107 protein-coding genes, 2 tRNA genes and 2 pseudogenes (2 of these 111 only partly in view) are annotated in these 114,197 nt (G+C 59.2%); 57 read left to right on the top strand and 54 right to left on the bottom strand.

Annotation, left to right across the window (positions count from 1 at the left end; all coding sequences use genetic code 11):
- The 7 genes and pseudogenes from BLV61_RS22690 to BLV61_RS22660 form a co-directional block, all read left to right on the top strand.
- Positions 1-264, top strand: partial view of an MFS transporter gene (locus tag BLV61_RS22690; RefSeq protein ID WP_047526525.1) — the 3' portion only. 903 nt of this gene lie to the left of the window's left edge; 264 of the gene's 1,167 nt are visible here — the last part of the coding sequence; its start codon lies off the left edge, out of view; the stop codon is at positions 262-264.
- A gap of 30 nt (positions 265-294) precedes the next feature.
- The gene (locus tag BLV61_RS22685) at positions 295-1,344 is read left to right on the top strand and encodes an alkene reductase (protein ID WP_047526522.1); all 1,050 of its coding nucleotides are present in this window, start codon (positions 295-297) and stop codon (positions 1,342-1,344) included.
- A 516-nt stretch (positions 1,345-1,860) separates the two neighbouring features.
- Positions 1,861-2,169: a DUF3077 domain-containing protein gene (locus tag BLV61_RS22680; RefSeq protein WP_090467542.1), complete on the top strand. Its 309-nt coding sequence runs from the start codon at positions 1,861-1,863 to the stop codon at positions 2,167-2,169.
- A 320-nt stretch (positions 2,170-2,489) separates the two neighbouring features.
- Positions 2,490-2,715, top strand: a pseudogene (locus tag BLV61_RS31660) (TolC family protein); the annotation flags it as partial.
- Positions 2,716-2,821: 106 nt separating this feature from the next.
- Positions 2,822-3,358, top strand: a complete 537-nt coding sequence (locus tag BLV61_RS22670; RefSeq protein ID WP_090467540.1) for a redoxin domain-containing protein — start codon at positions 2,822-2,824, stop codon at positions 3,356-3,358.
- Between the two features lie 17 nt (positions 3,359-3,375).
- Entirely contained in the window at positions 3,376-3,906 is a 531-nt protein-coding gene (locus BLV61_RS22665; RefSeq protein ID WP_090467538.1) for a DsbA family protein, read from the top strand.
- A 107-nt stretch (positions 3,907-4,013) separates the two neighbouring features.
- On the top strand, positions 4,014-5,114 hold the full coding sequence (locus BLV61_RS22660) for a low temperature requirement protein A (protein WP_090467537.1): 1,101 nt from the start codon (positions 4,014-4,016) through the stop codon (positions 5,112-5,114).
- 490 nt (positions 5,115-5,604) lie between these two features.
- On the opposite strand, the gene emhR is transcribed toward BLV61_RS22660, so the two are convergent.
- On the bottom strand, positions 5,605-6,237 hold the full coding sequence (emhR, locus tag BLV61_RS22655; RefSeq protein WP_047526517.1) for an efflux system transcriptional repressor EmhR: 633 nt from the start codon (positions 6,235-6,237) through the stop codon (positions 5,605-5,607).
- Between the two features lie 266 nt (positions 6,238-6,503).
- On the opposite strand from emhR, the gene emhA reads away from it, so the two are divergent.
- From emhA to BLV61_RS22635, 4 genes are all read left to right on the top strand, one after another.
- Positions 6,504-7,661, top strand: coding sequence for an efflux RND transporter periplasmic adaptor subunit EmhA (gene emhA, locus BLV61_RS22650; protein ID WP_090467535.1), 1,158 nt, complete (start codon positions 6,504-6,506; stop codon positions 7,659-7,661).
- A 3-nt stretch (positions 7,662-7,664) separates the two neighbouring features.
- Positions 7,665-10,826: an efflux RND transporter permease subunit EmhB gene (gene emhB, locus BLV61_RS22645; RefSeq protein ID WP_090467533.1), complete on the top strand. Its 3,162-nt coding sequence runs from the start codon at positions 7,665-7,667 to the stop codon at positions 10,824-10,826.
- Positions 10,826-12,286 (top strand): efflux RND transporter outer membrane subunit EmhC, encoded by a 1,461-nt coding sequence (gene emhC, locus BLV61_RS22640; RefSeq protein ID WP_047526512.1) that lies wholly within the window; start codon positions 10,826-10,828, stop codon positions 12,284-12,286. The genes emhB and emhC overlap by 1 nt, the downstream gene beginning before the upstream one ends.
- A 453-nt stretch (positions 12,287-12,739) precedes the next feature.
- The gene (locus BLV61_RS22635; protein ID WP_090467531.1) at positions 12,740-13,999 is read left to right on the top strand and encodes an OprD family porin; all 1,260 of its coding nucleotides are present in this window, start codon (positions 12,740-12,742) and stop codon (positions 13,997-13,999) included.
- Between the two features lie 161 nt (positions 14,000-14,160).
- Here BLV61_RS22635 and pcaC read toward each other — a convergent pair whose 3' ends face one another.
- The 10 genes and pseudogenes from pcaC to pcaR form a co-directional block, all read right to left on the bottom strand.
- Positions 14,161-14,553, bottom strand: coding sequence for a 4-carboxymuconolactone decarboxylase (gene pcaC / locus BLV61_RS22630; RefSeq protein ID WP_047526509.1), 393 nt, complete (start codon positions 14,551-14,553; stop codon positions 14,161-14,163).
- A gap of 10 nt (positions 14,554-14,563) precedes the next feature.
- Positions 14,564-15,355: a 3-oxoadipate enol-lactonase gene (gene pcaD, locus BLV61_RS22625; protein WP_090467529.1), complete on the bottom strand. Its 792-nt coding sequence runs from the start codon at positions 15,353-15,355 to the stop codon at positions 14,564-14,566.
- A gap of 11 nt (positions 15,356-15,366) precedes the next feature.
- Positions 15,367-16,731, bottom strand: a complete 1,365-nt coding sequence (locus tag BLV61_RS22620; protein ID WP_047526506.1) for a 3-carboxy-cis,cis-muconate cycloisomerase — start codon at positions 16,729-16,731, stop codon at positions 15,367-15,369.
- Positions 16,732-16,776: 45 nt separating this feature from the next.
- The gene (locus BLV61_RS22615; RefSeq protein WP_090467527.1) at positions 16,777-18,081 is read right to left on the bottom strand and encodes an MFS family transporter; all 1,305 of its coding nucleotides are present in this window, start codon (positions 18,079-18,081) and stop codon (positions 16,777-16,779) included.
- Positions 18,082-18,183: 102 nt separating this feature from the next.
- Complete coding sequence (pcaG, locus tag BLV61_RS22610) at positions 18,184-18,750, bottom strand: protocatechuate 3,4-dioxygenase subunit alpha (protein ID WP_090467524.1); 567 nt, start codon at positions 18,748-18,750, stop codon at positions 18,184-18,186.
- Between the two features lies 1 nt (position 18,751).
- A complete protein-coding gene (gene pcaH, locus BLV61_RS22605; protein WP_090467522.1) occupies positions 18,752-19,456 on the bottom strand; it encodes a protocatechuate 3,4-dioxygenase subunit beta in 705 nt (234 codons plus the stop codon).
- A 36-nt stretch (positions 19,457-19,492) separates the two neighbouring features.
- The gene (gene pcaF, locus BLV61_RS22600) at positions 19,493-20,698 is read right to left on the bottom strand and encodes a 3-oxoadipyl-CoA thiolase (protein ID WP_208604230.1); all 1,206 of its coding nucleotides are present in this window, start codon (positions 20,696-20,698) and stop codon (positions 19,493-19,495) included.
- A pseudogene (locus BLV61_RS31080) lies at positions 20,695-20,787 on the bottom strand (CoA-transferase subunit beta); the annotation flags it as partial. The pseudogene BLV61_RS31080 and the gene pcaF, both read right to left, overlap by 4 nt.
- A gap of 189 nt (positions 20,788-20,976) precedes the next feature.
- Complete coding sequence (pcaK, locus tag BLV61_RS22595) at positions 20,977-22,323, bottom strand: 4-hydroxybenzoate transporter PcaK (protein ID WP_047526498.1); 1,347 nt, start codon at positions 22,321-22,323, stop codon at positions 20,977-20,979.
- A 290-nt stretch (positions 22,324-22,613) separates the two neighbouring features.
- Entirely contained in the window at positions 22,614-23,456 is an 843-nt protein-coding gene (pcaR, locus tag BLV61_RS22590; protein WP_047526497.1) for a pca regulon transcriptional regulator PcaR, read from the bottom strand.
- Between the two features lie 682 nt (positions 23,457-24,138).
- On the opposite strand from pcaR, the gene BLV61_RS22585 reads away from it, so the two are divergent.
- The gene (locus BLV61_RS22585; RefSeq protein ID WP_090317178.1) at positions 24,139-24,339 is read left to right on the top strand and encodes a hypothetical protein; all 201 of its coding nucleotides are present in this window, start codon (positions 24,139-24,141) and stop codon (positions 24,337-24,339) included.
- A 377-nt stretch (positions 24,340-24,716) separates the two neighbouring features.
- Positions 24,717-26,192 (top strand): inorganic phosphate transporter, encoded by a 1,476-nt coding sequence (locus BLV61_RS22580; protein WP_047526489.1) that lies wholly within the window; start codon positions 24,717-24,719, stop codon positions 26,190-26,192.
- Positions 26,193-26,379: 187 nt separating this feature from the next.
- On the opposite strand, the gene ccoM is transcribed toward BLV61_RS22580, so the two are convergent.
- From ccoM to BLV61_RS22570, 3 genes are all read right to left on the bottom strand, one after another.
- A complete protein-coding gene (gene ccoM / locus BLV61_RS31885) occupies positions 26,380-26,496 on the bottom strand; it encodes a cytochrome c oxidase subunit CcoM (RefSeq protein WP_008056860.1) in 117 nt (38 codons plus the stop codon).
- 153 nt (positions 26,497-26,649) lie between these two features.
- Entirely contained in the window at positions 26,650-26,811 is a 162-nt protein-coding gene (locus tag BLV61_RS31340; protein WP_007998358.1) for a hypothetical protein, read from the bottom strand.
- A 100-nt stretch (positions 26,812-26,911) separates the two neighbouring features.
- Entirely contained in the window at positions 26,912-27,253 is a 342-nt protein-coding gene (locus tag BLV61_RS22570) for an aspartate-semialdehyde dehydrogenase (RefSeq protein WP_090467518.1), read from the bottom strand.
- Positions 27,254-27,483: 230 nt separating this feature from the next.
- Here BLV61_RS22570 and rapA point away from each other — a divergent pair, with 230 nt between their 5' ends.
- Positions 27,484-30,330, top strand: a complete 2,847-nt coding sequence (rapA, locus tag BLV61_RS22565; protein ID WP_090467515.1) for an RNA polymerase-associated protein RapA — start codon at positions 27,484-27,486, stop codon at positions 30,328-30,330.
- Between the two features lie 173 nt (positions 30,331-30,503).
- Here rapA and BLV61_RS22560 read toward each other — a convergent pair whose 3' ends face one another.
- Entirely contained in the window at positions 30,504-31,853 is a 1,350-nt protein-coding gene (locus tag BLV61_RS22560) for a spinster family MFS transporter (RefSeq protein ID WP_090467513.1), read from the bottom strand.
- A gap of 358 nt (positions 31,854-32,211) precedes the next feature.
- Between BLV61_RS22560 and BLV61_RS22555 the strand changes: the two genes are divergently transcribed.
- A complete protein-coding gene (locus BLV61_RS22555; RefSeq protein ID WP_279627446.1) occupies positions 32,212-34,362 on the top strand; it encodes a putative bifunctional diguanylate cyclase/phosphodiesterase in 2,151 nt (716 codons plus the stop codon).
- On the opposite strand, the gene BLV61_RS22550 is transcribed toward BLV61_RS22555, so the two are convergent.
- A complete protein-coding gene (locus BLV61_RS22550) occupies positions 34,319-35,215 on the bottom strand; it encodes an NAD(P)-dependent oxidoreductase (protein ID WP_167361799.1) in 897 nt (298 codons plus the stop codon). The genes BLV61_RS22555 and BLV61_RS22550 overlap by 44 nt on opposite strands.
- Positions 35,216-35,412: 197 nt before the next feature.
- Here BLV61_RS22550 and BLV61_RS22545 point away from each other — a divergent pair, with 197 nt between their 5' ends.
- Positions 35,413-37,617 carry a hypothetical protein gene (locus BLV61_RS22545; RefSeq protein WP_047526481.1) on the top strand — a complete coding sequence of 735 codons (2,205 nt, stop codon included), beginning with the start codon at positions 35,413-35,415 and terminating at the stop codon, positions 37,615-37,617.
- A gap of 286 nt (positions 37,618-37,903) precedes the next feature.
- Here the strand turns inward: BLV61_RS22545 and BLV61_RS22540 are convergent, their stop codons facing one another.
- Positions 37,904-38,209, bottom strand: coding sequence for a DUF2288 domain-containing protein (locus tag BLV61_RS22540; RefSeq protein WP_090467511.1), 306 nt, complete (start codon positions 38,207-38,209; stop codon positions 37,904-37,906).
- A gap of 352 nt (positions 38,210-38,561) precedes the next feature.
- Here BLV61_RS22540 and BLV61_RS22535 point away from each other — a divergent pair, with 352 nt between their 5' ends.
- From BLV61_RS22535 to BLV61_RS22515, 5 genes are all read left to right on the top strand, one after another.
- On the top strand, positions 38,562-39,689 hold the full coding sequence (locus tag BLV61_RS22535) for a branched-chain amino acid ABC transporter substrate-binding protein (RefSeq protein WP_047526476.1): 1,128 nt from the start codon (positions 38,562-38,564) through the stop codon (positions 39,687-39,689).
- A 232-nt stretch (positions 39,690-39,921) separates the two neighbouring features.
- Entirely contained in the window at positions 39,922-40,845 is a 924-nt protein-coding gene (gene livH, locus BLV61_RS22530; RefSeq protein ID WP_047526475.1) for a high-affinity branched-chain amino acid ABC transporter permease LivH, read from the top strand.
- The gene (locus BLV61_RS22525; protein ID WP_090467509.1) at positions 40,842-42,098 is read left to right on the top strand and encodes a high-affinity branched-chain amino acid ABC transporter permease LivM; all 1,257 of its coding nucleotides are present in this window, start codon (positions 40,842-40,844) and stop codon (positions 42,096-42,098) included. Before livH ends, BLV61_RS22525 begins: the two co-directional genes overlap by 4 nt.
- Positions 42,095-42,862, top strand: a complete 768-nt coding sequence (gene livG, locus BLV61_RS22520) for a high-affinity branched-chain amino acid ABC transporter ATP-binding protein LivG (RefSeq protein ID WP_047526471.1) — start codon at positions 42,095-42,097, stop codon at positions 42,860-42,862. The genes BLV61_RS22525 and livG overlap by 4 nt, the downstream gene beginning before the upstream one ends.
- A complete protein-coding gene (locus BLV61_RS22515; RefSeq protein WP_047526470.1) occupies positions 42,863-43,564 on the top strand; it encodes an ABC transporter ATP-binding protein in 702 nt (233 codons plus the stop codon).
- A 187-nt stretch (positions 43,565-43,751) separates the two neighbouring features.
- Here the strand turns inward: BLV61_RS22515 and BLV61_RS22510 are convergent, their stop codons facing one another.
- On the bottom strand, positions 43,752-44,660 hold the full coding sequence (locus BLV61_RS22510) for a LysR family transcriptional regulator (RefSeq protein WP_047526468.1): 909 nt from the start codon (positions 44,658-44,660) through the stop codon (positions 43,752-43,754).
- Between the two features lie 105 nt (positions 44,661-44,765).
- Between BLV61_RS22510 and BLV61_RS22505 the strand changes: the two genes are divergently transcribed.
- The 3 genes from BLV61_RS22505 (at position 44,766) to BLV61_RS22495 (ending at position 47,799) form a co-directional block, all read left to right on the top strand.
- Positions 44,766-45,365, top strand: a complete 600-nt coding sequence (locus tag BLV61_RS22505) for a short chain dehydrogenase (RefSeq protein ID WP_047526466.1) — start codon at positions 44,766-44,768, stop codon at positions 45,363-45,365.
- Positions 45,366-45,424: 59 nt separating this feature from the next.
- Complete coding sequence (locus tag BLV61_RS22500) at positions 45,425-46,090, top strand: COG3650 family protein (protein ID WP_090467507.1); 666 nt, start codon at positions 45,425-45,427, stop codon at positions 46,088-46,090.
- Positions 46,091-46,185: 95 nt separating this feature from the next.
- Complete coding sequence (locus BLV61_RS22495; RefSeq protein ID WP_047526463.1) at positions 46,186-47,799, top strand: NAD(P)/FAD-dependent oxidoreductase; 1,614 nt, start codon at positions 46,186-46,188, stop codon at positions 47,797-47,799.
- A 55-nt stretch (positions 47,800-47,854) separates the two neighbouring features.
- Here BLV61_RS22495 and BLV61_RS22490 read toward each other — a convergent pair whose 3' ends face one another.
- Complete coding sequence (locus tag BLV61_RS22490; RefSeq protein WP_047526461.1) at positions 47,855-48,949, bottom strand: PLP-dependent cysteine synthase family protein; 1,095 nt, start codon at positions 48,947-48,949, stop codon at positions 47,855-47,857.
- A gap of 250 nt (positions 48,950-49,199) precedes the next feature.
- Between BLV61_RS22490 and nhaA the strand changes: the two genes are divergently transcribed.
- Entirely contained in the window at positions 49,200-50,387 is a 1,188-nt protein-coding gene (gene nhaA / locus BLV61_RS22485) for a Na+/H+ antiporter NhaA (RefSeq protein ID WP_047526460.1), read from the top strand.
- Positions 50,388-50,531: 144 nt separating this feature from the next.
- On the opposite strand, the gene BLV61_RS22480 is transcribed toward nhaA, so the two are convergent.
- Positions 50,532-50,996: an outer membrane lipoprotein gene (locus BLV61_RS22480; protein ID WP_047526458.1), complete on the bottom strand. Its 465-nt coding sequence runs from the start codon at positions 50,994-50,996 to the stop codon at positions 50,532-50,534.
- Between the two features lie 167 nt (positions 50,997-51,163).
- Here BLV61_RS22480 and BLV61_RS22475 point away from each other — a divergent pair, with 167 nt between their 5' ends.
- Positions 51,164-51,400: a hypothetical protein gene (locus BLV61_RS22475; RefSeq protein ID WP_047526457.1), complete on the top strand. Its 237-nt coding sequence runs from the start codon at positions 51,164-51,166 to the stop codon at positions 51,398-51,400.
- A gap of 4 nt (positions 51,401-51,404) precedes the next feature.
- Here BLV61_RS22475 and pdxH read toward each other — a convergent pair whose 3' ends face one another.
- The 5 genes from pdxH to dinG all read right to left on the bottom strand — a co-directional run bounded on the left by pdxH (position 51,405) and on the right by dinG (position 59,417).
- A complete protein-coding gene (gene pdxH, locus BLV61_RS22470; RefSeq protein ID WP_047526456.1) occupies positions 51,405-52,052 on the bottom strand; it encodes a pyridoxamine 5'-phosphate oxidase in 648 nt (215 codons plus the stop codon).
- A gap of 24 nt (positions 52,053-52,076) precedes the next feature.
- A complete protein-coding gene (locus tag BLV61_RS22465; protein WP_047526455.1) occupies positions 52,077-53,168 on the bottom strand; it encodes an OmpA family protein in 1,092 nt (363 codons plus the stop codon).
- 113 nt (positions 53,169-53,281) lie between these two features.
- Complete coding sequence (locus BLV61_RS22460) at positions 53,282-54,427, bottom strand: serine hydrolase domain-containing protein (protein ID WP_090467504.1); 1,146 nt, start codon at positions 54,425-54,427, stop codon at positions 53,282-53,284.
- Positions 54,428-54,663: 236 nt separating this feature from the next.
- The gene (locus BLV61_RS22455; protein WP_090467502.1) at positions 54,664-57,177 is read right to left on the bottom strand and encodes a beta-galactosidase; all 2,514 of its coding nucleotides are present in this window, start codon (positions 57,175-57,177) and stop codon (positions 54,664-54,666) included.
- A gap of 95 nt (positions 57,178-57,272) precedes the next feature.
- The gene (gene dinG / locus BLV61_RS22450) at positions 57,273-59,417 is read right to left on the bottom strand and encodes an ATP-dependent DNA helicase DinG (protein ID WP_047526450.1); all 2,145 of its coding nucleotides are present in this window, start codon (positions 59,415-59,417) and stop codon (positions 57,273-57,275) included.
- A 99-nt stretch (positions 59,418-59,516) separates the two neighbouring features.
- On the opposite strand from dinG, the gene BLV61_RS22445 reads away from it, so the two are divergent.
- Positions 59,517-59,981: a CopD family protein gene (locus BLV61_RS22445; protein WP_047526449.1), complete on the top strand. Its 465-nt coding sequence runs from the start codon at positions 59,517-59,519 to the stop codon at positions 59,979-59,981.
- Between the two features lie 103 nt (positions 59,982-60,084).
- Here BLV61_RS22445 and BLV61_RS22440 read toward each other — a convergent pair whose 3' ends face one another.
- The 4 genes from BLV61_RS22440 to BLV61_RS22425 all read right to left on the bottom strand — a co-directional run bounded on the left by BLV61_RS22440 (position 60,085) and on the right by BLV61_RS22425 (position 62,768).
- Complete coding sequence (locus BLV61_RS22440) at positions 60,085-60,843, bottom strand: collagen-like triple helix repeat-containing protein (RefSeq protein ID WP_047526448.1); 759 nt, start codon at positions 60,841-60,843, stop codon at positions 60,085-60,087.
- Positions 60,836-61,114, bottom strand: a complete 279-nt coding sequence (locus BLV61_RS22435) for a DUF1145 domain-containing protein (protein WP_090467500.1) — start codon at positions 61,112-61,114, stop codon at positions 60,836-60,838. The genes BLV61_RS22440 and BLV61_RS22435 overlap by 8 nt, the downstream gene beginning before the upstream one ends.
- Positions 61,115-61,262: 148 nt before the next feature.
- A complete protein-coding gene (locus BLV61_RS22430) occupies positions 61,263-61,982 on the bottom strand; it encodes a PA1041 family peptidoglycan-binding anchor lipoprotein (RefSeq protein WP_090467498.1) in 720 nt (239 codons plus the stop codon).
- Positions 61,983-62,072: 90 nt separating this feature from the next.
- Positions 62,073-62,768 (bottom strand): PA1041 family peptidoglycan-binding anchor lipoprotein, encoded by a 696-nt coding sequence (locus BLV61_RS22425; RefSeq protein ID WP_090467496.1) that lies wholly within the window; start codon positions 62,766-62,768, stop codon positions 62,073-62,075.
- A 190-nt stretch (positions 62,769-62,958) separates the two neighbouring features.
- Here BLV61_RS22425 and BLV61_RS22420 point away from each other — a divergent pair, with 190 nt between their 5' ends.
- Genes BLV61_RS22420 through BLV61_RS22405 form a run of 4 tightly spaced genes read left to right on the top strand, consistent with a single transcriptional unit; the run spans position 62,959 to position 64,672 of the window.
- Positions 62,959-63,456: a DUF6231 family protein gene (locus BLV61_RS22420; protein WP_090467494.1), complete on the top strand. Its 498-nt coding sequence runs from the start codon at positions 62,959-62,961 to the stop codon at positions 63,454-63,456.
- A 4-nt stretch (positions 63,457-63,460) separates the two neighbouring features.
- Entirely contained in the window at positions 63,461-63,937 is a 477-nt protein-coding gene (locus tag BLV61_RS22415) for a YchJ family protein (protein ID WP_090467491.1), read from the top strand.
- A 43-nt stretch (positions 63,938-63,980) separates the two neighbouring features.
- Positions 63,981-64,466: an LEA/WHy family protein gene (locus tag BLV61_RS22410; RefSeq protein ID WP_047526441.1), complete on the top strand. Its 486-nt coding sequence runs from the start codon at positions 63,981-63,983 to the stop codon at positions 64,464-64,466.
- A 5-nt stretch (positions 64,467-64,471) separates the two neighbouring features.
- Positions 64,472-64,672 (top strand): SEC-C metal-binding domain-containing protein, encoded by a 201-nt coding sequence (locus BLV61_RS22405; RefSeq protein ID WP_034146774.1) that lies wholly within the window; start codon positions 64,472-64,474, stop codon positions 64,670-64,672.
- Between the two features lie 103 nt (positions 64,673-64,775).
- On the opposite strand, the gene BLV61_RS22400 is transcribed toward BLV61_RS22405, so the two are convergent.
- Positions 64,776-65,333 (bottom strand): cysteine hydrolase family protein, encoded by a 558-nt coding sequence (locus BLV61_RS22400; protein WP_090467489.1) that lies wholly within the window; start codon positions 65,331-65,333, stop codon positions 64,776-64,778.
- A 21-nt stretch (positions 65,334-65,354) separates the two neighbouring features.
- Positions 65,355-65,525 carry a hypothetical protein gene (locus BLV61_RS31335; protein WP_161793915.1) on the bottom strand — a complete coding sequence of 57 codons (171 nt, stop codon included), beginning with the start codon at positions 65,523-65,525 and terminating at the stop codon, positions 65,355-65,357.
- Here BLV61_RS31335 and BLV61_RS22395 point away from each other — a divergent pair.
- From BLV61_RS22395 to BLV61_RS22370, 6 genes are all read left to right on the top strand, one after another.
- The gene (locus BLV61_RS22395; protein ID WP_090467487.1) at positions 65,524-67,974 is read left to right on the top strand and encodes a penicillin acylase family protein; all 2,451 of its coding nucleotides are present in this window, start codon (positions 65,524-65,526) and stop codon (positions 67,972-67,974) included. The genes BLV61_RS31335 and BLV61_RS22395 overlap by 2 nt on opposite strands.
- A 351-nt stretch (positions 67,975-68,325) precedes the next feature.
- Positions 68,326-69,108, top strand: coding sequence for a transporter substrate-binding domain-containing protein (locus tag BLV61_RS22390; protein ID WP_047526433.1), 783 nt, complete (start codon positions 68,326-68,328; stop codon positions 69,106-69,108).
- A 56-nt stretch (positions 69,109-69,164) separates the two neighbouring features.
- Entirely contained in the window at positions 69,165-69,893 is a 729-nt protein-coding gene (locus BLV61_RS22385) for an ABC transporter permease (RefSeq protein WP_090467485.1), read from the top strand.
- Positions 69,890-70,600, top strand: coding sequence for an ABC transporter permease (locus tag BLV61_RS22380; RefSeq protein ID WP_047526431.1), 711 nt, complete (start codon positions 69,890-69,892; stop codon positions 70,598-70,600). The genes BLV61_RS22385 and BLV61_RS22380 overlap by 4 nt, the downstream gene beginning before the upstream one ends.
- Positions 70,601-70,612: 12 nt before the next feature.
- Positions 70,613-71,731: a succinylglutamate desuccinylase/aspartoacylase family protein gene (locus BLV61_RS22375; protein ID WP_090467483.1), complete on the top strand. Its 1,119-nt coding sequence runs from the start codon at positions 70,613-70,615 to the stop codon at positions 71,729-71,731.
- 13 nt (positions 71,732-71,744) lie between these two features.
- Positions 71,745-72,509, top strand: a complete 765-nt coding sequence (locus BLV61_RS22370) for an ABC transporter ATP-binding protein (RefSeq protein WP_047526429.1) — start codon at positions 71,745-71,747, stop codon at positions 72,507-72,509.
- Positions 72,510-72,562: 53 nt separating this feature from the next.
- Here the strand turns inward: BLV61_RS22370 and BLV61_RS22365 are convergent, their stop codons facing one another.
- From BLV61_RS22365 to dcd, 3 genes are all read right to left on the bottom strand, one after another.
- Positions 72,563-72,943 (bottom strand): hypothetical protein, encoded by a 381-nt coding sequence (locus tag BLV61_RS22365; RefSeq protein WP_090467481.1) that lies wholly within the window; start codon positions 72,941-72,943, stop codon positions 72,563-72,565.
- A 337-nt stretch (positions 72,944-73,280) separates the two neighbouring features.
- On the bottom strand, positions 73,281-73,490 hold the full coding sequence (locus tag BLV61_RS22360) for a hypothetical protein (RefSeq protein ID WP_047526427.1): 210 nt from the start codon (positions 73,488-73,490) through the stop codon (positions 73,281-73,283).
- A gap of 107 nt (positions 73,491-73,597) precedes the next feature.
- Positions 73,598-74,164 (bottom strand): dCTP deaminase, encoded by a 567-nt coding sequence (gene dcd / locus BLV61_RS22355; RefSeq protein ID WP_007904652.1) that lies wholly within the window; start codon positions 74,162-74,164, stop codon positions 73,598-73,600.
- A 354-nt stretch (positions 74,165-74,518) separates the two neighbouring features.
- On the opposite strand from dcd, the gene BLV61_RS22350 reads away from it, so the two are divergent.
- The gene (locus BLV61_RS22350; RefSeq protein WP_002554837.1) at positions 74,519-74,728 is read left to right on the top strand and encodes a cold-shock protein; all 210 of its coding nucleotides are present in this window, start codon (positions 74,519-74,521) and stop codon (positions 74,726-74,728) included.
- Between the two features lie 108 nt (positions 74,729-74,836).
- Here BLV61_RS22350 and BLV61_RS22345 read toward each other — a convergent pair whose 3' ends face one another.
- The gene (locus tag BLV61_RS22345; RefSeq protein WP_047526394.1) at positions 74,837-75,844 is read right to left on the bottom strand and encodes a DUF481 domain-containing protein; all 1,008 of its coding nucleotides are present in this window, start codon (positions 75,842-75,844) and stop codon (positions 74,837-74,839) included.
- A gap of 163 nt (positions 75,845-76,007) precedes the next feature.
- On the opposite strand from BLV61_RS22345, the gene BLV61_RS22340 reads away from it, so the two are divergent.
- The 4 genes from BLV61_RS22340 to BLV61_RS22325 all read left to right on the top strand — a co-directional run bounded on the left by BLV61_RS22340 (position 76,008) and on the right by BLV61_RS22325 (position 80,793).
- Positions 76,008-76,361 carry an MGMT family protein gene (locus BLV61_RS22340; RefSeq protein WP_047526392.1) on the top strand — a complete coding sequence of 118 codons (354 nt, stop codon included), beginning with the start codon at positions 76,008-76,010 and terminating at the stop codon, positions 76,359-76,361.
- A 44-nt stretch (positions 76,362-76,405) separates the two neighbouring features.
- Positions 76,406-77,965, top strand: a complete 1,560-nt coding sequence (locus tag BLV61_RS22335; protein WP_090467479.1) for an AmpG family muropeptide MFS transporter — start codon at positions 76,406-76,408, stop codon at positions 77,963-77,965.
- Positions 77,966-78,106: 141 nt separating this feature from the next.
- On the top strand, positions 78,107-79,822 hold the full coding sequence (locus BLV61_RS22330) for a proline--tRNA ligase (RefSeq protein ID WP_090467477.1): 1,716 nt from the start codon (positions 78,107-78,109) through the stop codon (positions 79,820-79,822).
- Positions 79,823-79,839: 17 nt separating this feature from the next.
- Positions 79,840-80,793, top strand: coding sequence for a hypothetical protein (locus BLV61_RS22325; RefSeq protein WP_090467476.1), 954 nt, complete (start codon positions 79,840-79,842; stop codon positions 80,791-80,793).
- Positions 80,794-80,855: 62 nt separating this feature from the next.
- On the opposite strand, the gene dinB is transcribed toward BLV61_RS22325, so the two are convergent.
- On the bottom strand, positions 80,856-81,917 hold the full coding sequence (gene dinB, locus BLV61_RS22320) for a DNA polymerase IV (RefSeq protein ID WP_090467474.1): 1,062 nt from the start codon (positions 81,915-81,917) through the stop codon (positions 80,856-80,858).
- A 301-nt stretch (positions 81,918-82,218) separates the two neighbouring features.
- On the opposite strand from dinB, the gene BLV61_RS22315 reads away from it, so the two are divergent.
- The 4 genes from BLV61_RS22315 (at position 82,219) to BLV61_RS22300 (ending at position 86,811) form a co-directional block, all read left to right on the top strand.
- Positions 82,219-82,295 (top strand) — tRNA-Met (locus tag BLV61_RS22315).
- A 229-nt stretch (positions 82,296-82,524) separates the two neighbouring features.
- A tRNA-Met gene (locus BLV61_RS22310) sits at positions 82,525-82,601 on the top strand.
- A 278-nt stretch (positions 82,602-82,879) separates the two neighbouring features.
- Positions 82,880-85,522 (top strand): bifunctional lysylphosphatidylglycerol flippase/synthetase MprF, encoded by a 2,643-nt coding sequence (gene mprF, locus BLV61_RS22305; protein ID WP_090467472.1) that lies wholly within the window; start codon positions 82,880-82,882, stop codon positions 85,520-85,522.
- Entirely contained in the window at positions 85,522-86,811 is a 1,290-nt protein-coding gene (locus tag BLV61_RS22300; protein WP_090467470.1) for a virulence factor family protein, read from the top strand. The genes mprF and BLV61_RS22300 overlap by 1 nt, the downstream gene beginning before the upstream one ends.
- Positions 86,812-87,050: 239 nt before the next feature.
- Here BLV61_RS22300 and BLV61_RS22295 read toward each other — a convergent pair whose 3' ends face one another.
- Positions 87,051-88,952 carry a potassium transporter Kup gene (locus tag BLV61_RS22295; protein WP_047526382.1) on the bottom strand — a complete coding sequence of 634 codons (1,902 nt, stop codon included), beginning with the start codon at positions 88,950-88,952 and terminating at the stop codon, positions 87,051-87,053.
- A 291-nt stretch (positions 88,953-89,243) separates the two neighbouring features.
- Between BLV61_RS22295 and rimO the strand changes: the two genes are divergently transcribed.
- The 6 genes from rimO (at position 89,244) to tsaA (ending at position 94,383) form a co-directional block, all read left to right on the top strand.
- Positions 89,244-90,581 (top strand): 30S ribosomal protein S12 methylthiotransferase RimO, encoded by a 1,338-nt coding sequence (gene rimO, locus BLV61_RS22285; protein ID WP_047526380.1) that lies wholly within the window; start codon positions 89,244-89,246, stop codon positions 90,579-90,581.
- A 124-nt stretch (positions 90,582-90,705) separates the two neighbouring features.
- Complete coding sequence (locus BLV61_RS22280; protein ID WP_047526378.1) at positions 90,706-91,179, top strand: GNAT family N-acetyltransferase; 474 nt, start codon at positions 90,706-90,708, stop codon at positions 91,177-91,179.
- 115 nt (positions 91,180-91,294) lie between these two features.
- Positions 91,295-92,005, top strand: coding sequence for an rRNA pseudouridine synthase (locus BLV61_RS22275; RefSeq protein ID WP_090467468.1), 711 nt, complete (start codon positions 91,295-91,297; stop codon positions 92,003-92,005).
- A 75-nt stretch (positions 92,006-92,080) separates the two neighbouring features.
- Positions 92,081-92,548: a YehS family protein gene (locus tag BLV61_RS22270; protein ID WP_047526374.1), complete on the top strand. Its 468-nt coding sequence runs from the start codon at positions 92,081-92,083 to the stop codon at positions 92,546-92,548.
- 179 nt (positions 92,549-92,727) lie between these two features.
- A complete protein-coding gene (locus BLV61_RS22265; protein ID WP_090467466.1) occupies positions 92,728-93,498 on the top strand; it encodes an SDR family oxidoreductase in 771 nt (256 codons plus the stop codon).
- Between the two features lie 186 nt (positions 93,499-93,684).
- Positions 93,685-94,383: a tRNA (N6-threonylcarbamoyladenosine(37)-N6)-methyltransferase TrmO gene (gene tsaA / locus BLV61_RS22260; RefSeq protein ID WP_090467464.1), complete on the top strand. Its 699-nt coding sequence runs from the start codon at positions 93,685-93,687 to the stop codon at positions 94,381-94,383.
- A gap of 184 nt (positions 94,384-94,567) precedes the next feature.
- On the opposite strand, the gene fpr is transcribed toward tsaA, so the two are convergent.
- Positions 94,568-95,347, bottom strand: coding sequence for a ferredoxin-NADP reductase (fpr, locus tag BLV61_RS22255; protein ID WP_047526369.1), 780 nt, complete (start codon positions 95,345-95,347; stop codon positions 94,568-94,570).
- Between the two features lie 139 nt (positions 95,348-95,486).
- Between fpr and BLV61_RS22250 the strand changes: the two genes are divergently transcribed.
- The gene (locus BLV61_RS22250; RefSeq protein ID WP_033047456.1) at positions 95,487-96,413 is read left to right on the top strand and encodes a LysR family transcriptional regulator; all 927 of its coding nucleotides are present in this window, start codon (positions 95,487-95,489) and stop codon (positions 96,411-96,413) included.
- On the opposite strand, the gene BLV61_RS22245 is transcribed toward BLV61_RS22250, so the two are convergent.
- The 3 genes from BLV61_RS22245 to BLV61_RS22235 all read right to left on the bottom strand — a co-directional run bounded on the left by BLV61_RS22245 (position 96,410) and on the right by BLV61_RS22235 (position 98,450).
- Positions 96,410-96,772: a diacylglycerol kinase gene (locus BLV61_RS22245; protein ID WP_008153979.1), complete on the bottom strand. Its 363-nt coding sequence runs from the start codon at positions 96,770-96,772 to the stop codon at positions 96,410-96,412. The genes BLV61_RS22250 and BLV61_RS22245 overlap by 4 nt on opposite strands.
- Positions 96,773-96,848: 76 nt before the next feature.
- Positions 96,849-97,499: a response regulator transcription factor ErdR gene (erdR, locus tag BLV61_RS22240; RefSeq protein WP_090467462.1), complete on the bottom strand. Its 651-nt coding sequence runs from the start codon at positions 97,497-97,499 to the stop codon at positions 96,849-96,851.
- Between the two features lie 207 nt (positions 97,500-97,706).
- Complete coding sequence (locus BLV61_RS22235; RefSeq protein ID WP_047526364.1) at positions 97,707-98,450, bottom strand: tRNA-uridine aminocarboxypropyltransferase; 744 nt, start codon at positions 98,448-98,450, stop codon at positions 97,707-97,709.
- A 190-nt stretch (positions 98,451-98,640) separates the two neighbouring features.
- Here BLV61_RS22235 and BLV61_RS22230 point away from each other — a divergent pair, with 190 nt between their 5' ends.
- The gene (locus BLV61_RS22230) at positions 98,641-99,063 is read left to right on the top strand and encodes a PA3611 family quorum-sensing-regulated virulence factor (protein WP_047526362.1); all 423 of its coding nucleotides are present in this window, start codon (positions 98,641-98,643) and stop codon (positions 99,061-99,063) included.
- Here BLV61_RS22230 and BLV61_RS22225 read toward each other — a convergent pair whose 3' ends face one another.
- Positions 99,064-99,264, bottom strand: a complete 201-nt coding sequence (locus BLV61_RS22225; RefSeq protein WP_090467461.1) for a hypothetical protein — start codon at positions 99,262-99,264, stop codon at positions 99,064-99,066.
- Positions 99,265-99,747: 483 nt separating this feature from the next.
- Between BLV61_RS22225 and BLV61_RS22220 the strand changes: the two genes are divergently transcribed.
- Positions 99,748-100,866 (top strand): LOG family protein, encoded by a 1,119-nt coding sequence (locus BLV61_RS22220; RefSeq protein ID WP_047526360.1) that lies wholly within the window; start codon positions 99,748-99,750, stop codon positions 100,864-100,866.
- Positions 100,867-100,909: 43 nt separating this feature from the next.
- Here BLV61_RS22220 and recX read toward each other — a convergent pair whose 3' ends face one another.
- From recX to BLV61_RS22195, 5 genes are all read right to left on the bottom strand, one after another.
- Entirely contained in the window at positions 100,910-101,377 is a 468-nt protein-coding gene (recX, locus tag BLV61_RS22215) for a recombination regulator RecX (RefSeq protein WP_090467460.1), read from the bottom strand.
- 9 nt (positions 101,378-101,386) lie between these two features.
- On the bottom strand, positions 101,387-102,439 hold the full coding sequence (recA, locus tag BLV61_RS22210; protein ID WP_047526357.1) for a recombinase RecA: 1,053 nt from the start codon (positions 102,437-102,439) through the stop codon (positions 101,387-101,389).
- Between the two features lie 83 nt (positions 102,440-102,522).
- Complete coding sequence (locus tag BLV61_RS22205) at positions 102,523-103,023, bottom strand: CinA family protein (protein WP_047538317.1); 501 nt, start codon at positions 103,021-103,023, stop codon at positions 102,523-102,525.
- Between the two features lie 210 nt (positions 103,024-103,233).
- Positions 103,234-103,581, bottom strand: a complete 348-nt coding sequence (locus tag BLV61_RS22200; RefSeq protein ID WP_090467458.1) for a phage holin family protein — start codon at positions 103,579-103,581, stop codon at positions 103,234-103,236.
- Positions 103,582-103,863: 282 nt separating this feature from the next.
- Positions 103,864-104,598, bottom strand: coding sequence for a LexA family transcriptional regulator (locus tag BLV61_RS22195; RefSeq protein WP_090469951.1), 735 nt, complete (start codon positions 104,596-104,598; stop codon positions 103,864-103,866).
- 210 nt (positions 104,599-104,808) lie between these two features.
- On the opposite strand from BLV61_RS22195, the gene mutS reads away from it, so the two are divergent.
- A complete protein-coding gene (mutS, locus tag BLV61_RS22190; RefSeq protein WP_177329344.1) occupies positions 104,809-107,376 on the top strand; it encodes a DNA mismatch repair protein MutS in 2,568 nt (855 codons plus the stop codon).
- Between the two features lie 141 nt (positions 107,377-107,517).
- Positions 107,518-107,841, top strand: coding sequence for a ferredoxin FdxA (gene fdxA / locus BLV61_RS22185; RefSeq protein WP_007908827.1), 324 nt, complete (start codon positions 107,518-107,520; stop codon positions 107,839-107,841).
- 481 nt (positions 107,842-108,322) lie between these two features.
- On the opposite strand, the gene rpoS is transcribed toward fdxA, so the two are convergent.
- The 7 genes from rpoS to fghA form a co-directional block, all read right to left on the bottom strand.
- Positions 108,323-109,330, bottom strand: a complete 1,008-nt coding sequence (rpoS, locus tag BLV61_RS22180) for an RNA polymerase sigma factor RpoS (RefSeq protein ID WP_047526351.1) — start codon at positions 109,328-109,330, stop codon at positions 108,323-108,325.
- 103 nt (positions 109,331-109,433) lie between these two features.
- Complete coding sequence (locus tag BLV61_RS22175; protein WP_047526350.1) at positions 109,434-110,288, bottom strand: peptidoglycan DD-metalloendopeptidase family protein; 855 nt, start codon at positions 110,286-110,288, stop codon at positions 109,434-109,436.
- Between the two features lie 211 nt (positions 110,289-110,499).
- Entirely contained in the window at positions 110,500-111,135 is a 636-nt protein-coding gene (locus BLV61_RS22170; RefSeq protein ID WP_177329343.1) for a protein-L-isoaspartate(D-aspartate) O-methyltransferase, read from the bottom strand.
- Between the two features lie 41 nt (positions 111,136-111,176).
- On the bottom strand, positions 111,177-111,926 hold the full coding sequence (surE, locus tag BLV61_RS22165; protein ID WP_047526347.1) for a 5'/3'-nucleotidase SurE: 750 nt from the start codon (positions 111,924-111,926) through the stop codon (positions 111,177-111,179).
- Positions 111,914-112,972, bottom strand: coding sequence for a tRNA pseudouridine(13) synthase TruD (gene truD, locus BLV61_RS22160; protein ID WP_090467456.1), 1,059 nt, complete (start codon positions 112,970-112,972; stop codon positions 111,914-111,916). Before truD ends, surE begins: the two co-directional genes overlap by 13 nt.
- Positions 112,969-113,442: a 2-C-methyl-D-erythritol 2,4-cyclodiphosphate synthase gene (gene ispF / locus BLV61_RS22155; RefSeq protein WP_090316982.1), complete on the bottom strand. Its 474-nt coding sequence runs from the start codon at positions 113,440-113,442 to the stop codon at positions 112,969-112,971. Before ispF ends, truD begins: the two co-directional genes overlap by 4 nt.
- Before the next feature lie 43 nt (positions 113,443-113,485).
- Positions 113,486-114,197, bottom strand: partial view of an S-formylglutathione hydrolase gene (fghA, locus tag BLV61_RS22150; RefSeq protein ID WP_167361846.1) — the 3' portion only. The gene runs 140 nt beyond the window's last position; the window shows 712 of its 852 coding nt (coding positions 141-852); the start codon falls outside the window, past its right edge; its stop codon occupies positions 113,486-113,488.

The raw sequence follows: 114,197 nt of genomic DNA, 5'->3' as shown, positions 1-114,197 counted from the left end.
TGTTTCGCCGCCGTGCCGGCCCTGCAAGTCAACGTGGTGACCTACGGCAAGGCCGCGCCGAACCTGGTGTCGACCCTGAACATCGGCGCATTCAACGTCGGCAACGCACTCGGCGCCTGGATCGGCGGCAGCGTGATTGCCCACGGCTTCGGCCTGACCAGCGTGCCACTCGCCGCCGCGGCACTGGCGGTGCTCGCCCTGCTGGCCACCCTGATCACTTTCCGCCAGAGCGGCAATCCCGAACTGGCTCCTGCGACTAACTGATTGACCATTACCTCACGAGGGTTTTAACGAATGACGACTATTTTCGATCCGATCAAACTGGGCGACCTGGAACTGTCCAACCGCATCATCATGGCCCCGTTGACCCGCTGCCGCGCCGACGAAGGCCGAGTGCCGAACGCGCTGATGGCCGAGTACTACGTACAACGCGCCTCTGCCGGCCTGATCCTCAGCGAGGCCACTTCGGTCACGCCGATGGGCGTCGGCTACCCGGACACCCCGGGCATCTGGTCCAACGATCAGGTACGCGGCTGGACCAACGTCACCAAAGCGATCCATGGCGCCGGCGGCAAGATCTTCCTGCAACTGTGGCACGTTGGCCGGATCTCCCATGAGTCGTACCTGAACGGCGAAAAACCGGTCGCGCCAAGCGCCATCCAGCCAAAGGGTCACGTCAGCCTGGTTCGCCCATTGTCCGACTACCCGACCCCGCGCGCCCTGGAAACCGCTGAAATCGCCGACATCGTCGACGCCTACCGCGTCGGTGCCGAGAACGCCAAGGCCGCCGGTTTCGACGGCGTGGAAATCCACGGCGCCAACGGCTACCTGCTCGACCAGTTCCTGCAAAGCAGCACCAACCAGCGCACCGACCACTACGGCGGCTCCCTGGAAAACCGTGCACGCCTGTTGCTGGAAGTGACCGACGCCGCGATCGAAGTCTGGGGTCCTGGCCGCGTCGGTGTACACCTGTCGCCACGTGCCGACTCCCATGACATGGGCGACGACAACCTGGCCGAGACCTTCACCTACGTGGCCCGTGAACTGGGCAAGCGCGGCATCGCCTTTATCTGCTCGCGCGAGAAAGAAGGCGCCGACAGCCTCGGCCCACAAATCAAGGAAGCCTTCGGCGGCCCGTACATCATCAACGAACGCTTCACCAAGGACAGCGCCAACGCCTGGCTGGCCGCCGGCAAGGCTGACGCCGTCGCTTTCGGCGTACCGTTCATTGCCAACCCGGACCTGCCAGCACGCCTGAAGGCCGACGCGCCGCTCAACGAAGCGCGTCCGGAACTGTTCTACGCCAAGGGCCCGGTCGGCTACATCGACTACCCGACGCTGTAAGCCTGAGCGCCTGAAACGCAAAAGCCCCGACTTGTAAGAGCCGGGGCTTTTTGTTGCCCTTGACAGCGACACACCCCGGATGCTCAAGGTGTCCTCAGTCCCAGGACAGCGGACACCTTGCCGCTGCACCCTCTTGTGCCAGTGCGCCTTTTGTTTGGTTTCGTTTAATTACGAAACCGCAATATCGGATGACGCCGTAGGACCTTGTAGGCAAACTCCGAATCTTGCGTTTGGGCACTTTGATGCCTTGTTGCGTTTTTGTTTGACGGGATAGGCTCCGGACGTCGCTGACCCATTCAGCGATCGGGCTTGGAAACCCGTCGGATCACAGCGCAACAGTACCTCTACCACGATTCCAGACGTTTTTGACGACTGAGAAATATGTGTTATGGCAGCTGTGCGTGGGACGCTTTCGGGCGTGCCGGTTTCCTTGATCCCCGGTTTTCCAACCTGCGTACAGCTGCCACCCTTCGCTTGGAAACGAAGGTGGCAGCGACTGGATTAAGGAGTTACACCATGAGCAACACCACCCCGCCCTCCCCCTCAGAACTCAAAACCATCGGCTTAACCCCTTTCATTTACTGCTCAAACCAGGCGCTGTTTCATGTCAGCCGCGGCGTGCCCCTCGCCGACGCGTTAGCCCAGGCCTCCAATCTGCTCTTCCTGGTCAAGGAGCTCGCCGTCGACGCCGCCTACGCCAAGGACACCGACCGCCACGCCTGGGCCGCGCATTACCTGACAGCGATGAGCAAAGCGGTGATCGATGATGTGGCGAAGGTGCTGGATCGAGAGGCTGATCGTGAGCGCACGGGCGTAACGCCATAGGGACGGCTCATGAGCGTAAAAAGCCGCGTACGAACGCGGCTTTTTCAGCTGCGAAATTGCGCGCCCCTTGACTACCCGTTTGCATTCGACCTGAGCAGTCACTTGCATTGGTTCTGACCAGCGATTGCATCGGATTGACCAGCACGCGTTGTAACCATGATCGGCAGAGAACGGCCAAAAGCGGTCAGTGACAATATTTGTAAAGGCTACCGTGACAACCGTTCAGCTTAGAAAGCAGAAGTACATTTTGTCTGAAGTGGCGAAACAGCTGCCAAAACCATCGGGTAAAAAAGCCGCCAAAAATGGCAGCAAGATAAGCGCGCGAGGTGTTGCTGGCACTGGAGGAAACCGAAAATGCGTTCAGCGACTACGGCAAGCGCCACCAACGACTATAGTCATTGGTGGGCCAGAGCAAATCCTGCCGTTCTGCTGCAGACCTGGTCCTCAATCCAATACCGCGAAGACACGGCGCAATTCCTCGTGCTTCGTGATGCGGAACGTGAACGTCTCGCTGCCGAAAACACTCAGGCTCAGGCTGCGATCGAGGCATCGTCGCCATTTATAATCCCTTGACGGAGGATGGAGTCATCCCGCCGGGCAAGTCGTATCCCCCTGAGTAGACCCCAACCCCCCATCTATCAGGGCTCAGGCAATGAACACTTCAGCATTGGATCACGCAAAAGAAACGAATGACGACCTGGTTCAGGGGCCGCTGCCGGCCGGCACTGTCGCGCCCGACTTCACTCTGTACGCAACCCCTGATCAGCCGTTGTCGCTACGCGAGTTAAAGGGAAATCCGGTGATACTGTCGTTTTATCCTGCCGACTGGAGTGCGGTTTGTGGCGACCAACTGACCTTGTACAACCAGTTGCTACCCACATTCAGAGAATACGGTGCGACGCTTCTGGGTATCTCGGTTGATAGCGCCTGGTGTCATCAGGCCTTTGCCAAAGATCGGAATTTCCACTTCAGCCTGCTGGCCGATTTCGAGCCCAAAGGGGCTGTGGCGCGACAGTATGGAGCGTACGACTCCCACCTGGGGGTTTGTAAGCGGGCGCTGTTCGTGATTGACAAGGAGGGGGTGGTCGCCTGGAGCTACGTCTCCCCGATGGCAATCAATCCCGGGGCGGACGGCATTCTGGATGCGCTGGATGCTCTGGCGAATTCATCACAAAGCACGCCAACCTAAAATTAACAGGTGATCCCATGGCCACTCTCAAAGTCCCGGTAAGTGCCAGCGACCATCGCCAGGGAAGTGCGCATGCCAAGGTCACACTGGTGGAATTTGGCGACTATCAATGTCCCTATTGCGGTGAAGCGTATTGGATGGTCAAGAATCTGCAACAGCATTTTCGCGATGATTTGCTGTTCGTATTCCGAAATTTTCCACTGACCACTGCTCACCCGCATGCGATGGCTGCAGCTGTCACCGCTGAGTTTGCCGGGAGTCGAGGATTCTTCTGGGAGGCTCACGACGAATTGTATGAAAACCAGGATCGATTGGGCCTGCCGCTGTTTCGGGCCATCGCTCTAAAACACGGCCTCTCCGACGAAGAACTCTATCTTGCCATGCAAGACGGTGCCTACGTATCCAAAATAAAATCCGATTTTAATGGCGGCGTACGCAGCGGCGTGAATGGCACCCCAGCGTTTTACATTGACGGGCTTCGCTATGACGGGGTTCCAGAGTTCACCGAGATGAGTCAGATGATTGAGCTTTCGTTAATGCGCGGGTGAAATCACTAGGCAGCGACATCGGTCTGGCATCACCCACACCGGAGCCGAGGACGAACCAGCGTTAGTTTCCTTCTACATAAAGGAGGTGCACACGGAGCCAGCAGCGAATGAAGTCTTTGAAGTATTATGAAAAAAATCGACACGCCACATGGTTAGAGTTGTTTTTTGATCTGATTTTTGTTGTTGCAATTGGCAAGGTTACGCATACGCTCGGACATGTTCATCAAGGCCACTTTGAACATGGGCAATTATGGACATTTTTACTGCTTTTTGTTCCATTATGGTGGGTCTGGTCTAGTCATACGATTTACTCCAACAGGTTTGATACAGACAGTAATCTTCACCGTTTGGCAACATTATTTATAATGTTGCTGCTCATTGTTCTGTCCGCACGGATTGGGGAAGAACTGGAAGTAAACTATACGCTTGTTATTGCCTGCTATTTTGGCATACGTGCCATCATCAGCATTATGTACATTACGTCCATTCGTAATCTCGATCACCGTAGCGAATTCTCCTCCAGGCTTGGCTTCGCCCTGTTAGTTAGCGCAGTTGTTAGTCTTTCATCCATTCTTTTTGACCCACCCATGCGTTATCTTGTAGCTTACATTGGGATTTTTCTTGATATTCTGCTTCCTGTGTTTTCTTGGAGTAAACTAAAGCCATTGCCAGCCCATACAGAACACTTGGTTGAACGACTAGGCTTGCTCACCCTCATCTTATTGGGCGAGTCAGTGATTAGCCTTTCTGGAGGGTTATCTGACATTCAATGGGATCGTTACAATGTAACGGCGGCAATCACCGGATTTATCATGATTTGCAGTATCTGGTGGATCTATTTTGATAGCTTTTACCTGCTGAGCAAAAATGAAAGCAGTATGAGTGGGCACTCCTTAATTTACTCGCACCTTTTTCTATTTCTGGGGCTAGCACTCCTCGCAAACTTGATCAAACATGCGATCCTGAATGACATTGCGATACGCGATTTCCAGATTGTGTCAATCATCGGCATGGCCTTATTTTTCCTAGGTAAGCAATATGGCTACTTCATAGCCGTACCTAAAATAAGAAAATACATACTACAAAACACCTTGATCGTGTTTTCTTTAGGTGGGCTGGTTATATTCCTACCCCGCGTCGAGTACATATTGGTCGGCCTGACAGCAACCATGATCTGTTATGTTTTCCTGAATTTCAGATATCGTTGAATCTTTATTGTTAGGCCATAGGTTGGGGGGGAGCGCCCTCGAAACCCCGCAGACAAGGTCGAGCAACCCGCTGAACGATTTGGCCAATCTGTTGCATCGACCGGATGAATCCACAGTCGATCTCTGCCGCTCATATCCACGCATCGTGCTGGTCAAATCCGATGCAAATGGGCGGGCAAGTCCGTGCAATTAGCCATTAGCCGAACGAAAGTCTGAGGTCGGCGATGACATTCAATTTTCGGTCGATTAACCCACCACCATCGCGAGCAAGCTCGCTCCTGCAGAGTGCGGTGTTTTGCTGCGGTTTTATGCCAAGTGCACCCACTGCCCACAGAATCGACACAAAATTCCTACAAATTACGTAGCTGACGACCTGTCATCCGGCTGAACGTACGTATATAAAAGCACCCCATTAGCGCAAAGCGGGTGAAGAACTGTTCATCTGCAGCTTCAATGGTTGACACACGCGGAACCGATTAAGCATTTTGTTTCAATTACGCAGGCTGGGGCTCAGGCGCAGCATGTCCAACCCTGTATCGACCCAGCGTTCGGCTTCGGTGTGCAGTTCGAAGCTGTCGGGGGCCAATAGCCACTGGTACAGGATGCCATCGATATAGGCGTGCAAACTGATGGCCGCCCGGGCGGTGTCGAGGTTTTCCGGCAACTGCCCACGATTCACTGCATTTCTCAGCGCCACGCCGATCCGCACATTGCAGTCGAGGCTGGCGGACACGCGTTGCTGACGCAGGTCGCACATTTCATCGGTGAATTCGCACTTATGAAAAAGAATCTCATTGATGCGTCGGGTTTTCGGGTCCAGGGCAATCTGATGAAACAAATGAATCAACAAATTGCGCATGCAGCCCAGTGGATCAGGTTCGGCCTCGTTCTCGCTGGCCTTGGCCATTTCATCCAGTGGCTCATGCAAGGTATCCAGCATGGCCTGAACCAGGTCCGCCTTGTTGCTGAAATGCCAATAGATGGCGCCGCGAGTGACGCCGGCCAAGGCCGCGATGTCTGCCAGCGTCGTGCGCGCCACGCCCCTTTCATAGAAGGCTTTCTCGGCCGCCTCGAGTATCTGGCTGCGCGTTTCTTGAGCTTCCTCTTTGGTACGACGGACCATGGCAGTACAACCTCAATCAGGATGCTTCAGCGATGTTTGACGATCAGCTGAATAAAAGTGGAGCGAGCGCTCTTGGGTATCGTCCCCGGGCCAACAATTCGAACCTTTAAACGGCGTCTGTAACGGTGCGGATACAGTGCCAAGGTGTTTACAAACAACCATGAACGTAAGTATATTCCTTAGCAAGCTACTTATCCACCCGGCATCCATTTTTAACCTTCCATCTTTTCTTGTGCGTGTCTTGCGCGCCTGACCCGAGGATTTTCATGCAATTCAAGCCAGCTGTTACCGCTCTGGTCGCCGCCATCGCCCTGGCATCATTGCTCAGCGGATGTAAAAAGGAAGAGGCACCCCCGGCTGCACCACCGCCTCAGGTCGGCGTCGTTACCCTGCAAACGCAAACGTTTACGCTCACCTCGGACTTGCCAGGGCGCACCAGTGCGTTCCGCATCGCTGAAGTCCGTCCACAGGTCAACGGCATCATTCTCAAGCGTCTGTTCAAGGAAGGCAGCGATGTCAAAGCCGGCCAGCAGCTGTATCAGATCGATCCGTCGATCTATGAAGCGACGCTCAAAAGCGCAGAAGCCAACCTGCGTTCGACCAAATCGATCTCCGACCGCTACAGGCAACTGGTTGATGAGCAGGCCGTAAGCCGTCAGGAATACGACACCGCCGTGGCCAACCGCCTGCAATCGGAAGCCGCGCTGCAAAGCGCCCAGATCAATGTTCGCTACACCAAGGTTTACGCGCCGTTGACCGGCCGTATCGGTCGTTCGTCGGTGACCGAGGGCGCGCTGGTCAGCAACGGTCAACTCGAAGCCATGGCCGTGATTCAGCAACTGGACCCGATCTACGTCGACGTGACGCAATCCTCGGTCGAACTGCTTGAACTGCGCCGCGAACTGGAAAGCGGTCGCCTGCAAAAGGCTGGCGACAATGCCGCCAAGGTCAAGCTGACCCTTGAGGACGGCAGCCAGTACAAGCTGGACGGCAAGCTGGAATTCTCCGAAGTCTCGGTTGACCAGACCACCGGTTCCGTGACCCTTCGCGCCGTGTTCCCCAACCCTGAGCATACGCTGCTGCCGGGCATGTTCGTGCACGCCCAATTACAGGCCGGCGTAAACAGTGCGGCGATTCTGGCGCCGCAACAGGGCGTGACTCGCGACCTCAAAGGCAGCCCGACCGCGCTGGTCGTCGGCCCCGACAACAAGGTCGAACTGCGCCAACTCAAGGCCAGCCGCACCGTCGGCAATCAATGGCTGGTCGAAGACGGTCTGAAGGCCGGCGATCGGTTGATCACCGAAGGTCTGCAATACGTCAAACCTGGCGTGGTAGTCAAAGCCAGCGAAGCGACCAACGTTGCCGCAAAGAACCCGGCCCCCGCTCAGGCAGCTGACAAAGCCGCTGGCGGCAAAGGGGAGTAACTCATGTCAAAATTTTTCATCGACCGTCCGATTTTCGCCTGGGTGATTGCCCTGGTGATCATGTTGGTCGGGGCACTCTCGATCCTCAAACTGCCGATCAACCAGTACCCAAGCATCGCGCCTCCGGCGATCGCCATTTCCGTGGCCTACCCGGGCGCTTCCGCGCAGACCGTGCAGGACACCGTGGTGCAAGTGATCGAGCAACAGCTCAACGGTATCGACAACCTGCGTTATGTGTCTTCGGAAAGTAACTCCGACGGCACCATGACCATTACCGCGACCTTCGAGCAAGGCACCAACTCCGATACCGCGCAGGTTCAGGTCCAGAACAAACTGAACCTGGCCACCCCGCTGCTGCCGCAAGAAGTGCAGCAGCAAGGGATCCGCGTGACCAAGGCCGTGAAAAACTTCCTGCTGGTGATTGGCGTGGTCTCGCGCGACGGCAGCATGACCAAGGACGACCTGTCGAACTACATCGTGTCGAACATGCAGGACCCGATCTCCCGGACCGCCGGTGTCGGTGACTTCCAGGTATTCGGTTCGCAGTACGCCATGCGTATCTGGCTCGACCCGGCCAAGTTGAACAACTACAACCTGACCCCGATCGACGTCAAAACGGCGATTGCCGCGCAAAACGTGCAGATTTCGTCCGGCCAGCTCGGCGGCCTGCCTGCCCTGCCCGACACACAGCTGAACGCCACGATCATCGGCAAGACCCGCCTGCAGACCGCCGAGCAGTTCAATAAAATCCTGCTCAAGGTCAACAAGGACGGTTCCCAGGTTCGCCTCAAGGATGTCGCCGAAGTCGGTCTGGGTGGCGAGAACTACAGCATCAACGCCCAGTTCAACGGCGCTCCGGCTTCCGGCCTGGCGGTGAAACTGGCCAACGGTGCCAACGCCCTCGATACGGCCAAAGCCCTGCGCAAGACCATCGACAACCTCAAGCCGTTCTTCCCGCAAGGGATGGAAGTGGTGTTCCCGTACGACACCACCCCGGTGGTGACCGAATCGATCAAGGGTGTGGTTGAAACCCTGGTCGAAGCGATCGTGCTGGTGTTCCTGGTGATGTTCCTGTTCCTGCAAAACTTCCGCGCCACCGTCATCACCACGATGACCGTGCCGGTGGTGTTGCTCGGTACGTTCGGCATCCTTGCGGCGGCCGGTTTCAGCATCAACACCCTGACCATGTTCGGTATGGTCCTGGCCATTGGCTTGCTGGTGGACGATGCCATCGTCGTGGTGGAGAACGTCGAACGGGTCATGAGCGAGGAAGGCCTGTCACCCAAGGAAGCCACCAAGAAATCCATGGGGCAGATCCAGGGCGCACTGGTCGGTATTGCCCTGGTGCTCTCGGCGGTACTGCTGCCGATGGCGTTCTTCAGCGGCTCCACCGGTGTGATCTACAAGCAGTTTTCGATCACCATCGTCTCGGCCATGGCCCTGTCGGTACTGGTTGCCCTGATCTTCACCCCGGCGCTCTGCGCCACCATGCTCAAGGCGATTCCCAAAGGCGAGCACGGCACCCCAAAACGCGGCTTCTTCGGCTGGTTCAACCGCAACTTCGACCGTGGCGTACGCCGTTACGAGCGTGGCGTGGGCAGCATGCTCGCGAACAAGGCCCCATACCTGCTGGCTTACCTGCTGATCGTCGTCGGCATGATCTGGCTGTTCACCCGTATTCCAACGGCGTTCCTGCCGGAAGAAGACCAGGGCGTGTTGTTCGCCCAGGTGCAAACGCCTGCCGGCTCGACCGCCCAGCGCACCCAGGTGGTGGTGGACGAGATGCGTGAATTCCTGCTGCGTCCGGGCAAGGATGGCGGTGAAGGCGATGCGGTGAACTCGGTGTTTACCGTGACCGGTTTCAACTTCGCCGGTCGCGGCCAGAGTTCGGGCATGGCGTTCATCATGCTCAGACCCTGGCATGAACGTAACGCCGACAACAACGTGTTCAAGGTCGCGGCCCGCGCCCAGCAGCACTTCTTCACGTTCCGCGATGCCATGGTGTTCGCCTTCGCGCCACCGGCCGTACTGGAACTGGGTAACGCCACCGGTTTCGACGTGTTCCTGCAAGATCGCGCCGGTATCGGTCACGAAAAGCTGATGCAAGCCCGCAACCAGTTCCTCGGCATGGCCGCGCAAAGCAAAGTGTTGTCGCAAGTGCGTCCGAACGGCCTGAACGACGAACCGCAATATCAATTGGAAATCGATGACGAGAAGGCCAGTGCCCTGGGCATCACCATCGCCGACATCAACAACACCCTGTCGATTGCCCTGGGCAGTAGCTACGTCAACGACTTCATCGACCGCGGTCGGGTGAAGAAGGTGTACGTGCAAGGCCAGCCGGGGTCGCGCATGAGCCCGGAGGACCTGAAGAAGTGGTACGTGCGTAACAGCGCCGGCACCATGGTTCCTTTCTCGGCGTTCGCCAAGGGCGAGTGGATCTACGGCTCGCCGAAACTGGCCCGTTACAACGGCGTTGAAGCGATGGAGATCCTCGGTGCCCCGGCGCCGGGTTATTCCACCGGTGAAGCCATGGCCGAAGTCGAAGCCATAGCCCAGAAACTACCGGCGGGTGTCGGTATCTCCTGGACCGGCCTGTCCTACGAGGAACGTTTGTCCGGTTCGCAAGCGCCAGCGCTGTACGCGTTGTCGCTGCTGATGGTGTTCCTGTGTCTGGCCGCGTTGTATGAAAGCTGGTCGATTCCGATCGCGGTGATGTTGGTGGTGCCGCTGGGGATCATCGGTGCGCTGATGGCCACCAGCCTGCGCGGTCTGTCCAACGACGTGTACTTCCAGGTGGGTCTGCTGACGACCATCGGTCTGGCGGCGAAAAACGCCATTCTGATCGTCGAATTCGCCAAGGAACTCCACGAACAGGGACGCAGCCTGCGCGATGCGGCGATCGAAGCCTGCCGCATGCGTCTGCGACCGATCATCATGACCTCGCTCGCCTTCGTTCTCGGTGTGGTACCACTGGCTATTTCCACGGGTGCGGGTTCCGGTAGCCAGCATGCAATCGGTACCGGGGTGATTGGCGGTATGATCACGGCCACTGTGCTGGCGATCTTCTGGGTCCCACTGTTCTTCGTCACCGTGTCGTCCATAGGCCAGCGTAAAAACGCCGACCAGGACGACGCCACTGAAACTCCTAAAGAGGCTGGCTAATGAGCAAGTCGCTACTCTCCCTGGCAGTCGCCGCCTTCGTACTGGGTGGCTGCTCGCTGATACCTGATTATCAGCAGCCGCAAGCGCCAGTGGCGGATCAATACCCGCAGGGGCCGGCGTATTCGCCAGCCCAGGCGCCTGCCCAGGCCGCCGCGGAACAAGGCTGGAAGCAGTTTTTCCACGATCCGGCGCTGCAGCAGTTGATCCAGGTCGCCCTGGAAAACAACCGAGACCTGCGTGTCGCGGCCCTGAACATCGACGCCTTCGCGGCTCAATACCGCATCCAGCGCGCCGACCTGTTCCCGGCCGTTTCAGCCAATGGCAGCGGCAGCCGCCAACGCGTTCCGGCCGACTCCTCACAAACCGGTCAGGCGGGCATCAACAGCTCCTACTCGGCAACGGTCGGTATCAGCGCGTATGAGCTCGACCTGTTCGGTCGGGTGCGCAGCCTGAGCGAAGAAGCCTTGCAGAGATACTTCGCCACCGAAGAAGGCCGCCGCAGCACCCAGATCAGCCTGGTGGCCAGCGTGGCCAACGCCTACCTGACCTGGCAGGCCGACAAGGAACTGCTGAAGGTCACCCAGGACACCCTCGGCGCGTTTGAGGAGAGCTACAAGCTCACCGCGCGCAGCAACGAAGTGGGGGTCGCTTCGGCCCTGGACCTGGCGCAGTCACGCACCTCGGTGGAAAACGCCCGTGCGCAATTGGCCAAGTACACCCGCCAGGTCGCCCAGGATGAAAACAGCCTGGTGCTGCTGCTTGGCACCGGTATCCCGGCCAACCTGCCCGCCGCCAGACCGTTGTCCGAAAAGCTGCTGGCCGACGTACCGCCGGGCCTGCCGTCGGACTTGCTGCAACGTCGTCCGGACATCCTTCAGGCCGAATACAACCTCAAGGCCGCCAACGCCAACATCGGCGCCGCACGGGCCGCGTTCTTCCCGAGCATCAGCCTGACGGCCAACGCCGGGACCCTGAGCCCGGACCTGTCCGGTCTGTTCAAGGGCGGTTCGGGCACCTGGCTGTTCCAGCCGCAGATCAACCTGCCGATCTTCAACGCCGGCAGCCTGCGCGCCAGCCTGGACTACTCGAAGATCCAGAAAGACATCGGTGTGGCGAACTACGAGAAGTCCATTCAAACGGCCTTCCAGGAAGTCGCCGATGGCCTGGCCGCCCGCCAGACCTATGTTCAGCAGTTGCAGGCACAGCAAGACTTCGTCAGTGCCAACCAGGACTACTACCGCCTGGCCGAGCGCCGCTACCGCATCGGTGTCGACAGCAACCTGACCTTCCTCGATGCCCAGCGTCAGCTGTTCAGCGCCCAACAAGCGCTGGTCACCGATCGTCTGGCGCAACTGGTCAGCCAGGTCAATCTGTACAAGGCACTGGGTGGTGGCTGGAACGAACAGACGGCGAAGAACGAGCCGTTGAAGGAAGAAGCGCCGAAGATGAAGTATTTCTGATAGCGCCCCGAATGACAGGAAGCCCGCCTTTTGGTGGGCTTTTTGTTGGCGGCGAGAAAAGTTTTGTCGTTAGGCAGTGCCCATCGTCGGAACGTCGCCCGGAGCAAGCTCACTGCCACAGTGTCTCTGTGGAGCTCGACTTTGTGAGCTCACGCTAAACCTGTGGGAGCGGGCTTGCCCGCGATGAGGCCAGCACACTCACCGCATATCCATATTTAATCTTGCGTTCGATTATCGCCCAAAACCCGCTTTCACAGATTGAACCATCCAGTACATCCCAAGCACCATCCGAACCACAAAACCAATAACAACAGGTTCGACACCATGCCCCCGCGCCCTGCCCTGTCCGGCTGATACCCAGGTTCCACCCCGAATTGACCGATTTTTTTGTCTGCACCCAGCGGGTTGCGGCACGCCCCCATTCATCCACAAGAATTAGAGAGACCCGAGCCCATGACGCCTTCCAACGCGCCGTATTTCGTACCCAGCCTGATCGCCATCGCCCTGGCCAGCGCGACCCTGCCTGCCCAGGCCGAAGAGTCGGGCTTTGTCGAAGGCGCCAAGGTCAACCTGAACCTGCGCAACTTCTACATCAACCGCAACTTCACCAACCCGACCAAGGCTCAAGGCAAGGCTGAGGAGTGGACGCAGAGTTTCATCCTCGATGCCAAATCCGGGTTCACCCAAGGCACCGTCGGCTTCGGCATGGATGTGCTGGGGCTGTACTCGGTGAAACTCGACGGCGGCAAAGGCACCGGTGGCACGCAGTTGCTGCCGCTGGACCACGATGGTCGCCCGGCGGACAACTTCGGTCGCACCAACGTGGCGTTCAAGGCCAAGCTGTCGCAAACCGAGGCTAAGGTGGGCGACTGGATGCCCGTGCTGCCGATCCTGCGTTCGGATGACGGGCGCTCTCTGCCGCAAACCTTCCGCGGCGGCCAGATCACCTCGAAGGAAATCGACGGCCTGACGCTCTACGGCGGCCAGTTCCGGCAGAACAGCCCACGTGACGACAGCAGCATGAGCGACATGTCGATGACCGGCAAAGCGGCGTTCACCTCTGATCGATTCAACTTCCAGGGCGGCGAATACCAGTTCAACGAAAAACGCACTCAGATCGGTGTGTGGAACGCTGAACTCAAGGACATCTACAGCCAGCAACTCATCAACCTGGTGCACAGCCAGCCATTGGGTGACTGGACCCTGGGCGCCAACCTCGGTTTCTTCTACGGCAAGGATGACGGCAGCGCCCGCGCCGGCCAGCTGGACAACAAAACCCTGTTTGGCCTGTTCTCGGCCAAGTACGGCGGCAACACCTTTTACGTCGGCCTGCAGAAACTCACCGGCGACAGTCCGTGGATGCGGGTCAACGGCACCAGCGGTGGCACCCTGGCCAACGACAGTTACAACTCCAGCTATGACAACGCCCGGGAAAAATCCTGGCAAGTGCGTCACGACTACAACTTCGTCGCCCTCGGCGTGCCGGGCCTGACCCTGATGAACCGCTACATCAGCGGCGATAACGTGCATACCGGCAACATCACCGACGGCAAGGAATGGGGACGTGAAAGTGAACTGGGCTACACCGTGCAGAGCGGTGCGCTGAAGAACCTGAACCTGAAATGGCGTAACTCGACCATGCGCCGTGATTACAGCAACAACGAGTTCGATGAGAACCGCCTGATCATCAGCTATCCGATCAGCCTGTTGTAGGAGCATGGCTTGCCAGCGATGGCGATCTCACCGACGCCATCGCTGGCAGGCCAGCTCCCACAGGGATCTTCAGTGACCACAGAATTGGCGTTCACATCGGACCACTGTGGGAGCTGGCCTGGCAGCGATAGCATCAGCTCAGGCACCGAAAACCACCAGGATCACTCCCGCGATTCAATCCCCAATTCATCCCAGACCGACTCGGCCAGGTGGAACGTGGCATTGGCTGCCGGAATGCCGCAGTAAATCGCGCTCTGCATGATCACTTCCTTGATCTCGCCACGGCTCACGCCATTGTTGGCGGCGGCACGCAGGTGCAGTTTGAGCTCACCCTCACGGTTCATGCCAATCAGCATGGCGATGGTGATCAGGCTGCGGGTGTGGCGCGGCAGGCCCGGGCGGGTCCAGATGTCACCCCAGGCGTGGCGGGTGATCATTTCCTGAAACTCCGAGTTGAACTCGGTCAACGCGGTCAGGCTGCGGTCGACGTGGGCGTCGCCCAGTACCGCGCGACGGACTTTCATGCCCTCGTCGTAACGTTGTTTTTCGTCCACGACAGTCCCCTTAATGAGCCAACAAAAACGCCAGAACCCGCTCGCTGAACGCGGCGCCGGCCTGAACGTTGGACAAATGCGCGGCATAGAACTCGGCGTACTCGGCGCCGGCCACATGCTCCTGAATGAAGTGCCCACCGGACGGCGGCGTTACCGCGTCTTCGGTGCCGGCGATCACCAGCAGTGGCACCTTGATCGAGCCCAATTGATCGCGGAAATCGGCATCGCGTACCGCCGCGCAGTTGGCTGCATAGCCTTCGGGTGAAGTGGCCGCCAGCATGTCGGTGATCTGCTTGGCCGCCGTCGGGTTGGCGGCGGAGAAGTCCGGAGTGAACCAGCGAGCAATCGACGCATCGCGCAGGGCAACCATGGCCGCAGCACCGTCACGCAGCACGGTTTCGATGCGCGGATTCCACACCGACAGTTCGCCGATTTTCGCCGAGGTGTTGCACACCACTAGCGAATTCAAGCGTTCGCCGGCATTGATCCCCAGCCACTGGCCGATCAAGCCGCCCATGGACAAGCCACAGAAATGCGCACGCTCGATGTGCAAGGCATCAAGCAGCGCGAGCACGTCGTGGCCCAGTTGCTCGATGCTGTACGGGCCCGGCGTCACCAGCGACTGGCCGTGGCCACGGGTATCGAAACGCAATACGCGGAAATGCTCGGTGAAGGCCGCCATTTGCGCGTCCCACATGTGCAGGTCGGTACCCAGGGAGTTGGACAGCACCAGCACCGGCGCATTGGCCGGGCCGTCGAGTTGGTAATGCAATTCGCCCTCGGCGAGTTGTACGAAAGCCACAGCAATCTCCTTCAGGCAGTCAATGCAGAATGTTCAGCCACCGCTCGCTCGACCCAGGTACGGGCCTGACCGAGGTAATGGGCGGGGTCCAACAGATGATCGAGTTCAGCCGCCGACAGCTCGGCGGTCACTTGCGGCTCGTCGCCGAGCACCGCGCGCAGGTGCCGGTGTTCGGCCACCGCGCGTTTGCAGCATTGCTCCAACAGATGATGCGCCGTATCGCGCCCCACCCGTTGTGCGAGGACGATGCTCACCGCTTCGGCAAGCACCAGGCCCTGGGTCAGGTCGAGGTTGCGGGCCATGCGCCCGGCGTCCACTTCCAGGCCCTGGGTCACCAACAGCGCTTGTTTCAGGCTGCCGGACACCAGGCAGCAAATCTCCGGCAGGGTTTCCCACTCGGCATGCCACAGCCCCAGGCTGCGCTCGTGTTCCTGCGGCATGGCGCTGAACAGCGTCGAGAGCAGGCCCGGCACGCGAGTCGCGGCGCCGATCAGCACCGCCGCGCCCACGGGGTTGCGCTTATGCGGCATGGTCGAGGAACCGCCCTTGCCGGGAGCCGAGGGCTCGAACACTTCGGCGGCTTCGGTCTGCATCAACAGGCTGATATCACGCCCGAGCTTACCGAGGCTGCCAGCGATCAATCCCAGCACCGAACCGAACTCCACCAGACGATCACGCTGGGTGTGCCAGGGTTGATCGGGCAAGGTCAGGCGCAGTTCCTCGGCCAAGGCCTGGGCAATCGGCATCGCCTGCTCACCGAGTGCCGCGAGGGTTCCCGAAGCGCCACCGAATTGCAGCACCAGCAAACGCGGTTTGAGTTCGAGCAAACGCTGGCGACTACGGGTGACTGCACCCAGCCAGCCGGCGATCTTCATGCCCAGGGTGACCGGCGTTGCGTGTTGCAACCAGGTGCGCCCGGCCAGTGGCGTGGCCGCATATCGTTGGGCCTGGGTGGCGAGCGTCTGGCCCAGTTGCGCCAGATCGCTGTCGATCAGTTGCAGTGCGCGACGCAATTGCAGGACCAGACCGCTGTCCATCACGTCCTGACTGGTGGCGCCCAAGTGCACATAGCGCTCGGCCTGGGCATCGTTCGCCGCGATCTGTTTGCCCAAGGCCTTGACCAACGGAATCGCCGAATTACCCGCCGTGGCAATGGCTTCGCCGAGAGCCGCAAAATCGTAATGCCCGGCCTGGCAGGCTGCCTCGATCGGCGCCACCGCCGTGTGCGGAATCAGACCGACCCGAGCTTCGGCCCTGGCCAGCGCCGCTTCAAAATCGAGCATGGCCTGAACCCGGCCCTGATCGCAGAACACTTCACGCATCTCGCGGGCAGTGAAATAGGCATCGAACAATTGATTGCCCGGTCGCTCGTTCATAAACAGTCCTTGGAAGCGCGGGCCACTCGGGCCCGCGGGTATGGATCAAAGGTCATGATGCAGGTACTTCGCTTGCTTGGGCAGGCGCAGGCTGAACAGGAGCGCGATCGCCATCATCACGGTCACGTACCAGTAGAAGGAGTTTTCCATGCCCCCCGCTTTAAGGCTCAACGCCACATATTCCGCCGAACCGCCGAAGATCGCATTCGCCACCGCATACGCCAGGCCGACGCCCAGTGCCCGGACTTCCGGCGGGAACGTCTCGGCTTTCACCAGGCCGCTGATCGAGGTGTAGAAACTGACGATCGCCAGCGCCACGGTAATCAGCACAAAGGCCAGGAACGGACTGCTGATGCTTTTCAGGCTCAGCAGGATCGGCACGGTGAACAGCGTACCGAGGGCGCCGAACCAGAGCATCGAGTTACGACGGCCGATCTTGTCGGCGAGCATGCCGAACAGCGGCTGCATGCACATATAAAGGAACAGTGCGCCCGTCATGATGTAGCTGGCGGTCTTGGCCGGCATGCCGGCGGTGTTCACCAGGTACTTCTGCATGTAGGTGGTGAAGGTGTAGAAAATCAGCGAGCCACCGGCGGTGTAGCCGAGCACGGTGATGAACGCGGCTTTATGGTCGCGGAACAGCGCGCTGATGCTGCCGGCGTCCTTGTTTTCACGCATTTCCTTGCTGGTGGTTTCTTTCAGCGTACGACGCAGGAACAACGAAATCAGCGCGGCCACCGCACCGACCACGAACGGGATCCGCCAGCCGTAGGCACGCAGGTCATCTTCGGTGAGGAACTGTTGCAGGACCACCACCAGCGACACCGCCAGCAATTGCCCGCCAATCAGCGTCACGTACTGGAATGAAGCGAAGAAACCACGTTGGCCCTTGAGCGCGACTTCGCTCATGTAGGTGGCGGTGGTGCCGTATTCGCCGCCCACCGACAGGCCCTGGAGCAGACGGGCGAACAGCAGCATGATCGGTGCCCAGACGCCGATGCTGTTGTAGGTCGGCAGGCAAGCGATGAGCAATGAGCCGAAGCACATCATCAGAATCGAGATCAGCATCGAATTCTTGCGCCCGTGCTTGTCCGCAACCCGGCCAAAAATCCACCCACCTATCGGCCGCATCAGGAACCCGGCGGCAAACACACCGGCGGTGTTGACCAACTGCACCGTAGGGTTATCGGACGGAAAGAAGGCAGGCGCGAAATAGATCGCACAGAAGGCGTAGACGTAGAAGTCGAACCATTCAACCAGGTTGCCGGACGAGGCGCCGACAATGGCGAAGATCCGCTTGTTGCGCTCTTCGCCGGTGTATAGCGGTTCTGAAACAGTAGTCGTTGTCATTGTTTTTCACTCAATGGGGACAGTGTGAGTCTAGACACACTTTGCAACAGCCCCGTTCCGCAGAAGCATTAGCGACGTCTATCCCTATAGCGTGCTGCGCTCTCAATAATCGAAGAACACCGTCTCCGCCTCAGTGCCTTGCAAAATCACATTCCACTGATAGACACCGGTCGCATCCTGCTTCGCCAGCAAGGTGTCGCGGCGTTCGACCGGCACGCACTCGAGCAGCGGGTCCGCCCCATTGGCCGGTTCGCCGTCGAAATAGATCCTCGTCAGCAAGTGCTTCACCAGTCCGCGTGCGAACACCAACACCACCAGGTGTGGCGCCTGGGTCGTACCCTTGAGGCCTTCCACCGTACCCGGTTTGATGGTGGTGAAACGGAACCGACCTTCGGCATCCACCGGTATCCGGCCAAAACCTTCGAAGTTCGGGTCCAGGGGTTTGTCCTGGTCGTCTTCCGGGTGGTCGTATTTGCCGGCGGCGTTGGCCTGCCAGACTTCCAGCATCGCATCGTTGACAACGTCGCCATTGCCATCGAGCACCTGCCCGGTGATGGCCACGCGCTCACCCAGGGTCTGTTCGACGGTAAGGTTTTCACGGTTCAGCCAAGTCAGGCCGATGTGGTAGTAAGGTCCGACGGTGTGGGACGTGGTCGCAGTCAGCGTCATCTTATTTCTCCATCGGCGTGGCATCGCGGCCGCGCAAAACGATGTCCCAGCGATAACCGAGGGCGTAGGAAGGGATGGTTTTTTCCAGGTCGAAGCTGGCGATCAAGCGTTCTTTGGCACGGGTGTCGGGCACGCAGTTGTAGATCGGGTCGTACGCCAGCAGCGGGTCGCCCGGGAAATACATTTGCGTGACCAGGCGCGTCAGAATGCTCGGCCCGAACAGCGAAAAATGGATGTGCGCCGGGCGCCAGGCATTGTGGTGGTTTCCCCACGGATAGGCACCAGGCTTGATGGTCTGGAACTGGTACCAGCCATCGGCGTCGGTGACGGTGCGGCCGGTGCCGGTGAAGTTCGGGTCCAGCGGCGCGTCGTGCAGATCGCGGGCATGGTTGTAGCGACCGGCAGCATTGGCCTGCCAGATTTCCACCAGAATCCCCGGCACCGGCAGACCATTCTCGTCCAGCACGCGGCCGTGGATGATGATGCGCTCACCCAGCGGCTCGCCCTCATGCTGAGCCGTCAGGTCATTGTCCTGCTCGTGGATGCGCTCGGCGCCAATGGTCGGCCCGGTGATTTCCGACAGCGAATGAGGCAAGAACACCAGAGGCTTGGACGGCGAGCGCAGGTTGGTGGATTGGTAAGTCGGGTGCAGGTAAGGCGGCTGAGTGCCTTCCTGCGGGCGACGGTAACCAGGCTTGTCAGTCATGAAGCATTCCTCTGTTGTTCTTGTCTTCGAAGCGGGTCAGACGCGCTCGATTGCCAACGCCAGCCCTTGGCCAACGCCGACGCACATGGTCGCCAGGCCTTTCTTGCCACCGGTTTTTTCCAGTTGATGCAGAGCCGTCAAGACCAAGCGCGCTCCACTCATGCCCAACGGATGCCCCAAGGCAATGGCGCCACCGTTCGGGTTGACCTGAGGTGCGTCGTCCGCGATGCCCAACTCGCGCAGCACCGCCAAACCCTGGCTGGCGAAGGCTTCGTTGAGTTCGATCACATCGAAATCGCTGACAGCCACGCCCAGGCGTTCGGTCAGTTTGCGTACCGCCGGCACCGGGCCGATGCCCATCACCCGAGGCGCAACACCGGCACTGGCCATGCCCAGCACTTTGGCACGAGCGGTCAGGCCGTGTTTTTTCACGGCTTCGGCCGACGCCAGGATCAGCGCAGCCGCACCGTCGTTCACGCCCGAAGCGTTGCCGGCGGTCACGGTTTTGTCGGGGCCGTTGACCGGTTTGAGTTTGGTCAGGGCTTCGAGGGTGGTGTCGGCACGAGGATGCTCGTCCTGGCTGACCACGGTTTCACCCTTCTTGTGGGCAATGCGCACTTCGACGATTTCTTCGGCGAAAAAGCCTGCGGTCTGGGCCACGGCGGTGCGTTGCTGGCTGCGCAGGGCGAAAGCGTCCTGATCGGCGCGGGAGACCTTGTAGTCGTCAGCCACGTTGTCAGCGGTCTGCGGCATCGCATCCACACCGTACTGGGCTTTCATCAACGGGTTGATGAAACGCCAGCCAATGGTGGTGTCTTCGAGCTTCATGTTGCGCGAGAACGCGGCATCGGCCTTGCCCATCACGAACGGCGCGCGGGACATCGACTCGACGCCACCAGCAATCGCCAGCTCCATTTCACCGCTGGCAATGGCGCGGAATGCGGTGCCAATGGCGTCCATACCCGAAGCGCAAAGGCGATTGAGGGTCACGCCCGGAATGGTTTCCGGCAGCCCCGCCAGCAGCAGCGCCATGCGCGCCACGTTGCGGTTGTCTTCACCGGCCTGGTTGGCGCAGCCGAGGAACACCTCGTCCACCGCATTCCAGTCCACCGACGGATTACGCTCCATCAAAGCCTTGATTGGCACGGCGGCCAGGTCGTCGGCGCGAACCGCCGACAGACCACCGCCGAAACGGCCGATGGGGGTACGAATCGCGTCGCAGATATAAACGTCACGCATTATGCTTCTCCTGGGGCTTGGCCGTGGGCCGCTGCAGTAAGGGCTTCGAGGTCACGCAGTGCCGTCAGTTCGACTTCGGTCGGGTCGGCAGTGCTATCGATGTGATCGGCAAAACAGCCATTGGGGCGGGCTTCCGTTTGTTATCGACCGACAGTGAAAAAGGCGCCGATGCGCAGCGCCGGGATCACTGAAGATTAAGCCTCTGAAAAACGCCAAACAATCCGATAATCGAATGAGCGTTCGCCTATCGAACACATTGTTATCTCACTACCGATCATCGCTCAGGTTGCATCCGCATGACTGACCAGGCCCTTGATCACCACCGCCGTCGTGGCGAGCGCCGCCGGAATCACCAGCGCGGTCAGCACTTGCTCGAAGTTCCAGCCCAGGCCCAACAGCGTTGCCCCCATCCACGCCCCCAGGATGGCGCCGAAGCGGCCAATGCCGAGCATCCACGACACGCCGGTGGCACGTCCCTGGGTCGGATAGAACCGCGCCGCCAGCGAAGGCATTGCCGATTGCGCACCGTTGACGCACATCCCGGCGATCAGCACCAGGGTCGCCAATATCGTGATGTTGCCCAGGCTCTGCCCTACCGCGTAGGCAAACACCCCGGCCAACAGGTAGAAAGTGCCGATGACCTTGTGTGGATTGAACCGGTCCATCGCCCAACCCACGCCCACGGCACTCAATACGCCACCGAATTGGAACAGCGCACCGATGAACGCCGCTTGCTCCATGCTGGCGCCACTGTCACGCATCAGGGTCGGCAGCCAACTGGTCAGCAAGTACACGATCACCAGGCCCATGAAGTAGGTCAGCCACAACAACAGCGTGCCGACGCTGTAGGTGCCGGAGAAGATCACCGCAAACACGTTGCGCGCCTTCACGGTTTTCTGTTCCGGCACACTGAAACTGGAAGCCTGGGCCACCACTGTCGGGTCAATCGGCGCCAGCGCCTTGCGCACTTTGTCGGTGCCACGGTTGCGCACGACGAGATAGCGCGCCGATTCCGGCAGCCACAGCAGCAACACGACGCCGAGGATCAACGGCAGGACCCCACCGATCAGCAACAAGCTGTGCCAGCCGAACGTCGGGATCAACTTGGCGGAAATGAATCCGCCACCGGCCATGCCGAGGTTGAAACCACAGAACATGCTGGTCACCAGCAAGGACTTCTTGCGTTCCGGGGTGTATTCCGACAGCAGTGTGGTGGCGTTGGGCATGCCCGCACCCAATCCCAGGCCAGTCAGGAAACGCAACACGAGCAACTGGTCGACATTGGTGCTGTAGGCCGAGGCCAGGCTGAACGCACCGAACAACAGCACCGCCCCCACCAGTACGACTTTTCGCCCGAAGCGGTCAGCCAAAGGGCCGGAGCCCAGCGCGCCGAACACCATGCCGATCAGTGCCGCACTCATCACCGGGCCGAGACTGGCGCGATCGATGCCCCAGTCCTGAGACAGGGCCGGCGCGATGAACCCCATGGCGGCCGTGTCGAGGCCATCGAGGAAGACAATCAGAAAACACAGGATCACCACTCGCCACTGATAGCGCGAAATGGGTTGAGCGTTGATGAAGGACTGCACGTCGAGGCAGTTACCTACAGCAGACTGAGGCTGGTTCATTATTTTTATTCCACGCAAAAAACGCAGTCGAACAGGGGCCAGCCGTGGCTGACGCTGTTACAGGGAAAAGGGGTGTCGGGATCAGGCGATTCGGGCCTGACAAGAAAAACAGTGGGAACGGCTGCAGGTAGGGAACATGCGCATGAGGGGTGCCTCTTCTCATTATTATGGGGTCGTCGTCCGGCGCCGAATCGGTACCGACAGCGCCGGATGACGCTGCCGCGACATTAATGAGCCAAGGGAAAGAGCGTCAATTCACCGAACGCGACTCTGTGCGTTTATCGAACAGCTTAGCTAAACAGCTGGGTACTGAGGTCGCGGCTGGCACTCAACAGGCCGGGCAGGAAGCGCTGTTCCAGTTCGTTGCGACTCACCCGTCCGGCGTGGGTGCTGACGTTCAGGGCCGCGACGACCTGACCGGACGCGTCGTACACCGGAACGGCAATCGAGCGCAGGCCCTGCTCCAGTTCCTGATCGACGATGCACCAACCCTGTTGCCGCACTTCCTGCAAGCACTCCAGCAGTGCTTCGGGGGTGTGGATGGTTCGACTGGTCTTGGCTTGCAGCTCCGCGTGGTCGAGGTACTCACCCAGCGACGTATCATCCAGGGCGGCCAGCAGGATCCTGCCCATCGACGTGCAATAGGCCGGCAAGCGCCCGCCCACCGAGAGGTCAACCGAAATCAGGCGCTGGGTGGTTGCCGAGCGGGCGATGTACAAGATGTCGTCGCCTTCCAGGGTCGCCATGTTGCAGGCTTCGTGCAGTTGCTCGCTCATGCGGTCCAGATACGGCTGGGCAGAGACCGCCAGCGGCGTGGAGGAAACATAGGCATGCCCGAGGGTCAGCACTTTGGGTAGCAGGGAATAAGTCCGGCCATCGGTGGTGGCATAACCGAGCTTGATCAGCGTATGCAAGCAACGGCGCACGGCAGCGCGGGGAATTTCCGTGCGATGACTGATCTGGGCGATGGTCAGGTGCCGCTTGCGTTCCTGGAACGCTTGCACGACGGCCAGTCCACGCGCCAGGGACGTCATGAAATCCGGGTCGCCGGTCAGGGCCTGGATCCGTTTGGCGGGTGAAGCGACAATCGGCGGAGCCACTGAAGCGAAAGAGTTGCGCAATTGATCGTTCATTTAAGGTCCTTATCCACACGGATCGGTGACTACTACAAGCGGCTACTGGCCTGCTGCACCAGCCCACCCCATCAACATTGGGCGATTATCGAACTATCGGCCGATAATCGCAATCGACGCTGTGCACAATCCCGCCGCTCACTGACCGGGCGGCACGGTTTTCCTGAGATGTTGTTACTCTGGAATCCGTGCGGACTTTACGATTCGATGTAGTTACCCAAGTTGCTCGACTTAATGGCGTCAGAAAGACATCGCAGCCAAGTGGCATCAGACACCTATCTAGTTAGCCGAAAGTTAGGGGTAACAAACCAATCACACATCAAGATCGACTTTTAACTCATTGGCGATAGTGTTCTGTGATTCGCTCGCTATAATGCAATTCAGTCGCCAAGCGGTTTTTTACTTGCCCAACCGACTACGCGGTGGCGCGATATTCCATCGCCGCCACCCACAGCAAGCGCCTGACGCTGCCTGCATTTGCATCGCCAACGCGCTCGCTGAACAGGAAACTGATGCTACGTCAGCCGTTCTTCTCTGGTGCCGTGGCCGCCTGCAACATGGAAGTATAGATCCCACTGCCGTAAACGATGCCTTCAAGGGCGTCGTCATTTCGATGAGTGTGGTCAATACATTGAGCAGCGCGTTTTCACCAGAATTTATCTCAACTCAATCAGGTAGCACTGTGACGAAAGACGAACTGCGCGCGGAACTTGAGCGCCAGGAACAACGTTACAAGGAAGTGTACGGCGGGGAAGTCACCACCTACGCCGCCCAGCCCGAACCGGAACGCAAACCCTGGCGTAAACGCGCCACCGTTCAGGATCAGGCATTCATCCAGGAACTGCAGAAGATGGAAAAGGAACTCAAGGCCGAAGAGCCATGACTGCTTCGGCCTGAGTCCTTTCAAGGGTCTGCATTTACACCCGTTAAAAGCGGGATGTATTGATGTTGCCTTTTGCGCCTGCTACAAGCGGGCAGCGACCACCTTGACCATCGGACGAGGTAAAAGGCTCACATCTGACCCTCCTCTCAGAAATTTCATACAAGCATTCAGCAGTCTCCTCTCAGGAACTGAAACCCTTGTAGCACAAGGCTTTTCAAATAAATTCAATGACTTGCAAGGCCTGAAAAATCACGGATTTTTTGGGTACTGATGCAAAATAAATCGTTGAAGAATGTTACCGATGAGCAGCTAGTGCATCGATTCACAGTCTTTTCTGGCATAATCGCGCCCCCTTATGACCGGGTCAGAAAACCTTCATGATCGATTTATTCAGCGGACTGGATGCTTGGGTGCTTGTGAGCCTCTTGCTCGCCCTGGCTTTTGTCCTCGCCTTCGAGTTCATCAATGGATTTCATGACACCGCTAACGCGGTCGCCACTGTTATCTACACCAAAGCGATGCCGCCGCACTTGGCAGTGTTCTTTTCCGGTGTGTTCAATTTCCTCGGCGTACTGCTGGGCGGCGTTGGCGTGGCGTATGCCATCGTTCACCTGCTTCCGGTGGAACTGCTGATCAATGTGAACACCGGCCACGGCCTGGCAATGGTGTTCTCGTTGCTCGCCGCCGCCATCACCTGGAACCTGGGCACCTGGTACTTCGGCATCCCCGCTTCCAGCTCTCACACATTGATCGGCTCGATCCTCGGCGTGGGCCTGGCCAACGCACTGATCAACGATATCCCCCTGGCTGACGGGGTGAATTGGCAGAAAGCGATCGATATCGCAGCATCGCTGGTGTTCTCGCCGATGGCGGGTTTCCTGATCGCCGCGCTGATACTGATCGGCCTCAAGTGGTGGCGCCCACTGTCGAAGATGCACAAGACACCGGAACAGCGCCGCAAGATCGACGACAAGAAACATCCGCCGTTCTGGAACCGCCTGGTACTGGTGATTTCGGCGATGGCCGTGAGCTTCGTGCACGGTTCCAACGATGGCCAGAAAGGTATTGGTCTGATCATGTTGGTATTGATCGGTATCGTACCGGCGCAGTTCGTACTCGACCTGACCAGCACCACATACCAGATCGAGCGGACCCGTGACGCGACCCTGCACTTGAGCCAGTTTTACCAGCGCAATAACGAAACCCTGGGTGAATTCCTGGCCCTGGGCAAAAGTGTGGAAGGTGATCTGCCGGAGAAATTCCGTTGCAACCCGCAACAGACCGAACCGACCATCGCCGCCCTGCTCGGCACCCTCAAGGGTGTAGCCGACTATCACTCGCTGACATCGGAACAGCGGATCGAAGTACGTCGCTACCTGCTCTGCCTGGACGACACGGCGAAGAAAGTCAGCAAGTTGCCAGGCCTGGCGGCACGTGAAAAAGCTGACCTGGACAAGCTGCGCAAAGACCTGACCACCACGACCGAATACGCCCCGTTCTGGGTGATTCTGGCGGTCGCACTGGCCCTCGGCATGGGTACCATGATCGGCTGGAAACGCGTGGTACTGACCATCGGCGAGAAGATCGGCAAGCAGGGCATGACCTACTCCCAGGGCATGTCGGCACAGATCACCACCGCGAGCCTGATCGGCCTGGCCAACATCTTCAGCCTGCCGGTGTCCACGACTCACGTCCTGTCTTCAGGTGTGGCCGGCACCATGGTCGCCAACAAAAGCGGCCTCCAGGGCGGCACCGTCAGAAACATCCTGCTGGCCTGGGTTCTGACCCTGCCAGCCACGGTGGGCCTGTCGGCCGGGCTGTTCTGGCTGGCCTCGAAGGCACTCGGCAGCTGATACGCAGCCGAACGAACAAGGCGCGCTCCGCAAGGACCGCGCCTTTTTTATTGACATGCAATTCTGCAGAAACAGCACTCCTCCCGTGGGAGCGAGCCCTGCATTGTCGATCAGTTTTTCGCAGACAAAAAAAAGGGCAACCGAAGTTGCCCAAAATGCCTTGCGTGCTCATTACATCGAGAAAGACTTACGGTTTTTTCCGCTTGTGCGAGTCCTTCCAGATAAAAAATCCGAATCCTGCAAAGAACACCAACATGAGGCTGACGGTCAGCACTCCGGCGATCACCACGTTGTCGAAAAACATGACGCGTCTCCTGCAGTTGCCTTGTTGCGATGGGATTAAGTTATCCAAACAGGCAGGAGAGAATATTGATCGGGATCAATGTCGCCCGATAACGGGCGCTGGACCGGGAGTAAAGGAGGGGGAAACTGACCTGCATCAATTAATGCAGCGGGTTTAGCGCTTTTTAGGTTTGTTTTTTGGCTTTTTCTTCGCTTTACCCAAAGGCATGGCCTGCTCGAACGCTTGGCGCACTTCATTCAAGCGCTTGTCGTTGAGGTCATGGATGCGCTTGGCGCGTTCGGCGTTGAGGTCGATCAGCTTGTCGTCTTGGCTCATGGGGTTAAGTGCATCGCTTGAATTGAGATTGCGCTGCCGTATCGATTGGCAGGGTTTTGCCAATAATGCGGTCTGATGACCTCGCTGACCAGTCGCGAACTCAAATCTCGATATCGACCCACAAACCTTGACGTGGCTGATCCACCATCAGCGGCGCCACGGGCACGGTGTTATCGGCGTTCAATTCATCGCCCGGGATCGCCAGGTGCGCCTCGGGGTCATCATCGGCTTCACGACGGCGTCGTTCGCGCTCCTGCCGCCGCCGCTGTTCCTCGCGCAACAGCAAAGTGGCTTCGTCGGAGTCGCGATTTTTCAGGTCGATGGTGCTGTCGCTGGAGCTCTCCTGCGCAGGAACCACAGGTGCAATGTCAGGGCGTGGACGGACCGGGTCATGCTGTGAAGTGATCGGCACAGCACTCAAGGGGAGCATCGGTGGCAGCATATTTAGTGGTCTCCTGTCAGCAGGCTGTCGGCTGCGGGGGTGGCGACTTGAGCCATCGGTCGCAAACTGTGACTCAGTTGGCACTTGTGAATGCCGTACCACCCGCAAAAAATGCATCCGGTTCAACTGGCGGCCTGGAGCTTAAAGCTTGCCGCCGCTCCTATTCTTTTGGCCCTCAAGCCCTCATTCCGTTAAGATAGCCCGCTTTTTCAAGGTGGGAGTCAGGCAGCATGGCGCAGCAGTATCAACCGGGGCAACGCTGGATCAGTGACAGCGAAGCCGAGCTGGGTTTGGGCACCGTTCTGGCACAGGACGGCCGCTTGTTGACCGTGCTCTACCCGGCCACTGGCGACACCCGCCAGTACGCGCTACGGAATGCGCCCCTCACCCGCGTGCGGTTCTCGCCGGGTGACACCATCACTCACTTCGAAGGCTGGAAACTGACCGTTCGCGAAGTCGACGATGTCGATGGCCTGCTGGTTTACCACGGCCTCAACGCGCAGAACGAAGTGGTCACCCTGCCGGAAACCCAGCTGTCGAACTTCATCCAGTTCCGTCTGGCCAGCGACCGACTGTTCGCCGGGCAGATCGACCCGCTGCCCTGGTTTTCCCTGCGATACCACACCCTGGAACACACCAGCCGCCAGTTGCAGTCCGCGCTGTGGGGCCTGGGTGGCGTGCGTGCGCAACCGATTGCACACCAGTTGCACATCGCCCGCGAAGTCGCCGACCGTATCGCTCCACGGGTTCTGCTGGCCGACGAAGTGGGCCTGGGCAAGACCATCGAAGCCGGTCTGGTGATCCATCGCCAACTGCTGTCGGGTCGCGCCAATCGCGTGCTGATCCTGGTGCCGGAGAACCTTCAGCACCAGTGGCTGGTGGAAATGCGTCGTCGCTTCAACCTGCAGGTCGCGCTGTTCGACGAAGAACGCTTCATCGAAAGCGATGCCAGCAACCCGTTCGAAGACACTCAGCTCGCACTGGTGGCACTCGAATGGCTGGTTGAGGATGAAAAAGCCCAGGACGCACTGTTCGCAGCGGGTTGGGATTTGTTAGTGGTCGACGAAGCGCACCACCTGGTGTGGCACGAAGATCAGGTCAGCCCTGAATATTCGCTGGTCGAGCAACTGGCCGAAACCATCCCTGGCGTACTGCTGCTGACCGCGACCCCGGAACAACTGGGCCAGGACAGCCACTTCGCCCGTCTGCGCCTGCTCGATCCGAACCGTTTCCATGACCTGCACGCCTTCCGCGCCGAGAGCGAAAACTATCGCCCGGTGGCCGAGGCCGTTCAGGAATTGCTGGACCAGGGGCGTCTGTCGCCTGAAGCGCACAAGACCATCCACGGGTTCCTCGGCAACGAAGGCGAAGCCCTGCTGACAGCCGTCAACGATGGCGATACCGAAGCCAGCGCCCGCCTCGTGCGCGAACTGCTCGACCGCCACGGCACTGGCCGCGTGCTATTCCGCAACACCCGCGCCGCCGTACAGGGTTTCCCGGAACGCAAACTGCACCCGTACCCGCTGTCGTGCCCGGACGAGTACCTCGAGTTGCCATTGGGCGATCACGCCGAGCTCTACCCGGAAGTCAGCTTCCAGGCGCAGCCAGACGCCAACGAAGAAGATCGCTGGTGGAAATTCGATCCCCGCGTCGAATGGTTGATCGACACCCTCAAGATGCTCAAACGCACCAAGGTACTGGTGATCTGTGCTCACGCCGAAACCGCCATGGACCTGGAGGACGCGCTGCGCGTGCGCTCCGGCATCCCGGCCACGGTGTTCCATGAGGGCATGAACATCCTCGAGCGTGACCGCGCCGCCGCTTACTTCGCCGACGAAGAGTTTGGTGCGCAAGTGCTGATCTGCTCGGAAATCGGCAGTGAGGGTCGCAACTTCCAGTTCTCCCATCACCTGGTGCTGTTCGATCTGCCGTCCCACCCGGACCTGCTGGAACAACGTATCGGCCGACTGGACCGGATCGGTCAGAAACACGTCATTGAGCTTCACGTGCCGTACCTGGAAACCAGCCCGCAAGAGCGCCTGTTTCAGTGGTACCACGAAGCGCTGAACGCGTTCCTCAACACCTGCCCGACCGGCAACGCCCTGCAACATCAGTTCGGCCCGCGCCTGCTGCCTTTGCTGGAAGAGGCCGATGATGGCGAGTGGCAAGCGCTGATCGACGAAGCCCGCACCGAACGCGAACGTCTGGAAGCCGAACTGCATACTGGCCGCGACCGCCTGCTGGAACTCAATTCCGGCGGCGCCGGCGAAGGCGATGCCTTGGTCGAAGCCATCCTTGAGCAAGACGATCAGTTCGCCCTGCCGATCTATATGGAAACCCTGTTCGACGCATTCGGCATCGACAGCGAAGACCATTCGGAAAACGCACTGATCCTCAAGCCGAGCGAGAAAATGCTCGACGCCAGCTTCCCGCTGGGCGACGACGAAGGCGTGACCATCACCTACGACCGCAACCAGGCGCTGTCCCGCGAAGACATGCAGTTCATCACCTGGGAGCACCCGATGGTGCAGGGCGGCATGGATCTGGTTTTGTCCGGCTCCATGGGCAATACCGCCGTGGCGCTGATCAAGAACAAGGCACTCAAGCCTGGCACCGTGTTGCTGGAACTGCTGTATGTCAGTGAAGTGGTTGCCCCGCGCTCACTGCAACTGGGCCGTTACCTGCCGCCGGCCGCCCTGCGTTGCCTGCTCGACCCGAACGGCAACGACCTGTCGGCCCGGGTGTCGTTCGAAACGCTGAACGATCAACTGGAAAGCGTACCGCGCGCCAGCGCCAACAAGTTCATCCAGGCCCAGCGCGATCAGCTGACCCCACGGATCAACGCTGGCGAAGAAAAGATCACCCCGCGTCACGCCGAACGTGTAGCCGAGGCGCAACGTCGTCTGGCGGCCGATACCGATGAAGAACTGGCACGCCTGACCGCCTTGCAAGCGGTCAATCCGACCGTACGCGACAGCGAACTGGTTGCCCTGCGCAAACAACGCGAGCAAGGCCTGGCCATGCTCGAAAAGGCTGCGCTGCGACTGGAAGCGATTCGGGTGTTGGTGGCAGGTTAAGCCCCCTGCTCCACCGCTATAAATGAAAAGGCCCGCAGCGATGCGGGCCTTTTTTATTTCCTGTAATGAATCGGCTGCTGCTGATGGGCTCTTCGCGAGCAAGCGCCCACAGGCTTGGGCTGTTTAAAGGTTCTGTGTTCGACTCGAACACAGAAGCTTGCTCACGAAAGCGATTATGCAGTCGCTGCAACCCCATCTGGCTCCACCACAGCAATCAACCCCTCCTTCATCCGCTTGGCATCGCGCACAAAACACCGCGCAGCCAGGAACAAAAACACCATGGTGAAAAACAGCGCTACCGGGATCAGGTACATCGCATCATGCAGGCCGACAGCCTTGAACGCTTCGGTCATCTGTTCGGCACCGGCGGCAAGCATCGCTGTATGGGCGAAGTGATCGGACAACGCGCCCACCACCACCGGCCCCAGTCCACCGCCCAACAGGTACAAGCCGGCAAAGAACAGCGCCATGGCCGTCGCCCGCAGACGCGGCTCGACCACGTCCTGAATCGCCGTGTACACGCAGGTATAAAAGTTATAGGCGAACAACCAGCCCAGACTGAACACCGCCACGAACACGCCAATCTCGATCCGTCCCGAATGCAGCGCCCAGGCCGTGCACAGGGTCGATATGATCAGGCTGATCGCGGCAAACAGCAGACGTCCGTTGGCGACCCGTTGATGGATCTTGTCCGCGACCCAGCCACCCAGCGTCAGGCCAACCAGGCCGGTCACACCGACAATCACTCCGGTCGCCACGGCGGCCTCCTGCAAAGGCATCAGAAAGTAACGCTGAAGCATCGGTACCAGAAACGAGTTGCAGGCATAAGTTGCGAAGTTGAAACACAGCCCGGCCATCACCAGCCACAGAAAAGTCGGCACCGCCAAAACCCGGCGGATAGGTCGGTCGACGCGCTCTTGCGAGACTTGTACGCTCTCGGCAGCCCCCCGGTTCGGCTCCTTGATGAAAAACATGAACACCGCCAGGATCAGTCCCGGTACGGCAGCGATGAAGAAAGGTGCCCGCCAGCTGTCGAACGCCTTGACCATCGCCCCGATGGTAAAGAACGCCAGTAACAGGCCCAAAGGCAGGCCGAGCATGAAAATACCCATGGCCCGCGCCCGTCGGTGAGCGGGAAACAAATCGCCGATCAACGAGTTGGCGGCGGGCGCGTAACTGGCCTCACCGATGCCGATACCCATGCGCACGACCAGGAAACTCCAGAAACTGCCTACCATGCCGTTGACCGCCGTCAACCCGCTCCACACGGCCAGCCCCCAGCCCATCAACTTGCTGCGCGAACCGGTATCGGCCATCCGCCCCAGTGGCAGGCCGGCTATCGCGTAGACCAGGGTGAAGGCGGTGCCGATGATCCCCAGCTGAAAGTCGCTGAGGTGCCATTCCATGCGGATCGGCTCAATGATGATGGCCGGGATCGTGCGGTCAAAAAAATTGAACAGATTGGCCAGGAACAGCAGGAACAGAATGCGCCAGGCATTCGCCGCTTGGGTCGAGTTCTGCATGGATCCGTCTCTTTTATTGTTATGGGGCTTCACTGCCAGCGCATCCGAGCCCGGAACTTGCAATCTAGTCAGGCCCGCGAATGCTGTCTGTCATTATTCGCAAGGCTGATACCCACCCATGGTGGCGGGCGCAGCCCATGCAACAATTTATTTCCAAACGCTCTAAAGTCCATTCCAAAAAGGTTGGGCTCATTTAGCCACCATGGCTTGCGCTTCGTGCATGCCCTCTATACTTCAGTGCATTCGCCAGCGTCGATTGCGCAGGCCAGGGTGATTAACGACGGGGCATGCTATGGACTGGCTTGGTCTGCATTTCATTACCGAGCTACCAGTGAACGGGCAGGTCATACTTAACTGCATGCATGACCCCTTTCTGGTGTTACTGGCTTATCTGGTCGCCTGTGCCGGCAGTTTTGCCACACTGGACATGGCCGAACGGGTTGCCCACGCGGAAAACCTCTCCTCCCAACGACTGTGGCGCTGGGTCGGTGCCGGCTGCCTGGCCGGCGGAATATGGGCCATGCACTTTATCGGCATGCTGGCGTTCCAGGTGCCGGTCGATGTTCATTTCCAACTGCCCGTCACCTTGTTGTCCCTGTTGATCGCCCTGCTCACCTCCTGGCTGGTGATGTACACCCTCAGTCGCCCCTCCCTGAGCTTTTGGCAATGCCTGAAAGCCTCGGTCTGGATCGGCATGGGCATCGCGACCATGCATTACGTGGGCATGGGCGCCATGCAGTCGCAAGCGAAGGTCTATTACCAGCCGGTGTTGTTTGGGCTCTCCATCCTGATCGCGATAGGCGCCAGCCTGGCGGCGCTGTTACTGGCCAGCCATTTGCGCAACGGCACCGGGATGTTTCATCAGTTGTTCAAATACAGCGCGAGCCTGGTTATAGGGGCCGGCATCATCAGCATGCACTTTACGGGTATGGCGGCTTTCAATCTGTTGCTACCCGGCGGCACCGTCCTGCCGCAACCAGGGGAACACAACCACCTGCAATTGGGGGTGACTGTCGCAGTCATGACGCTGCTCATCATTGGCAGCTGCATCAGCGCGGCCCTGGCGGACAAGAAACTGCAAAAAAAGGATCATGACCTGCAACGGGTGAACTCGCTGCTCAGCCAACTCGACCAGGCACGCGTTTCCCTGCAACAGGTCGCGCACTACGACGCCTTGACCAGCCTGATCAACCGACGCGGTTTCAATCAGATCTTCGCCGAGAAGCTCATCGAGAAAACCCATGAAGGTGGCATGCTTGCCGTCCTGTTCCTCGACATTGACCATTTCAAGCGGATCAACGACAGCCTGGGCCATGATGCGGGCGACGAACTGCTCAAGGTACTGGCCAGCCACATCAAGGCCTCGGTGCGCAGCCACGAAGATGTCGTGGCGAGATTCGGTGGCGATGAATTCTGCATCCTCATCGATCTGCACGATCGGGACGAAGCCCGACAAATGGCACAACGCATCATGCTGAAAATGAAGGACCCCATCGAGCTGGCCGGGCGGCGCATGGTCATGACGACCAGCATCGGTATCAGCCTGTTTCCGGAGGATGGAAAAACTTGCGAAGAACTGCTGAAAAATGCCGATTTGGCGCTGTATCAGTCCAAGGGCAGCGGCCGCAACGGCTTGAATTTTTTCAGCGCCAATCTCAAGGCCCGGGCCACGCTGGAACTGCAACTGGAAGAAGAACTGCGCCATGCCCTGCGCGAAGACACCGGCCTGATGCTCTATTACCAGCCAATCTACGACCTGAAAACCGGCCAAGCCAGCAAACTGGAAGCGTTGATTCGCTGGCAGCATCCCGTCCACGGTTTCCTCGCACCGGATCGTTTCATTGCCCTCGCCGAGTCCAATGGCCTGATCACCGAACTGGACAAATGGGTGCTGCGCAAGGCGTGCCAGGACCTCGGCGAATTGTCACGACAGGGCTGCGATGAACTGAAGATTGCCGTGAATTGCTCGCCCCTGAGCCTGGTTCGCGAGGAACTGGCCGGGGAAATCGAACAGGCCTTGCGCAGCGCCGCAGTGGCGCCAAGGCGGCTGGAACTGGAGGTGACTGAAAATGCATTGATGGGCAACATCACCGAAACGCTGGTATTGCTGCAGCAGATTCGCGCCCTCGGCGTGTCGCTGTCGATCGATGACTTCGGCACCGGTTACTCGTCCCTGGCCTACCTCAAACGCTTGCCACTCAACACGCTGAAGATCGATCGATCATTCATTATCGACATCCCCAAATCCGCCCAGGACATGGAGATCGTCCAGGCCATTATCGTCATGGCCCACACACTGCATCTGGACGTGGTCACCGAGGGCGTCGAAACGTTCGAGCAATACCAGTTTCTCGAACGCCACGGCTGTGACTTTGTTCAGGGGTACCTGCTAAGCCGCCCGGTGCCCCTCAATGATTTACGCCCGGTGCTGGACGAGATCAACCAGCGCAAGCACGCATACACCGTTACGCCGTTGAGTCTGGTTCACGGTACAACTGCACTAATGTAGACGGGTCATTTTCCAGGAAGCCCTGGCTCCCATGCAATCGCATCAATTGCGCGGCCAGACCGCTGATCGGCGTTGCCGAGCCTTGCTCACGGGAAAACTTCACCGCGGTATCCAGATCCTTGAGCAGGGTTCGCACGTGCCATTTGACCGGTTCGAAACGGCTGTCGGCCATTTGCGGGCCGAGAATCTGCAAAGGTTTTGAGTCGGCAAAACCACCGGCCAGCGCCTCGGCGATCAGGCTCGCATCAACACCGGAGCGCTCCGCCAGCGCCACCACTTCAGCAATAACCAGCGCGTTGCAGGCCACGATCATTTGATTGCAGGCCTTGGTCACCTGCCCCGCCCCGACGGCCCCCATGTGCGTCACGCGCTGGCCAAGGCTCAACAAGACAGGTTTGACCCGATCAAGCGCCGCCGCCTCGCCGCCCACCATGATCGCGAGGCTTCCGGACTCGGCTCCGACCACGCCGCCGGAGACCGGCGCATCCAGCCAACCCATACCGGTTTTACTGACAAGCTCCGAGGCCATTTCCCGCGTTGCAGTCGGTTCCAGGCTGGAAAAATCCACCAGCAACTGACCGCTTTTCGCCCCTTCGACAATCCCCGCCGCACCGAAAACCACCTCACGGACGACCGGGGTATCGGCCAGGCACAACATCACCACATCAGCGTGTTGGCATAGCTCGGCAGGCGTGGCGACCTGGCGCGCCCCAGCCTGGACCAGCGGCGCGCACTTGGCCGGATTGCGGTTCCACACCGTCAGCGGAAAACCCGCCGCAAGCAGGCGCTTGCACATAGGCAGGCCCATCAGGCCGACCCCGGCAAATCCCAACGAAGGTAGCGTTGACATCATTTGGCCTCCTTTTGATTAAAGAACGTTGAATATTGGCCGATTCATCATGACTTAGGAAAGGATTCCCCCGAGCGACATTCAGGCCATGGCTCTGAAGCTTGGGACAAATACGCGCTGATAAAAGACGCGAGTTCTCATTCCGTGACGGTTCGACGACAGCGAGTCGCCCGACCACCAGCCCAGGTACATGGCGAACAATGACTTCTAAAAACAATCCGGCCCCTGTGGTATCCGACCTGACGTTGAGCCCTGCGGCGAACAGCCCCGCCCCAATGCCGTCGAAGCCATTGCTCCCGTCCCGCCCGCTGGCGACCCAGCAATACCTGTATTTCACCGAAACCAATACTGACCGTATCCTCGACAACCTCGATGGCCTGCGCGACATGGTGTTCCCGCGCCCGTCGCATCTGGAAGGCGATAACGAACAGCACAACGATCAGGAATTCCCGTCGGTATGCCTGATCGGCCTGGGTCGTTGCGGCTCGAACATCGCGCTGGATGTCGCGGAGCTGGTGTACAACGCCCGCAAGTTCTATCTCAACGAATTCAACAACGAAGATCGCCTGTCGCCGGACAAGCGCTTTGCCGAAAAGGGCTACAGCCCGGCCCAATGGATTCGCAACAACCTGCGCCTGGGGCCGAACAAGGCCACCAAACCGGTGTTCCTGGTAGAACCACTGGTCATGCTCGGCGACCTGGACAAAGACATCGCCGGCCGTATCCGTTTCTCGCGCAAGGGCGAAAAAAGCGGGTTTCTGCGCGACTACAGCAAAATGAAAATCATGGACTTGTCGGAAGTCCACGCCGGTGGCGCTGGTAACGCGCCGATCCTCGGTCAGTACCTGGCCAAGATCATCCTCAACAAGGACACCCAGCGTTTCTCCAGCCCGGACTGGAAAATGATTCACTCGTACCTGATCGACAGCTGTGGCATCAAGGCCAACCAGTCGCGCCTGTATTTCTCGATTTTCAGTGCCGGCGGCGGTACCGGTTCGGGCATGGCTTCGGAGTTCGGCCTGGCCCAGCAGCACTCGTACATGAACAAGACGTTCGACACCAAGCCGATGGACGAGCACGACGGCAAGAGTGGTCATTCCTTCGTCTTCGAACCGATTTTCACCAGCGGCATCTGCGTGTTGCCGAACATTTCCGATCATCGCAGCGAAATGTCTGAAGCCTTGCATATCAACGCCGGTCGCCTGTTGTGCAAATACCTGTCGGAAGAGTGGGACTTCTCCTACAACTTCGCCAACGAGGACAGCAGCGAAGCCAGCGTCATGGGCCGTATCCGCCCATGGAATGCCATGATGCTGATCTCCAACGACATCATGCGTTACGCCGAAGAGAGCGATGACGGCAATATCCAGAACATTGATGTCAATGCCATGGAAAAGCACGCCAACCAATACATCTCACAACAGATTTTCAACATTCTGACGGCACAAGCGGTAACGACCGACTACGACCAGAACTATTTCCGTCGTGCCGGCATCGACATCGGCGAGACCATTCGCCTCGATGCCAACGACCTGTTCATGAGCCTGGCCGGCCCGGTGGCCATCGCCTACGCCGAATCCGTGGTGCCGGAATCCCCGCCGCCGACCAGCGACAAATTCAAGGTGTTCGAGAAAGAGCCGCAGCGCCTGAACATCGACGACCTGTTCTTCCGCTCCATCGACCTGCCACACTTCAACAAGGTCACACAGGCCATCGAAGGCATCAGCCTGTTGCCCATTGAGTCCAAGCGCTATCGGGCATCGCTGGAGCAGTACAAGAACTCGGGGTATGACGCGGCCGCGCTGCACGACCTGCACTTCTTCAAGAATTGCTCGTCGGTGGTGTCGATCGTTTCCCTGCCGAAGGACTACAAGCTGTCCTACATGGACCTGAACCGGTTGAAGACCCACCTCAACAGCCTGTTCCCCAACACCACGCTCAAGCGCTATGCACTGGTGATCGGCGCCTCGGCCAACCTGTCCCTGACCACGCTGATCGCCAAGAGCCCATGCCTGTCGGACGACTTCCTGACGCTGATCGTTGCATTCATCAAGCGTTGCTTTGCAAAAAACCCGTACCGCTTCGATGAGACCCTCGACAACTCGATACTGGACTTCATCATCCATGATCACTTCGACGAAGGCTTGATCGACGACCTGCTCAACGAGTTCGAGAACCCGGCCAAGATCCTTGATACCAACTGGTACGCGATCAAGCCGATGTATGAGAAAAAGTATCGTGAACTGATCAACGACAAGGACAAGTTCGTCTCGATCAACGACATTCGCCTGTCCCGGGATTGCGTGAAAAAAGCCATCAAATACCTGCGCGAGATCTACCGCCACCGCATCGGCAAGACCAAGGTCATTTCGCTGAATAACCACACGGGTAAAACCACTTACTAAGACCGGCGCAAACCGCGTCGTGGCCAATCGCGAGCAGGCTCGCTGCCACAGTATCCGAGCCAACGGAAACCTGTGGGAGCGAGCCTGCTCGCGATGACGGCATTGCACGCCACACAAATCTCAACATCCAGAAACAATTGAGCAGCCATTCGGCTGCTCACTTAACTGTTCCCGTTACGTTTACGTCACCGTGAGGCTGTGGCCTTTCTCTACGGCAACGTGCCATCACGCTACTCGCCTACACACTTTTAACCGACACCGCCACGCACCAAACAAGTGCAGGCATTTATGGCTTTGCCCTTTCCTGGATCATTATCCACGGCGAAACGACCACCGCCCACAACTCGGGATCACGTTCAAACAGATCCAGCGCCCGCGTTTCAGACAGCTTGGCGAGCTGATCGGCAGCCAGCCAGGCAGCCACTTTCTCCCCCTCATCGGTGGCCACGGCTTCGGCGGCGGCGATCAAATCCAGACCGGGGTCGACCCACAATAGGGCACCCTTGGCAAAGAACGGCTCCAACTCCTTCCAGGTAATAGATGCAGTTTCACCAAGCAGCTTGGCATAGAGGGTGCTAGGTTCTTGAGTCATGGGTCCTGTCCGGATAAGAAATCGACGCAATGATAACGTCGGTGATCCTGATAGAAAAACCCAGTTGCACATTGAGTCACCGAATGAAAAGAGCAGGAACGCCAAGGAATGAACGGAATCTGGCTATAAGCACTCCAAAGTCCCGCCGCAATTCTGTCTTTTTCTTTCAAAAAAGCGACACCCCAAAGTTTTGCCCCCCGCCGCCAGCTTCCCAGGCTGACAATCGGCGCTCTACACTGTACCGGTACAGTTGCCGAGGGGCATTTTCCGGGGGATGTCGTGGATATCTGACCCGGTTCTGCCGCCCAAGGCGCCAGGACTATAAAAAATACAACAGTAAGAGTGGAGCACTATGACTAAGGCTACTAAGCAGATTTCCAAACTGTTTGCCGCTATGGTTCTGGCCGGGGTTGCCAGCCATTCGTTCGCAGCTGACACCATCAAGATCGGCATCGCCGGCCCTAAAACCGGCCCTGTAGCCCAATACGGCGACATGCAGTTCAGTGGCGCCAAAATGGCCATCGAGCAAATCAACGCCAAGGGCGGCGTCGACGGCAAGAAACTCGAAGCCGTTGAATACGATGACGCCTGTGATCCAAAACAAGCGGTCGCGGTCGCGAACAAAGTCGTCAACGACGGCGTGAAGTTCGTGGTTGGCCACCTGTGCTCCAGCTCCACTCAACCGGCTTCGGACATCTACGAAGACGAAGGCGTGATCATGATCACCCCGGCTGCCACCAGCCCGGACATCACCGCCCGTGGTTACAAAATGGTGTTCCGCACCATCGGTCTGGACAGCGCCCAGGGCCCTGCCGCCGGTAACTACATTGCCGATCACGTAAAACCGAAAATCGTTGCTGTGCTGCACGACAAACAGCAATACGGTGAAGGCATCGCCACCGCCGTGAAACAGACCCTCGAGAAGAAAGGCGTCAAGGTTGCCGTATTCGAAGGCATCAACGCGGGCGACAAAGACTTCTCTTCGATGATCTCCAAGCTCAAGCAAGCCAACGTCGACTTCGTCTACTACGGCGGCTACCACCCGGAGCTGGGTCTGATCCTGCGTCAATCCCAGGAAAAAGGCCTGAAGGCCAAGTTCATGGGTCCGGAAGGCGTGGGTAACGACTCCATTTCGCAGATCGCCAAGGACGCTTCCGAAGGCCTGCTGGTGACCCTGCCTAAATCCTTCGACCAGGACCCGGCCAACGTTGCCCTGGCTGATGCGTTCAAGGCCAAGAAAGAAGATCCAAGCGGTCCGTTCGTGTTCCCGGCCTACTCGGCTGTTGAAGTCATTGCCGGTGGTATCGCTGCCGCCAAGAGCGAAGACACTGCCAAAGTGGCTGCTGCCATCCACGCAGGCTCTTTCAAGACTCCAACTGGCGACCTGAGCTTCGACGCCAAGGGCGACCTGAAAGACTTCAAGTTCGTGGTTTACGAGTGGCACTTCGGTAAACCTAAAACTGAAGTTTCGCCTCAGTAAGGCCTTGCCTGACTGACTGCCAACAAAGCCCACGGCGTGCCGTGGGCTTTGTTTTACGAACGTATTGGGCCGTGCTGGCGTGATCCGCTAGTCTCCCCACCTGAAAATCTCAAAACCGTCATCAGCGGTTCGCTGGCAAACCTCGAATTCGAAGTGGATGCAGATCCATGGGGCTCGAGCGGGAAAATGACTCCACCAGTGAAATGCGTATCAGGTTTTTAGGAGCGCTGTAATGCCTGACATCTATCACTTCTTCCAACAGCTGGTTAATGGTCTGACCATTGGCAGCACGTATGCCCTGATCGCCATCGGCTATACGATGGTTTACGGCATCATTGGAATGATCAACTTCGCCCACGGCGAGGTGTACATGATCGGTTCCTACGTGGCGTTCATCGCCATCGCCGGACTGACCATGCTGGGACTCGACAGTGTTCCACTGTTGATGACCGCCGCTTTCCTCGCGACCATTGTCGTGACCAGTGCCTACGGTTACAGCATCGAACGGATCGCTTACCGCCCACTTCGCGGCAGCAACCGTCTGATCCCGCTGATTTCCGCCATCGGCATGTCGATCTTCCTGCAGAACACGGTTCTGTTGGCGCAAGACTCCAAGGACAAATCCATTCCCAACCTGATTCCGGGCAACTTCTCCATCGGGCCAGGTGGCGCACATGAAGTGCTGATTTCCTACATGCAAATCGTGGTGTTCGTGGTGACCCTGGTCGCCATGCTCGGCCTGACGCTGTTCATCTCCCGCTCTCGCCTGGGTCGCGCCTGCCGTGCCTGCGCCGAAGACATCAAGATGGCCAACCTGCTGGGTATCAACACCAACAACATCATCGCCCTGACCTTCGTCATCGGTGCCGCACTGGCGGCCGTCGCGGCCGTGCTGCTGAGCATGCAATACGGCGTGATCAACCCGAACGCCGGTTTCCTGGTCGGCCTCAAGGCCTTCACCGCTGCGGTATTGGGCGGTATCGGCAGCATTCCGGGCGCCATGCTCGGCGGGCTGGTCCTGGGCGTGGCGGAAGCCTTCGGTGCCGATATCTTCGGCGACCAGTACAAGGACGTCGTGGCGTTCGGCCTATTGGTTCTGGTGTTGTTGTTCCGGCCAACCGGCCTGCTGGGCCGTCCGGAGGTTGAGAAAGTATGACTAGGAATCTTAAACAGGCGTTGTTCAGCGCCTTGCTGGTGTGGGCCGTGGCCTACCCGGTACTCGGTCTGAAGCTGACCATCGTTGGCATCAACCTCGAAGTCCATGGCACCAGCAACGCCACGCTGATCACCATCGCCGTGTGCTCGGTGCTGATGTTCCTGCGCGTGATCTTCGACCGGGAGATCAGCTCGGCCTGGCGTTCCTCGCCCGGCGTGCCGCTGATTCCGGCCAAGGCAAGCAATTTCCTGACCCTGCCGACCACCCAGCGCTGGATCATCATTGCGCTGATCGCCGGTGCGCTGGTCTGGCCGTTCTTCGGCTCTCGCGGCGCGGTGGACATCGCGACCCTGGTGCTGATCTACGTGATGCTCGGCCTCGGCCTGAACATCGTGGTCGGCCTGGCCGGCCTGCTCGACCTCGGTTACGTCGGCTTCTACGCCGTCGGTGCCTACAGCTATGCGCTGCTGTCGCACTACTACGGCCTGAGCTTCTGGATCTGCCTGCCAATCGCCGGCCTGATGGCTGCCACCTTCGGCTTCCTGCTCGGTTTCCCGGTACTGCGTCTGCGCGGTGACTACCTGGCGATCGTGACCCTGGGCTTTGGTGAAATCATCCGTCTGTTCCTGCGTAACCTGACCGGCCTCACTGGCGGTCCGAACGGCATCAGCAACATCGAGAAACCGACGTTCTTCGGCCTGACCTTCGAACGTAAAGCCGCCGAAGGGATGCAGACCTTCCACGAGTACTTCGGCCTGGAATACAACTCGATCAACAAGGTGATCTTCCTTTACCTGGTTGCGTTGCTCCTGGCTTTGGGTGCGCTGTTCGTCATCAACCGCTTGCTGCGCATGCCGCTGGGCCGCGCGTGGGAAGCCTTGCGTGAAGACGAAATCGCCTGCCGAGCACTGGGCCTCAACCCGACCGTGATCAAGCTTTCAGCCTTTACCCTGGGCGCCAGCTTCGCCGGTTTTGCCGGCAGCTTCTTCGCTGCCCGTCAGGGCCTGGTAACGCCGGAATCCTTCACCTTCATCGAGTCGGCGATCATTCTCGCCATCGTCGTGCTGGGTGGCATGGGCTCGCAGCTGGGCGTGATCCTCGCGGCGGTGGTCATGATCCTGTTGCCGGAAATGATGCGTGAGTTCAGTGAGTACCGCATGTTGATGTTCGGTGCCTTGATGGTACTGATGATGATCTGGCGCCCTCAGGGTCTGCTGCCCATGCAACGTCCTCACATGGAGCTGCGCAAATGAGCCGCGAGATCCTGAAAGTAGAAAACCTGAGCATGCGCTTCGGCGGCTTGCTGGCGGTCAACGGCGTAGCCTTGAGCGTGAAAGAGAAACAAGTGGTCGCCCTGATCGGCCCCAACGGCGCCGGCAAGACCACCGTGTTCAACTGCCTGACCGGCTTCTACAAGCCAAGCGGCGGCAGCATCCTGCTGGACGGCGAGCCGATCGAGGGCCTGCCGGGCCACAAGATCGCCCTCAAAGGCGTGGTGCGTACCTTCCAGAACGTGCGGTTGTTCAAGGACATGACTGCGGTCGAGAACCTCTTGATCGCCCAGCATCGTCACCTGAACACCAACTTCCTGTCCGGCCTGTTCAAGACCCCGTCGTTCCGCAAAAGCGAACGCGAGGCCATGGATTTCGCCGAATACTGGCTGGAAAAAGTTCATCTCAAGGAGTTCGCCAACCGTCCGGCCGGCACCCTGGCCTACGGTCAGCAACGTCGCCTGGAAATCGCTCGCTGCATGATGACCCGCCCGCGGATCCTCATGCTCGACGAGCCCGCAGCCGGCCTGAACCCGAAGGAAACCGAAGACCTCAAGGCGCTGATCAGCGTGCTGCGTGAAGAGCACAACGTCACCGTGCTGCTGATCGAACATGACATGAAACTGGTCATGAGCATTTCCGACCACATCGTCGTGATCAACCAGGGCACGCCTCTGGCCGACGGCACGCCGGAACAGATCCGCGACAATCCTGAAGTGATCAAAGCCTACCTGGGGGAAGCGTAAATGCTGCAGTTCGAAAACGTTTCCACCTTCTATGGCAAGATCCAGGCCCTGCACAGCGTCAACGTGGAAATCCGTCAGGGCGAAATCGTCACGCTGATCGGCGCCAACGGCGCGGGCAAATCCACCCTGCTGATGACCCTCTGCGGCTCGCCGCAAGCCCACAGCGGCAGCATCCGTTACCTGGGTGAAGAGCTCGTGGGGCAAACCTCGGCGCAGATCATGCGCAAGAGCATCGCCGTGGTGCCGGAAGGTCGCCGGGTGTTCTCGCGCCTGACCGTGGAAGAAAACCTCTCCATGGGTGGTTTCTTTACCGCGAAGGGCGATTATCAGGAACAAATGGACAAGGTCCTCGGACTTTTCCCACGCCTGAAAGAGCGCTTTAGCCAACGCGGCGGCACCATGTCCGGCGGCGAACAGCAAATGCTTGCCATCGGCCGTGCGCTGATGAGCAAACCCAAGCTGCTGCTGCTCGACGAGCCATCGTTGGGCCTGGCACCGATCATCATCCAGCAGATCTTCGACATCATCGAACAGTTGCGCAAGGACGGTGTGACGGTGTTCCTGGTCGAGCAAAACGCCAACCAGGCGCTGAAAATCGCTGACCGTGCCTACGTGCTGGAAAACGGCCGGGTCGTGATGCAAGGCACCGGTGAAGCCTTGCTGACCGACCCGAAAGTGCGCGAAGCGTACCTCGGCGGCTAAGCGATTGCGGTAATCAGAAAACGGCCTTTGCGGGCCGTTTTTTTATGCCTGCCAACCTCTAGAACCATGAAAATCCACTGTAGGAGCGAGCTTGCTCGCGAAGAACCTGAGAGCGCAGCGCTCATCGAAACATTCCTCGTCATGGTTGACGACCATCGTCGGAACACCGCCCGAAACAAGCTCGCGCCTACAGTCGATCCAACGCCTCCCCACTGCGTTTGAACCAGCCAATCAGATAATCCGACAACACTTGCGTACGCTTGGGCAGCCCACCCTGATACGGATGCACCAGGTACATCGGCATGCTCCGGGTCTGGTAATCGCGCAGGAGCCAGCGCAAACGTCCGTCAGCCAACTCCGCCGGCAGCAAGTAGGACGGCAAACGCGCGATACCCGCCCCGGCCAGGGCGGCCTTCTTCAACAAGTTGTAATGGTTGCTGGCAAACGGCCCGGACACACGTACCCGCAACAATTCGTGTTGCTGGTGATACAGCCATTCTTCGCGACCGCTGTAGTGGCTGTTGAGCAGGCAACGATGATCGGCCAATGCCTGAGGCGTCAGCGGCTCGCCATATTGTTCGAGATACGCAGGGCTGGCGCAGGTCATCTCGTGCCACGCCAACAGCGGGCGTGCCACCAGACGCTGATCGTTAGCCACCTCCGAGCGAACCGCGAGGTCATAGCCATCACGAGATAAATCGCGATAGTTGTTGCTCAGGTCCAACTCGATCTGCACTTCTGGGTACTGGCTGGAGAACTCCAGCAACAGGCCATCGAAGAAGGTTTCCCCGAGGGAAACCGGAACCGTCATGCGCACCGGCCCGGCCATGTCGTCCTTCAGTCGCGCCAATGCCTGACGCGCCCGCTCGACCTGCACCACCAGCGCCTGCGCCTGCGGCAGCAAGGCAGCGCCCGCAGCCGTCAGGCTCAAGCGCCGTGTGGTGCGCTGCAGCAAGACCACGGAAAACTGCGCTTCCAGCTGACTGATACGCTTGGACAATTGCCCCTTGCTGCAACCCAATTGTTGCGCCGCCAAGGTAAAGCTCCCCGCCTCGACCAGTACCGCGAACGCCGCGAGATCATCCATTTCACTCATGGATTGTTTCCATTTGAAAACCAAAGGTTGCCTATTAGCGCGCTTATCAACGTAAAAAACCACTCTAAACTGAGGTCTCATTCAACCCAATCGAGGATTAGCACCATGAAAATTCTTTTGATCGGCGCAGGCGGCACCATCGGTTCAGCGGTCGACAAGGAACTGTCTCAACGCCATGAGATCGTTCGTATCGGCCGCAAGAGCGGTGATTTTCAGGTGGACATCAGCGACAGCGCGTCGATTCGCAAACTGTTCGAGCAGACCGGAAAATTCGACGCGCTGATCTGCGCCGCCGGTAACGTGACCTTCGCACCGCTGGCCGATATGACGGAAGAGAGTTTCGCCCTCGGCCTCAAAGACAAACTGATGGGTCAGGTCAATCTGCTGTTGATCGGTCGCGAGTACGCCAATGACGGCGCCTCGTTCACCTTCACCACTGGCGTGCTCAGCCACGACCCGATACGTAGCGGCGCGTCGGCAGCGCTGGTCAACGGTGCACTGGACAGTTTCGTCCGCGCCGCTGCCATCGAACTGCCACGCGGCCTGCGAGTGAATTCGATCAGCCCGAACGTGCTCGTCGAAGCCATGGGCAAATACGCGCCGTACTTCCGTGGCTTCAAACCGGTTCCCGCGGCGGATGTCGCACTGGCCTACGCGAAGAGCGTGGAAGGCCTGCAGACAGGCCAGACCATTCACGTGGGCTAAAGCCTTGTGATGAACGGTCAGGCTGAGTAACGTGGCGGCACTTGTCAGGAGACCCCAAGATGCGTGTTGCCCGTTCCCTCGTCCTCGTTGCCTTGCTTCCGCTGTTCGCCGCGTGCCAGTTACTCGATGGCTCGCGTGAAAGCGCCTCCCATGTCGGCCAGACCCGCCTGCAGGGCCAGTTGAGCGCAGCCGATGGCAAGCTGTTGTTCCAGCCTTGCGGCGAACAGCGTCGTTATGTAGTCAACGACACGGGCGGCACCAGCGTCCTGCAACAGGCTGCCAGCCTGGCCGACGCCCAGGGCAAGCTGTTCGCCGACGTGCGCGGGCGAATCGTTCCCGGCAGCGGCGACGGTCAGTTCGACCTGGAAACGCTGTACCGCGTCGAGCGTTCGGGCAACGCCTGTGACGACCCCAACTTCAAACGGCTGATCCTGCGCGCGGCCGGCCATTCTCCGGAGTGGAACGTCAACGTCAGCGGCAAGGGCATGGTCATCGGCCGTGCAGGCCAGCCTCCCCTCGCCGTCCCCTACGTAGAAGAACAACTGGGCGATGGCCGCTTCAACCTCAGCACCGAAGCCAACAATCAGCACATCGAACTGTGGGTCGCGCCACAACGCTGCGTCGACGCCAGCACCGGCAGTATTCAGCCCATGAGTGCCGAGTTGCGCATCGACGGGCAGGTTCAGCGTGGTTGCGGGTATTTCGGCGGATCGCGCAACGACTGATCGTTTTTGCCTCACGGGACCGGGCGTTTGAGGCTTATAATCGCCCGCTTCAAACGCCCTGGCGCAGTTGTGCGCCCCGCGAACCGGATCCCGTCATGTTACGAATCACCGAACTCAAGTTGCCGATCGACCATCCCGATGAAGACCTGCGCCCTGCCATTGTGCAGCGCTTGGGCATCGCCAGCGATGACCTGCTCGACTTCACCTTGTTCAAGCGCAGCTACGATGCGCGCAAAAAATCTTCCGAGCTGTGCTTCATCTACACCATCGACCTCACGTTGCGCGATGAGGCCTCGGTTCTGCACAAGTTCGCCGATGACCGTAACGTCAACGTGGCACCGGATGTCAGTTACAAAATGGTCGGCCAGGCGCCGGCTGATCTGAGCGCACGCCCGATCGTCGTCGGCTTCGGCCCCTGCGGGATTTTTGCCGGGCTGCTGCTGGCACAGATGGGTTTCAAGCCGATCATCCTCGAACGCGGTACCGAAGTGCGCCAGCGCACCAAGGACACTTGGGGCCTGTGGCGTAAAAACGTGCTCAACCCCGAATCCAACGTGCAGTTCGGTGAAGGCGGTGCGGGAACGTTCTCCGACGGCAAGCTCTACAGCCAGATCAAGGACCCGAAATTCCTCGGTCGCAAGGTCCTGCACGAATTCGTCAAGGCCGGTGCACCGGAAGAAATCCTCTACGTCAGCAAACCGCACATCGGTACGTTCCGTCTGACAGGCGTTGTGGAAAACATGCGTGAGCAGATTCGCGCCCTGGGTGGCGAAGTACGCTTCCAGCAACGGGTCACCGACGTGCTGATCGACGACGGCCAACTGGTTGGCGTCGAACTCAATGGTGGCGAGCAAATCCACTCCAGGCACGTGATTCTGGCCCTCGGCCACAGTGCCCGCGACACCTTCCGCATGCTGCACGGCCGCGGCGTGTTCATGGAAGCCAAACCGTTCTCGGTGGGCTTCCGTATCGAGCACCCGCAATCGCTGATCGATCGCGCACGCCTTGGCAAGTACGCCGGCCACCCGAAACTCGGCGCCGCCGATTACAAACTGGTGCACCACGCCAAGAACGGCCGCTCGGTCTACAGTTTCTGCATGTGCCCAGGCGGAACGGTAGTGGCGGCGACATCCGAGCCGAATCGCGTCGTCACCAATGGCATGAGCCAATACTCGCGCAACGAGCGCAACGCCAACTCCGGGATCGTCGTCGGCATCACCCCGGAAGTCGATTATCCGGGCGGCCCGCTGGCGGGTATCGAGTTGCAGGAGCGCCTGGAGTCCCACGCTTTTGTGCTGGGCGGCAGCAACTACGAGGCCCCGGCGCAACTGGTCGGCGACTTCATTGCCGGCAAGCCGTCCACCGCGCTGGGCACTGTCGAGCCGTCCTACAAGCCGGGCGTTGCCTTGGGCGACCTGGCCCTGGCCCTGCCGGAATTCGCCATCGAAGCGATTCGCGAAGCCTTGCCGGCGTTCGAGAAGCAGATCCGTGGTTACTCGCTGCATGACGCGGTGTTGACCGGGATCGAAACCCGTACTTCGTCGCCGCTACGCATTACCCGTAACGAGTCGATGCAGAGCCTGAACGTGAAGGGCTTGTTCCCGGCCGGTGAAGGTGCAGGGTATGCGGGGGGGATTCTGTCGGCGGGTGTCGATGGCATTCGCATCGCCGAAGCCGTGGCGCGGGATATTCTCGGCCTGCAAGCCTAGAACAACACCCTGTGGGAGCTCGCTCCCACAGGGTGCTTGGGATATTTGAAAGACCTCAGATATTGGCGCGCAGAATGCTGGCCGGCAACGGCTCACCCCGCTCGACCGTCGCCGCAACCGCCGCGATCAAACCGGTCAGCTCATACCCCTGGGCCTTGAGCCAGGCTTGATTGTAGTAAGTCGTGGCGTAGCGTTCTCCGCCATCACACAATATCGCCACGATTGACCCCGCCTCCCCCGCCACCGTCATCTGCTGCGCTGCCATCAAGGCGCCAATCAGGTTGGTCCCGCTCGATCCGCCCACATGACGCCCCAAACGCTCGGCCAGGTAATGCATGGCGGCCAGCGACAGCGCATCCGGAACCTTGACCATCGCATCGATCACCTTGGGCAGGAACGACGCCTCCACCCGTGGCCGGCCAATTCCTTCTATCCGCGAGCCATGGTCAAGACTCAGGCTGGCATCGCCGCTCTGGTAGTAATCGAAAAACACCGAGCGCTCGGCATCGGCACACAGCACGCGGGTGCAATGCTGGCGATAACGCACGTAACGCCCCAAGGTCGCCGTGGTGCCACCGGTGCCGGGGCTGGAAATCAGCCAGCTCGGCTCCGGGTGCTGCTCGAAACGCATCTGCTGGAAAATCGACTCGGCGATGTTGTTGTTCGCCCGCCAGTCGGTGGCGCGCTCGGCGTAAGTGAACTGATCGATGAAGTGCCCATCGTGCTCACGGGCCAGGCGTTCGGACTCGGCATAGATCTGCGTCGGATCATCCACCAGATGGCTCTGGCCACCGTAGAACGCGATCTGTGCGATTTTTTCCCTGGAGGTGGTCGCCGGCATCACCGCAATGAACGGCAAACCCAGCATGCGGGCGAAGTATGCCTCGGAAATCGCCGTCGAGCCGCTGGACGCCTCGATCACCGGCGCGCCGGGCTTGAGCCAGCCATTACACAACGCATAGAGGAACAGAGAACGAGCCAAGCGGTGTTTGAGGCTGCCAGTGGGATGACTGGATTCGTCCTTGAAGTACAACTCGATGCCCGGAAACCCCGGCAGCGGCAAAGGGATCAGGTGGGTGTCGGCGCTGCGCTGGAAGTCGGCTTCAATGATCCGGATGGCTTCGCGGGCCCACTGTCGGTTGTCGCTCATGGTGGTTTTCTCGTGGAATCGGGCAGGAGTCGGCCATGTCACAAGCCTCAGCCATCAAGCTTAGGAAAAATCCTACATCACGCACAGGTACAGCTGAGCTTCAATACGCCCGGCAACTGCTAGGCTCAAGTTCTTGCGGGACAATCGTGTTGTAACGACATATAACAAAAAAGAATATAACTTTTGTTTTAACAACTAACCGTACGGGTTAGGGTGTCCCACCTTTTGAATTCACCGATGGAGAGCGACCTTGCCTCTGCGTAGCACTTTCACGCGTTTCTTTCAGTTGGAAGCTGCCAGCGGTCTGTTACTGATCGCTGCGGCTGTCCTCGCTTTAGTCATCAACAACTCCCCGCTGTCGTGGCTGTACAACGGCCTGCTGGACACCCCCGTGGTTGCCCAGGTCGGTGCCTTGAAAATCGCCAAGCCGCTGCTGCTTTGGATCAATGACGGCCTGATGGCGCTGTTCTTCCTGCTGATCGGTCTGGAAGTGAAGCGCGAAGTACTCGACGGGCAATTGTCCAAACCCTCACAGATCGTCCTGCCCGGTGCGGCCGCCATTGGCGGCATGGTCGTGCCGGCGCTGATCTACTGGTTCCTCAACCGTGACAATCCACCGGCCTTGAACGGCTGGGCGATCCCGACTGCCACCGATATCGCCTTCGCGCTGGGCGTACTGGCACTGTTGGGCAAACGCGTCCCGGTCTCGTTGAAACTGTTCCTCATGACCCTGGCGATCATCGACGACCTCGGCGCGATCATCATCATTGCCATTTTCTACTCCGGTGCGCTGTCGACCCTGTCCCTGGCACTGGCCGCCGCCTGTATTGCGGCGTTGATCGCGATGAACCGACTCGGCGTGGTCAAGCTCGGGCCGTACATGATCATCGGCCTGATCCTTTGGGTCTGTGTGCTCAAGAGCGGCGTGCACGCCACGCTGGCCGGCGTGACTCTGGCGTTCTGCATCCCACTGCGCACGAAAAATGCCGAACCCTCGCCGCTGCTGACCCTGGAGCACGCGCTGCATCCGTGGGTAGCGTACGGCATCCTGCCGCTGTTCGCCTTTGCCAACGCCGGCCTGTCCCTGAGCGGCGTCACCGTCGACAGCTTCACCCACGACGTGCCGATGGGCATTGCGGTCGGCCTGCTGCTCGGCAAAACCCTCGGTGTGTTCGGCTTGACCTGGCTGGCAGTGAAAACAGGCATCGCCGCCCTGCCCCAGGGCGCCAATTGGGGTCAGGTGCTGGGTGTGGCAATTCTCTGTGGCATCGGTTTCACCATGAGCCTGTTCGTCGGCTCCCTGGCCTTCGAACCGGGCGCCAGCGACTATGCGGGCATGGATCGAATGGGGATTTTGACCGGTTCGATATTGGCGGCGTTGATCGGTTATGCGGTGACGGCCATGGCGAGTCGCAAGCACGCTACGTTGCCTTCCTGAACATCAGAGGCCACTTTCCAGGCCGTCAAAGCGTGGCCCTGAAGCCACAACCTGTCCCGGCCAAGTGTCATCCGTAATTGCTTGCGCAACAAAAAACCCCGACCAGCTCACCTGATCGGGGTTTTCTTTTGACCTTATTCCGGCTTAGTGCGAAACGCGGCTGGTCCCGCCAACGGTGGAAATGCGAACACGCTCACCCACACGGAACACTTCGTTTGGCTGAACTTCCTGGACGTAGGCGCGCATGCTGCCGTCGTCTTCGCGCACGGTGATCTCGACACCCTGGGTACGCGTCAGGCCTTCTTCGGCTGCCGAACCCACCAGGCCGCCGGCGACTGCGCCGATGACTGCAGCGACGATGCTGCCCTTGCCGCCACCGATGGCGCTGCCGCCAACGCCGCCGACAGCTGCACCGGCGAGGCCGCCGATCGGGGTCTTGGTGCCTTCGATTTTCACCGGACGCAGGGATTCGATGGTGCCCATGCGGACGGTCTGCACGCGACGTGCTTCGTCACGGGAGTAGGAGTCACCGGTCAGGCTCGATTGGCAGCCGGTGAGCAACATCGCCATCGTGGAAAAGGAAGCAACCAGCAGAACAGACTTACGCATAGCATCAACTCCAAAGGACGGGTAATCATTTAACTCCGCAGCTTGACACCTGTCACGGCATCGCCCGGATAAAAATGTTCTGATTCAGGCCTTGTACAGGCATTCTCACGAATTAATCACACGGTAGTGGCAAATTTCTCGATCTGCGCGACTGAACCAGGATTTTCATGGATTACTTTATCATTGTCGTCACTACGGTTGCCGGTCTGTATTTCCACTGGTGGCTGTACGTAAGGATCAAACGCTGGATGGACCGCGATCTGGCGCTGGCACTGGCTGGCAAGGACGAGCGGAAAAAGGCGTTCATGCTCCAGCAACTGGCGAGCGCTCACGCGCAAAAGATCAAACGCCGAGACCTGCCGCAATGGCTGGAGGCCGCCGCGGCAGGCTATCCCGACCAGTAGGCGCTTAAGGTGCCAGACGCTCAAGAAGCCAGTCGGCACCCTGCAGGCGATAGTTGAGGCGGTCGTGCAGGCGGCTTGGGCGGCCTTGCCAGAACTCGATGCGCTGCGGCACCAGACGGTAGCCGCCCCAATGTTCCGGGCAATGCGGCTGGGTGTCGCTGAATCGTTGCTCGGTATCTTTGAGCAGCGCTTCCAGCTCCGCGCGATCGGCAATCACCCGGCTTTGGGGCGACGCCCAGGCACCGAGGCGGCTGCCCAATGGGCGAACCTGATAGTAAGCGTCGGACTCTTCAGGCGTGACCTTCTCCACCCGCCCCTCGATGCGCACCTGACGCTCCAGGGTTGGCCAGAAAAAAGTCATGGCCGCGAATGGGTTCTCGGCCAGGTGCTGACCCTTTGCACTGTCGTAATTGGTGAAGAAGGTGAAGCCCTGGGCGTCCAGGCCCTTGAGCAACAGGATACGGCAATGCGGTCGGCCGTCCTGATCGACAGTGGCCAAGGTCATGGCGTTTGCCTCCACCGGTGCCTGTTCGGTTTTCACCGCATCAGCGAACCACTGGTGGAACAGCGCAAACGGCTCGGCCGGAGCTTGCGCCTCGGTCAGGCCATCACGGGTGTAGTCGCGACGCATATCAGCCAGAGCCTTGGTCATGGCGTTTTCCTTTTGGTTAACGAATCACTTCTTTGTGGTATCGGCGTCAGCGACTTTTTTCGTGTCGGCAGCGGCTTTGGCCGGTGCAGTCTTTTTCGCTGGAGTCGCTGTTTTAGCCGGCGTCTTCTTGGCGGCGGCTTTCTTGGCCGGCGCTTTTTTCGTCGCTGGAACCGCAGCTTTCTTGGCCGCAGGTGCCGGGGTCACTGGCTTGGCAACTGGCTTGACATCTTGCGCGGCAACCATCGTCACTGGCGCAGGGGCCGGCATGTTGTACTTGCTCAGCAATGCAACCATGGTGTTCTGCGGAGTGACCAGCAGCTCTACGCGACGGTTCAAGGCGCGACCTTCAACGCTGTCATTGGCGGCACGCGGGGCTTCACCACCCATGCCACGCAGCATCAGGCGATCACGCTGCAGACCACTGAGACGGAAGATCGCAGCCACGGCCTGTGCTCGCTCCTGACTCAACTTCACGTTGGCCGGTGCGGCACCCGAGGTGTCACTGTGGCCTAGCACCAGTACGGCAGTCTTCGAATCGACTTCAAGGATTTTCGCCACGCGGGTGAAAGGACCAAGGGTCACTGGCAGCAGCATCGCCGGGCGATCCGGGTTGAACGAGCCTTCGACCGGCGCTGTCACCACCAGCACGTTTTCACGACGTTCAAGTTGCAGGTTACTGCCCTTGATCGCTTCGCGCAGGCGCGGTTCGTAGTCATCGAGCCAGGCCTGGGTCACTTTCGGGTCCGGCATCGGCACGACTTTGGCGGTGCTCTGGTCCTTGCCACCGAACGGCCACCACCACTTGCCACCGGAATCGGCGTCAGCCTTGGCCACGGCGACAGGCTTGGCTTCAGGTTTTACTTCCGGTTTGGCTGCAGATTTGTCACTGCTGTCATCGGAACCAAACGGCCAGTACCAATGGCTGCTGCTTTCAGTCTTGGCCACCGGAGCGCTGACGGCAGGCTTGAGGGGCGCCGGAGCAGGCTCTTTGGCTGCGACTTTGTCGGAGGAACCAAACGGCCACCAGCTACCGCCGTCTGCATCATTTTTAGGTGTCTGTGCACAACCGGTTATAGCGAAGCACAGTGCCAAAGCGAGAGTTGGTTTGGATGACATTGGATATCCACAAAAATGAAGTCATAAAAATCAGGCCGGATTGGCCCGCATAAACAGACGATTCGAAACTGAAAAGGCTTTCGGGTTCCAACTCCGGAACCCTTGGGCGTGATTTACAGACAAGTGGCCAGTACCCGCACAAGCTTTTGTGCGCGCGGATCCATCAAGACGTACGGCCCCAATGTATTTGTCACAAAACCGAAGGCAACATCGTGCTCCGGGTCAGCAAAACCGATGGAACCGCCCGCGCCCGGATGACCGAACGCTCGCGGGCCGAGGCCGAACGTCGCGTTGGGCACGTCCGGTTGATCGAGCATGCACCCCAGACCGAAACGGGTCTGGGTCAGTAATGTCTTGTCCTCGCCAAGGCTGTGCTCGCGGGTCAGTTCGTCGAGCATTTCGCCTTCCAGCAAGCTGCCATCGAGCAGACCGGCATAGAACCCGGCCAGGCTACGGGCATTGCCGTGACCATTGGCAGCGGGTTGTTGCATGCGCCGCCATTCCGGCTTGTTGGTGCTGGTCATGATCGAAGGCGGGTTGGTAAACGCCCGGGTGGTCATGGCCGTGGGATCGCGCATGGTCACTTGCAGAAGGCGCTGGGCAGCGGCATCGCCGACATTGCCCTTGCCACGGGCGATATGCGCCACGCGATGAAACTCTTCGTCGGCCAGACCGACGTGGAAATCCAGCCCCAAAGGCTTGGCTACCCGCGCCACGATGGATTCACCCGGCCCGCGCCCATCGGCACGGCGCAACAATTCACCGACCAGCCAGCCATAAGTGATCGCCGCATACCCATGCCCCTGTCCCGGCGTCCACCACGGTGTTTCAGCAGCCAGGGCGTCGACCATGGTTTGCCAGTCGTAAAGGGCTTCGGGTGCCAGCAATTCCCGTAGCGCCGGCAGACCGGCCTGGTGGCAGAGCAGTTGGCGCAACGTCACGGACGCTTTGCCGGTGGCGGCAAACTCGGGCCAATAACGCGCAACCGGCGCATCCAGTTGCAGCTTGCCTTCGGCGACCAGTTGCAGGGCAGTGACGGCAGTAAAGGTTTTAGTGCAGGAAAACAGGTTGGCGATGGTGTCGCCGTGCCAGGCTTGCGCGCCGTCCTTGTCGCTGGTGCCGGCCCAGAGGTCGACGACGGTTTCGCCGCCGATCTGGATGCACAGCGCTGCGCCACGCTCCTGCGGATCGTCGAACAATGCCGCGAAGGCCTCGCGTACCGCTTCGAACTTGAGCTCGTAATAACCCTGAATCTGCACCCGCAACTCCCCCGGACAAGCGTTCTACAAAGTGGCCCGCATTGTTCCAGCCCTTGAGGGATTTGGGAACAGGGTCGGGCCGGGCGGTCAATCGCCCCTGGAAGTGATCAGATTTTTCCGGCGTCCTTACAGACGCCATCGCGAGCAGGCTCGCTCCCACAGGGACCTATGAAACGATTGAGATCCAATGTGGGGCGAGCCTGCTCGCGATGAACGATGACGCGGTGTGTCAGGACTCAGTGCCCCTTGCCAGAATGCCCGCCGGCAGCCTTGCCCGGCCCTTTGCCGGCCTCGGCCTTGCGTCCGCCTTCGGCGTCGTGTTTCTGTTTATCGGCCTCGGCGCCGGCCTTTTCAGCCTCTTTGCCTAATTGATCGACGGCCGCCAGGTTGCTCTTGCGCACGCTGTCGACAAAGCCCTGAAATGGCAGGTCGGTAATCCCCACCAGACCGAAATGACCGTTTTCGCCATCCAACAGACGCCCGGTCACGGGTTGGTCGAGGTATTGGAACCAGTGCACACCGACGATCGACGGCTCGCTCAGCGCCTGCTTGAGGAAGTTCGCGTAGGCCGGGCCCCGGTCCTCTTCCTTCGCCAGTTGCGTTACGCCGCCCCAGAACGGGCCACGGTCCGTCGAACCGAAGTTGAATTCGGTAATCAGCACTGGCTTGTCGAGGCTGTTCAGTTGCGCGAAGTCATAACCGTCCTGGGGTTTCAGGGTGTACATGTTGAAGCTCAGCACATCGCAGTATTGAGCGCAGGACTCCACGGCTTCTGGTGTGCTGATGGCAAAGCGGCCACCGAGCAGCATCTGGTTCGGCGCGTGCCATTTGAGCGAATCAGAGATCGTCTTGAAGTAGGTGTCGGCGAAGACCTTCTGGAAGTATTTGAAGTCGGCCTCGATTTCCGGATGGTCGGCGCTTGGCAGCGGCGGCTCGAAACCGGGGTCTTCCATCAGTTCCCATGCCGGCAAATCAATGCCCCAGGCTTTCGACAGGCCTTCCTGGTTGCGGTATTTATCGCGCAGCTGCTTGAGAAACGCGCGTTTGGCCGGCACGTCGGTGGTCATTTTCAACGTACCGTAGGCCAGGGCGTAGCGGGCCTTCGGATCGTCGCCGGGGCCGGCCCAGGCCATTTCATTGTCGGCGTAGAAGCCGATCAGCCAAGGATCGTCGCGGTGATCGCGAGCGGCGATGGCCACGGCGCGCTCGGTGGCCATGGCGAAACGCGGGTCGAACGGATCGGGCATACCGCCCCACCAGTCCGTTCCCGTGCTGATGCTCGCATAATCGCCGACGATCGATAGCGGCAAGGTGTAAGGCACACGATCGGCGTTGCCCAGTGCCGGCGCACTCCAGTTGCCAATGGTGTTGAAGCCCCAGGCTTGCAGACGGTCGAGGGTATGACCGGCCCAGCGCTTTTCATCGAAGGTCGCTTTGCAGGGCTCGGCAGGTTTTTGCTCAGCCGCGTTCGCGACTGTCGCGTCTGCGGCGTCGGTCTTGGCCGCTTCGGCAATCCCGGATTCGGCCGTCGAAGGAACAACCGGTGACTCGGCGGCCTTCTCCGCCGTGGCCTCTGCCGCATAAGCCTTGGCCGCTGCGGCGACGCCGGCCTTGGTATCGCTACCCAGAGCACAAGGGTCGCCATACAGGCGCTGTAAATTGGCACCATAAAAGTCGTACCAGCGCCCGACGTTGAAGCCCCGGCCCTGATCAACGCCGTTGCCGCCACGGGTGTCACCTTCACCGAAGTGACTGGCCAGGGGCTCTCCGGCCTTGGGCAGTGACTGGAACATCCATTCACGACCGGCGATATAAGTCTGATTGACGTCCGGGGTAACCGTGTTGACCCCCAGCGAATAGAACGGATGCCCTTCCGGGGTCACCAGGTACCAGCGACCGTCGCGTTTCTCCGTGCGGAAGAAACCGCTGGCCTTGAAGGCCGGACCGTTGGTCCAACCTCCGAATTTATCCAGGGGCGACTTCTCACGTTCCGCCAGCCAGGTTTTCAGTTGTTGCTGTTCCTTGGCCGCGGCGCCTTTGAGTTGCTCATCGCTGCTGACCTTTTCCGGCCATTTGGCCCGGGTCGATTGACCGTAGGCATCCACCAAGGCGCCATACACGGTCTGGGTCACGGCCTCGGCGTCCTGCACACCGAAGCGCTCAAGCAGAATGCTCTGGGCCACTTTCGGCTGGTCCATCGACACGCTCACCGCCACCACCTGGCCACGATCCAGCTCACCAGCGCTGCTGGCCAGCAGGATGCGCTGACCGTCGACCGTCATCGGCATGGGCGGCCCGGCCTTCATGCCCAGGCTCAACGGCGATGTCGGCTGCAACGGCACCAACAGGGTCTGCGCCGGGCCGGCCGGCAGATCGACACGGCTGACCAGCGTCTTGCCATCGTTGCTCTGGATGGTCACGTACAGGGTCAGCGCCCAATTCATGGCGTTCTGCACCCGCAGGCTCATGAAACCCGACTGCGACCAGTCCCAGCCCCCCGTCTGCGGGGTCAACCGCAAGGTCGGGCGAGCGACCGGATTGAACGTCACCCGCCTCAGCACTTCACCTTCGGCGGTTTGCTCGGCGTTGGATTGCGGCAGGTTGGCGTCCTGAGTGGTCACCTGTACCACATCGGCGGGGCGCACAAAGTTGAACAGCGTCTGCTGGGTGGCGGGTGCCGCCAGCAGGGGCGATGCAAACAACAGGGCAAAAACGGCAGGTAACGATTGGCGCAGCGAACGGCGAATCATGAGAACGGAATTCTCCCTAACGACCCGGATGGGCCAGTGGAAAAGCAATGACAGAGAGATAGACAACACGATGGGCAGATTTGCCCACCGATGTCTCAGGAAATTTCGCGACGAAATGGCGGCAACGCATTGAGGATCGCCTTGCCATAGCGCTGGGTGACCAGACGCCGGTCAAGCAGGGTGATGGTGCCGCGATCTTCCTCGGTGCGCAGCAGGCGACCGCAGGCCTGGACCAGTTTCAGCGAGGCGTCCGGTACGGAGATTTCCATGAACGGATTGCCGCCACGGGCTTCGATCCATTCGGCCAACGCCGCCTCGACCGGGTCATCCGGCACCGAGAACGGAATTTTGGCGATCACCACGTGCTCGCAATAAGCGCCGGGCAGGTCGACCCCCTCGGCAAAACTCGCCAGGCCGAACAACACGCTGGAGTCCCCGCCATCCACCCGCGCCTTGTGCTTGTTCAGGGTTTCCTGCTTCGACAGGTTGCCTTGAATGAACACTTGCTTGCGCCAGTCGCGGTCCAGGCCGTCGAACACGTCCTGCATCTGCTTGCGCGATGAGAACAGCACCAGGGTGCCGCGGGAACCTTCGACCAGATCAGGCAAATCGCGAATGATCGCGGCGGTGTGCGCCGCCGCATCACGGGGGTCGGCATTCAGATTCGGCACCCGCAGCACGCCGGCATCGGCGTGATGAAACGGGCTGGGCACCACGGCAGTCACGGCTTTCTTCGGCAGGCCGGCGCGCATGCGAAAGCGATCGAAGGTGCCGAGGGCGGTCAAGGTAGCCGAGGTCACGAGCGCACCGTAGGCCACGTTCCACAGGTTGCGTCGCAGCATTTCCGCCGCGAGGATCGGGCTGGCGTTGACTTCGATGTCGAACAGCGAGCCGCTTTCGGCCAGGGTCAGCCATCGGGCCATCGGTGGGTTGTCTTCCGGGTCTTCAACGGTGAAGGCGGTCCACAACTCCCAATTGCCCGAAGAACGGGACAACAGGCTGCCGAACAGTGGATACCACTCTTCAGCCTGGTTGCTGGCGATACCGATGTTGACTTCGCCGTCCATGCCCTCCTTGAGCAAATCGGTCAGGCGGGTGAACAGGTCGGTCAGGCGGGCGAAGCCTTTTTTCAGCTCGATGCCCATTTCGCGCATGTGTTCGGGAATCACCCCGCCGACGAAACGGTGACGCGGTCGTTCACGACCTTCAACGTCTTCGCCGGGTTTGAAATCGGCGACTTGCTCGCAGGCGGTGAACATGAACTGCTGCTGGGTCTTGATCTCCCGCGCCAGCTCCGGCACCTGTTCGATCAACTTGCCCAGATCACCGGGCAACGGGTGTTGGGCGAGCAACTTGGTGAGATTCTTGGCGGTGGTTTCCAGCCAGTCGGCGGTCGAGCGCAGGCGCGTGTAGTGGGCGAAGTGGCCGATGGCCTTGTCCGGCAGGTGATGGCCTTCGTCGAATACGTAAATGGTGTCTCGCGGGTCGGGCAGCACCGCGCCACCGCCCAGGGCCAGGTCGGCCAGGACCATGTCGTGGTTGGTGACAATCACATCGACCTTGCCCATGCCTTCGCGGGCCTTATAGAAGGCGCACTGGCCGAAGTTCGGGCAATGACGGTTGGTGCACTGGCTGTGATCGGTGGTCAGGCGCGCCCAGTCGGCGTCTTCCAGTGCGGTGGACCAGCTGTCGCGATCGCCGTCCCATTTATTGCCGGCGAGTTTTTCGATCATGCTGGTAAACAGCTTCTGACTGGCCTCATCGACCTCGATCTTGAAGCCTTCTTCTTCGAACAATTGCGCCGTGGCGGTTTGCGCGTGGCCTTCCTGGAGCAACATGTCGAGCTTGGACAGGCACATATAGCGCCCGCGCCCCTTGGCCAGCGCGAAACTGAAATTCAGCCCGCTGTTGCGCATCAGATCAGGCAAATCCTTGTAGACGATCTGCTCTTGCAGGGCGACGGTGGCCGTGGCGATCACCAGGCGCTTGCCGGCCGCTTTCGCCGTCGGGATGGCGGCCAGGCTGTAAGCGACGGTCTTGCCGGTACCGGTGCCGGCTTCCACCGCGACAATCGCGGGCTCGCCGCTACGCCGGCCTTCGTCGTCGGTGTCGATATCCCCGAGGACCTTGGCCACTTCGGCAATCATCAGGCGTTGGCCGTAGCGCGGCTTGAGGCTCTTGGCTTCGAGAAAACGCGAATAGGCGCCCTGGATCGTGGTTTTGAGTTCAGTGCTGATCATGGATTGTCGGGCGCAAAAAACGCTGGATAAATTTTCAGTGGTTCGGAACGACGGCTATCATACCCCGCTAATTAATCCCGCGCAGAACGGAGTACCCCAATGACCGCTTTTAGCCTTGTTTATAGCCTGCATGTCCTCGCCGCACTGGTGTGGGTCGGCGGCATGTTTTTCGCCTGGATGGTCTTGCGCCCTGCGGCTGTGAACGCACTGGAGGGCCCTGCCCGACTGAAATTGTGGGTAGAAGTGTTTCAAGGTTTTTTCCGCTGGGTCTGGGTCGCGGTCTTACTGCTGCCCGTCAGCGGTGTGGGCATGCTGCATATGCACTTCAACGGATTTGAAACCGCTCCGCGCTATGTGCAGGTGATGATGGGCTTGTATGTGGTGATGACGGCGCTGTTCATCCGGATTCAGGCGCTGATGCTGCCTGAGTTGCGTACGGCGGTCATTGCCCAGGATTGGCCGGCGGGGGCTGCGGTGCTCGGGAAGATTCGGCGCCTGGTGGGGATCAATCTGATTGTCGGGCTGGTGCTGGTGGCGATTGCTGCGGCGCGGCCGATGTTCTAAAAGCATCGCGAGCAAGCTCGCTCCCACAGGTACGGAGCAATCCTGTGGGAGCGAGCTTGCTCGCGAAGACCATCGATCAGACGACACACACTTCAGAAATTGCTTACAACCGCTGAACCGTCACCGAGCCCGCCGCCCCCGCAGGCCCCGGCTGGCCATCGGCGCCAGGTTTGCCGCTTTTGCCGCCATCGGCCTTGTAGATGAAGCAACCCTTGGCCTTACCGCCCGCTCCCGGCTTGCCGCCGGGGCCAGCCAAGCCACCGGCTCCGCCAGCGACCTGAACCTTGATTTGTTCGGCGGGGTATTCGCGCGGCACTGCCAGCTTGACCAACGCCCCCGGTGCCCCGGGCTGGCCATTACTGCCATCGCTGCCATCGGCACCGCGCCCCGCCTGCCCCCAGGTGCAGCCTGGAGGCTGACCGTTGGCCCCGTCGAGGCCGACGAATCCCGGCGCTCCCGCACCACCGCGAGCATCCACCAACAATTGCGGCGCCTTCAGTGCCTTGATCTGCAAATTCAGATTACGCCCGGAGCGGGCCGCCTTCTGGTAAGTGCCGGGGGCGCCGCGAGCGGTGATCTGGCTGCCCTCGGCCAACTCGGCACGACTGACTTTCAGCTCCAGCGCCTGTTCACTGGGCACGATAGCGATCCGCGCATCACGGCCCAGGTGCAATTCGCCGACAGTGACCTCGGTTACATTCGACGGGATGAGCAATGTGCCGTAATCAGCCACTTCCAGGCGATCCAGCTGCAAGGTGCTGGCGGTGTTGGGCAAGCGCATCAGCGAGTTGGTTTCAACACTCACCACCTGTGCGCAGGCCAGTGGACTGATGAGTACGGCGAGCAGACAGAGTTTACGCATGGGAAGCCTTCGGTGCAGTCGGAGCGGGAATGGTTTGCAGGTGGAAAACGCCGAAAAAGAGGATGTTCAAGCGATCACGCCAGGGATGGGAGCGCCCCCTGAGGCTGCGGAAGCAGAAGACAATCTCCAGCAGGTGGAGCCCTGCCAGCAGGCTGCCGGCCAGGTTGACCAGCAGGTGAAGCGGATGGATGAACGGCGTGAGCAGATTGACCAGCACCACCGACCAGAACAGCAGGGTCAACAGCTTCCCCAGCCCCCAGAACACCTTCATACGCTCCCCCGAACAGAATTATTATTTGCACGCACAGTAACGGCTTCCACGCGGGATAAGCCAGAGGGCAACCAAAAATTCTTCATGAAGATCGCTGACTGGCTGTCGGGACGACCTGAAAAGTCACCCGACAGCTCTATTTCGAGGTTCAGCGATTGATGTGCAGCTCCACGCGACGGTTTTTCGCGCGGCCTTCATCTGTTTCGTTATCGGCCACAGGCTGGCTTTCGCCTTTGCCTTCGCTGGTGATTTTGTTCGGTGCCACGCCCTGACTCAGCAGGTATTCGGCGACACTGCTGGCGCGCCGCTGCGAGAGTGCCTGGTTATAGGCATCCGATCCGACGCTGTCGGTGAAGCCAACCACCTTGATGCTGACCACATCGGCGTCTTCCAGCTTGCCCATGATCGAGTCCAACTGACTCTTCGCGGTGGGTGTCAGCTCGGACTGGTTAAAAGCGAACAGCACATCACCGGCATCACTCAGGGTAATGACCTCCGATTGCGCCGGTTCGGCAGGCTTCACACTGACCGGGTACTGGGGCAGCGGGCAACCGCGATGATCGACAGGGGTGTTGGCCGGTGTATCAGGGCAGCGATCACGGCGGTCGAAAACGCCATCGCCGTCTTCGTCGCCATCCTGGGCATAGCAAATCAAACCACCGGTCAAAATACCGAGCGCCGCTCCACCGGCCGCCCATCCGCCACTTTCGACAGCGCCAAGGCCTCCGCCGACCAGTCCGCCAATGACGCTGCAAATCGGCCAGGTACGTTGATTGAGGGGAGCAGTGCCATCACTGTGAGTGGCGCAACCGGTCAACAGGCTGCCAAGTAGCAGAACCGGCAAGACGGTCCGTGTGAATTGGGTCATTTTGAGAAGCTCCTGTGTCACCGGTCAATGCCGGTTACACAGGAGTAAAGACCGGCATCCGCGACTGCACAAGCCGCGGATGCGAGGGACTTAGCGCTGGATTTTGATTTCCGTGCGACGGTTCTGTGCACGGCCGTCGGCGGTTTTGTTATCGGCAACCGGCTGGCTTTCACCGGCACCGGAAACAGACACGAAGTTGCTCCGCGGCACGCCTTGCTGGATGAGGTACTCAACCACCGAGTGGGCGCGTTTGTCCGACAGTTTCTGGTTGTAGCTATCGCTGCCCACGCTGTCAGTATGACCGGTAACGGTCATCCGTGCGGTTGGGGCTTCCGCTTTCAAGCGAGTGGCGATCTTGTCGAGCACCTGCTTGTCAGACGCAGTAAGTGTCGCTTTGTCGAACTGGAAGTGAACATCGCGGATGACAATCGTTTCTTCCTTGACCACCACGACCTCTTCGACCACTGGTGCTGGTGCTGGTGGTGGGCAACCATCGGCATCGACTTTCACGCCTCGAGGCGTGCCCGGGCACTTGTCGCGGCTATCCGGCACACCATCGCCGTCTTCGTCGCCATCCCCGTGAACCCAGCAATAGGCCGCTGCCGTACCACCGACAATCAGCGCGCCATAACCGGCCCAGGAGGAGCTCTCGGTTGCACCGAGACCCGCGCCCACGACACCACCGACGGCCGCACAGGTCGGCCAGTCGGTTTTCTGCAAACCTGCGCAACCAGTCAACACACTGGTTAGCAGAACCAGGGGTAATGCTGTCCGAACTATGCTCATCTAGTTTTCTCCTGAAGGATCGGCTTAGAACCGATTCAGGGAGTAAAGACCGGAGTTTTAATCTCCGCCAGCAATAGGCCATTGCTGTTTTTTCCACTGTTCGGCACTGATCGCCGGTTTTGCGTCAAAGCCGCTCTAGGCTCGGACTCACAGGCAAGCTAGTCTTGGCAGATCTGATTGAGGATCTTTGATGATTGCAGGTAACTCTTCGCGCACGCCGCAGCAGGCGCTGGCCGCTTTGCTGGATCTTTACGCCCCTTCGCGCCTGTTGCTGATCGGCGCCAGTGAGTTCCCCGCGCTGGAAGCTTTCAAGCTCGCGCACCCGGACAGCTGCGTGGCGCACGCGGCACCTGGGCCGTTGCCTGCCGAGCTGGCGGCGCGCCGGTTTGACCTGGCGCTGGTGGTCGATTGCCTTGAGCACCTGCCCAAGCGTGACGGCCTGAAGTTGCTCGGTGGTATCCGCAACCTCAATGCCAGTCGCATTGCGGTGCTGGCGGACCTGCCCGCCAGCGGCTGGCAAGAAACGGATTTTTTCTCCCTGGCGCTGCAGGCCAGCGAACGCTTCCAGCGTGACGATCAAGTGCTGACGCTGTTCACCTATGATCTGCTTGACTACAAACAAGTCCCCGACTGGCTCAACTCGCGGTTCTGGGCCAATCCGGAAAACTTCGGGAAATATTGGTGGTAATGCAATGAGTACATCCATTTGCCCTTGCGGCAGCGGCACCCTGCTCGATGCCTGCTGCGGTCATTACCATGCCGGCCACCCGGCTCCATGCGCCGAAGCCCTGATGCGCTCGCGCTACAGTGCCTACGTGCTGGGTCTGATCGATTATCTGGTGGCCACCACCCTGCCCGCGCAGCAAGCCGGCCTTGATCGGCAATCGATCAGCGACTGGAGCGCGCAAAGCACCTGGCTGGGTCTTGAGGTGGAAAGCTCCGAAGTCCTCGGCGGTCAGCCCGAACACGCTTTCGTGACCTTCACCGCGCGCTGGCACGACGGCAGCGGTGAACACAGTCACCGTGAGCGTTCGTCGTTCGTTCAGAACGCCGAACGCTGGTATTTCATCGATCCGACCGTGCCCCTTGTCGTCGGGCGTAACGACGCCTGTCCCTGCGCCAGCGGGCAGAAGTTCAAGAAGTGCTGTTCGGGTTATTTCGGCCGTTGATGTGAATCCAGGGAGCTAGACTGGGCATCAAAGGAGTCCCACCATGCTCAGTCGACGACGCACACTTCAAACACTCATCCTGCTGTTGTTTCTGGGGCTCGGCGGCTGCGCGTCGTGGTTCAGCGACGACGAACCGGACCCCGAAGTGCATCTGGTCAGGGTTGAAGTCGTGCGAGCCAAACTGTTGGAACAACGCTTTGTGCTGCATTTCCGGATCGACAACCCCAACGACAGCGACCTGACGGTCCGGGGCCTGGCATACCGCATTCACCTTGGCGACATCCTGCTGGCCGAGGGCGAGCATGAACACTGGATCACCGTCGGCCCCAAACGCAGCGGCTTTTACAAGGTACCGATCCGCACCAACCTGTGGCCGAAAGTGAGGGATCTGGTCAAACAACTGAAAAGTCCCAAGCATCCCATCCCCTATCGACTGGAAGGCGAAATGGAAACCGGTTTATTCATCGCCCACTACGTGCACCTGGCGCGTAATGGCGTGATAATCCCCGCCGATCTAATTCCGGAGTAACCCCGATGACCCAGCAACCCCATGTACATGGCCCAGACTGCAACCACGATCACGACCACCATGATCACGACCATGGCCATGTCCACGGCCCGAACTGCGGCCACGCCCACCAGGAACCGGTGCGCAACGCCCTGAAAGACGTTGGCCGCAATGACCCTTGCCCGTGTGGCAATGGCAAGAAGTTCAAGAAGTGCCACGGCGCTTGATGGGTTAGACCCATTTCCCTTTAGGAGTCGGCTTGCTGGCGATCAATGCGACGCGTTTTGTCATAACGCACCGCTTCGCTGGCAAGCCAGCTCCTACAGGTTTTCAATCGGCCATCAATATCTGCGCCGAATTGACCACCGTCGCATACTCGCCATGCAAATTCCCCAGCGACATCCCGTGTACCTCTTCGGCTGAACGGGCATGCCCAAAAAAGTCGACCTTGTCGAAGGTAAAACACGCGTCCTCCGCCACCCACGTATCGAACCCCAGATTGCCTGCGGTACGCGCCGTGGACTCCACGGAGTTGTGGGTCGCCACGCCGACGATGATCAATTGTTCGACTCCCGTTTCTCGCAAAAACGCCTCCAGCCCCGTCGAGCAAAACGCATCCGGCACCTGTTTTTGAATCAGTCGCTCGCTTGGCAATGGCTGAAACCGCTCCTGAAATTCGACGCCCGATTGTTGTGGCCAGAACACCGAGTCCTCCGAGCGGGACAGGTGTTGCACATGAATGATCGGCCGCCCGCTGCGACGCCAGTGGCCCAAGAGCGCCAGCATGCGATCTTCGGCCTGAGGATTGTTGCGCCGGCCGAGTCTGGGGTGAAGGATGCCTTTTTGCTGATCGATGATGATCAGTGTCGCGTTTTTCTCAAGCTCCATGCTCGCTCTTCTCACGCCAGGTCAGTTGATTTCCTGCACTTCAACATCGGCCCCGGCCAGTGGCAAGCCATCGAATGCAAACGGGATCTCGGACAAAACCTGAAATAACCTTGCCGCCCGCTTGCGCGGCCACCTCCTGCTCACTAACGTAGCGCCTTTACTGACGTTACCGCCCCGCAGGAGCTTTGCCATGGCCTCGCCAGCCCTTACACATTTTCTACCCCGGTTCGGCGTTGCCGCAGCAGTTGCAGGTGTTTTGAGCCTGACCGGCTGTCAGAGCTTCAACGCACAGGACACCGTCCCGCCGACCTCCGGCGTACAGCCGCTCAAAGGCCTGGCGCAGAACGTTTCGGTACGCCGCAATGCCATGGGCATGCCGCTGATCGAAAGCAGCAGCTTCCACGACGCACTGTTCACCCTCGGCTATGTGCACGCCAGCGACCGCATCACGCAAATGGTCACCTTGCGCTTGCTGGCCCAGGGTCGTCTGGCCGAGATGCACGGTTCGGACCTGCTGGACGCCGACCGCTACATGCGCGCGGTCAATCTGAAGAAAAGCGCCGGCGAGCTCTATAAGGCATCGTCGCCACGCCTCAAGCGCTTCTTCGAAGTCTATGCCCGCGGGGTTAACGCTTACCTGTTCCGCTACCGCGACAAGCTGCCGGCGGACCTCGCCGCCAGCGGCTATAAACCTGAATACTGGCAACCGGAAGACTCGGCGCTGATTTTCTGCCTGCTCAACTTCAGTCAGTCAGCCAACCTGCCCGAAGAGATCTCCGCGCTGGTGCTGGCCCAAACGGTCTCCACCGACAAACTGCCATGGCTGACCCCTTCCGCCCCCGATGAACAATTGCCAGTGGCCGAAAGCGAAAAGCTGCAAGGCATCAAACTCAACGGGCAAGTACCGGGACTGGCTGAAATCAGCAAAGCCACGAGCCAGCTCGCCGAGCTGAATCTGCTCGGCGCCACTTCATCGAACAACTGGGCCATTGCCCCGCAACGCAGCCGCAGCGGCAAGAGCCTGCTGGCCAGCGACAGCCATGGGCCGATGGGCGTGCCATCGTTGTTCAGCTATGTGCAGATTCGCGCACCGAAATACCAGGCATCCGGCGTGACCATCCCCGGGTTGCCGATGGTGCTCGGCGGGTTCAACGGCAAGGTCGCGTGGAGCACGACCAGCGTCATGGGTGACAACCAGGACCTGTTCCTGGAAAAAATCAAACGCCAGGGCAATGGCCTGGTCTACGAAAACGGCGGCAAATGGCAGCCGGCGGTGGTGCGCAACGAAACCTATTTCGTCAAAGGCCAGCGGCCGATTCGCGAAGCGGTGTACGAAACCCGCCACGGCCCCCTGCTCAACAGCGCTCAGGGGCTTGCCCAGGGCAGCGGGTTCGGCCTGGCCTTGCAGACGCCGAGCTTCACCGATGACAAAACCCTGGACGCGTTTTTTGACCTGTCCCGCGCGCAGAATGTCGAGAAGGCGTCGGACGCCAGCCGAGAGATCCGCGCCATTGCGCTGAACCTGGTGTTTGCCGATGCCAGCAACATCGGCTGGCAAGTCACCGGTCGCTACCCGAACCGTCGCGAAGGCGAAGGCCTGTTGCCCTCGCCAGGCTGGGAAGGTCGCTACGACTGGGATGGCTATGCCGACCCGATGTTGCACCCCTACGATCAGGACCCGGCCCAAGGCTGGCTAGGCACCGCGAACCAACGGGTCATTCCCCATGGCTACGGCATGCAGCTGTCCAATTCCTGGTCGGCGCCGGAACGCGGCGAACGTCTGGCTGAGCTGGCCGGGGTGGGCAAGCATGACACCCGCAGCCTGATCGCGATGCAGTACGACCAGACCACCACCTTCGCCGCCAAATTAAAGAAAATGTTCGCAGCGCCGGGCATGTCCCAACCGCTCAAACAAGCCATCGCGGCCTTGCCCGCAGCGGATGGAGCCAAGGCACGCGAAGCGTTCACCCGCTTGATGGCGTTCGATGGCAAACTCAGCCCGACCTCCGCCGATGCGGCGATCTACGAGCTGTTCCTGCAGGAAAGCGCCAAGCAGATTTTCCTTGATGAACTGGGGCCAGAAAGCAGTCCGGCATGGAAGGCCTTTATCGCCAACGGCAAGTTGTCCTATGCCGCGCAGGCCGATCACCTGCTGGGCCGCGAAGACAGCCCGTTTTGGGATGACGTGCGCACCGCGCAGAAAGAAGACAAACCGGCGATCTTGGCCCGCAGCCTGGCAGCGGCGATCAGCGCCGGGGACAGCCAGCTGGGCGGCGACCACAAAGCCTGGCAGTGGGGCAAACTGCACCGCTACGAATGGAAGAATGCCAGTGGCCAAACCGTGCGCGGTCCATTGCCGGCCGGCGGCGATCACACCACGCTCAACACGGCTGCGTTCGCCTGGGGCCAGGACTTCAACACCACGCTGGCGCCTGCCATGCGCTTTATCGTCGACTTCGGCCAGGCTGAACCTCTGATGGGCCAGAATGCCACCGGCCAGTCCGGTAACCCGGCCAGCCCGAATTACCTGAACAGCATCGAGCCGTGGCTGAAAGGTCAGTATCAGAGCTTGCCGATGCAGCCGCAGAACTTTGACAAGGTGTACGGGACCAAGCGATTGACCCTGACACCTGGCAAGTAAACACATTCCCTGAGGCGAGGGAGCTTGCTCCCGCCGGGCTGCGAAACGGCCCTTGAATCTGTCCACGCGGCCCATCAGTCAAACGTCACTGTCGCGTTTACGGCTGCTGTGCAGTCGAGCGACAGCAAGCGCTCTCGCCATAGGGCTTCGCCACATTCGACCTAAAAAAGTGCAGGCTTCCCACGTCGCCCAATTTCGTGCACTAATCCCTTGCGGCAATTTCCTGAACACCTTTTAAAACGCTTGTTCGGCACTCTGGTTCGGAAATTGCTACTTTCATTAAGTCTTACGCTCACCAGTAACAATAATTCTGCGCCACAAGCGCTCATATTGGTTCTTAGGGATTGAATAATGAAAAAAGCATTGCTGACCCTTTCTGCACTGGCATTGTGCGTTGCCGCTGGCTCCGCGCTGGCAAAGGAATACAAGGAATTGCGTTTTGGCGTTGACCCTTCCTACGCACCGTTCGAGTCGAAAGCGGCCGACGGCAGCCTGGTCGGTTTCGACATCGATCTGGGGAACGCAATCTGCGCCGAGCTGAAGGTCAAGTGCAAATGGGTCGAGAGCGATTTCGACGGCATGATTCCTGGCCTAAAGGCCAATAAATTCGACGGCGTGATCTCTTCGATGACCGTCACTCCGGCCCGCGAAAAAGTCATCGACTTCTCCAGCGAGCTGTTCTCCGGCCCAACCGCTTACGTGTCCAAGAAAGGTTCTGGCATCACGGCAGACGTCGCGTCGCTCAAAGGCAAAACCGTCGGCTACGAGCAAGGCACCATTCAGGAAGCCTATGCCAAAGCCGTTCTGGACAAGGCTGGCGTGAAAACCCAGGCCTATCAGAACCAGGACCAGGTGTACTCCGACCTGACTTCCGGTCGTCTCGACGCCGGGATCCAGGACATGCTGCAAGCCGAACTGGGCTTCCTGAAGTCGCCAAACGGCGCCGATTACGAAATCAGCAAGCCGGTCGACAGCGAACTGCTGCCAGCCAAGACAGCGGTCGGTATTAAGAAAGGTAACACCGAGCTGAAAGCCCTTTTGGATAAAGGTATCAAAGCGTTACACGATGATGGCACCTACGCCACCATTCAGAAGAAACACTTTGGCGATCTGAATCTGTACAGCGGCAAATAATGCCCGGCGCCCATTTCGCGATGGGCGCTTTTTTCTTCCGATCAGGTTGCTGATTTATGTTTGAAAACCTCCTACAAAATCTGGGGCTCTCAGCCTTCAGCCTCAAGGGCTTCGGTCCGTTGCTGATGGAAGGCACCTGGATGACCATCAAATTATCGGCGATGTCGCTGCTGGTGGCCGTATTGCTCGGCCTGCTCGGCGCCAGTGCCAAACTGTCAAAAGTCAAACTGCTGCGCTTGCCTGCCCAGTGCTACACCACGCTGATTCGCGGGGTGCCGGATCTGGTGCTGATGCTCCTGATTTTCTACAGCCTGCAAACCTGGCTGACATCGTTCACCGACTACATGGAATGGGAATACATCGAGATCAACCCGTTCAGCGCCGGTGTTTTGACCCTGGGCTTCATTTACGGCGCGTACTTCACCGAAACGTTCCGCGGCGCGATCCTAGCCGTGCCTCGCGGCCAGGTTGAAGCCGCCACCGCCTACGGCCTCAAACGCGGCCAGCGTTTCCGCATCGTGGTGTTCCCACAGATGATGCGCTACGCCCTGCCGGGTATCGGCAACAACTGGATGGTCATGCTCAAGGCCACCGCGCTGGTATCGATCATAGGCCTGGCCGACCTGGTCAAGGCCGCGCAGGACGCCGGTAAAAGCAGCTACCAGCTGTTCTATTTCCTGGTACTCGCCGCCCTGATCTACCTGGCGATCACCAGTGCCTCCAACTTCATTCTGCGCTGGCTGGAACGCCGCTACGCCGCGGGTACACGGGAGGCCGTGCGATGATCGAACTCCTTCAGGAATACTGGAAAGCCTTTCTCTACACCGACGGCCAGAACATCACCGGCCTGGCCATGACCCTCTGGCTGCTCAGCGCATCGATCTTCTTCGGTTTCATCGTATCGATTCCATTGTCCATCGCCCGGGTCTCGCCGCACTCCTACATTCGCTGGCCGGTGCAGTTCTACACCTACCTGTTCCGTGGCACACCACTCTATATCCAGCTGCTGATCTGCTACACCGGTATCTACAGCCTGGCCGCCGTGCGTGCGCAACCGCTGCTGGACAGTTTTTTCCGCGACGCAATGAACTGCACCATCCTGGCTTTCGCCCTGAATACTTGCGCCTATACCACGGAGATTTTCGCCGGGGCGATTCGCAGCATGAACCACGGTGAAGTCGAAGCCGCCAAGGCTTACGGCCTGACAGGCTGGAAGCTGTATGCCTACGTGATCATGCCTTCGGCCCTGCGTCGCTCGTTGCCCTACTACAGCAACGAAGTGATTCTGATGCTGCACTCGACCACCGTGGCGTTCACCGCGACCATCCCGGACATCCTGAAAGTCGCTCGGGACGCCAACTCGGCGACCTTCCTGACCTTCCAGTCGTTCGGCATCGCCGCCCTGATCTACCTGACCGTCACCTTTGCGCTGGTCGGCCTGTTCCGTCTCGCCGAACGCCGATGGCTGGCCTTCCTCGGGCCGACCCACTAGGACTTCTCGCACATGCGCCACCAGATACATGACTTGCTGTCCCCGCTGCCGGGGACCGCACGACAGATCCACAGTTTTCACTTCGGGCCGCAACCGGCCAACGGCAAGATCTACATCCAGTCCTCCCTTCACGCCGATGAAATGCCCGGCATGCTGGTGGCCTGGCACCTCAAGCAACGCCTGGCGGAGCTGGAAGCCGCCGGCCGCCTGCGCAGCGAAATCGTTCTGGTTCCGGTGGCCAATCCGGTCGGCCTGGAGCAAGTGCTGATGGATGTACCGCTGGGCCGCTACGAACTGGAAAGCGGTCAGAACTTTAACCGCTGGTTCGTCGATCTGAGCGAAGAGGTCGGCAACGAGATCGAGGGCCGACTGGGCGATGACCCGCAGCACAACCTCGAACTTATTCGTGACAGTTTGCGTAATGCACTTGCCCGGCAGACGGCCAGCACCCAGTTGCAATGCCAGCGCCTGACCCTGCAGCGGCTGGCCTGCGATGCAGACATGGTGCTGGACCTGCATTGCGATTTCGAAGCCGTCGCGCACCTGTACACCACACCGGATGCATGGCCCCAGGTCGAGCCTCTGGCCCGCTACATCGGTGCCGAGGCCAGCCTGTTGGCCACTGACTCAGGCGGGCAGTCGTTCGACGAATGCTTCACCTTGCTCTGGTGGCAGTTGAAAGAGCGCTTCGGCGAACATTTCGACATTCCGGCCGGCAGCTTTTCGGTGACCGTCGAACTGCGCGGCCAGGGTGACGTCAACCACCCGCTGGCCAGCCTGGACAGTCAGGCGCTGATCGATTACCTGATTCATTTCGGCGCGATCACCGGTGAGCCGGCGCCCATGCCCGAGCTGCCCTACCCGGCCACACCGCTGGCTGCTGTCGAACCCGTGGCCACGCCCGTCGGCGGCTTGCTGGTGTTCACTGCGCTGCCAGGGGAATACCTGGAAGCCGGGCAATTGATCGCTGAAATCATTGACCCGATCGCGGATCGCGTCACCCCCGTTCATTGCACCGCCGCCGGGTTGATGTACGCCCGCTCGCTGCGCCGCATGGCCACTGCCGGCATGGTTATCGCCCATGTCGCGGGCACCGAAGCCTATCGCAGCGGCTACCTACTTTCGCCTTGAGGATGCCTGTTCCATGTACAAACTGACCATCGAAGGCCTGCATAAAAGCTACGGCGATCATCAGGTGCTCAAAGGCGTTTCGCTCAAGGCCAACACCGGCGACGTCATCAGCCTGATCGGCGCCAGCGGCTCGGGTAAAAGTACCTTTCTGCGCTGCATCAACTTTCTCGAACAACCCAACGACGGCGCCATGAGCCTCGACGGCCAGGCGATCCGCATGATCAAGGATCGGCACGGCATGCATGTCGCCGACCCCGATGAGCTGCAACGGATCCGTACCCGCCTGGCCATGGTGTTCCAGCACTTCAACCTGTGGAGCCACATGACCGTGCTGGAAAACATCACCATGGCCCCGCGCCGGGTGCTGGGGTGCAGCAAGCAGGAAGCCGAAGACCGCGCACGACGCTATCTGGACAAGGTTGGCCTGGCAGCGCGGGTGGCGGACCAGTATCCGGCATTCCTCTCCGGCGGCCAGCAACAGCGGGTGGCCATTGCCAGGGCGCTGGCCATGGAGCCGGAGGTCATGCTGTTCGATGAGCCGACTTCGGCGCTCGACCCGGAGCTGGTGGGTGAGGTGCTACGCGTAATCCAGGGCCTGGCCGAAGAGGGCCGGACCATGATCATGGTGACCCACGAAATGAGCTTCGCCCGCAAGGTCTCGAGCCAGGTGCTGTTCCTGCATCAGGGCCTGGTGGAAGAGGAAGGCGCGCCGGAAGACGTGCTGGGCAATCCGAAGAGTGAGCGATTGAAGCAATTCCTCAGCGGTAACCTGAAATAAACGCCGAAAACGAAAAAAGGGGAGCCGCATTCCCGGCTCCCCTCACTCAAACATCAAGCACTCGCATCGTGCTCAAGCCTGAAACGGCCATTGGTCACTTCCAGACCGTCTGCATCTATCCCACTGAAGCTTCCGGCAAACAGCGCATCTCCACCCACGGTCAAATCAAGTGCGCCTCGATACAACTCGGCTTCGGAGTTGCCCGTCACATGGATAACCATGGGGGACCGCTCACTAAGCCCCAGACTGAAGCTGCCACTCTGGATTCCAACCGGCAGATAGACATAAAACGCTGTCCCCTTCCCGTTATCAGCCTCGATACAGTGGATGCCTGGCCGATCATGGAAGTAGAGTCCGTGCGTCACGCGAAACGGTAGGGGATCGCCGGCCGTGCTCACATCGGCACTTAAATGCCCCGATCGATTTGTACTCATCTGAATGTCCTTTTCATAGGCGGAATAACTGCCCGCCGCCGACCTTTTCCAAAAAGTCGCAGAACGAGCAACGCCGGAATAAAAACACGGCCGGATCGGAAATAGGTTTCAACGGCGATTACAGTTATTGCCGGATATGAGTCGATCAACACTGAAGCGAACTTCGCCCGCACCGACGCACAAGCAGCAGCGCTTTCGATGCGTTGGCTGGTGACCATGAAGTCCGCCGGGACAACAACTGTAGGATCTTTGTCATCGGCGACAACGAAATATGGTCAGTCAGCTGAAGTCTTCACAGACCTCAGCTGACTGACCATTCATTTTTCTGCGCAGGCGGTCAGGCCACAGGGGCGGGAGGCGGCTCATCCGGCAGGGTAGGCTCACCGGGCTCGGTGGGCTGTTCGTTGGGGGTATCGGGATCAGGTTGGCCGGGGATGCCTCCTGCCATGCTGATCGGAGGGTGTGCCAACAAGGACCAGGCCAAGACGCCAACCTGATTGGGCTCAAGACTTGCCAGTTCGGCACTTATTCGCGGGTCGATCTTCATAAAGCACTCCTGAGCGATGGTCCGGTCCGCGTTGCGCGAATCAGAGCAGTACACTCCATAGAGTGTACGCTCGCCCAGGAATTCCCACGGTTCGTCAGACGGCTGACTCAGGTCCGCGGCAGGGTCACGCCACGCTGGCCCTGATACTTGCCGCCACGGTCCTTGTAAGACACTTCACACTCTTCGTCAGACTCAAGGAACAGCATCTGTGCCACGCCTTCATTGGCGTAGATTTTCGCCGGCAGGTTGGTGGTGTTGGAAAATTCCAGGGTCACGTGACCTTCCCACTCAGGCTCGAGCGGCGTGACGTTGACGATGATGCCGCAACGCGCGTAGGTACTTTTACCCAGGCAAATGGTCAGCACATTACGTGGAATGCGGAAGTATTCGACGGTGCTGGCCAGGGCGAAGGAGTTCGGTGGAATGATGCATACGTCGCTGTGGATGTCGACGAAGCTGCCAGCATCGAAGTTTTTCGGGTCGACGATAGCCGAATTGATGTTGGTGAAGACCTTGAAATGATTGGTGCAACGCACATCGTAGCCGTAGCTGGACACGCCATAGGAGATCACACGGCTATCGTCGCTGCCGCGCACCTGACGCTCCACGAAGGGCTCGATCATGCCGTGCTCTTGCGCCATGCGGCGAATCCACTTGTCCGATTTGATGCTCATGGCGGGTGTCCTGAATAGCGAGGTGGAAAAAATCTGTCCGGCATCTTACCGGGGCACGCCCTTGGGTTCAAAGACCGGGGCACAATTCTCGACAATCATCCGAAATCACTGGCCCCTTGAAACAATCGGAGGCACCGTCGATCACGAAAACAAAGAAACCTTCGCAAGAAACATTGGCACGTTCCGGAAAAAGGGTTAAGGTGGCGTCACTGTGCTGCTTGTGTCACTGAGAATCTCTACACGATATGTTGAATTTCGATCCAACCATCTACAAGAATTTTTCCTGCTCTTTGCACTCAGTCTCGGCCAGGGTTCTTCCTGAGTCGCAGTTATCTTTGTTCAAGGAGTTACACCATGTCTAATCGCCAAACCGGTACCGTTAAGTGGTTCAACGATGAAAAAGGCTTCGGCTTCATCACTCCACAATCCGGTGACGACCTGTTCGTTCACTTCAAAGCTATCCAATCCGACGGCTTCAAAAGCCTGAAAGAAGGCCAACAGGTTTCTTTCATCGCTACCCGCGGTCAGAAAGGCATGCAAGCTGAAGAAGTTCAAGTTATCTAACTTGTACTTGCTTTAGTAAAAAGCCCCGCCCTCAACAGCGGGGCTTTTTTGTGCCTGCGTGTTTTTCCAGGCATAGAAAAACGCAGCCGAAGCTGCGTTTTTCAGCACTTACCAAGTCACGCCAAACCCTGCGGTGTAACGGGTCTTACTCAAGTCAGCCTCATCGGAACCACTGACAATATCCCTCTCGGCCTTCAGGTTCAGCGACGCCCAATCGGTCACTTTATAGCGCAGCCCCATCTCGGCATCGAGCGCGTAGTCGGCCACGCCCGACAACGGCTTGGCCACCTCACCATTGGTGAAGAACTCCACCTTCTTGCCAATCAGGTAACGGTTGTAATCCCACTTCATGGCCAAGGAATAGAAATTCTCCTTGCTGCCGTCGCGGAACTCATAATCGGTGCGATTGACCAGCGACCCCAGGGAAAATGCACCCAATTCGTCATCCCAGAACTGATAGCCAGGACCGGTACCCACGGTACGCTGGCGAGACAGGTCTTCTACCTTGTCGCGCTTGTAAACCAGACGACCTTCCCAGAACCATTTATCGGTGATGAAGCGGTCGAGGGAGTATTCAGCTCTCCAGTTGTCCGTAGTGACAACGTCATCCTGGAACTCGCGGTTGTATTCGCCTTCCGCGATGTGCCGCCAACGGCCATGGCGGGCAGTGGTCTTGAAGTCGATGTCGTAATCATCGGTATCTTTGTCCGCACGCTGGTAATCCAGAGCCGCGTCGATATTGCCCTTCCATACCAAGTCTTCGACCACCGGCTTGGGTTTGAGGATTTGTTGGACACTGGCCAGCTCGACTGTCTTGGGAGCTTCGCCATTGGCCAAAATGACCTTGCCATCCTCCGCAGCATGCAACGACTTGGCCTTCTCGCCGGTGTAGGCGTCCTGCTTGACCAACAGTTCCTGATCACTTTCCAGGGTTTTGACCTGCTTCCAGTCAATGGGGACCGCGCCGGCGTATTCGGTCTGGATCAACAGCTTGCCACCATCGAACAGAATGATCTTGCCACTCAACTTGTCACCGTTCTTCAACCACACGGTATCCGCGAGCAAGGGGGTAGAAGCACTGACGATGGCGAGACACAACACGGTTCTGGAGAACATAAGCAAATACAGGCTCAGGTACGCGAAAAGAATTGACCCTATTCGCAGGAATAAGGCCCTGGCTAGGACTGACCCCGACCCTATCTATTGAGTTCATTTCTCAATGGACGATCAAGGATTTACTCTACAGACGGTACTGCGAACTTTTTCAGGAACCCAGGACGTGATCGAACCAACCAATGGCACCGAGAGTGCGGCACAAATCCGACGCACGGCGCTCTACCTGACACTCGCACAAGTGCCGGAGGGCAAAGTGGTGAGTTATGGCCAATTGGCCGAACTGGCCGGACTGGGGCGCGCCGCTCGCTGGGTCGGGCGGACACTGAGCCAGTTGCCCGGCGACAGCAAATTACCCTGGCACCGCGTACTCGCCGCCGGCGGGCGCATCAGCTTGCCCGCGGGCAGTCCATCCGGGGACGAACAACGCGCCCGATTGCGCATGGAGGGCATCAGTATCCTGAACAATCGTGTTGATATTCGGCGCCATGGCTGGCGCCCGGTAGAGCACAGCGGTTAGAGTGCGCGCTTTGTTTCCGTATTTCTTGAGGCAGACTCCAGCCCATGCCCCGTAAAACCTGGCGCGCCGCGCTCGCCGCATATGCCAGCCCCTCGACGCTTGTACTGTTACTGCTGGGTTTCGCCGCCGGCCTGCCGTACATGCTGGTATTCTCGACTCTTTCGGTCTGGCTACGCGAAGCCGGTGTGGCTCGCGAAACCATCGGCTACGCAAGCCTGATCGGTCTGGCCTATGCCTTCAAATGGGTCTGGTCGCCTCTGCTAGACCAATGGCGTCTGCCCCTGCTGGGCAAGCTCGGTCGACGACGCTCCTGGCTTGTTTTGTCGCAATCACTGGTGATCCTCGGCCTGATCGGGATGGGCTTTTGCGACCCGCAAAAACACCTTTCCTGGCTGATCGCCATCGCGGTCATTGTCGCATTCGCCTCGGCAACGCAAGACATCGCCGTGGACGCCTACCGCCTGGAGATCGCCGAAGACAGTCGCCAGGCCGCCCTCGCCGCCAGTTACATGTCCGGCTATCGGATTGCCGCTTTGCTGGCGACGGCAGGTGCCCTGTTCTTCGCCGAAGGGTTCGGCTCCACCGGTTTCAACTATCAGCACTCCGCCTGGACCGGCACCTACGTGCTGTTCGGCGCCCTGATGATCCCGGCGCTGCTGACCTCCCTCTTCATGCGCGAACCACCGGTCCCGCTGCGCACCCAACTGCAGGCCGGGCGTTATAGCTTCGCGCATCAACTGGCTTCAGTGTTCGTACTGATCGTACTGCTGGTGTCCGTCCCGGCGATGTTCACCCAGCTCTACAACACCGACTTTGCCAGCGTGCTCTTCCATGGCGTGAGCCTGCTCGATCTGCTGCTCGAAGACCGCGCGTTCCTTCGGGCAATTCTCTATACCACGCTGACTGCGCTGTGCCTGTCGACCATGGGTCGCCGTGGCCTGGCGCCAGTGCTGACGCCGGTCAACGACTTCATTCTGCGTTACCGCTGGCAAGCCCTGCTGCTGCTTGGGCTGATCGCCACCTATCGGATGTCCGATACGGTCATGGGTGTGATGGCCAACGTCTTCTACATCGACCAGGGCTTCACCAAAGATCAGATTGCCAGCGTCAGCAAAATTTTCGGCCTGATCATGACGCTGGTGGGCGCCGGCATGGGCGGCCTGCTGATCGTGCGTTTCGGCATCTTGCCGATCCTGTTCATCGGTGGCGCCGCATCGGCGGGAACCAACCTGTTGTTCCTGATGCTCGCGGACATGGGCCCCAACCTGAACATGCTGATCGTCACCATTTCACTGGATAACTTCAGCTCCGGCATGGCGACTTCAGCCTTCGTCGCTTACCTGTCGAGCCTGACCAACCTGAAGTTCTCAGCCACCCAATATGCCCTGCTCAGCTCGATCATGCTCTTGCTGCCACGCCTGATCGGCGGCTACTCAGGCGTCATGGTGGAGAAATTCGGCTACCACAACTTCTTCCTGATCACCGCCATGCTGGGCGTTCCGACCCTGGTATTGATCGCCTTGCACTGGTTCCAGGAGAGCCGCCGCGCAGGACCGACACCGACGCCGGAACCGGTTCCGACCCAGGTCGCGGAGGAATCGTAAGAAACACGCAGGAAACCTTGCAGAGGGCGCAGAGATTCCCGCCCTCCTGCCACACCGCCGGCCGCACTTCTGTACGACAGCGGATCTCGCCCGTACAATGCTCCGTCATTTCTCGTCATCAGCAACCGACAACGGCCAACCATGCGCACCAGTCAATTTTTGCTCGCCACACAGAAAGAAACGCCTTCCGATGCGGTCGTGATCAGCCACCAGCTGATGCTGCGCGCCGGCATGATCCGCAAACTCGCCTCGGGCCTGTATACCTGGCTGCCGATGGGCTTGCGAGTGATGCGCAAGGTCGAAGCCGTCGTTCGTGAAGAAATGAACGCTGCCGGCTCGCTTGAAGTGTTGATGCCGAGCACTCAACCGGCAGAGCTGTGGCAGGAATCCGGTCGCTGGGAGGAGTACGGCCCTGAATTGCTACGCTTCAAGGATCGCCATGGTCGCGACTTCTGTGCCGGCCCGACCCACGAAGAAGTCATCACCGATCTGATGCGCAACGAGCTGAGCAGCTACAAACAGCTGCCGATCAACCTCTACCAGATCCAGACCAAATTCCGTGACGAAATCCGCCCACGCTTCGGTTTGATGCGCGGCCGCGAATTCATCATGAAGGACGCCTATTCGTTCCACGCTGACCAGCCATCGCTGCAGATCACCTACGACCGCATGCATCAGGCGTACTGCAACGTGTTCACCCGCCTGGGCCTGAAATTCCGCCCGGTTGAAGCCGATAACGGCTCCATCGGCGGTGCCGGCTCCCATGAATTCCACGTACTGGCCGAGTCCGGCGAAGACGATATCGTCTTCAGCAACGGCTCCGACTACGCCGCGAACATCGAGAAAGCCGAAGCCGTACCGCGCGAAACCTCCCGCGCAGCACCAACTGAAGAACTGCGCCTGGTCGACACGCCGAACGCCAAGACCATCGCGCAACTGGTCGAAGGCTTCAACCTGCCGATCGAGAAGACCATCAAGACCCTGGTGGTTCACGCTGAAGAGAAAGGCAAGCTGATTGCCCTGATCATCCGTGGCGACCACGAACTGAACGAAATCAAGGCCGCCAACCAGCCTGGCGTTGCCAGCCCGCTGGTCATGGCCTCCGAAACCGAACTGCGCGACGCCATCGGCGCCGGCGCCGGCTCCCTCGGCCCGCTGAACCTGCCACTGCCTATCATCATCGACCGCTCGGTCGAGCTGATGAGCGACTTCGGCATCGGTGCGAACATCGACGACAAGCACTATTTCGGCGTGAACTGGGAACGCGACCTGCCGGTTCCGACCGTTGCCGACCTGCGTAACGTCGTCAGCGGCGACCCAAGCCCGGATGGCAAAGGCACCCTGGAAATCAAGCGCGGCATCGAAGTCGGGCATATCTTCCAGCTGGGCAACAAGTACAGCAAAGCGATGAAGTGCGAAGTGCTGGGCGAGAACGGTAAGCCGATCACCCTGGAAATGGGCTGCTACGGCATTGGCGTGTCCCGCGTGGTTGCGGCTGCCATCGAGCAGAACAACGACGAAAAAGGGATTATCTGGAGTGACGCGCTCGCGCCGTTCCAGATCGCCCTGGTACCACTGCGCTATGAAACCGACCTGGTTCGCGAAGCTACCGACAAGCTGTATGCAGAACTGACTGCAGCCGGCTTCGAAGTACTGCTGGACGACCGCGACAAGAAAACCAGCCCGGGCATCAAGTTCGCGGACATGGAGCTGATCGGCATTCCTCACCGGATCGTGGTCAGTGACCGCGGCCTCGCCGAAGGCAACCTGGAATACAAGAGCCGTACCGAGGCCGAGCCGCAAGCGCTGCCGGTCGCTGACGTACTGTCTTTCCTGCAGGCCCGTATCCGCCGCTGAAACCAGATAGAGACGTCATGTTCAAGCGAAACACCTTAGGCCTCGGTGGTGCCGCCCTGTGCGGCACCCTGCTGGTCAGCGGCTGTGCCAATCACATGTCACAACGCAGCGAGCACGAGGAACGTGTCGAGCGCAAATTGCTCGATCACAGCCTGCAGATCGATGTCGGTGAGCCCAAGGTACTTGAGCTCCCGCAACGCCGGGTAAAGATCCACGAGCAGAAGACCTTCGAAGTCACCGAGTTCGAAGTCACCCGTCATTACGATCGCTATACGCCTTATCAACCCTGGCGGGAGATCTACGAGATCCCGCTGGGTGCAGTGGCGGTGGTGGGCGGCGTGGGCGCGAACGTGGTTAACGTGTTTGCCCTGGGCAATCTTCCCGACAGCATGACCAAGGACTGGCTCAGCTACGGTTTCGCCGGACTCAACCCGTTCATGAACGTCCAATCCAACGGTCGTGCGCAACAGAACCTGGCCGGTATCGATGAAGTCCAGCGCGACAAGCGTAAGGAATACTCGAGCCTGCCGTGGAGCGAGCGCCCGGTCGAGGTCAAGGCCGGCAAGGAAACCTTCGAGCTGACCACCGACAAAAACGGCGTCTTGCGCCTGAATCTGCTGGACAGCCCGTTCGCCGAATATGACCTCAATCATCTGGGTAAGCTGCAGATCAGCGTCGATGACTCAAAGGGCGATGTGCATAGCGATTCTTCCCTGGCGCTCAGCAGCACGCTGCGCGGCAAATTGCTCGAAGCTCATGGCCTGATTTACGACGACCTCGAAGACGACGAAGTGAGCCAATGGGTACACCGGGTCAAACGCCTGTCGGAACTGGGGCTGGAGGAAGAAGCCAGTGAACTGGAACAAAGCCTGATTGAACTGACCCGTAACGATCCTGAACTGCAGACCGAATTCCTCAAGGCACTGACCAAGGATGCCGGACGACTGGTAGCAGATCCGGGGCCGAACTAAACGCTCAGAGCATCGCGGGCAAATCGAATCGCCCGCGAAGGCGTCTGACAGGCACCTTGGGACTACCGCTCAAACAATTCCATCTGCTCGAACCCGCCGCGCAAATCCTCCAGCCTCACTCCCACACCCAACAATCGCACCGGCTTACCGCCGCGATTGAACGCCTGGGTCAGCATCAACTGATAACTGCCCAAATCCCGCCCTGCCCCGGCCTGCTCCAGTGTGGTTTGGGTAAAGTCATGAAACTTCACTTTGACGAACGGCTTGCCTGGCCGATAGCTGCTGTCGATTCGCTCCATGCGGGTTTTCAGGGTTTCCAGCAGTTCTGGCAACTTATCCAGGCAACTCCGCAAATCGGGCAGATCGACATCGTAGGTATTTTCGACACTGATCGACTGTCGGCGACTGTCGTTATGCACCAGGCGTTCGTCAATCCCACGGGCCAGACTCCAGAGTCGCTCACCAAAACTGCCGAATTCCCGCACCAGCGCCAACTTTTCCCACTCGCGCAATTGCAGACAATCGGCAATTCCGAGTTTGGCCAACTTATCCGCAGTGACCTTGCCGACCCCGTGCAACTTGTTCACCGGCAAGCCGCTGACAAAGTCTTCGACCTGATCCGGCGTGATGACAAACAAACCGTTGGGTTTTTTCCAGTCGCTGGCGATTTTGGCCAAAAATTTGTTCGGCGCCACGCCTGCTGAAACGGTGATATGCAACTGATTGGACACTCGTCGGCGAATATCCTGGGCAATTCGCGTGGCACTGCCGCCGAAATGCGCGCTGTCCGACACATCGAGATAGGCCTCATCCAGGGAAAGCGGCTCGATGATGTCGGTGTAATCGCGAAAAATCGTGTGAATTTCCTTGGATGCCTCTCTGTAGGCATCCATTCGCGGCCTGACGATGGTCAGGTCCGGGCACAGCTTCAACGCATGCCCGGAGGACATCGCCGAGCGCACACCGTAAGCCCGCGCTTCGTAATTACAGGTCGCGATCACTCCACGCCGATCCGCCGACCCACCGACCGCCAGGGGTTTACCGGCCAGGCGCGGGTCGTCACGCATCTCGATGGCGGCGTAGAAACAGTCACAATCGACGTGGATGATTTTTCGCTGGGTCATATCAACGCGGTGTTCAGGGTGAAGAAACGGCGTCATGCCGTGTCAGACGGGCAGTATCTCACTGACACCTGTATATAGCACCAGTAGTCGGAATGTTCTTTTCCAATCGTAGGAAAGCCACCGACAAATTTATTTTTTCAATCGAATTACTTACGCCAATAGAGCTGAAAGCCTTGCCGCGCCTGCCTTCCAGCCCTGCCACATACCGTCAAAAGCAAGCTAAGCGATTGAACAGAAACAGGTTTTATCGAAATTTATGATTGACACGCTGACGTATCTCTATAGAATGCCGATCCACAGACGCGGGATGGAGCAGTCTGGTAGCTCGTCGGGCTCATAACCCGAAGGTCGTCGGTTCAAATCCGGCTCCCGCAACCAAACATCAAAAAAGGCTACTCGAAAGAGTGGCCTTTTTTGTGCGTGCCTGTTTTGTGCAGAAGGCGCACCATAAGGGCACGCATCAGCGCCACGGCAATCCAGAAATCGTTCTGATTCCGAAACTTAAGCCTCACCTGCGACCGTTCGCCGCGTTTTTGCGTTTATTTGACTTGGTTCAGGATTAACGGTTGACACCCCGGCGTATCTCTATAGAATGCCGCCACACAGACGCGGGATGGAGCAGTCTGGTAGCTCGTCGGGCTCATAACCCGAAGGTCGTCGGTTCAAATCCGGCTCCCGCAACCAAACATCAAAAAAGGCTACTCGAAAGAGTGGCCTTTTTTGTATCTGTTGAAAAAACCCTTTCGCAACAATGATCTGTCACTGTGTAGTGAGCCGTCCGGGGCCACCGATGCGCTGAGTTCCGACTATGCTCAATCGCAGACTTGGCCCTCTACGACTGATGACGTGCCGTCGCCGAGAGCCGGTGATAGGCGTTAATATTTGTGATTATTTTTTTCTACAGGGATTGGTAACTTGGCTGGATACCCCCATCCTGTCGCGCACAATCCAAGAGGTGATTGATGCGCGCCAACTCGTCTGATTCACAAGACACCGTCACAGCGACACAACCGATCAAGGCGGAGCGCCTGCGCCTGCTCGATCTGGTCAGCAAATACCGTCAGCCCATTGGCTTGGCGGTGACCCTGCTGCTGTTCGCGATCGCGCTGATTGCCTGCCGTCATTTGTTGAGCGAGCTCGATCTGGACGCTCTGCACGACTCGATCCTCGACGTTCCCAAACCCGCATTGCTGGGCGCTCTGGGCGCTACCGTGGTGGGTTTCATCATTTTGCTGGGTTACGAATGGTCGGCCAGTCGCTACGCCGGCGTGAACCTGGCGCCGCGAACCCTGGCACTGGGAGGCTTCACCGCATTCGCCATTGGTAATGCCATCGGCCTTTCGATGCTGTCAGGCGGTTCGGTTCGCTACCGGTTATATGCACGTCACGGTCTGGGGGCCGCCGAGGTCGCCCACATGACCTTGTTCGCCAGCCTCTCGCTTGGGTGCGCCCTGCCACCGCTCGCCGCGCTGGCGACGCTCAGCGACCTGCCAGCGGCCTCCGCTGCACTGGGTCTATCCGAAATCTTGCTGGGTGCCGTAGCCACTGCCGTATTACTACTGTTTTCGGTACTGGCCATCGGCATCTACCGTCGTCGCTTGCCGGAACAACCTTACGCGGACAACCTGATGGTCAAGGTCGGGCGTCGCACCTTGCGCCTGCCGGGGCGTCGCCTGACCTTCCTGCAATTGATCATCACAGCCCTGGACGTTGCCGCCGCCGCCACCGTGCTTTACTTGCTGCTGCCGGAAGCACCGCCCTTCGGCGCCTTTCTGCTGGTCTACCTGCTGGCCCTGGCCGCTGGCGTACTCAGCCACGTACCGGGTGGTGTCGGTGTATTCGAGGCGATTTTGCTGGCCGCGTTTTCCGACAAACTCGGTGCCGCGCCACTGGCCGCCGCGCTGCTGCTGTATCGCCTGATCTACGTCGTACTGCCGATGCTGGTGGCCTGCCTGTTGTTGCTGATCAACGAAGGTCAGCGCGTATTCCAGACGCGCCAGTCCCTAAGGGCGGCATCGGGCCTGGCTGCGCCGATTCTGGCAGTGCTGGTGTTCCTGTCCGGCGTGGTGCTGTTGTTTTCAGGCGCCACGCCGGAAATCGACACCCGACTGGAACACATCGGTTTTCTGATTCCCCATCGACTGGTCGATGCCTCTCACTTTGGCGCCAGCCTGATCGGCGTGCTTTGCCTGTTGCTGGCCCAGGGCCTGCGTCGTCGACTGTCGGCCGCGTGGATGCTGACCACCATTCTGTTGCTGGTGGGCGCCCTGCTTTCGCTGCTCAAGGGCTTCGACTGGGAAGAAGCCTGCCTGATGACCCTGACCGCCGCTTTGCTGGGGGTTTTCCGGCGTTCGTTCTATCGCCCCAGCCGCCTGACGGAAGTGCCGTTCTCACCACTCTATCTGGTGGCCAGCCTGTGCGTGCTGGGCGCCTCGATGTGGCTGCTGCTGTTTGCCTATCAAGACGTCCCGTACAGCCATCAACTCTGGTGGCAGTTCACCCTCGACGCCGACGCACCCCGCGGCTTGCGCTCGTTGCTCGGTGCCGCCGTGCTGCTGGTCGTGGTGTCCCTGACCTGGCTGCTGCGCACTGCGCGCCCGGTCATCCACCTGCCGACCCCCGATGAACTGGAGCGCGCCAGCAAGATTCTGATGGCCTCGGCGCAACCCGATGGCGGCCTGGCGCTGACCGGCGACAAGGCACTGCTGTTTCACCCCAACGACGAGGCGTTCCTGATGTACGCCCGCCGTGGCCGCAGCCTGGTGGCGCTGTATGACCCGATCGGTCCGGGCCAGCAACGGGCGGAAATGATCTGGCAGTTCCGTGACCTGTGCGACATCCACCACGCCCGCCCCGTGTTTTATCAAGTGCGCGCGGAGAACCTGCCGTACTACATGGACATCGGCCTGACTGCGATAAAACTTGGCGAAGAAGCCCGTGTGGATCTGCATCGCTTCGATCTCGAAGCCAAAGGCAAAGAGATGAAGGACCTGCGCTACACCTGGAACCGTGGCACACGCGACGGCCTGTCGCTGGAGATCTTCGAGCCGGGCCAGGCGCCGATGGATGAGCTTAAGGTGATATCCGATGCCTGGCTGACCGGCAAGAATGTACGCGAGAAAGGCTTCTCCCTTGGCCGCTTCAGCGATGACTACCTCAAGCATTTCCGCATTGCGGTGATTCGTTTCGAAGGACGCCCGGTGGCATTCGCCAACCTGCTCGAGACCTATAGCCATGACCTGGCCAGCCTCGACCTGATGCGCGCGCACCCGGACGCACCCAAACTGACCATGGAATTCATGATGGTCGGCCTGATTCAGCATTATAAAAATCATGGATATGCGCGCTTCAGCCTGGGCATGGTGCCATTGTCAGGGTTACAACCCCGTCGCGGCGCCCCCTTGACCCAGCGCCTGGGCTCGATGGTTTTCCGCCGTGGTGAGCAGCTCTACAACTTCCAAGGCTTGCGCCGCTTCAAAGACAAGTTCCAGCCAGACTGGGAACCCCGTTATATGGCCGTGCCCGCCGGACTCGATCCGCTGGTTGCCCTGGCCGATACTGCTGCCCTGATCGCGGGCGGCTTGACTGGATTGGTGAAACGCTGATGATTCAACGCTCCTTGCGGTACGTCCTGGGCACACTGGTGGTGCTGGCCCTGATTCTCGGTGGTGGCTACTGGTACCTGAAACGCCCGGCACCGGAACCGACCCTCGAACTGTTGACCCCGGCCGATGGCGCGGCGATGACTCGCGTCACTCCCGGGACCACGCCACACGCCCAGGTGCTGGTGGCGGTCACCGAGGAACAGAAGCTCAGCGACAAACAATTGATGACCCTGAGCCGCAGCGGCTCAGCGCAGATTGTTCAAGTGATCCTGCCCAAGGACTGCCTGCTGCAAAGCCGCGCCCTGCAGTCGGGCTTGAGAGAACTCAAAGGCCCGGCAACCCTGGTCAGCGGCATCGGCCCCGGCGCAGTACTCGCCTGGCGCTGGTTGTCCGAACAGAAAAACGACAAGGCCCAGGCTGTCTCGGTCGACCTGGCCCTGGAAAAGGGTGGCTGCACGCACCTGTTGCCAAAAAGCGCCTCCCACGGCCATTGGCTGGTAGCGTGGAACGACAACCCGGATGACACCAGTGCCGGCTTCGTGCGCGACCAGCCCAACGCCGAAACCAGCATCAGCGACTACGACATCAACCTGCCGCAAGTGCTGAACAACGAACTGCGCAAGATCCTGGTCGGTGGCGACAAGTCCTCGGGCGGCCTGCAGATTCCTGTGGTTGAAGTGCCGGCCGGCCAGGCCAAGGACACCGTGACCCTGTTCCTGTCCGGAGATGGTGGCTGGCGTGACCTCGACCGCGACGTGGCGGGCGAAATGGCGAAGATCGGCTACCCTGTGGTCGGCATCGACACCCTGCGCTACTACTGGCAGCACAAAAGCCCTGAGCAAAGCGCCCTGGACCTTGCCGAGCTGATGCAGCACTACCGGCAGAAATGGGGCACCAAGCGCTTCATCCTCACCGGCTACTCGTTTGGTGCCGATGTGTTGCCTGCGATCTACAACCGCCTGGCAGAGTCCGAACAGCAGCGCGTCGACGCGATCATCCTGCTGGCCTTCGCCCGCACCGGCAGCTTCGAGATCGAAGTCGAAGGCTGGCTTGGCAACGCCGGCAAGGAAGCCGCCACCGGCCCGGAAATGGCCAAGCTGCCTGCCGCCAAAGTGGTGTGCATCTACGGTGAAGAAGAAGTCGACGAAAGCGGCTGCACCGACAAAACCGCCGTGGGCGAAGCCATCAAACTGCCTGGCGGCCACCACTTCGACGAGAACTACCCGGCCCTGGCCAAGCGCCTGGTGGATGTGATCGAGAAGCGTCAGCCCAAGGTCGCTGAAGAGTGATCTAAGCCGCGCTGACAAAAAGCCCCCGCTACTTGCACGGTAGCGGGGGCTTTTTCGTTGCTGCGGACACCAGGGCCCTCTTGCTCGCGAACAGGTCATCACATTGCGCAGATGCGCTGACTGACTGTCCGTTAGCGAACAAGCGCTCTCCCTTGGGCGATATCCACGGGGAGCAGATCAATGACCAGACAACAAAAAGCCCCCGACACCGCAAGGCACCGGGGGCTTTTGATTCAGGCTTACATCTCGACCTGAGTACCCAGCTCGATCACCCGGTTCAGCGGCAGATTGAAGAAACGCAGGTTGCCGTTGGCGTTTTTCAACATAAAGGCGAACAGCGCCTCACGCCAGCGGGCCATGCCTTCGATTTTAGAGGCGATGACCGTCTCACGACTGAGGAAGTAGGTCGTGCGCATCGGACTGAAGTCCAGCTCATCCAGATGGCACAGCTTCAGCGCTTGCGGTACGTCCGGCTCGTCAGTGAAACCGAAGTGCAGGATCACGCGGAAGAAACCCTCACCATAGGCGTCGACCTCGAACCGTCGTGATGAGGGCACACGCGGGATGTCCTCATACACCACCGTCAGCAGCACCACTTGCTCGTGCAGCACCTGGTTATGCAACAGATTGTGCAACAACGCGTGAGGCACGGCGTCTGGCCGCGCCGTGAGGAATACGGCGGTGCCCTGAACACGATGCGGTGGTTGTACGGCGATACTGCTGATGAAAATCGGCAGCGGCAGGCCGCCCTCGTCCAGCCGATCCACCAGCAACTCTTTGCCGCGCTTCCAGGTGGTCATCAGGACAAACAACACGATCCCCGCCAGAACCGGGAAGGCACCACCCTGAATGATTTTTGGCACGTTGGCGGCAAAAAACAGACCGTCCACCAGCAGAAAGCCCACCAGGATTGGCACCGCCAGCACGGGTGGCCATTTCCACAACAACAGCATCACAGCGGAGACCAGAATACTGGTGATCAGCATGGTTCCGGTTACCGCCACGCCATAGGCCGAGGCCAACGCGCCGGAGGATTCAAAGCCAAGCACCAGCAGGATCACGCCAACCATCAGCGCCCAGTTCACCGCGCCAATGTAGATCTGCCCCTGCTCGGCACTGGAGGTGTGCTGAATGTGCATGCGCGGGATATATCCCAGTTGAATCGCCTGACGAGTCAACGAGAACGCGCCGGAGATCACTGCTTGCGAAGCAATCACCGTGGCCAGGGTCGCCAACACCACCAGCGGGATCAACGCCCAGCTCGGCGCCAACAGGTAGAACGGGTTGCGCGCCGCGTCCGGGTTTTCCAGCAGCAAGGCGCCCTGGCCAAAGTAGTTGAGCACCAGCGCCGGCAGCACCAGGGCGAACCAGGCACGAGCGATCGGCTTGCGGCCGAAGTGACCCATGTCAGCGTACAACGCTTCGGCACCGGTCAAGGCCAGCACCACAGCGCCCAGGATGGCAACACCCATGCCCGGATGCACCATGAAGAACCGCACGCCCCACATCGGGTTCAGCGCGCTAAGGACTTCCGGGTGCTGCACAATACCGTTGGCGCCAAGCACACCCAGCACCACGAACCACAGCACCATGACTGGGCCGAACAGCTTGCCGATTCGGTCTGTACCGTGCTTCTGGATCAGAAACAACGCCACGAGCACGAGCAGTGCCAAGGGCACCACCCAGCGATCCAGGCCCTCGAATGCCAATTCCATACCCTCAACCGCCGACAGCACGGAAATCGCCGGGGTGATCATACTGTCGCCATAAAACAGCGCCGCGCCGATCAGTCCCAGAATCACCAGCACTGATCGCAGCTTCGGATAGGGCGATGAGGCGCGACGAGCAAGCGCCGTCAGCGCCATGATCCCGCCTTCGCCCTGGTTGTCTGCCCGCAGAATGAACAGCACGTACTTGATCGAAACAACCCAGACCAGCGACCAAAAAATCAGCGCCAGAATCCCAAATACGCCGTCATGATTGACCGGAACTCCATAGTGGCCTGTAAACACCTCTTTGAGGGTGTACAGCGGGCTCGTGCCGATATCGCCATATACCACCCCAACCGCCGCGACCAGCATGCCGATCGGCTTTGCCGTCGAATGCCCGGCGCCCGCAGCCTGACTACTTGCCTGACCCATCCACCACTCCTACTACCCAGACCCGGGCTTCTTTTGAAGAAGCACTATGCTTTGTCGTGCAGCATGCGCTGTTTTACTTCGCGTTACAGACGTTTTGATGACTGTAAAAATTCGGTAAAGCCTAACGGCGCGAAGCATAGCGCAGCACTCGTCGTATTTCCCTGCATAAAGCTGGTCAAGTGCGCTTGCCATCGCTAGAATTGCGCACTTTTTGATCAGAGGCGCGATAAAGCGTCCATCTGTCGCCTTGCCGATCATGGCTGGAGGCGTCACAAAATACCGAGGTTAGACATGTCCACCACTCCTGCGCCGGCCAATCCCAAGGTTGGCTTCGTATCCCTGGGTTGCCCGAAAGCACTGGTCGACTCCGAGCGCATCCTTACCCAGCTGCGCATGGAAGGCTATGACGTCGTGTCCACTTATCAGGATGCGGACGTAGTGGTCGTCAATACCTGTGGCTTCATCGATTCGGCCAAGGCGGAATCCCTGGAAGTGATCGGCGAAGCCATCAAGGAAAACGGCAAGGTCATCGTGACCGGTTGCATGGGCGTCGAAGAAGGCAATATCCGCAACGTGCACCCGAGCGTGCTGGCCGTGACAGGCCCGCAGCAGTACGAGCAAGTGGTCAACGCCGTGCATGACGTCGTGCCTCCGAGACAGGATCACAACCCGCTGATCGACCTGGTACCGCCTCAAGGGATCAAACTGACCCCGCGCCACTACGCCTACCTGAAGATTTCCGAAGGCTGCAACCACAGCTGCAGCTTCTGCATCATCCCGTCGATGCGCGGCAAACTGGTCAGCCGTCCAGTGGGTGATGTGCTCGACGAAGCCCAGCGCCTGGTCAAATCCGGCGTCAAGGAGCTGCTGGTGATCTCCCAGGACACCAGCGCCTACGGCGTCGACGTGAAATACCGCACCGGATTCTGGAACGGCGCGCCGGTGAAAACCCGCATGACCGAACTCTGCGAGGCCCTCAGCACCCTGGGCGTCTGGGTTCGTCTGCACTACGTCTACCCGTACCCGCACGTCGATGAGTTGATCCCGCTGATGGCCGACGGCAAGATCCTGCCGTACCTGGACATCCCGTTCCAGCACGCCAGCCCGAAAGTCCTCAAGGCAATGAAACGCCCGGCGTTCGAAGACAAAACCCTGGCGCGTATCAAGAACTGGCGCGAGATCTGCCCGGACCTGATCATCCGTTCGACCTTCATCGTCGGCTTCCCCGGCGAAACCGAAGAAGACTTCCAATACCTGCTGAACTGGCTGACCGAAGCGCAGCTCGACCGCGTCGGCTGCTTCCAGTATTCGCCGGTCGAAGGCGCTCCCGCCAACGATCTGGATCTGGAAGTCGTCCCGGACGAAGTCAAACAGGATCGCTGGGAGCGCTTCATGGCGCACCAGCAGGCGATCAGCTCGGCGCGCCTGCAACTGCGCATTGGCCGTGAAATCGAAGTGCTGGTCGATGAGGTCGACGAGCAAGGCGCAGTCGGCCGTTGCTTCTTCGATGCCCCGGAAATTGATGGCAACGTGTTCATCGACAACGGCAGCAACCTGAAGCCGGGCGACAAGGTCTGGTGCAAAGTGACCGACGCCGACGAATATGACCTGTGGGCTGAACAGATCTAAGCGCCAAAAATACGAAAAGCCCCGCTCTCTTGACGAGATGCGGGGCTTTTTTACGGCTATCGTTTTATGAAGAACGGATTTCTCTTCCCTCACAACCGGTTGAAAAAAGAAGGAGCAGTCAGGCATGCGCCAACATTCGGTCATCCATACGCCGAAACTGAGCGACTACGAAGAACTGACACGGGTTTGGGAGGCTTCGGTACGGGCCACCCATGACTTTCTGCCAGAGAGCTACATCGAATTGCTGAAAAACCTGGTGCTGACCCGCTACCTCGACGCGGTCATGCTGATCTGCACCAAAGACCCACGCCAGCGCATTACCGGATTCGCCGGGGTCGCGGCAGGCAAGATCGAAATGCTTTTCATCGACCCCGCACACCGCGGCCAGGGCTTGGGCAAGCAGTTGCTGCGCTACGCCATGGAGCACCTGAATGCCGATGAACTGGACGTCAACGAACAGAATCCGCAAGCCCTCGGTTTTTACTTTAAACAGGGCTTCGAAGTCATTGGACGCTCTGAAGTCGACGGCATGGGGCAGCCGTATCCGCTGTTACATATGCGGATGCGCCAAAACCAGCAGCGCTCACGACTTGGCTGACACCACACGGAACGACAAGTCAGCGCCTACAAAAAGCCCCTGCGGCAAAATGGTTCCGGGATTAACCGGCGCCAGGCAGGTACAATGCCCACCCCTTTTTTGTTACGGCCTTGTCATGACTGACCCGATTCGACTCTCCAAACGCCTCATCGAACTCGTCGGCTGCTCCCGTCGGGAGGCTGAGCTGTTCATCGAGGGCGGCTGGGTCACCGTCGACGGCGAAGTCATCGATGAACCGCAATTCAAGGTTGGCGACCAGAAAGTCGAACTCGACAAGGATGCCAAGGCTAGCGCGCCGGAGCCGGTGACCCTTCTGCTCAACGTGCCTGCCGGCATGGATGCGCAAACCGCCATGGCGACCATTAGCGCCGAAACCCTGAGCGAGGAGCACCGCTACGGCAAACGCCCGCTCAAGGGTCACTTCCTGCGCCTGACCGCCAGCACCGACCTGCAAGCCAATGCCAGCGGCTTGCTGGTGTTCACCCAGGACTGGAAGATCCTGCGCAAACTCACCGCCGACGCGAGCAAGATCGAGCAGGAATACGTGGTCGAGGTCGAGGGCGACATGGTTGAGCACGGCCTCAATCGCTTGCAGCACGGCCTGACCTACAAGGGCAAGGAGCTGCCACCGGTGAAGGCCAGTTGGCAGAACGAAAACCGCCTGCGGTTCGCCATGAAGAACCCGCAACCGGGCGTGATCGCCCTGTTCTGCCAGGCTGTCGGCCTGAAGGTCGTGGCCATCCGCCGCATCCGTATCGGCGGTGTGTCCATCGGCAAAGTGCCCCTGGGGCAATGGCGCTACCTGACCGGCAAAGAGAAGTTCTAAGACGCTCACGCCGCCCTACATTTCGGCATCGCTGTTTTCTGCGACGCCCATAGCTGAATTATCAGGATTGCTCACATGATTCATAACGACGTACTGCGCAGCGTGCGCTACATGCTGGACATCAGCGACAAGAAAGTCATCGAGATCATCAAGCTCGGCGGCATGGACGTGGCCCTGGCCGACCTGGTGAGCTACCTCGACAAGAAAGAGGAAGACGAAGAAGGCTTCGTACGCTGCCCGGACGAAGTCATGGCGCATTTCCTCGATGGCCTGGTGATCTTCAAGCGCGGCAAGGACGAAAGCCGTCCACCGCAGCCAATCGAAGTGCCAGTGACCAACAACATCATCCTGAAAAAGCTGCGCGTGGCCTTCGAACTGAAAGAAGACGACATGCACGCGATTCTCAAGGCCGCCGAGTTCCCGGTGTCCAAACCTGAGTTGAGCGCCCTGTTCCGCAAGTTCGGCCACACCAACTATCGCCCGTGCGGCGACCAGTTGCTGCGCAATTTCCTTAAGGGGCTCACTCTTCGAGTGAGAGCCTGAAGCAGCTGCAAGCTACAAGCCGCAAGCGGACAGGGCCCGGCTTGTAGCTTGTAGCTTGTAGCTTGTAGCTTGTAGCTTGTAGCCGGGCCGTATACCCCCCCATTCCGCACAAAAATAGTGGCTCCGCTTCCAGCGGCTGACGACTAGGGTGTTAAGACCTTCAGTTCTCAGGAATCGCCATGCACCCCTACTTTTCCCTGCAAGGCCGCACCGCACTGGTGACCGGCGGCACTCGCGGTATCGGCAAAATGATCGCCAAGGCCTATGTCGAGGCGGGCGCTACCGTTTACGTCTGCGCCCGAGATGCCGAAGCCTGCCTGCAAACGGCTGATGAGCTCGGCGCACTTGGCCGCTGTCACGCCGTCGCCGCCAACCTGGCCACGGAAGAAGGCGTGCAGCAACTGGCCGCACGCTTGAGCGAGCAGATCGGCCAACTCGATATCCTGGTGAACAACGCAGGTACGACCTGGGGGGCGCCACTGGAGAGTTACCCGGTCAAGGGCTGGGAAAAGGTCATGCAGCTCAATGTGACGTCGGTCTTCAACTGCATCCAGCAATTCCTGCCACTGCTGCGCAAGGCCGGCTCACCGACGAATCCGGCCCGGATCATCAACATCGGTTCGGTTGCAGGAATTTCGTCCTTCGGTGAACAAGCCTATGCCTACGGACCGAGCAAGGCGGCCCTGCATCAACTGTCACGCATTCTGGCGCGGGAGCTGGTGAGCCAGCACATCAACGTCAACGTGATCGCTCCGGGACGTTTTCCGAGCAAGATGACCCGGCACATCGGCAACGATGAGCAGGCATTGGCCGAAGATACCGCGTTGATTCCAATGAAGCGCTGGGGCCGGGAGGAAGAGATGGCGGCGCTGGCGATCAGTCTGGCGAGTACGGCGGGGGCTTACATGACCGGCAATATCATTCCGTTGGATGGGGGGTTCAGTCTCTGAAATTTGCGGCGTGGCCATCGCGGGCAAGCCACGCTCCCATAGGGTTCTTGAGCGAACACACAAGGCACGCCCATTCCAATAACAGTGGGAGTGTGGCTTGCCCGCGATAGCAGACTCACAGTCTGCACCGATGCACGGGTTGATCGGGTTATCATTCCCGCCCCCATTCCGCTTCGATCCCACACCATGACCTACAGCGTTTCTCCCATCGGCTTCGTGCGTTCCTGCTTCAAGGAGAAGTTCGCCATCCCGCGCCAGCCGCAACTGGCACCGGCCGCACGCGGCGTGCTGGAGCTGGTGGCGCCATTCGATCAGGGCGATGCGGTGCAGGGTTTGGAACAGGTCAGCCACGTCTGGCTGCTGTTCCTGTTTCATCAAGCCCTGGAAGATAAACCACGACTGAAGGTCCGCCCGCCTCGCCTCGGCGGCAACAAATCCATGGGCGTGTTCGCCACCCGCGCGACCCACCGACCCAACGGCATTGGCCAGTCCGTGGTCAAACTGGACAAGGTCGAAGCCAATCGCTTGTGGATATCCGGCATAGACCTGCTGGACGGCACGCCGATTCTCGACATCAAGCCCTACGTGCCTTATGCCGACGTTATCGAGAGCGCCACCAACACCATCGCCAGCGCCGCGCCACAGCTGATTCCTGTGCAATGGACGGACACCGCCCTGCAACAGGCCCATGGGCACGCTCAGCGCCTTCAGGAGCCCCTGGTCGAGCTGATCGAACAGTGCCTGGCGCAAGACCCTCGCCCGGCCTATCAGACACCGGTACCGGAACGGGAGTACGGCGCGCAGTTCTGGGACCTGGACGTGCGCTGGCATTACCCGACACCGGAGCTGATCCGCGTGATCGAAGTCATTCCAGCAAAAGCTTGAACGCCGGAAACGAAAAAGCCCGCATGACCTTACCAGGCCATGCGGGCTTTTCAGATACGCTGCAAAAACTACTGTAGGAGCGAGCCTGCTCGCGAAAAACCTGAGGACACCGCGGGGTATCAAGCTTCCCGCGTTATCGTTGACCTCCGTCGCGAGCTGGTTCGCGCCTACAGGTGACCTACGGTCACTTCTCGACGAACGCACGCTCGATCAGGTAGTCACCCGGTTCGCGCATCCGCGGCGACACTTTCAGGCCGAAGCTGTTCAGCACTTCGCTGGTTTCGTCGAGCATGCTCGGGCTGCCGCACAGCATGGCGCGGTCGTCCTGCGGGTTGATTGGCGGCAGACCGATGTCGCGGAACAGCTTGCCACTGCGCATCAGGTCGGTCAGGCGGCCTTCGTTCTCGAACGGCTCGCGGGTCACGGTCGGGTAGTAGATCAACTTCTCACGCAGCGCTTCGCCGAAGAACTCGTTCTGCGGCAAGTGCTCGGTGATGAATTCGCGGTACGCGACTTCATTGACGTAACGTACGCCGTGGCACAGGATCACTTTTTCGAAACGCTCGTAGGTTTCCGGATCCTGGATGACGCTCATGAACGGCGCCAGACCGGTACCGGTACTGAGCAGGTACAGATGTTTGCCAGGCTTCAAGTCATCCAGCACCAGCGTGCCGGTAGGCTTCTTGCTGATGATGATCTCGTCGCCTTCCTTCAGGTGTTGCAACTGCGAAGTCAGCGGACCATCCGGTACCTTGATGCTGAAGAACTCGAGATGCTCTTCCCAGTTCGGGCTGGCAATCGAGTAAGCGCGCATAAGCGGCCGGCCATTGGGCTGTTGCAGGCCGATCATCACGAACTGACCGTTCTCGAAGCGCAGACCCGGATCGCGGGTGCACTTGAAGCTGAACAGAGTGTCGTTCCAGTGGTGAACACTGAGGACACGCTCGTGGTTCATGTTGCTCATGTACGTGGGACTCCTGGAGATTGGTCTGCGCCCTGCCCTGCGAAAAAGAGCTGGCTTCGCGCAATTGCATCGCATTCTAAAGGCAGCGACAATATCTGTTAAATGGATTATTAAGATAAGGGTTATCGGTTATATAGATATGCGATTTACTCTCCGTCAACTTCAAGTATTTGTCGCCGTCGCCCAGCAGGAAAGCGTGTCCCGTGCTGCGGGCCTGCTCAATCTCTCGCAATCGGCGGCGAGCACCTCGATCACCGAGCTTGAGCGCCAATGCAGCTGCCAGCTGTTCGACCGCGCCGGCAAACGGCTGAGCCTCAATGCCCTTGGCAAGCAGCTGCTGCCGCAAGCCGTCGCCCTGCTGGATCAGGCCAAGGAAATCGAAGACCTGCTCAACGGCAAGTCCGGCTTCGGCTCTCTGGCGGTGGGCGCGACCCTCACCATCGGCAATTACCTGGCCACCTTGCTGATCGGCAGCTTCATGCAACGCCACCCGGAAAGCCAGGTAAAGCTGCACGTACAGAACACTGCCAATATTGTGCAACAAGTGGCCCACTACGAAATTGACCTGGGTCTAATCGAAGGCGACTGCAGCCATCCGGACATCGAAGTGCAGAGCTGGGTCGAGGATGAGCTGGTGGTGTTTTGCGCACCGCAGCATCCCTTGGCCAAACGCGGCACGGCGACCATGGATGAGTTGAGTCACGAAGCCTGGATTCTGCGCGAACAAGGCTCGGGCACGCGATTGACCTTCGATCAGGCGATGCGTCATCACCGAAGTTCGCTCAACATCCGTCTTGAGCTGGAACACACCGAAGCGATAAAACGCGCAGTGGAGTCTGGCCTGGGGATTGGTTGCATCTCGCGACTGGCGCTACGGGACGCATTCCGGCGCGGCAGCCTGGTGCCGGTGGAGACACCGGATCTGGACCTGGCGAGGCAGTTTTATTTCATCTGGCACAAACAGAAATACCAGACGTCGGCGATGCGTGAGTTTCTCGATCTCTGCCGCGCCTTCACCGCCGGGGTTCAGCGCAGCGACGAGATCGTGCTGCCGACAATCGCTTAAAGCAGAATCACGGCCCACACCAGCGCGATCATGCTCAACGCCACCAATTGCGCGGCACTGCCCATGTCTTTGGCGTTTTTCGACAACGGGTGCAATTCAAGGGAAATGCGGTCGATGGCTGCTTCCACTGCCGAATTGAGCAACTCGACTATCAAGGCCAGCAGGCAGACCGCAATCAGCAATGCCTGCTCGACACGGCTGACATTCAGGAAGAACGACAGCGGAATCAGGATGACGTTAAGCAACACCAACTGGCGAAAAGCGGCTTCGCCGGTGAAAGCTGCGCGCAGGCCGTCAAGGGAATAGCCGGAGGCGTTGAGGATGCGTTTCAGGCCGGTCTGGCCTTTGAAAGGTGACATAGAGTATGCAACTGACCAAAAAAGAGGTGGGAAGGCTAGATGAGCCAAAGTCAAAAAAGCGTGAAGACGCTGCTTCTTAATGGCTCGGAATTGACTCAAGTTGTTGCAGAAGCAGCGCGGCCTGGGTTCGGGTCCGGACATTCAGTTTACGGAAAATCGCGGTTACGTGGGCTTTGATGGTCGCCTCGGAAACGCTCAGTTCGTAAGCGATCTGCTTGTTCAGCAGTCCTTCACAGACCATGGTCAACACGCGAAACTGCTGCGGCGTCAGGCTCGCAAGGCCTGCACTGGCCGCTTTAGCCTCTTCGGAAACACTGACGGCTTCAAACGCTTGCGGTGGCCAGTAAACATCGCCATCGAGGACCGCCCGCACGGCTTTCTGGATCACGCCCAGGTCGCTGGACTTGGGAATGAAGCCACTGGCGCCAAATTCACGGGACTTGACCATGATCGTAGCCTCTTCCTGGGCCGAGACCATGACCACAGGAATCTGCGGATACTGACCGCGCAACAGCACCAACCCGGAAAAACCGTATGCCCCCGGCATGTTCAGATCCAGCAGTACAAGATCCCAATCGGCCTTTTCGGTCAGACGGGTTTCCAGCTCCGCAATGCTCGCTACTTCGACAAGACGGACATCCGGGCCAAGACCCAGAGTCAACGCTTGGTGCAAGGCGGAACGAAAAAGCGGGTGGTCATCGGCTATCAGGATTTCGTATGTGGCCATTTTTCAAATCATCCTGTTCTTCAAACAGCTCAAGGTGCAGCCACGGAGCTGCACCAAAGGGCACGCTAAACGCCAGTCACGTGGATCTCACGTGAAAAAATGGCGTATCAAACCTTGGCCGCGCCCCAATCGGCGCCAAGCATGCCCAGCGTAGCCGGGGTGGTCAAGGTGCATGGCCCGGACAGTTCTTTGCAGTATGGGCGACAATTAGCTCATTGAGGCGGCGTTACCCTGCACGAATGGCATCAACTCAGCGTGCGCCGCTGTTTCAACGTTCATTTCAAGCTGCCGCTTGGCATCGAGGTAATGCTGGCTAAAGACGTCGAAATAAGCGTCCAGCGCCGACGCCGCCTGCGCATCGCCGGCAAGATCGAGGCACAACGCCGCCACTTCCGCAGTGCACAGATGCTCACTGCGTGTAGAGCGACGCAACTGATAGCGGGAGAGTTTTTCCGGCAGCAGGCTGAGGATCGGCAATGCGTCGAAGTAGGGGCTTTTACGAAAAATCTTGCGGGCTTCGGTCCAGGTCGCGTCGAGCAATATGAACAGCGGCCGCTTGGTGCTATCAGGCGTCACACCATGGGTCACCCGCTCAGGCGCGACGTATTCGCCCGGGAACACCAGGTAAGGTTGCCATTGCGGGTCGGATAGCAATGCCAGCAGCTTTGGGTCGACCTCGGTGCGCGACCAGATAAACGCGTGATTGTCCCGCACCACATCGGCGATAAGCCAGCCGGTATTACTTGGCTTGAACACTTCCTTGTTGGTCATGATCAAGCACACGCCGGAGCGGGTTTCGACCTGCGGGCGCCAGGCACACAGGCAATGGCTCTCGATCACACGACAATCGCGGCAACGGGTTGCCCGCCAGCCACGGGCCTGAATCGGCTTGATGCCTTCCTCTTCACGTTGATCGCGCAGCCGGGCTACGGCGTTGGGAGCATGGCTCATCGAAGGCAACGCCGACAAAATGGGGAAATTGACACGAACAACTCTCGGCAGGGCAATAAAGGCCGACAGTTTAACAGAGCGCTGAGCGCAAACCTGTACCGTCCCGACCACCTCCCCTATAATTCGCCACCACTGAACGCACAGTCATGTGACTGGTCGAAGCACTCAGTCACTGAATCAGGAGAGTTTCATGCTGCGCCTTATCGTTCCCACCGCTGCCATTCTGCTGGCGTCGTCATTCAGCGCCCAGGCTGCGTCCTTGAGTGAACAGAATCTGAACAAAGAGCTGCAAAACGTCGCCGCGCAAAGCAGTGTTGGTACTCCACGAGCAATCAATGAAGACATTCTTGATCAGGGCTATACCGTCGAAGGAACGACATTGATCAACCACCTGAGCGTGCAAAGCAGCCACGCCACCAAGATGCGCGCCGATCCAAAAGCCGTGTATTTCCAACTCGGTGCCTCGGTATGCAACAACCCGTCGTTCCGCAAGCTGATGGCCAAAGGCGCAACCATGCGTTACGACTTCACCGAAGTGAAGTCCAACCGTTCGGTCGGCTCGGCCAGCTACCGGGAATCGGATTGCCCGAAAGCACCTCAGAAGAAAAAGTAATCAGTGGGACTTGGCGCGCCGCTGTTCATCTTCGGCGCGCAGCTCCGCCAGTAACGCCTGCAGGTAACGAGAGTGCGGCTCTGCTCCCTCAAGCCGTCGACAGCACTCCTCTTCGAGACTCAAATGATGGGTCTCGGCTGACGACTTCAGCAATCGATACAAACTCGTATCGATCTCTATTTCCAGAATGACTCTGGCCATGGCTCCCGCCTCCTTGCTCCTCGCTCTTGTTGAGCGACAAATCCTTAAACCGCTCGTACCGTGCGCCCTACCCTTGACGCCAAGTTGTTGTGATACACCTGTCATTCAGTTAATCAGAATGCAGCCCCCCGGGCGCGCCTTCAGACGAGTGGTGAAACCACCTTGTAAATCGTCAATAAGCGGTTGCCAGGAAAGACTTTGCGGCGCAATGATCAAGACAGCGCAAATCATCGCGAGGGTCTAGATTTCAGGTTAGCCACGTTCAATTTTTCAGGGCTGGAAAGGGGCCGTCCGTTACGTACCAAGCTTTGCGAATGTTTCTTTCACCCAAGGAAAAAACAGAGCCTGTATGGATGATCCGCCAACCATCGGGTCAAGTGGGTCGCCCAGGCATGGGTCTGGGCAGACGGCGACACACGAGGTGTCGTGGCATTGACGAATGCGTTGTCGATGTCGAGGGCTCTGTGCAGAAGGAGAAGTTGAATGCCTTACCAACCGAATGACCTCTTGAGCCGTCATTTTGAAGAAAGCGGCCACGACCTCATCAGCAAGGTCGAAGAACAACTCAACCTGGTTTCACCCAACAGCCCGAACATCCCGATCTATCGTGACATGATCCTGACCGTGCTGCGCATGGCCCAAGAAGACCACAACCGCTGGAATGCCAAGATCACCCTTCAAACCTTGCGCGAACTGGAGCAGGCCTTCCGCGTACTGGAGCAGTTCAAGGGACGGCGTAAAGTCACGGTTTTCGGTTCGGCCCGCACCCCCGTTGAACATCCGCTGTACGGAATGGCCCGTGAACTCGGCGCCGCTCTGGCCCGCTCAGACCTGATGGTTATCACTGGCGCCGGTGGCGGTATCATGGCCGCGGCCCATGAAGGGGCCGGCCTCACGCACAGCCTGGGCTTCAACATCACCCTGCCCTTCGAACAACACGCCAACCCGACAGTCAGCGGCACCACCAATCTGCTGCCCTTCCACTTTTTCTTCACGCGCAAACTGTTCTTTGTCAAGGAAGCCGATGCGCTGGTGCTATGCCCCGGTGGCTTCGGCACGCTGGATGAAGCACTGGAAGTACTGACACTGATCCAGACCGGAAAAACGCCATTGGTACCGGTCGTGTTGCTGGATGCCCCGGGCGGCAAATTCTGGCAGGTCGCGTTGGACTTCATTCATCAGCAATTGGCGGAGAACCGCTACATCCTGCCCACCGACATGAAACTGGTGAAATTGGTCTACTGCGTCGATGAAGCGGTGGAGCACATCAACCAGTTCTACAGCAACTTCCACTCCAGCCGCTGGCTCAAGCGTCAATTTCTGATTCGCATGAATCACACACTCAGTGACCCGGCGCTCGAACACATGCAGGTGGCATTTGCCGACCTGTGCCTCAGCGACCACTTCCATCAACATGTCTACGGCGGCGAAGAACACGACGAAGCGCAGTTCAGCCACTTGGCGCGATTGGCCTTCAATTTCAACGCCCGTGATCATGGCCGGCTGCGAGAACTGGTGGACTACATCAATCTGCCGGAAAACTGGGCGCAGCCCCAACCTCAGGCGCAACAGCACACTCGTGAGCCATCAAAGGTTACGTGAGGCATAAAAAACGGCCCGCTATCGAAATAGCGAGCCGTTTCAGTTAATCGTCCATCCCTCGACCACTGAACAAGCGGCCGATCATTTCCATGGAGAAGCCCCGATACGCCAGGAACCTGCCTTGTTTGGCACGTTCCCGGTTGTCGATCGGTAGATGCCCGGAGAACTTGCGCTGCCAGGTGTCAGCCAACCGCTCCTGCCAGTCTATCCCGCTTTCGCGCAAGGCGAGTTCAATGTCACTGCGCTGCAGGCCCCGCTGGTTTAACTCTTCACGAATACGCAGAGGGCCATAACCGGAACGGGCACGATAGGCAACGAAGCTTTCAAGGTATCGGGATTCGGACAACAAACCCTCTTCCGTCAATCGGTCGAGGGCTGTCTCGATCATTTCGGGGAGAGCGCCGCGCTGACGCAGCTTACGCGTCAGCTCGACCCGACCGTGCTCACGACGTGCGAGCAGGTCCATGGCAGTTCGCCGCACCGCGACGAGGGTATCGAGTACGGCAGTCATCGGTTCTTATCAGATGTCAGCGTCAGCCAGGTCATCTTCAGTCTCTTTGACTGGCGAAGCTTTGACGTCCGGCGCTGGCGTCAGCAGTTTGTCGCGCAGTTGTTTTTCAAGGGTCGCTGCAATTTCCGGGTTATCCGCCAGGAACTTGGCCGAGTTGGCTTTGCCCTGACCGATCTTGGTGCCGTTGTAGGCATACCAGGCACCGGATTTTTCAACGAAACCGTGCAGAACACCCAAGTCGATCATCTCGCCATTGAGGTAGATACCTTTGCCATAAAGAATCTGGAACTCGGCCTGACGGAACGGCGAAGCCACCTTGTTCTTCACAACCTTGACGCGGGTCTCGCTACCGACGACTTCATCACCTTCTTTCACCGCGCCAGTACGACGGATATCCAGACGAACCGAAGCGTAGAACTTCAGCGCGTTACCACCGGTGGTGGTTTCCGGGCTGCCGAACATCACGCCGATTTTCATACGGATCTGGTTAATGAAGATCACCAGGCAGTTGGCGTTCTTGATGTTACCGGTGATCTTACGCAGCGCCTGGGACATCAGACGGGCTTGCAGGCCAACGTGCATGTCGCCCATTTCGCCTTCGATTTCAGCCTTTGGCACCAGCGCCGCCACGGAGTCGACGATGATTACGTCAACCGCGTTGGAACGCACCAGCATGTCGGTGATTTCCAGGGCTTGCTCGCCGGTGTCCGGCTGGGAAACCAGCAGGTCGTCAACGTTGACACCCAGCTTGCCGGCGTATTCAGGATCGAGAGCGTGTTCAGCATCGACGAATGCACAAGTCGCGCCGGCTTTTTGAGCCTGGGCGATGACGGACAAGGTCAGAGTGGTTTTACCGGAAGATTCAGGACCGTAGATTTCAACAATACGGCCTTTTGGCAGACCGCCAATGCCCAGTGCGATGTCCAGACCCAGAGAGCCAGTGGAAATGGATGGGATCGCCTGACGGTCCTGATCGCCCATACGCATTACGGCACCCTTGCCGAATTGACGTTCGATCTGACCCAGGGCCGCAGCCAAGGCTTTCTTCTTGTTGTCGTCCATTAAAGTCCTCACGTAATCAATAAGGCCTGACGGCCAACACCTGTATAAGTAGACAGTATTATTCCACAGCGTTCGAGGATCGCCTACCCCTGATTTGAGATTTCTCCGGCGGCATGTCGCAGCAGCCCCTCTAGCGCGGCCTTCACCGTTTGTCGGCGAACTTCGTCGCGATTACCCGGGAAGTGCTGTAACTCACTGAACACCTGCTCGCCGACGCCCCAGGCCAGCCATACGGTGCCGACCGGCTTACTTGGCGAACCGCCGTCCGGGCCGGCGACGCCGCTGACTGCTACGGCAAAACGCGCATGGCTTCTTTCCTGCGCGCCGCGGACCATGGCTTCGACGACCTCTCGACTGACCGCCCCCACCGTTGAAAACAACTCGGCAGGGACATTCAACTGCTGGGTCTTCTGACGGTTGGAGTAAGTGACGTAACCCGCCTCGAACCATGCCGAACTGCCCGGAATCCGGGTTATCGCCTCGGAAATTCCGCCGCCCGTACAGGACTCTGCTGCGGTGACATGGGCGTTGAGAACCTGCAAGCGTCTACCGAGCTCGGCGGCCAGCTGTGTGATTTCTTTCACAGTCATCTCCTGATCAGGCGGAATGAGGCCTACCGTACACGAGCGGATCACGCTTGCAAGTTACAGGATCGATCAAAATGTTAGCGCGCGGGCGCTCTGATATAAGCCTGACACGTCTGCAAGGCAATCCGTCCGCGGTCGCTGGCATGGACGTCACGATCACATCGGCGACTGACAAAGCACTTCCTGTTTATTTATCGACGGGATTCATTATTGGTCGGGCCGAGAGTCTCGGGGTGGCATTTTACAAACGCCGATCCGCTTGGCCGCCCACCGTTCATAAAGACCGATCGCCACGTCCGCCCCGGCCATCGCAGTGAGGCCACCGAAGGCGCCGGCGACCCAGATCGACAGGCCGGCGGCATACAACAGCATGATTGCCGATACCCCGCCGACCATGCAGGCCCCGGAGCGCAGGGCCAGCCGCCGAAGCAACGCCCAACCACGGGCGCCATCCTTGTCGGCGCGCCACATCTCACCGGACAGCCCACCCACCAACGCAAGGACGACGACCAGCCAGATCGGAATGTCCAGCAACGCTGGCGGCTCAATGGTCATGTCATGCCTCCTGGAGTAATCGATGGGGTGTAAGTGCGCTTAACCATGTCCGTTGCTGAGTCTTACATCACGCAGGCAGAAACCTTCGTTGGAACCGATTAACAGACCGGGTTGAGATCGAATTTATGCATAGGTGCATATTTTGTCAATGTTAAAGTGCATTCCAACCGCACACAAAATGCACAAACGCATTCTCACTCATGCAAACAAGGGCGTTCGCGCTTTTGGCGCAGGTGAAAAAAACCCGCCTGATGGCGGGTTTTATCTGACAGTGACGGGAGGTTATCGGGCGTACATGCCCCACCAGAAGACGTGACCGAGGATGACGATTTGCTCTTCCTGCATTTCCTGGAAGCTGTAGTCCTCGTCCGGGTGTTCATCGCGATTGAAACTGCGCAGGCGAATTCCGGTAGGCAGGCGATAAAGCTGTTTCACCCGCAGTTGACCGTTGTGGTTGATGGCGTAGAGGTCGCCATCAACGATGTCGCCAATCCCGCATTTGCCGGCGTTAACCCCAACCGTGGCACCGTCGCGCAGTACCGGCAGCATGCTGTTACCACGCACGGTTACGCATTTGGCCTGGTCGAACTGCACACCGTTATGGCGCAAGCTGCGCTTGCCAAAGCGCAGGCTGGCGCGTTCGCTCTCTTCGATGACGAATCTTCCCGATCCCGCCGCCAATTCAACCTCGCGAAGAAAGGGGACCGACACCTCGTCGTCATCGACAGGGGTATCGTCGTCCCACAGACTTATATCCTTGAGTTCAGCATGCGATCGACCGCGCCCGGCATTGGCTGTCGGCGTGATGTCCACGCGACCACGCAACTGATCGGTGCTCACGGCGAAGTACTCGGCGATCTTCGAGATGTGTTTATCCGATGGGTCGACGATCTTCCCGCTGAGAATCCGCGAGAGCGTGGATTGGGGCACGCCAGTGCGACGGTGAAGCTCCGTGGGGGAGATTCCGTGCTGGTCGAGCAGTGCTCTTAAGACGGTAGAAACGTTGCGTTTTTGCATACTGTGCATAGTGCTTGTTCTTTGCATGGAAAACAAATGCTGATTTGCATGCCTCATGCATAGATCAGCAGAAGCAAGCCGTGTGGCGTTCGTGCCTGCGTCCGGCGGACCGCCCATGTTAATCTTGCGCCCATTGCGGAAAAGCCGGGCCGATGCCCACCTTTGCCCCACACCTTTCAATGAGTTTTCCGATTCCCGATGAATAAAGCCCTGTCCGACCTGTCCTCCCACACGCCGATGATGCAGCAGTACTGGCGCCTGAAGAACCAGCACCCTGATCAGTTGATGTTCTACCGCATGGGCGACTTCTACGAGATCTTCTACGAAGACGCGAAGAAGGCCGCCAAGTTGCTGGACATCACACTCACTGCCCGTGGGCAGTCGGCCGGCCAAGCGATTCCGATGTGCGGTATCCCTTACCACGCGGCCGAAGGCTATTTGGCGAAACTGGTGAAGCTTGGCGAGTCGGTGGTGATCTGTGAACAGGTTGGCGACCCGGCGACCAGCAAAGGGCCGGTGGATCGCCAAGTGGTGCGGATCATCACGCCGGGGACAGTGAGCGATGAGGCGTTGCTGGACGAGCGTCGGGATAACCTGATCGCCGCGGTATTGGGTGACGAGCGTCTGTTCGGCTTGGCGGTGCTGGACATCACCAGCGGCAACTTCAGCGTGCTGGAAATCAAGGGTTGGGAAAACCTGTTGGCGGAACTCGAGCGGGTCAATCCGGTGGAGCTTTTGATCCCGGATGACTGGCCGAAAGACCTGCCGGCGGAAAAACGCCGTGGGGTGCGTCGCCGTGCGCCGTGGGATTTCGAGCGCGATTCGGCACTGAAAAGTCTTTGCCAGCAATTCGCTACCCAAGACCTGAAAGGTTTCGGTTGTGAAAACCTGACCCTGGCCATCGGCGCCGCCGGTTGCCTGCTGGCTTACGCGAAAGAAACCCAACGCACCGCATTGCCTCACTTGCGCAGCTTGCGTCATGAACGCCTGGACGACACTGTCGTACTCGACGGCGCGAGCCGCCGCAACCTGGAGTTGGATACCAACCTGGCCGGCGGCCGTGACAACACCCTGCAGTCGGTGGTCGACCGTTGCCAGACGGCCATGGGCAGCCGCCTGCTGACCCGCTGGCTGAACCGTCCTCTGCGCGATCTGACCGTATTGCTGGCTCGCCAGACATCGATCACCTGCCTGCTCGATGGCTACCGATTCGAGAAACTGCAACCGCAGCTCAAGGAAATCGGTGACATCGAACGAATTCTCGCGCGAATCGGCCTGCGCAATGCTCGCCCCCGCGATCTCGCACGCCTGCGTGACGCCCTCGGTGCACTGCCGGCACTGCAAGTGGCGATGACTGAGCTCGAAGCCCCGCACATTATTCAACTGGCCAGGACCACCAGCACCTACCCCGAACTGGCGGCGCTGCTGGATAAAGCCATCATCGACAATCCACCCGCGGTGATCCGTGACGGCGGCGTGTTGAAGACCGGTTACGACAGTGAACTCGACGAACTGCAATCGCTCAGCGAAAACGCCGGGCAGTTCCTGATTGACCTCGAAGCCCGAGAAAAAGCCCGCACCGGCCTCTCGCACCTGAAGGTTGGCTACAACCGCATTCACGGTTACTTCATCGAACTGCCAAGCAAGCAGGCCGAATCAGCACCGGCTGACTACATCCGCCGCCAGACACTCAAAGGCGCCGAACGCTTCATCACACCAGAACTGAAGGCCTTCGAAGACAAGGCGCTGTCGGCCAAGAGCCGTGCCCTTGCCCGGGAAAAAATGCTCTACGAAGCGCTACTGGAAGATTTGATCGCACAGTTGCCACCGCTGCAGGACACCGCTGCGGCGCTAGCCGAGCTAGACGTTCTGAGCAACCTGGCCGAGCGCGCGCTGAACCTCGACCTGAACTGCCCACGCTTCGTCAGCGAGCCGTGCATGCGCATCACGCAGGGCCGTCACCCGGTAGTCGAACAAGTCCTGACCACCCCGTTCGTCGCCAACGACCTGAACCTGGACGACAGCACGCGGATGCTGGTGATTACCGGTCCGAACATGGGCGGTAAATCCACCTACATGCGGCAAACCGCGCTGATCGTGCTGTTGGCACACATCGGCAGCTTCGTACCGGCGGCCAGTTGCGAGCTGTCCCTGGTCGACCGGATCTTCACCCGGATCGGTTCCAGTGATGACCTGGCCGGCGGGCGCTCGACCTTCATGGTCGAAATGAGCGAAACCGCCAACATCCTGCACAACGCCACCGAGCGCAGCCTGGTGCTGATGGACGAAGTCGGACGCGGCACCAGTACATTCGACGGTCTGTCCCTGGCGTGGGCGGCAGCGGAGCGCCTGGCGCATTTGCGGGCTTACACGCTGTTCGCCACTCACTACTTTGAGTTGACGGTCCTGCCGGAAGCCCAACCGCTGGTGGCCAACGTGCACCTCAATGCCACCGAGCACAACGAGCGCATCGTGTTCCTGCACCACGTTCTGCCAGGGCCTGCCAGCCAAAGCTACGGCCTGGCTGTTGCGCAGCTGGCCGGCGTCCCAAGCGAAGTGATTGTGCGTGCCCGCGAGCATTTAAGCCGACTGGAAGATACCGCCCTGCCTCACGAGGCGCCCAAGCCAGTCAAAGGCAAACCGGCCGCGCCACAGCAAAGCGATATGTTCGCCAGCCTGCCACATCCCGTGCTGGATGAACTGGCCAAACTCGACCTGGACGACATGACACCACGTCGTGCACTCGAAATGCTCTATACACTGAAGACACGGATCTAACGCATAGGCTTGCAAGCTGTTAGAATCTCGCGCGGTTTGGGATGCTGCTGGCTATAGCCTGGCCTGCAGACTATCGCTCCCGAACCTTGCGACCCCCACGTGAAGGGGCGCAGCAAGCCGCGCCTGAGGAGAAAATTAGAAATGACCTTCGTCGTCACCGACAACTGCATCAAGTGCAAGTACACCGACTGCGTAGAAGTGTGTCCGGTGGACTGCTTTTACGAAGGCCCGAATTTCCTGGTGATTCACCCGGATGAGTGCATCGACTGCGCACTGTGCGAACCAGAATGCCCTGCCGTGGCCATCTTCTCCGAAGATGAAGTCCCGGAGGAGATGCAGGAGTTCATTCAGCTCAACGTTGAGCTGGCTGAAATCTGGCCCAACATCACCGAAAAGAAAGAATCGTTGCCCGATGCCGAAGAGTGGGATGGTGTCAAAGGCAAGATCAAAGATCTCGAACGCTGATTTTACCCGCGCTCACGAAAAGGCCCCTTGCGGGCCTTTTTGCTTTTTCATGGGCAAAAAAAGGGGCGGTTTGACCCGCCCGCATTTTTTTCCCTATTCCCTGTGTTCCTTTTCATCGTCCTGATGAATCGCTTCCTGCGATGTCCCTTCCCTTCGTCCTTGAAGGGTGTGTCTGTCCGTCGACACAACCCGAATACTAGAGCGTTCCGTGGCAAGAGCAATCGGGGCCTGGCTCCCCAACCGCTTGTCACACGCCGTAAATGTATAAAAATTTACTTATTTTTCAGTTAGATAAAATTCTCGCCTGAAATTCTGAGCAACTATCACCCTGTAAAAATAACGAACACTTACGAAAGAGTAAGCGAAGACTTACAACGCGAGACTACGAACCAGATGAGCACCCTGCGCTTAGATTGTTTTTCCATGGCAACAAAAAGCCCCGAACCAGTCGGGGCTTTTTGTTAGCTGCTACACAAGGCTGTTACTGAAACAGCGACTCGCTAGACAAGCCATTTTTCTCCAGGATCTCCCGAAGACGCTTCAGGCCTTCAACCTGAATTTGTCTGACCCGTTCCCGGGTGAGGCCAATTTCCAGGCCTACGTCTTCAAGGGTGCTGCTCTCATGACCTCGCAGGCCGAAGCGACGAACTACCACTTCGCGTTGCTTATCGGTCAACTCGGAAAGCCATTGATCAATGCTCTGGGACAGGTCGTCATCCTGCAACAACTCGCATGGATCGGTTGGGCGATCATCGGTAAGGGTATCCAGCAGGGTTTTATCCGAATCCGGGCCCAGCGAGACGTCGACTGAGGAAACTCGCTCGTTCAGGCCGAGCATGCGCTTGACCTCGCCTACCGGTTTTTCCAGCAGATTGGCGATTTCTTCAGGTGAGGGTTCATGGTCGAGTTTTTGCGTCAGCTCCCGTGCGGCCCGCAGGTACACGTTGAGCTCTTTGACCACATGGATCGGCAACCGGATGGTCCGGGTCTGATTCATGATCGCGCGTTCGATGGTTTGACGAATCCACCAGGTCGCGTAGGTCGAGAAGCGGAAGCCACGTTCAGGATCAAACTTCTCCACCGCCCGGATCAACCCCAGGTTGCCCTCTTCGATCAGATCAAGCAGCGACAGACCACGATTGACGTAACGTCGGGCGATTTTCACCACCAGTCGCAAGTTACTTTCAATCATGCGCTTGCGCCCGGCCGGATCGCCACTTTGCGACAGGCGCGCAAAATGCACTTCTTCTTCAGGGGACAACAGCGGGGAAAAACCGATTTCATTGAGGTACAGCTGCGTGGCATCGAGCGCCCGCGTGTAGTCAATGTACTTGTGTTGCTTTAGCGAAGTGGAGTGTTTGGATTTGGCACGAACGGAAGGTGGAGCCGCCCCTTCATCATTCGACATCGAATCCGCACCGATGCCGGTCTCCATCAGGAGAACCTCATCGTCGATGTCAAACTCCGGCACTTCTTTACTGAGAGCCATTGTTATAGTCCTTTGGTGAGTTCGACCTCAAGCTCAAGCGGCGCCTTTATCCTTGGCAACGCTGGAGCCTGTCCCCTCTACGATGGAACAGGCTGGTAAGCGATCAACGACGTGGCAGGAATTGCAGCGGATCTACAGGTTTACCTTGACGGCGAATCTCAAAATGCAGTTTCACCCGGTCCGTACCCGTTGACCCCATTTCGGCAATTGTCTGTCCGACCTTGACCTGCTGCCCCTCCCGAACCAACAGCCTGCGGTTATGTCCGTAGGCACTGACGTAGGTTTCGCTGTGTTTGATGATCACTAATTCGCCGTAGCCCCTTAAGCCACTCCCGGCGTATACCACCGTCCCATCAGACGCAGCTAAAACAGGCTGTCCCAAATCCCCGGCGATATCAATTCCTTTATTCAAACTACCGTTTGAAGAGAATTTTCCAATTAAAATGCCATTAGATGGCCATCCCCAGCCGGTCGGGGCCGGACCGGCCGGAGGCATCGGAGCGGGTGCTGGCTTGTTGGCGACGGACGGTACAACCGCTGTCGCAGTGCTGGTCGAACCGTTTACCGGACGACGGAAAACCGTGGTTTTACTCGAGGACGAAGGCGTTGAATTCGACGAACTGACCGTCGTCGACGTTGAATCACTACGCCCGTCGAAGCGAATCGTCTGACCCGGATGGATCGTATAGGGCTCAGCAATGTTGTTGCGTGCCGCCAGGGCCTTGTAGTCCCAGCCGTAACGAAAGGCAATGGAAAACAGCGTGTCCTTGGGGCGGACGACATACTGCCCCGTCGTTACCGCCGGACGCTGGGCGACGGCATTGTTGCGATCGACCACGCGTACATCGCTGGATTTGTTGCTGGAACAACCGACCAGCAAGGTGCTCAAGACAAGGCCAGTCACCAGGCGCTGAAAGCTCGTTGTACCCATACGCTGCGCAATGACTGTGAGACTCACCCGCCGCTCCCTTTGTGGTGGCTGAAAATATGATTTGCCGTGGTCCGGCATGAAATGTCGCAAGTATAACGGGCCGTGCACGCTTTACCTTTAATGAAGCGAAATGGCTTCGCGCACACGTTTGCTGCTAGACAAAACAACCCGTTTAACCGATCGACGCCGCTGTAAGACAAAGGCAATCGAAGAGAATTCAGAACGCTGAAACAAATGATCAGGCCAGTGGTCCGTTGAGCAACGGAACGAAGCGAACCGATCCCAGAACACGTCTGGAAAAGCCCTGTTCTTCCCTGATGATCAGCATCAATTGTTGAACCTCGCCCGACCCGACCGGGATCACCAGACGCCCTCCCGGCGCCAGTTGATCGAGCAGTGCCTGAGGCACATCGGTCGCCACGGCGGTCACGATAATACCGTTGTAGGGCGCCAGCGCCGGCCAGCCCTCCCAGCCATCGCCCCAGCGAAACACCACATTGCGCAGGTTCAATTCGACCAGGCGCTCCTTGGCCCGGTCCTGCAGCACCTTGATGCGCTCGACGGAAAACACTCGCTCGACCAGTTGCGACAAAACGGCCGTCTGATAACCCGACCCCGTGCCGATTTCCAGCACCTTGTCCAACGGACCTGCTTCCAGCAGCAGCTCGCTCATGCGCGCCACCATATAAGGCTGGGAAATGGTCTGGTTATGTCCAATCGGCAGCGCCGTGTCTTCATAAGCACGGTGCGCCAGCGCTTCGTCGACGAACAGGTGACGCGGTGTACGGCGGATGACTTCCAGCACCCTGGCGTTCGACAACCCCTCCTCATACAAACGCTGGATAAGCCGTTCACGGGTCCGTTGTGACGTCATCCCGATGCCGCGCCGCAGCATATCGTCGTGCTCACGAGACATCAGCGCAGCCCCTCCAGCCAGCCATCGAGACTTCTAAAGGCGTCATTGAAGGTGCGATCCAGTTGCAGCGGAGTGATGGACACATAGCCCTGCATGACCGCATGGAAATCAGTGCCCGGGCCACCGTCCTCGGCATCTCCGGCAGCCGCGATCCAGTACCCGGCCTTGCCTCGCGGATCGACCACCTGCATCGGTGCCGCCGCGCGAGCGCGATGGCCCAGACGGGTCAACTGGATGCCGCGTATGTGATCCAGCGGCAAATTCGGAATATTCACGTTCAATACCGTACGCGGAGGAAGATCGAGCTCAGCGTGGGCTTCGACCAGTTTGCGCGCAAAGTACGCCGCCGTAGGAAGGTTCTCGACTTGTCGTGAAACCAACGAAAAGGCGAATGAAGGACGCGCCAGGAAACGCCCTTCGAGCGCCGCCGCCACGGTTCCGGAATACAGGACATCGTCCCCCAGATTGGCGCCCAGGTTGATCCCGGAAACCACCATGTCCGCTTCACGTTCCAGCAAGCCGTTCAGGCCCAAGTGCACACAATCGGTCGGTGTGCCGTTAACGCTGATAAAGCCATTGGCCAGCGTCTGTGGGTGCAACGGACGGTCGAGCGTCAGCGAGCTGCTGGCGCCGCTTTTGTCCTGGTCCGGGGCGATAACCACACATTCGGTGTAATCCGCCAGTGCAGCATAAAGCGCGGCGAGACCGGGTGCGGCTACCCCATCGTCGTTAGAAATCAGAATACGCATGGGCTGTCCGTCTGCCCCACCGGCACCAGATCAACAAGTTCGCGCACCAATACAGTGGCGAAGCATCCGGCCGGCAGGACGAATTCCAGTTGCAGAATGTCAGGCTCGGGATAATGCCACGTCAACCCGGCTATGGGCAGTCGCAGGATGCGACGTTCGTGGCTCATTCCGGCGTTAATCAACCAATCGCGAAGGTCGGCTTCGCGTGCGGCGATTGCCTGCTCCAATTCATGGACAGCGCCCGTGGCCGGCGAGTCACCTTCACCCCACTGCGGGCCGGTCGGATGCAGATCGAGAATCGCCAGACGAGGGTCGCTGCACTCGGCCTCACCGGCCGGAAAGAAGCTGCGGCTATCGGTGAATGCCAGCAAGTCACCCACTTGGGCGCGCTGCCAGGTGCCATCGGCAACACGGGCTGCCAACACCTGGTTGAACAGAAAGCTACGGGCTGTGGAGAGCAGGCGCGAACGAACGTTGCGCTGCTCCGGCAACGCCTTGCGCGCAGCCCAGGCGCGGGCATCGACCACATTGCCGCCGTCGTGCCCGAAGCGCTGCGCCCCGAAATAGTTGGGGATGCCTTGTTGGGCGATCAACTGCAGGCGCTCTTCAATGGCGGCCTTGTCGCCGGCGAACTGCGTCAGGCGCAAAGTAAAGCCATTGGCCGAGTGGGCGCCGCGTTGCAGCTTGCGCTTGTGCCGACTGGTCTTGAGGATTTTCAGCGTGTCGTTTTCTGCCGCCGACAGATCCGGATCGGCCTTGCCCGGCAGTTGAACGCTGAACCACTGGCGGGTCAGCGCCTGGCGATCCTTGAGCCCGGCATAACTGACAGTGCGCAATGAAACGCCGGCTGCCTTGGCGATTCGCCGCGCCGCTTCTTCAGTGTTCAGACCGCGTTTTTCCACCCAGATCCACAGGTGTTCACCGTCACCGCTCAGCGGAATATCAAGGACTTCGTCGACCTGAAAATCTTCCGCGATGGCTTTCAGGACTGCAGTGCCGAGGGCTTCACCATAGGCCCGCGGGCCGAGCAATTGCAGTTCGTTCATGCGCGCAGCAACAAGGCAACGGAGTGCACCGCAATGCCTTCTTCGCGACCGACAAAGCCAAGCTTTTCGGTAGTGGTAGCTTTAACGTTCACTTGATCCAACTCAACTTGAAGATCCGCGGCAATCAGTGCGCGCATCGATTCGATATGCGGGGCCATTTTTGGCGCTTGGGCGACAATGGTGTTATCGACGTTGCCGACTTTCCAGCCCTTGGCGTGGATCAATGCGACGACATGACGCAACAGCCCACGGCTGTCGGCGCCCTTGAATTGCGGGTCGGTGTCCGGGAAGTGCTTGCCGATGTCGCCCAGCGCAGCCGCGCCGAGCAAGGCATCGCTCAAGGCGTGCAGCAGGACGTCACCGTCGGAGTGAGCGAGCAGCCCGAAGCCATGTGCAATACGCACGCCGCCCAGAGTGATGAAATCGCCTTCAGCGAAACGGTGCACATCATAGCCGTGGCCAATACGCATAAAAAAACGCCCCGAATTTTGTCAGGGCGTGATTCTACCTGCATTAGGCACCTAGAGCATGCGCGTGATGCCGCAAGTGATCATCGATGAAACTGGCGATGAAGAAATAGCTGTGGTCATAGCCGGGTTGCAGACGCAAGGTCAGCGGATGACCCGCCAGTTTGGTCGCCTGCTGCAAGGCTTCCGGCTTGAGCTGGGTGGCCAGAAAATCATCGCGATCTCCTTGGTCTACAAGCAGCGGCAGCTTCTCGTCGGCCTCGGCAATCAATGCACAGGCATCCCAATCGCGCCATTTCGAACGGTCTTCCCCGAGGTATCGAGAAAAAGCCTTCTGGCCCCAAGGGCAGTCCATCGGATTGTTGATCGGCGAAAACGCTGACACCGAGAGATAGCGCCCAGGATTGCGCAAGGCACAGACCAACGCGCCATGGCCACCCATGGAGTGACCGCTAATGCCACGTTTGTCGGACGCCGGGAAATGGGCTTCGACCAAAGCCGGCAATTCCTGCACGACATAGTCATGCATCCGATAGTGGCGCGACCACGGTTCCTGCGTGGCATTCAGATAAAACCCGGCGCCGAGACCGAAGTCCCAGGCGCCGTCCGGATCGCCCGGTACGTCCGGACCACGGGGACTGGTGTCCGGTGCAACGATGATCAAACCCAGCTCGGCCGCCATGCGCATCGCGCCGGCCTTCTGCATGAAGTTCTCGTCGGTGCAGGTCAGGCCGGATAACCAATAAAGCACGGGCAGC

Origin of the sequence: Pseudomonas mohnii, from assembly GCF_900105115.1 — a bacterium.
Lineage (GTDB): Bacteria > Pseudomonadota > Gammaproteobacteria > Pseudomonadales > Pseudomonadaceae > Aquipseudomonas > Aquipseudomonas mohnii.
Note: the sequence above shows the minus strand (reverse complement) of the source record. Positions and strands in the feature narration are given on the sequence as shown.

Coding starts and splice junctions, on each gene's coding strand:
- BLV61_RS22685 (WP_047526522.1), top strand. CDS start 295: ATGACGACTATTTTCGATCCGATCAAACTGGGCGACCTGGAACTGTCC.
- BLV61_RS22680 (WP_090467542.1), top strand. CDS start 1,861: ATGAGCAACACCACCCCGCCCTCCCCCTCAGAACTCAAAACCATCGGC.
- BLV61_RS22670 (WP_090467540.1), top strand. CDS start 2,822: ATGAACACTTCAGCATTGGATCACGCAAAAGAAACGAATGACGACCTG.
- BLV61_RS22665 (WP_090467538.1), top strand. CDS start 3,376: ATGGCCACTCTCAAAGTCCCGGTAAGTGCCAGCGACCATCGCCAGGGA.
- BLV61_RS22660 (WP_090467537.1), top strand. CDS start 4,014: ATGAAGTCTTTGAAGTATTATGAAAAAAATCGACACGCCACATGGTTA.
- emhR (WP_047526517.1), bottom strand. CDS start 6,237: ATGGTCCGTCGTACCAAAGAGGAAGCTCAAGAAACGCGCAGCCAGATA.
- emhA (WP_090467535.1), top strand. CDS start 6,504: ATGCAATTCAAGCCAGCTGTTACCGCTCTGGTCGCCGCCATCGCCCTG.
- emhB (WP_090467533.1), top strand. CDS start 7,665: ATGTCAAAATTTTTCATCGACCGTCCGATTTTCGCCTGGGTGATTGCC.
- emhC (WP_047526512.1), top strand. CDS start 10,826: ATGAGCAAGTCGCTACTCTCCCTGGCAGTCGCCGCCTTCGTACTGGGT.
- BLV61_RS22635 (WP_090467531.1), top strand. CDS start 12,740: ATGACGCCTTCCAACGCGCCGTATTTCGTACCCAGCCTGATCGCCATC.
- BLV61_RS22620 (WP_047526506.1), bottom strand. CDS start 16,731: ATGAACGAGCGACCGGGCAATCAATTGTTCGATGCCTATTTCACTGCC.
- BLV61_RS22615 (WP_090467527.1), bottom strand. CDS start 18,081: ATGACAACGACTACTGTTTCAGAACCGCTATACACCGGCGAAGAGCGC.
- pcaG (WP_090467524.1), bottom strand. CDS start 18,750: ATGACGCTGACTGCGACCACGTCCCACACCGTCGGACCTTACTACCAC.
- pcaH (WP_090467522.1), bottom strand. CDS start 19,456: ATGACTGACAAGCCTGGTTACCGTCGCCCGCAGGAAGGCACTCAGCCG.
- pcaK (WP_047526498.1), bottom strand. CDS start 22,323: ATGAACCAGCCTCAGTCTGCTGTAGGTAACTGCCTCGACGTGCAGTCC.
- pcaR (WP_047526497.1), bottom strand. CDS start 23,456: ATGAACGATCAATTGCGCAACTCTTTCGCTTCAGTGGCTCCGCCGATT.
- BLV61_RS22580 (WP_047526489.1), top strand. CDS start 24,717: ATGATCGATTTATTCAGCGGACTGGATGCTTGGGTGCTTGTGAGCCTC.
- ccoM (WP_008056860.1), bottom strand. CDS start 26,496: ATGTTTTTCGACAACGTGGTGATCGCCGGAGTGCTGACCGTCAGCCTC.
- BLV61_RS31340 (WP_007998358.1), bottom strand. CDS start 26,811: ATGAGCCAAGACGACAAGCTGATCGACCTCAACGCCGAACGCGCCAAG.
- BLV61_RS22570 (WP_090467518.1), bottom strand. CDS start 27,253: ATGCTGCCACCGATGCTCCCCTTGAGTGCTGTGCCGATCACTTCACAG.
- rapA (WP_090467515.1), top strand. CDS start 27,484: ATGGCGCAGCAGTATCAACCGGGGCAACGCTGGATCAGTGACAGCGAA.
- BLV61_RS22560 (WP_090467513.1), bottom strand. CDS start 31,853: ATGCAGAACTCGACCCAAGCGGCGAATGCCTGGCGCATTCTGTTCCTG.
- BLV61_RS22555 (WP_279627446.1), top strand. CDS start 32,212: ATGCATGACCCCTTTCTGGTGTTACTGGCTTATCTGGTCGCCTGTGCC.
- BLV61_RS22550 (WP_167361799.1), bottom strand. CDS start 35,215: ATGATGTCAACGCTACCTTCGTTGGGATTTGCCGGGGTCGGCCTGATG.
- BLV61_RS22545 (WP_047526481.1), top strand. CDS start 35,413: ATGACTTCTAAAAACAATCCGGCCCCTGTGGTATCCGACCTGACGTTG.
- BLV61_RS22540 (WP_090467511.1), bottom strand. CDS start 38,209: ATGACTCAAGAACCTAGCACCCTCTATGCCAAGCTGCTTGGTGAAACT.
- BLV61_RS22535 (WP_047526476.1), top strand. CDS start 38,562: ATGACTAAGGCTACTAAGCAGATTTCCAAACTGTTTGCCGCTATGGTT.
- livH (WP_047526475.1), top strand. CDS start 39,922: ATGCCTGACATCTATCACTTCTTCCAACAGCTGGTTAATGGTCTGACC.
- BLV61_RS22525 (WP_090467509.1), top strand. CDS start 40,842: ATGACTAGGAATCTTAAACAGGCGTTGTTCAGCGCCTTGCTGGTGTGG.
- livG (WP_047526471.1), top strand. CDS start 42,095: ATGAGCCGCGAGATCCTGAAAGTAGAAAACCTGAGCATGCGCTTCGGC.
- BLV61_RS22515 (WP_047526470.1), top strand. CDS start 42,863: ATGCTGCAGTTCGAAAACGTTTCCACCTTCTATGGCAAGATCCAGGCC.
- BLV61_RS22510 (WP_047526468.1), bottom strand. CDS start 44,660: ATGAGTGAAATGGATGATCTCGCGGCGTTCGCGGTACTGGTCGAGGCG.
- BLV61_RS22505 (WP_047526466.1), top strand. CDS start 44,766: ATGAAAATTCTTTTGATCGGCGCAGGCGGCACCATCGGTTCAGCGGTC.
- BLV61_RS22500 (WP_090467507.1), top strand. CDS start 45,425: ATGCGTGTTGCCCGTTCCCTCGTCCTCGTTGCCTTGCTTCCGCTGTTC.
- BLV61_RS22495 (WP_047526463.1), top strand. CDS start 46,186: ATGTTACGAATCACCGAACTCAAGTTGCCGATCGACCATCCCGATGAA.
- BLV61_RS22490 (WP_047526461.1), bottom strand. CDS start 48,949: ATGAGCGACAACCGACAGTGGGCCCGCGAAGCCATCCGGATCATTGAA.
- BLV61_RS22480 (WP_047526458.1), bottom strand. CDS start 50,996: ATGCGTAAGTCTGTTCTGCTGGTTGCTTCCTTTTCCACGATGGCGATG.
- BLV61_RS22475 (WP_047526457.1), top strand. CDS start 51,164: ATGGATTACTTTATCATTGTCGTCACTACGGTTGCCGGTCTGTATTTC.
- pdxH (WP_047526456.1), bottom strand. CDS start 52,052: ATGACCAAGGCTCTGGCTGATATGCGTCGCGACTACACCCGTGATGGC.
- BLV61_RS22465 (WP_047526455.1), bottom strand. CDS start 53,168: ATGTCATCCAAACCAACTCTCGCTTTGGCACTGTGCTTCGCTATAACC.
- BLV61_RS22455 (WP_090467502.1), bottom strand. CDS start 57,177: ATGATTCGCCGTTCGCTGCGCCAATCGTTACCTGCCGTTTTTGCCCTG.
- dinG (WP_047526450.1), bottom strand. CDS start 59,417: ATGATCAGCACTGAACTCAAAACCACGATCCAGGGCGCCTATTCGCGT.
- BLV61_RS22445 (WP_047526449.1), top strand. CDS start 59,517: ATGACCGCTTTTAGCCTTGTTTATAGCCTGCATGTCCTCGCCGCACTG.
- BLV61_RS22440 (WP_047526448.1), bottom strand. CDS start 60,843: ATGCGTAAACTCTGTCTGCTCGCCGTACTCATCAGTCCACTGGCCTGC.
- BLV61_RS22435 (WP_090467500.1), bottom strand. CDS start 61,114: ATGAAGGTGTTCTGGGGGCTGGGGAAGCTGTTGACCCTGCTGTTCTGG.
- BLV61_RS22430 (WP_090467498.1), bottom strand. CDS start 61,982: ATGACCCAATTCACACGGACCGTCTTGCCGGTTCTGCTACTTGGCAGC.
- BLV61_RS22425 (WP_090467496.1), bottom strand. CDS start 62,768: ATGAGCATAGTTCGGACAGCATTACCCCTGGTTCTGCTAACCAGTGTG.
- BLV61_RS22420 (WP_090467494.1), top strand. CDS start 62,959: ATGATTGCAGGTAACTCTTCGCGCACGCCGCAGCAGGCGCTGGCCGCT.
- BLV61_RS22415 (WP_090467491.1), top strand. CDS start 63,461: ATGAGTACATCCATTTGCCCTTGCGGCAGCGGCACCCTGCTCGATGCC.
- BLV61_RS22410 (WP_047526441.1), top strand. CDS start 63,981: ATGCTCAGTCGACGACGCACACTTCAAACACTCATCCTGCTGTTGTTT.
- BLV61_RS22405 (WP_034146774.1), top strand. CDS start 64,472: ATGACCCAGCAACCCCATGTACATGGCCCAGACTGCAACCACGATCAC.
- BLV61_RS22400 (WP_090467489.1), bottom strand. CDS start 65,333: ATGGAGCTTGAGAAAAACGCGACACTGATCATCATCGATCAGCAAAAA.
- BLV61_RS22395 (WP_090467487.1), top strand. CDS start 65,524: ATGGCCTCGCCAGCCCTTACACATTTTCTACCCCGGTTCGGCGTTGCC.
- BLV61_RS31335 (WP_161793915.1), bottom strand. CDS start 65,525: ATGGCAAAGCTCCTGCGGGGCGGTAACGTCAGTAAAGGCGCTACGTTA.
- BLV61_RS22390 (WP_047526433.1), top strand. CDS start 68,326: ATGAAAAAAGCATTGCTGACCCTTTCTGCACTGGCATTGTGCGTTGCC.
- BLV61_RS22385 (WP_090467485.1), top strand. CDS start 69,165: ATGTTTGAAAACCTCCTACAAAATCTGGGGCTCTCAGCCTTCAGCCTC.
- BLV61_RS22380 (WP_047526431.1), top strand. CDS start 69,890: ATGATCGAACTCCTTCAGGAATACTGGAAAGCCTTTCTCTACACCGAC.
- BLV61_RS22375 (WP_090467483.1), top strand. CDS start 70,613: ATGCGCCACCAGATACATGACTTGCTGTCCCCGCTGCCGGGGACCGCA.
- BLV61_RS22370 (WP_047526429.1), top strand. CDS start 71,745: ATGTACAAACTGACCATCGAAGGCCTGCATAAAAGCTACGGCGATCAT.
- BLV61_RS22365 (WP_090467481.1), bottom strand. CDS start 72,943: ATGAGTACAAATCGATCGGGGCATTTAAGTGCCGATGTGAGCACGGCC.
- BLV61_RS22360 (WP_047526427.1), bottom strand. CDS start 73,490: ATGAAGATCGACCCGCGAATAAGTGCCGAACTGGCAAGTCTTGAGCCC.
- dcd (WP_007904652.1), bottom strand. CDS start 74,164: ATGAGCATCAAATCGGACAAGTGGATTCGCCGCATGGCGCAAGAGCAC.
- BLV61_RS22350 (WP_002554837.1), top strand. CDS start 74,519: ATGTCTAATCGCCAAACCGGTACCGTTAAGTGGTTCAACGATGAAAAA.
- BLV61_RS22345 (WP_047526394.1), bottom strand. CDS start 75,844: ATGTTCTCCAGAACCGTGTTGTGTCTCGCCATCGTCAGTGCTTCTACC.
- BLV61_RS22335 (WP_090467479.1), top strand. CDS start 76,406: ATGCCCCGTAAAACCTGGCGCGCCGCGCTCGCCGCATATGCCAGCCCC.
- BLV61_RS22330 (WP_090467477.1), top strand. CDS start 78,107: ATGCGCACCAGTCAATTTTTGCTCGCCACACAGAAAGAAACGCCTTCC.
- BLV61_RS22325 (WP_090467476.1), top strand. CDS start 79,840: ATGTTCAAGCGAAACACCTTAGGCCTCGGTGGTGCCGCCCTGTGCGGC.
- dinB (WP_090467474.1), bottom strand. CDS start 81,917: ATGACCCAGCGAAAAATCATCCACGTCGATTGTGACTGTTTCTACGCC.
- mprF (WP_090467472.1), top strand. CDS start 82,880: ATGCGCGCCAACTCGTCTGATTCACAAGACACCGTCACAGCGACACAA.
- BLV61_RS22300 (WP_090467470.1), top strand. CDS start 85,522: ATGATTCAACGCTCCTTGCGGTACGTCCTGGGCACACTGGTGGTGCTG.
- BLV61_RS22295 (WP_047526382.1), bottom strand. CDS start 88,952: ATGGGTCAGGCAAGTAGTCAGGCTGCGGGCGCCGGGCATTCGACGGCA.
- rimO (WP_047526380.1), top strand. CDS start 89,244: ATGTCCACCACTCCTGCGCCGGCCAATCCCAAGGTTGGCTTCGTATCC.
- BLV61_RS22280 (WP_047526378.1), top strand. CDS start 90,706: ATGCGCCAACATTCGGTCATCCATACGCCGAAACTGAGCGACTACGAA.
- BLV61_RS22275 (WP_090467468.1), top strand. CDS start 91,295: ATGACTGACCCGATTCGACTCTCCAAACGCCTCATCGAACTCGTCGGC.
- BLV61_RS22270 (WP_047526374.1), top strand. CDS start 92,081: ATGATTCATAACGACGTACTGCGCAGCGTGCGCTACATGCTGGACATC.
- BLV61_RS22265 (WP_090467466.1), top strand. CDS start 92,728: ATGCACCCCTACTTTTCCCTGCAAGGCCGCACCGCACTGGTGACCGGC.
- tsaA (WP_090467464.1), top strand. CDS start 93,685: ATGACCTACAGCGTTTCTCCCATCGGCTTCGTGCGTTCCTGCTTCAAG.
- fpr (WP_047526369.1), bottom strand. CDS start 95,347: ATGAGCAACATGAACCACGAGCGTGTCCTCAGTGTTCACCACTGGAAC.
- BLV61_RS22250 (WP_033047456.1), top strand. CDS start 95,487: ATGCGATTTACTCTCCGTCAACTTCAAGTATTTGTCGCCGTCGCCCAG.
- BLV61_RS22245 (WP_008153979.1), bottom strand. CDS start 96,772: ATGTCACCTTTCAAAGGCCAGACCGGCCTGAAACGCATCCTCAACGCC.
- erdR (WP_090467462.1), bottom strand. CDS start 97,499: ATGGCCACATACGAAATCCTGATAGCCGATGACCACCCGCTTTTTCGT.
- BLV61_RS22235 (WP_047526364.1), bottom strand. CDS start 98,450: ATGAGCCATGCTCCCAACGCCGTAGCCCGGCTGCGCGATCAACGTGAA.
- BLV61_RS22230 (WP_047526362.1), top strand. CDS start 98,641: ATGCTGCGCCTTATCGTTCCCACCGCTGCCATTCTGCTGGCGTCGTCA.
- BLV61_RS22225 (WP_090467461.1), bottom strand. CDS start 99,264: ATGGCCAGAGTCATTCTGGAAATAGAGATCGATACGAGTTTGTATCGA.
- BLV61_RS22220 (WP_047526360.1), top strand. CDS start 99,748: ATGCCTTACCAACCGAATGACCTCTTGAGCCGTCATTTTGAAGAAAGC.
- recX (WP_090467460.1), bottom strand. CDS start 101,377: ATGACTGCCGTACTCGATACCCTCGTCGCGGTGCGGCGAACTGCCATG.
- recA (WP_047526357.1), bottom strand. CDS start 102,439: ATGGACGACAACAAGAAGAAAGCCTTGGCTGCGGCCCTGGGTCAGATC.
- BLV61_RS22200 (WP_090467458.1), bottom strand. CDS start 103,581: ATGACCATTGAGCCGCCAGCGTTGCTGGACATTCCGATCTGGCTGGTC.
- BLV61_RS22195 (WP_090469951.1), bottom strand. CDS start 104,598: ATGCAAAAACGCAACGTTTCTACCGTCTTAAGAGCACTGCTCGACCAG.
- fdxA (WP_007908827.1), top strand. CDS start 107,518: ATGACCTTCGTCGTCACCGACAACTGCATCAAGTGCAAGTACACCGAC.
- rpoS (WP_047526351.1), bottom strand. CDS start 109,330: ATGGCTCTCAGTAAAGAAGTGCCGGAGTTTGACATCGACGATGAGGTT.
- BLV61_RS22170 (WP_177329343.1), bottom strand. CDS start 111,135: ATGACGTCACAACGGACCCGTGAACGGCTTATCCAGCGTTTGTATGAG.
- surE (WP_047526347.1), bottom strand. CDS start 111,926: ATGCGTATTCTGATTTCTAACGACGATGGGGTAGCCGCACCCGGTCTC.
- truD (WP_090467456.1), bottom strand. CDS start 112,972: ATGAACGAACTGCAATTGCTCGGCCCGCGGGCCTATGGTGAAGCCCTC.
- ispF (WP_090316982.1), bottom strand. CDS start 113,442: ATGCGTATTGGCCACGGCTATGATGTGCACCGTTTCGCTGAAGGCGAT.